The sequence below is a fragment of the Paracoccus mangrovi genome (assembly GCF_042648425.1).
Lineage (GTDB): Bacteria > Pseudomonadota > Alphaproteobacteria > Rhodobacterales > Rhodobacteraceae > Paracoccus > Paracoccus mangrovi.
In genome coordinates, this window is sequence record NZ_JBHRXJ010000009.1 from 56,474 (window position 1) to 165,733 (window position 109,260).

At 65.6% G+C, this 109,260-nt stretch carries 111 protein-coding genes and 3 tRNA genes (1 of these 114 running past the window's edge); 80 read left to right on the forward strand and 34 right to left on the reverse strand.

Translation table 11 applies throughout. The features are described from left to right. Positions 1-31 precede the first annotated feature (31 nt). The gene (locus ACFOMH_RS12740) at positions 32-238 is read left to right on the forward strand and encodes a hypothetical protein (protein ID WP_377744894.1); all 207 of its coding nucleotides are present in this window, start codon (positions 32-34) and stop codon (positions 236-238) included. Between the two features lie 117 nt (positions 239-355). On the opposite strand, the gene ACFOMH_RS12745 is transcribed toward ACFOMH_RS12740, so the two are convergent. Both ACFOMH_RS12745 and ACFOMH_RS12750 read right to left on the reverse strand, forming a co-directional pair. Beyond that, positions 356-700: a hypothetical protein gene (locus ACFOMH_RS12745; RefSeq protein WP_377744895.1), complete on the reverse strand. Its 345-nt coding sequence runs from the start codon at positions 698-700 to the stop codon at positions 356-358. A gap of 704 nt (positions 701-1,404) precedes the next feature. After that, positions 1,405-1,494 (reverse strand) — tRNA-Ser (locus ACFOMH_RS12750). A 164-nt stretch (positions 1,495-1,658) separates the two neighbouring features. Between ACFOMH_RS12750 and ACFOMH_RS12755 the strand changes: the two genes are divergently transcribed. From ACFOMH_RS12755 to ACFOMH_RS12765, 3 genes are all read left to right on the forward strand, one after another. After that, entirely contained in the window at positions 1,659-2,759 is a 1,101-nt protein-coding gene (locus ACFOMH_RS12755; RefSeq protein ID WP_377744896.1) for an NUDIX domain-containing protein, read from the forward strand. A 98-nt stretch (positions 2,760-2,857) separates the two neighbouring features. Then, positions 2,858-3,889, forward strand: a complete 1,032-nt coding sequence (locus ACFOMH_RS12760; protein ID WP_374423245.1) for a cysteine synthase A — start codon at positions 2,858-2,860, stop codon at positions 3,887-3,889. Between the two features lie 8 nt (positions 3,890-3,897). Further along, a complete protein-coding gene (locus tag ACFOMH_RS12765) occupies positions 3,898-6,372 on the forward strand; it encodes a DUF3772 domain-containing protein (RefSeq protein ID WP_377744898.1) in 2,475 nt (824 codons plus the stop codon). Positions 6,373-6,495: 123 nt separating this feature from the next. Here the strand turns inward: ACFOMH_RS12765 and ACFOMH_RS12770 are convergent, their stop codons facing one another. The 4 genes from ACFOMH_RS12770 to ACFOMH_RS12785 form a co-directional block, all read right to left on the reverse strand. Then, positions 6,496-7,581 carry an AI-2E family transporter gene (locus ACFOMH_RS12770; RefSeq protein ID WP_374423248.1) on the reverse strand — a complete coding sequence of 362 codons (1,086 nt, stop codon included), beginning with the start codon at positions 7,579-7,581 and terminating at the stop codon, positions 6,496-6,498. Positions 7,582-7,654: 73 nt separating this feature from the next. After that, positions 7,655-10,336: a DNA gyrase subunit A gene (gene gyrA, locus ACFOMH_RS12775; protein WP_377745023.1), complete on the reverse strand. Its 2,682-nt coding sequence runs from the start codon at positions 10,334-10,336 to the stop codon at positions 7,655-7,657. A gap of 179 nt (positions 10,337-10,515) precedes the next feature. After that, on the reverse strand, positions 10,516-11,022 hold the full coding sequence (locus ACFOMH_RS12780; protein WP_377744900.1) for a disulfide bond formation protein B: 507 nt from the start codon (positions 11,020-11,022) through the stop codon (positions 10,516-10,518). 54 nt (positions 11,023-11,076) lie between these two features. Continuing rightward, positions 11,077-11,673: a DedA family protein gene (locus ACFOMH_RS12785; protein WP_374423252.1), complete on the reverse strand. Its 597-nt coding sequence runs from the start codon at positions 11,671-11,673 to the stop codon at positions 11,077-11,079. Positions 11,674-11,826: 153 nt separating this feature from the next. Here ACFOMH_RS12785 and ypfJ point away from each other — a divergent pair, with 153 nt between their 5' ends. From ypfJ to ACFOMH_RS12805, 4 genes are read left to right on the forward strand one after another with little or no spacing between them, the layout of a single operon-like run. Next, the gene (gene ypfJ / locus ACFOMH_RS12790) at positions 11,827-12,672 is read left to right on the forward strand and encodes a KPN_02809 family neutral zinc metallopeptidase (protein WP_374423253.1); all 846 of its coding nucleotides are present in this window, start codon (positions 11,827-11,829) and stop codon (positions 12,670-12,672) included. A gap of 6 nt (positions 12,673-12,678) precedes the next feature. Next, entirely contained in the window at positions 12,679-13,767 is a 1,089-nt protein-coding gene (locus ACFOMH_RS12795) for a DUF4123 domain-containing protein (RefSeq protein ID WP_377744903.1), read from the forward strand. Next, on the forward strand, positions 13,768-14,184 hold the full coding sequence (locus ACFOMH_RS12800) for a hypothetical protein (protein WP_374423257.1): 417 nt from the start codon (positions 13,768-13,770) through the stop codon (positions 14,182-14,184). After that, positions 14,171-14,806: a hypothetical protein gene (locus ACFOMH_RS12805; RefSeq protein WP_377744905.1), complete on the forward strand. Its 636-nt coding sequence runs from the start codon at positions 14,171-14,173 to the stop codon at positions 14,804-14,806. Before ACFOMH_RS12800 ends, ACFOMH_RS12805 begins: the two co-directional genes overlap by 14 nt. A gap of 19 nt (positions 14,807-14,825) precedes the next feature. Here the strand turns inward: ACFOMH_RS12805 and ACFOMH_RS12810 are convergent, their stop codons facing one another. Next, complete coding sequence (locus ACFOMH_RS12810; RefSeq protein WP_374423260.1) at positions 14,826-15,014, reverse strand: hypothetical protein; 189 nt, start codon at positions 15,012-15,014, stop codon at positions 14,826-14,828. Between the two features lie 54 nt (positions 15,015-15,068). Here ACFOMH_RS12810 and ACFOMH_RS12815 point away from each other — a divergent pair, with 54 nt between their 5' ends. After that, on the forward strand, positions 15,069-15,539 hold the full coding sequence (locus ACFOMH_RS12815; RefSeq protein ID WP_374423262.1) for a type II toxin-antitoxin system RatA family toxin: 471 nt from the start codon (positions 15,069-15,071) through the stop codon (positions 15,537-15,539). On the opposite strand, the gene ACFOMH_RS12820 is transcribed toward ACFOMH_RS12815, so the two are convergent. Beyond that, positions 15,536-16,165, reverse strand: a complete 630-nt coding sequence (locus tag ACFOMH_RS12820; protein WP_374423264.1) for a gamma-glutamyl kinase — start codon at positions 16,163-16,165, stop codon at positions 15,536-15,538. The two genes, ACFOMH_RS12815 and ACFOMH_RS12820, sit on opposite strands and share 4 nt — an antisense overlap. 359 nt (positions 16,166-16,524) lie before the next feature. On the opposite strand from ACFOMH_RS12820, the gene ACFOMH_RS12825 reads away from it, so the two are divergent. Further along, entirely contained in the window at positions 16,525-17,799 is a 1,275-nt protein-coding gene (locus tag ACFOMH_RS12825; RefSeq protein WP_377744908.1) for a hypothetical protein, read from the forward strand. Between the two features lie 106 nt (positions 17,800-17,905). After that, positions 17,906-18,772 carry a M48 family metallopeptidase gene (locus ACFOMH_RS12830; RefSeq protein WP_377744910.1) on the forward strand — a complete coding sequence of 289 codons (867 nt, stop codon included), beginning with the start codon at positions 17,906-17,908 and terminating at the stop codon, positions 18,770-18,772. A gap of 7 nt (positions 18,773-18,779) precedes the next feature. Here ACFOMH_RS12830 and ACFOMH_RS12835 read toward each other — a convergent pair whose 3' ends face one another. Together ACFOMH_RS12835 and ACFOMH_RS12840 are read right to left on the reverse strand one after the other, a co-directional pair. Beyond that, the gene (locus ACFOMH_RS12835) at positions 18,780-19,784 is read right to left on the reverse strand and encodes a DMT family transporter (protein WP_377744912.1); all 1,005 of its coding nucleotides are present in this window, start codon (positions 19,782-19,784) and stop codon (positions 18,780-18,782) included. Between the two features lie 282 nt (positions 19,785-20,066). After that, positions 20,067-20,981: a LysR family transcriptional regulator gene (locus ACFOMH_RS12840; protein WP_377744914.1), complete on the reverse strand. Its 915-nt coding sequence runs from the start codon at positions 20,979-20,981 to the stop codon at positions 20,067-20,069. Positions 20,982-21,094: 113 nt separating this feature from the next. Between ACFOMH_RS12840 and ACFOMH_RS12845 the strand changes: the two genes are divergently transcribed. The 9 genes from ACFOMH_RS12845 to rpmE all read left to right on the forward strand — a co-directional run bounded on the left by ACFOMH_RS12845 (position 21,095) and on the right by rpmE (position 26,805). After that, complete coding sequence (locus ACFOMH_RS12845; RefSeq protein WP_374423273.1) at positions 21,095-21,682, forward strand: FMN-dependent NADH-azoreductase; 588 nt, start codon at positions 21,095-21,097, stop codon at positions 21,680-21,682. A gap of 187 nt (positions 21,683-21,869) precedes the next feature. Next, complete coding sequence (gene ffh, locus ACFOMH_RS12850) at positions 21,870-23,369, forward strand: signal recognition particle protein (protein WP_377744916.1); 1,500 nt, start codon at positions 21,870-21,872, stop codon at positions 23,367-23,369. A 35-nt stretch (positions 23,370-23,404) separates the two neighbouring features. Next, positions 23,405-23,899, forward strand: coding sequence for a GNAT family N-acetyltransferase (locus tag ACFOMH_RS12855; RefSeq protein ID WP_377744918.1), 495 nt, complete (start codon positions 23,405-23,407; stop codon positions 23,897-23,899). An 85-nt stretch (positions 23,900-23,984) separates the two neighbouring features. Beyond that, positions 23,985-24,281: a chorismate mutase gene (locus ACFOMH_RS12860; RefSeq protein WP_374423279.1), complete on the forward strand. Its 297-nt coding sequence runs from the start codon at positions 23,985-23,987 to the stop codon at positions 24,279-24,281. A gap of 46 nt (positions 24,282-24,327) precedes the next feature. Next, positions 24,328-24,702 (forward strand): 30S ribosomal protein S16, encoded by a 375-nt coding sequence (gene rpsP / locus ACFOMH_RS12865; RefSeq protein ID WP_374423281.1) that lies wholly within the window; start codon positions 24,328-24,330, stop codon positions 24,700-24,702. Positions 24,703-24,705: 3 nt separating this feature from the next. Beyond that, complete coding sequence (gene rimM, locus ACFOMH_RS12870) at positions 24,706-25,221, forward strand: ribosome maturation factor RimM (protein WP_377744920.1); 516 nt, start codon at positions 24,706-24,708, stop codon at positions 25,219-25,221. 152 nt (positions 25,222-25,373) lie between these two features. Further along, positions 25,374-26,195 (forward strand): tRNA (guanosine(37)-N1)-methyltransferase TrmD, encoded by an 822-nt coding sequence (gene trmD, locus ACFOMH_RS12875; protein ID WP_374423403.1) that lies wholly within the window; start codon positions 25,374-25,376, stop codon positions 26,193-26,195. Further along, entirely contained in the window at positions 26,192-26,572 is a 381-nt protein-coding gene (gene rplS / locus ACFOMH_RS12880; protein WP_374423285.1) for a 50S ribosomal protein L19, read from the forward strand. Before trmD ends, rplS begins: the two co-directional genes overlap by 4 nt. Before the next feature lie 11 nt (positions 26,573-26,583). After that, complete coding sequence (gene rpmE, locus ACFOMH_RS12885) at positions 26,584-26,805, forward strand: 50S ribosomal protein L31 (protein WP_374423286.1); 222 nt, start codon at positions 26,584-26,586, stop codon at positions 26,803-26,805. Positions 26,806-26,958: 153 nt separating this feature from the next. Here rpmE and ACFOMH_RS12890 read toward each other — a convergent pair whose 3' ends face one another. Further along, the gene (locus ACFOMH_RS12890; protein ID WP_377744923.1) at positions 26,959-27,165 is read right to left on the reverse strand and encodes a hypothetical protein; all 207 of its coding nucleotides are present in this window, start codon (positions 27,163-27,165) and stop codon (positions 26,959-26,961) included. Further along, a complete protein-coding gene (locus tag ACFOMH_RS12895) occupies positions 27,162-27,554 on the reverse strand; it encodes a hypothetical protein (protein ID WP_377744924.1) in 393 nt (130 codons plus the stop codon). The genes ACFOMH_RS12890 and ACFOMH_RS12895 overlap by 4 nt, the downstream gene beginning before the upstream one ends. 129 nt (positions 27,555-27,683) lie before the next feature. Here ACFOMH_RS12895 and ACFOMH_RS12900 point away from each other — a divergent pair, with 129 nt between their 5' ends. The 3 genes from ACFOMH_RS12900 (at position 27,684) to ACFOMH_RS12910 (ending at position 32,771) form a co-directional block, all read left to right on the forward strand. Next, a complete protein-coding gene (locus ACFOMH_RS12900) occupies positions 27,684-28,466 on the forward strand; it encodes a division plane positioning ATPase MipZ (RefSeq protein WP_374423405.1) in 783 nt (260 codons plus the stop codon). Between the two features lie 70 nt (positions 28,467-28,536). After that, a complete protein-coding gene (locus ACFOMH_RS12905) occupies positions 28,537-29,703 on the forward strand; it encodes an efflux RND transporter periplasmic adaptor subunit (RefSeq protein WP_374423292.1) in 1,167 nt (388 codons plus the stop codon). Next, the gene (locus ACFOMH_RS12910; RefSeq protein ID WP_377744926.1) at positions 29,700-32,771 is read left to right on the forward strand and encodes an efflux RND transporter permease subunit; all 3,072 of its coding nucleotides are present in this window, start codon (positions 29,700-29,702) and stop codon (positions 32,769-32,771) included. Before ACFOMH_RS12905 ends, ACFOMH_RS12910 begins: the two co-directional genes overlap by 4 nt. 100 nt (positions 32,772-32,871) lie before the next feature. On the opposite strand, the gene ACFOMH_RS12915 is transcribed toward ACFOMH_RS12910, so the two are convergent. The 5 genes from ACFOMH_RS12915 to ACFOMH_RS12935 all read right to left on the reverse strand — a co-directional run bounded on the left by ACFOMH_RS12915 (position 32,872) and on the right by ACFOMH_RS12935 (position 38,372). Next, positions 32,872-34,173, reverse strand: coding sequence for a pyruvate dehydrogenase complex dihydrolipoamide acetyltransferase (locus ACFOMH_RS12915; protein ID WP_377744927.1), 1,302 nt, complete (start codon positions 34,171-34,173; stop codon positions 32,872-32,874). Between the two features lie 14 nt (positions 34,174-34,187). Continuing rightward, the gene (locus ACFOMH_RS12920; RefSeq protein WP_377744928.1) at positions 34,188-35,558 is read right to left on the reverse strand and encodes a pyruvate dehydrogenase complex E1 component subunit beta; all 1,371 of its coding nucleotides are present in this window, start codon (positions 35,556-35,558) and stop codon (positions 34,188-34,190) included. A 16-nt stretch (positions 35,559-35,574) separates the two neighbouring features. Then, entirely contained in the window at positions 35,575-36,582 is a 1,008-nt protein-coding gene (gene pdhA, locus ACFOMH_RS12925) for a pyruvate dehydrogenase (acetyl-transferring) E1 component subunit alpha (RefSeq protein ID WP_377744929.1), read from the reverse strand. 160 nt (positions 36,583-36,742) lie between these two features. Next, positions 36,743-37,036 carry an FtsB family cell division protein gene (locus tag ACFOMH_RS12930; protein ID WP_374423303.1) on the reverse strand — a complete coding sequence of 98 codons (294 nt, stop codon included), beginning with the start codon at positions 37,034-37,036 and terminating at the stop codon, positions 36,743-36,745. A gap of 28 nt (positions 37,037-37,064) precedes the next feature. Beyond that, a complete protein-coding gene (locus ACFOMH_RS12935; protein ID WP_377744931.1) occupies positions 37,065-38,372 on the reverse strand; it encodes an acetylornithine deacetylase/succinyl-diaminopimelate desuccinylase family protein in 1,308 nt (435 codons plus the stop codon). Between the two features lie 177 nt (positions 38,373-38,549). On the opposite strand from ACFOMH_RS12935, the gene ACFOMH_RS12940 reads away from it, so the two are divergent. Continuing rightward, positions 38,550-38,831 carry a hypothetical protein gene (locus tag ACFOMH_RS12940; protein WP_374423307.1) on the forward strand — a complete coding sequence of 94 codons (282 nt, stop codon included), beginning with the start codon at positions 38,550-38,552 and terminating at the stop codon, positions 38,829-38,831. A gap of 9 nt (positions 38,832-38,840) precedes the next feature. After that, positions 38,841-39,521, forward strand: a complete 681-nt coding sequence (locus tag ACFOMH_RS12945) for a DUF1523 family protein (protein ID WP_377744933.1) — start codon at positions 38,841-38,843, stop codon at positions 39,519-39,521. A gap of 60 nt (positions 39,522-39,581) precedes the next feature. Here ACFOMH_RS12945 and ACFOMH_RS12950 read toward each other — a convergent pair whose 3' ends face one another. Next, the gene (locus ACFOMH_RS12950; protein ID WP_374423312.1) at positions 39,582-40,337 is read right to left on the reverse strand and encodes a hydroxypyruvate isomerase family protein; all 756 of its coding nucleotides are present in this window, start codon (positions 40,335-40,337) and stop codon (positions 39,582-39,584) included. Between the two features lie 2 nt (positions 40,338-40,339). Further along, complete coding sequence (locus ACFOMH_RS12955) at positions 40,340-40,885, reverse strand: DUF1285 domain-containing protein (protein WP_377744935.1); 546 nt, start codon at positions 40,883-40,885, stop codon at positions 40,340-40,342. Between the two features lie 62 nt (positions 40,886-40,947). Between ACFOMH_RS12955 and ACFOMH_RS12960 the strand changes: the two genes are divergently transcribed. The 9 genes from ACFOMH_RS12960 (at position 40,948) to lpxB (ending at position 51,136) form a co-directional block, all read left to right on the forward strand. Further along, a complete protein-coding gene (locus ACFOMH_RS12960) occupies positions 40,948-41,949 on the forward strand; it encodes an AAA family ATPase (RefSeq protein WP_374423316.1) in 1,002 nt (333 codons plus the stop codon). Then, on the forward strand, positions 41,946-42,815 hold the full coding sequence (locus tag ACFOMH_RS12965; RefSeq protein ID WP_374423318.1) for a DUF58 domain-containing protein: 870 nt from the start codon (positions 41,946-41,948) through the stop codon (positions 42,813-42,815). Before ACFOMH_RS12960 ends, ACFOMH_RS12965 begins: the two co-directional genes overlap by 4 nt. Further along, positions 42,815-44,803, forward strand: coding sequence for a BatA domain-containing protein (locus tag ACFOMH_RS12970; protein WP_377744937.1), 1,989 nt, complete (start codon positions 42,815-42,817; stop codon positions 44,801-44,803). Before ACFOMH_RS12965 ends, ACFOMH_RS12970 begins: the two co-directional genes overlap by 1 nt. Beyond that, the gene (locus tag ACFOMH_RS12975) at positions 44,800-45,633 is read left to right on the forward strand and encodes a DUF4159 domain-containing protein (RefSeq protein ID WP_377744939.1); all 834 of its coding nucleotides are present in this window, start codon (positions 44,800-44,802) and stop codon (positions 45,631-45,633) included. Before ACFOMH_RS12970 ends, ACFOMH_RS12975 begins: the two co-directional genes overlap by 4 nt. Further along, positions 45,630-47,747 (forward strand): hypothetical protein, encoded by a 2,118-nt coding sequence (locus tag ACFOMH_RS12980; RefSeq protein WP_377744941.1) that lies wholly within the window; start codon positions 45,630-45,632, stop codon positions 47,745-47,747. Before ACFOMH_RS12975 ends, ACFOMH_RS12980 begins: the two co-directional genes overlap by 4 nt. A 68-nt stretch (positions 47,748-47,815) precedes the next feature. Continuing rightward, the gene (gene fabZ / locus ACFOMH_RS12985; protein WP_377744943.1) at positions 47,816-48,286 is read left to right on the forward strand and encodes a 3-hydroxyacyl-ACP dehydratase FabZ; all 471 of its coding nucleotides are present in this window, start codon (positions 47,816-47,818) and stop codon (positions 48,284-48,286) included. Position 48,287: 1 nt separating this feature from the next. Continuing rightward, positions 48,288-49,070 carry an acyl-ACP--UDP-N-acetylglucosamine O-acyltransferase gene (gene lpxA / locus ACFOMH_RS12990; RefSeq protein ID WP_374423328.1) on the forward strand — a complete coding sequence of 261 codons (783 nt, stop codon included), beginning with the start codon at positions 48,288-48,290 and terminating at the stop codon, positions 49,068-49,070. Next, complete coding sequence (locus ACFOMH_RS12995; RefSeq protein ID WP_377744944.1) at positions 49,067-49,864, forward strand: LpxI family protein; 798 nt, start codon at positions 49,067-49,069, stop codon at positions 49,862-49,864. The genes lpxA and ACFOMH_RS12995 overlap by 4 nt, the downstream gene beginning before the upstream one ends. A gap of 108 nt (positions 49,865-49,972) precedes the next feature. Then, on the forward strand, positions 49,973-51,136 hold the full coding sequence (gene lpxB, locus ACFOMH_RS13000) for a lipid-A-disaccharide synthase (RefSeq protein ID WP_377744946.1): 1,164 nt from the start codon (positions 49,973-49,975) through the stop codon (positions 51,134-51,136). On the opposite strand, the gene ACFOMH_RS13005 is transcribed toward lpxB, so the two are convergent. After that, positions 51,111-51,461 (reverse strand): RidA family protein, encoded by a 351-nt coding sequence (locus tag ACFOMH_RS13005; protein WP_374423334.1) that lies wholly within the window; start codon positions 51,459-51,461, stop codon positions 51,111-51,113. The genes lpxB and ACFOMH_RS13005 overlap by 26 nt on opposite strands. Before the next feature lie 28 nt (positions 51,462-51,489). Further along, on the reverse strand, positions 51,490-52,236 hold the full coding sequence (locus tag ACFOMH_RS13010) for a sulfite exporter TauE/SafE family protein (RefSeq protein WP_377744947.1): 747 nt from the start codon (positions 52,234-52,236) through the stop codon (positions 51,490-51,492). A gap of 199 nt (positions 52,237-52,435) precedes the next feature. Here ACFOMH_RS13010 and ACFOMH_RS13015 point away from each other — a divergent pair, with 199 nt between their 5' ends. Then, a complete protein-coding gene (locus ACFOMH_RS13015) occupies positions 52,436-53,071 on the forward strand; it encodes a LysE family translocator (RefSeq protein WP_377744949.1) in 636 nt (211 codons plus the stop codon). Positions 53,072-53,104: 33 nt separating this feature from the next. Here the strand turns inward: ACFOMH_RS13015 and ACFOMH_RS13020 are convergent, their stop codons facing one another. After that, entirely contained in the window at positions 53,105-54,154 is a 1,050-nt protein-coding gene (locus tag ACFOMH_RS13020) for a LacI family DNA-binding transcriptional regulator (protein WP_377745026.1), read from the reverse strand. A 135-nt stretch (positions 54,155-54,289) separates the two neighbouring features. Here ACFOMH_RS13020 and ACFOMH_RS13025 point away from each other — a divergent pair, with 135 nt between their 5' ends. From ACFOMH_RS13025 to iolB, 14 genes are all read left to right on the forward strand, one after another. Beyond that, a complete protein-coding gene (locus ACFOMH_RS13025; protein WP_377744951.1) occupies positions 54,290-55,240 on the forward strand; it encodes a sugar phosphate isomerase/epimerase family protein in 951 nt (316 codons plus the stop codon). After that, positions 55,237-56,409: a Gfo/Idh/MocA family protein gene (locus tag ACFOMH_RS13030; RefSeq protein ID WP_377744953.1), complete on the forward strand. Its 1,173-nt coding sequence runs from the start codon at positions 55,237-55,239 to the stop codon at positions 56,407-56,409. The genes ACFOMH_RS13025 and ACFOMH_RS13030 overlap by 4 nt, the downstream gene beginning before the upstream one ends. Before the next feature lie 83 nt (positions 56,410-56,492). Beyond that, a complete protein-coding gene (locus tag ACFOMH_RS13035) occupies positions 56,493-57,530 on the forward strand; it encodes a LacI family DNA-binding transcriptional regulator (RefSeq protein WP_374423346.1) in 1,038 nt (345 codons plus the stop codon). 237 nt (positions 57,531-57,767) lie between these two features. Next, positions 57,768-58,706: a sugar ABC transporter substrate-binding protein gene (locus ACFOMH_RS13040; protein ID WP_374423348.1), complete on the forward strand. Its 939-nt coding sequence runs from the start codon at positions 57,768-57,770 to the stop codon at positions 58,704-58,706. Between the two features lie 58 nt (positions 58,707-58,764). Then, a complete protein-coding gene (locus ACFOMH_RS13045) occupies positions 58,765-60,294 on the forward strand; it encodes a sugar ABC transporter ATP-binding protein (RefSeq protein WP_377744955.1) in 1,530 nt (509 codons plus the stop codon). A 15-nt stretch (positions 60,295-60,309) separates the two neighbouring features. Further along, the gene (locus ACFOMH_RS13050; protein ID WP_374423352.1) at positions 60,310-61,332 is read left to right on the forward strand and encodes an ABC transporter permease; all 1,023 of its coding nucleotides are present in this window, start codon (positions 60,310-60,312) and stop codon (positions 61,330-61,332) included. Positions 61,333-61,437: 105 nt separating this feature from the next. Then, on the forward strand, positions 61,438-62,370 hold the full coding sequence (locus tag ACFOMH_RS13055) for a sugar ABC transporter substrate-binding protein (protein WP_374423354.1): 933 nt from the start codon (positions 61,438-61,440) through the stop codon (positions 62,368-62,370). Between the two features lie 58 nt (positions 62,371-62,428). Beyond that, positions 62,429-63,328, forward strand: coding sequence for a sugar phosphate isomerase/epimerase family protein (locus ACFOMH_RS13060; protein ID WP_377744957.1), 900 nt, complete (start codon positions 62,429-62,431; stop codon positions 63,326-63,328). Positions 63,329-63,338: 10 nt separating this feature from the next. Continuing rightward, positions 63,339-64,349, forward strand: coding sequence for a Gfo/Idh/MocA family protein (locus tag ACFOMH_RS13065; RefSeq protein WP_377744959.1), 1,011 nt, complete (start codon positions 63,339-63,341; stop codon positions 64,347-64,349). 11 nt (positions 64,350-64,360) lie between these two features. Further along, on the forward strand, positions 64,361-65,149 hold the full coding sequence (locus ACFOMH_RS13070; RefSeq protein ID WP_377744960.1) for a TIM barrel protein: 789 nt from the start codon (positions 64,361-64,363) through the stop codon (positions 65,147-65,149). Between the two features lie 95 nt (positions 65,150-65,244). Continuing rightward, complete coding sequence (locus tag ACFOMH_RS13075; RefSeq protein WP_377744961.1) at positions 65,245-67,155, forward strand: bifunctional 5-dehydro-2-deoxygluconokinase/5-dehydro-2-deoxyphosphogluconate aldolase; 1,911 nt, start codon at positions 65,245-65,247, stop codon at positions 67,153-67,155. 90 nt (positions 67,156-67,245) lie between these two features. Continuing rightward, positions 67,246-69,081: a 3D-(3,5/4)-trihydroxycyclohexane-1,2-dione acylhydrolase (decyclizing) gene (iolD, locus tag ACFOMH_RS13080; protein WP_377744964.1), complete on the forward strand. Its 1,836-nt coding sequence runs from the start codon at positions 67,246-67,248 to the stop codon at positions 69,079-69,081. Positions 69,082-69,092: 11 nt separating this feature from the next. Next, positions 69,093-70,004, forward strand: a complete 912-nt coding sequence (gene iolE, locus ACFOMH_RS13085) for a myo-inosose-2 dehydratase (protein ID WP_374423365.1) — start codon at positions 69,093-69,095, stop codon at positions 70,002-70,004. 90 nt (positions 70,005-70,094) lie between these two features. After that, positions 70,095-70,904, forward strand: a complete 810-nt coding sequence (iolB, locus tag ACFOMH_RS13090) for a 5-deoxy-glucuronate isomerase (protein WP_377744966.1) — start codon at positions 70,095-70,097, stop codon at positions 70,902-70,904. Positions 70,905-70,919: 15 nt separating this feature from the next. Here the strand turns inward: iolB and ACFOMH_RS13095 are convergent, their stop codons facing one another. Continuing rightward, entirely contained in the window at positions 70,920-71,513 is a 594-nt protein-coding gene (locus ACFOMH_RS13095) for a glutathione S-transferase family protein (RefSeq protein WP_377744968.1), read from the reverse strand. 206 nt (positions 71,514-71,719) lie between these two features. Here ACFOMH_RS13095 and ACFOMH_RS13100 point away from each other — a divergent pair, with 206 nt between their 5' ends. The 4 genes from ACFOMH_RS13100 to ACFOMH_RS13115 all read left to right on the forward strand — a co-directional run bounded on the left by ACFOMH_RS13100 (position 71,720) and on the right by ACFOMH_RS13115 (position 73,955). Beyond that, a complete protein-coding gene (locus tag ACFOMH_RS13100) occupies positions 71,720-71,872 on the forward strand; it encodes a hypothetical protein (protein WP_377744970.1) in 153 nt (50 codons plus the stop codon). A 68-nt stretch (positions 71,873-71,940) separates the two neighbouring features. Further along, on the forward strand, positions 71,941-72,069 hold the full coding sequence (locus ACFOMH_RS13105) for a hypothetical protein (RefSeq protein ID WP_377744971.1): 129 nt from the start codon (positions 71,941-71,943) through the stop codon (positions 72,067-72,069). Between the two features lie 69 nt (positions 72,070-72,138). Continuing rightward, a complete protein-coding gene (locus ACFOMH_RS13110) occupies positions 72,139-72,651 on the forward strand; it encodes a hypothetical protein (protein ID WP_377744972.1) in 513 nt (170 codons plus the stop codon). A gap of 2 nt (positions 72,652-72,653) precedes the next feature. Next, positions 72,654-73,955, forward strand: coding sequence for an O-acetylhomoserine aminocarboxypropyltransferase/cysteine synthase family protein (locus tag ACFOMH_RS13115; RefSeq protein ID WP_377745028.1), 1,302 nt, complete (start codon positions 72,654-72,656; stop codon positions 73,953-73,955). Between the two features lie 144 nt (positions 73,956-74,099). Here the strand turns inward: ACFOMH_RS13115 and ACFOMH_RS13120 are convergent, their stop codons facing one another. Next, positions 74,100-74,966, reverse strand: a complete 867-nt coding sequence (locus tag ACFOMH_RS13120; RefSeq protein ID WP_374423376.1) for an SIMPL domain-containing protein — start codon at positions 74,964-74,966, stop codon at positions 74,100-74,102. Positions 74,967-75,162: 196 nt separating this feature from the next. Here ACFOMH_RS13120 and ACFOMH_RS13125 point away from each other — a divergent pair, with 196 nt between their 5' ends. From ACFOMH_RS13125 to ACFOMH_RS13150, 6 genes are all read left to right on the forward strand, one after another. Beyond that, positions 75,163-78,825, forward strand: coding sequence for a hypothetical protein (locus ACFOMH_RS13125; RefSeq protein ID WP_377744973.1), 3,663 nt, complete (start codon positions 75,163-75,165; stop codon positions 78,823-78,825). Beyond that, a complete protein-coding gene (locus ACFOMH_RS13130) occupies positions 78,825-80,786 on the forward strand; it encodes a cation:proton antiporter domain-containing protein (protein ID WP_374423379.1) in 1,962 nt (653 codons plus the stop codon). Before ACFOMH_RS13125 ends, ACFOMH_RS13130 begins: the two co-directional genes overlap by 1 nt. A gap of 157 nt (positions 80,787-80,943) precedes the next feature. Continuing rightward, positions 80,944-81,366, forward strand: a complete 423-nt coding sequence (locus ACFOMH_RS13135) for a hypothetical protein (RefSeq protein ID WP_377744975.1) — start codon at positions 80,944-80,946, stop codon at positions 81,364-81,366. 80 nt (positions 81,367-81,446) lie between these two features. After that, positions 81,447-82,961: an Asp-tRNA(Asn)/Glu-tRNA(Gln) amidotransferase subunit GatB gene (gatB, locus tag ACFOMH_RS13140; protein WP_374423382.1), complete on the forward strand. Its 1,515-nt coding sequence runs from the start codon at positions 81,447-81,449 to the stop codon at positions 82,959-82,961. Positions 82,962-83,094: 133 nt separating this feature from the next. Beyond that, positions 83,095-83,601 (forward strand): cell wall hydrolase, encoded by a 507-nt coding sequence (locus ACFOMH_RS13145; RefSeq protein ID WP_374423384.1) that lies wholly within the window; start codon positions 83,095-83,097, stop codon positions 83,599-83,601. Between the two features lie 124 nt (positions 83,602-83,725). Further along, positions 83,726-84,229 (forward strand): DUF4177 domain-containing protein, encoded by a 504-nt coding sequence (locus ACFOMH_RS13150; protein ID WP_377744976.1) that lies wholly within the window; start codon positions 83,726-83,728, stop codon positions 84,227-84,229. Between the two features lie 66 nt (positions 84,230-84,295). Here the strand turns inward: ACFOMH_RS13150 and ACFOMH_RS13155 are convergent, their stop codons facing one another. Further along, entirely contained in the window at positions 84,296-84,520 is a 225-nt protein-coding gene (locus ACFOMH_RS13155) for a SlyX family protein (RefSeq protein WP_374423386.1), read from the reverse strand. 48 nt (positions 84,521-84,568) lie between these two features. On the opposite strand from ACFOMH_RS13155, the gene hisS reads away from it, so the two are divergent. The 4 genes from hisS (at position 84,569) to ACFOMH_RS13175 (ending at position 88,275) form a co-directional block, all read left to right on the forward strand. After that, entirely contained in the window at positions 84,569-86,068 is a 1,500-nt protein-coding gene (hisS, locus tag ACFOMH_RS13160; RefSeq protein WP_377744977.1) for a histidine--tRNA ligase, read from the forward strand. Continuing rightward, entirely contained in the window at positions 86,065-87,147 is a 1,083-nt protein-coding gene (locus ACFOMH_RS13165) for an ATP phosphoribosyltransferase regulatory subunit (protein WP_377744979.1), read from the forward strand. Before hisS ends, ACFOMH_RS13165 begins: the two co-directional genes overlap by 4 nt. After that, positions 87,144-87,821: an ATP phosphoribosyltransferase gene (hisG, locus tag ACFOMH_RS13170; protein WP_374424495.1), complete on the forward strand. Its 678-nt coding sequence runs from the start codon at positions 87,144-87,146 to the stop codon at positions 87,819-87,821. Before ACFOMH_RS13165 ends, hisG begins: the two co-directional genes overlap by 4 nt. A gap of 64 nt (positions 87,822-87,885) precedes the next feature. Further along, complete coding sequence (locus tag ACFOMH_RS13175; protein WP_377744981.1) at positions 87,886-88,275, forward strand: hypothetical protein; 390 nt, start codon at positions 87,886-87,888, stop codon at positions 88,273-88,275. 7 nt (positions 88,276-88,282) lie between these two features. Here ACFOMH_RS13175 and ftsY read toward each other — a convergent pair whose 3' ends face one another. Further along, positions 88,283-89,323 (reverse strand): signal recognition particle-docking protein FtsY, encoded by a 1,041-nt coding sequence (gene ftsY, locus ACFOMH_RS13180; protein WP_377744983.1) that lies wholly within the window; start codon positions 89,321-89,323, stop codon positions 88,283-88,285. Between the two features lie 131 nt (positions 89,324-89,454). Then, entirely contained in the window at positions 89,455-90,384 is a 930-nt protein-coding gene (locus ACFOMH_RS13185) for a class I fructose-bisphosphate aldolase (protein ID WP_377744984.1), read from the reverse strand. Between the two features lie 125 nt (positions 90,385-90,509). Between ACFOMH_RS13185 and ACFOMH_RS13190 the strand changes: the two genes are divergently transcribed. Continuing rightward, positions 90,510-90,836, forward strand: coding sequence for a hypothetical protein (locus tag ACFOMH_RS13190; RefSeq protein WP_377744986.1), 327 nt, complete (start codon positions 90,510-90,512; stop codon positions 90,834-90,836). 199 nt (positions 90,837-91,035) lie between these two features. Here the strand turns inward: ACFOMH_RS13190 and ACFOMH_RS13195 are convergent, their stop codons facing one another. Beyond that, a complete protein-coding gene (locus ACFOMH_RS13195; RefSeq protein ID WP_374424487.1) occupies positions 91,036-92,232 on the reverse strand; it encodes a phosphoglycerate kinase in 1,197 nt (398 codons plus the stop codon). A gap of 175 nt (positions 92,233-92,407) precedes the next feature. On the opposite strand from ACFOMH_RS13195, the gene ACFOMH_RS13200 reads away from it, so the two are divergent. From ACFOMH_RS13200 to ACFOMH_RS13215, 4 genes are all read left to right on the forward strand, one after another. After that, the gene (locus ACFOMH_RS13200; RefSeq protein ID WP_374424485.1) at positions 92,408-92,917 is read left to right on the forward strand and encodes a peptidylprolyl isomerase; all 510 of its coding nucleotides are present in this window, start codon (positions 92,408-92,410) and stop codon (positions 92,915-92,917) included. Beyond that, the gene (locus tag ACFOMH_RS13205) at positions 92,907-93,500 is read left to right on the forward strand and encodes a peptidylprolyl isomerase (protein WP_374424483.1); all 594 of its coding nucleotides are present in this window, start codon (positions 92,907-92,909) and stop codon (positions 93,498-93,500) included. The genes ACFOMH_RS13200 and ACFOMH_RS13205 overlap by 11 nt, the downstream gene beginning before the upstream one ends. Before the next feature lie 129 nt (positions 93,501-93,629). Then, on the forward strand, positions 93,630-94,091 hold the full coding sequence (locus tag ACFOMH_RS13210; protein WP_377744989.1) for a YaiI/YqxD family protein: 462 nt from the start codon (positions 93,630-93,632) through the stop codon (positions 94,089-94,091). 99 nt (positions 94,092-94,190) lie between these two features. Continuing rightward, positions 94,191-94,682 carry a cytochrome b gene (locus ACFOMH_RS13215; protein WP_374424480.1) on the forward strand — a complete coding sequence of 164 codons (492 nt, stop codon included), beginning with the start codon at positions 94,191-94,193 and terminating at the stop codon, positions 94,680-94,682. Between the two features lie 129 nt (positions 94,683-94,811). Here ACFOMH_RS13215 and tyrS read toward each other — a convergent pair whose 3' ends face one another. Further along, positions 94,812-96,050, reverse strand: a complete 1,239-nt coding sequence (tyrS, locus tag ACFOMH_RS13220) for a tyrosine--tRNA ligase (protein ID WP_374424479.1) — start codon at positions 96,048-96,050, stop codon at positions 94,812-94,814. A 56-nt stretch (positions 96,051-96,106) separates the two neighbouring features. Here tyrS and ACFOMH_RS13225 point away from each other — a divergent pair, with 56 nt between their 5' ends. From ACFOMH_RS13225 to ACFOMH_RS13270, 10 genes are all read left to right on the forward strand, one after another. Continuing rightward, complete coding sequence (locus ACFOMH_RS13225) at positions 96,107-97,231, forward strand: anhydro-N-acetylmuramic acid kinase (protein ID WP_377744990.1); 1,125 nt, start codon at positions 96,107-96,109, stop codon at positions 97,229-97,231. Positions 97,232-97,339: 108 nt separating this feature from the next. After that, positions 97,340-98,176, forward strand: coding sequence for a PRC-barrel domain-containing protein (locus ACFOMH_RS13230; protein ID WP_377744992.1), 837 nt, complete (start codon positions 97,340-97,342; stop codon positions 98,174-98,176). 142 nt (positions 98,177-98,318) lie between these two features. Beyond that, positions 98,319-98,395: transfer RNA gene (locus ACFOMH_RS13235), tRNA-Asp, on the forward strand. 31 nt (positions 98,396-98,426) lie between these two features. Then, positions 98,427-98,503, forward strand: a tRNA-Asp gene (locus ACFOMH_RS13240). Positions 98,504-98,666: 163 nt separating this feature from the next. Then, positions 98,667-99,152 carry an SspB family protein gene (locus ACFOMH_RS13245; protein ID WP_374424474.1) on the forward strand — a complete coding sequence of 162 codons (486 nt, stop codon included), beginning with the start codon at positions 98,667-98,669 and terminating at the stop codon, positions 99,150-99,152. 64 nt (positions 99,153-99,216) lie between these two features. Then, complete coding sequence (locus ACFOMH_RS13250) at positions 99,217-99,801, forward strand: class I SAM-dependent methyltransferase (protein WP_374424472.1); 585 nt, start codon at positions 99,217-99,219, stop codon at positions 99,799-99,801. A 78-nt stretch (positions 99,802-99,879) separates the two neighbouring features. Next, positions 99,880-101,274, forward strand: a complete 1,395-nt coding sequence (gene fumC / locus ACFOMH_RS13255; RefSeq protein WP_377744995.1) for a class II fumarate hydratase — start codon at positions 99,880-99,882, stop codon at positions 101,272-101,274. Positions 101,275-101,541: 267 nt separating this feature from the next. After that, on the forward strand, positions 101,542-101,787 hold the full coding sequence (locus ACFOMH_RS13260; protein WP_377744997.1) for a DUF4169 family protein: 246 nt from the start codon (positions 101,542-101,544) through the stop codon (positions 101,785-101,787). Next, the gene (locus ACFOMH_RS13265) at positions 101,780-102,049 is read left to right on the forward strand and encodes a ribbon-helix-helix domain-containing protein (protein WP_374424467.1); all 270 of its coding nucleotides are present in this window, start codon (positions 101,780-101,782) and stop codon (positions 102,047-102,049) included. The genes ACFOMH_RS13260 and ACFOMH_RS13265 overlap by 8 nt, the downstream gene beginning before the upstream one ends. Before the next feature lie 39 nt (positions 102,050-102,088). Beyond that, positions 102,089-102,832, forward strand: coding sequence for a YebC/PmpR family DNA-binding transcriptional regulator (locus ACFOMH_RS13270; protein ID WP_374424465.1), 744 nt, complete (start codon positions 102,089-102,091; stop codon positions 102,830-102,832). A gap of 41 nt (positions 102,833-102,873) precedes the next feature. Here the strand turns inward: ACFOMH_RS13270 and ACFOMH_RS13275 are convergent, their stop codons facing one another. Then, a complete protein-coding gene (locus tag ACFOMH_RS13275; RefSeq protein ID WP_374424464.1) occupies positions 102,874-103,743 on the reverse strand; it encodes a LysR family transcriptional regulator ArgP in 870 nt (289 codons plus the stop codon). An 82-nt stretch (positions 103,744-103,825) separates the two neighbouring features. On the opposite strand from ACFOMH_RS13275, the gene ACFOMH_RS13280 reads away from it, so the two are divergent. Together ACFOMH_RS13280 and ACFOMH_RS13285 are read left to right on the forward strand one after the other, a co-directional pair. Next, positions 103,826-104,422: a LysE/ArgO family amino acid transporter gene (locus ACFOMH_RS13280; protein ID WP_374424462.1), complete on the forward strand. Its 597-nt coding sequence runs from the start codon at positions 103,826-103,828 to the stop codon at positions 104,420-104,422. A 68-nt stretch (positions 104,423-104,490) separates the two neighbouring features. Further along, positions 104,491-105,396, forward strand: coding sequence for a DMT family transporter (locus ACFOMH_RS13285; RefSeq protein ID WP_377744999.1), 906 nt, complete (start codon positions 104,491-104,493; stop codon positions 105,394-105,396). Here the strand turns inward: ACFOMH_RS13285 and ACFOMH_RS13290 are convergent. From ACFOMH_RS13290 to choX, 4 genes are all read right to left on the reverse strand, one after another. After that, positions 105,393-105,626, reverse strand: coding sequence for a hypothetical protein (locus tag ACFOMH_RS13290; protein WP_377745001.1), 234 nt, complete (start codon positions 105,624-105,626; stop codon positions 105,393-105,395). The genes ACFOMH_RS13285 and ACFOMH_RS13290 overlap by 4 nt on opposite strands. A 400-nt stretch (positions 105,627-106,026) precedes the next feature. Beyond that, positions 106,027-107,070, reverse strand: a complete 1,044-nt coding sequence (choV, locus tag ACFOMH_RS13295) for a choline ABC transporter ATP-binding protein (protein WP_377745003.1) — start codon at positions 107,068-107,070, stop codon at positions 106,027-106,029. Next, positions 107,063-107,914: a choline ABC transporter permease subunit gene (gene choW / locus ACFOMH_RS13300; RefSeq protein ID WP_374424456.1), complete on the reverse strand. Its 852-nt coding sequence runs from the start codon at positions 107,912-107,914 to the stop codon at positions 107,063-107,065. Before choW ends, choV begins: the two co-directional genes overlap by 8 nt. Positions 107,915-108,277: 363 nt before the next feature. Beyond that, on the reverse strand, positions 108,278-109,260 hold the 3' portion of the coding sequence (gene choX, locus ACFOMH_RS13305; protein ID WP_377745004.1) for a choline ABC transporter substrate-binding protein. The gene runs 4 nt beyond the window's last position; the window shows 983 of its 987 coding nt (coding positions 5-987); the start codon falls outside the window, past its right edge — the gene reads right to left on this strand; the stop codon is at positions 108,278-108,280.

Below are 109,260 nucleotides of genomic sequence, written 5' to 3' on the forward strand. Positions count from 1 at the left end.
AGAATATACCAGTGCCGATCCGGCTATGCCGATGTTCAAGAAAAAGCGCCTGCTGATCGAAGTCATGATCGTCTCCATGTGGCGGTTGACTGTTGGACGAATGAGGCCCTGCGTGAAATGGCCGAGCCAGAGGTTTTTTGGGTATGAGCGAGAAAAAATCGTTCAATTTGAATTTGGGACAAAATCCGGTCGTGTCGGGATCGGGGATGCCCCCGGTCCCTTGCAGGGCTGCCCGTGACGGCGAAACCCCGTGAAGTGATTTGGCAAACAGCTTTCATTTTCTTCCGAGCATTGCGCGCCGCCCGCGACCGGGCAGCGCCGTTTCGTCAAGACTGCTATGATTTGTGCAATTCCATCAGGCCCCCAAGACCACCTCATGTTCCTTGATCGGGATCAAAGTCTTGATCGTATCCGGGGGTTCGGGGGCGATGCTGGCGGAATCCCCGGGCCGGATCACGGAATCGGCCGGTTCCGGCGCGATGGTCTGATCGCAGGGCCGGTCCTCTGAACGGAAGCTCTGCATCGGGAAACGCGACGGGGAAATGCGGGGCCGCTTGCACGGATCGACCCGATCCTTGGGCATGCCCTGACCATGGATTGGAACGGCGCGTTCAGCGACAGCCCCTGCGATAGCCGGCCATGGCCGCAAATGCGCCCCGCCGCCCGACAGCATGGTGAACATGCGGCGATTGAAACGCATCTGGTTTTCCTGCCTTTCAAAAGGCCACGTCATGCGGGCGTGCCTGACCTTCATTCAGTTCTGGGCGGGACCTGTTTCGTTTCTCGCTAACCACCGGCCTGATCGGCCAATTCTCCGAACAGCTGCCGCATGTCCGGGTGTCGGATGCGCCCGTGGAAAGCCACCGGCGCAGAGTCGACGCCATCGAAGGTAGCGCCGAATCTGGCATACTGAAATAGGGATAATTTCACGCCTTGGTTGAGCGTGGTGCAAGGTGTTCGCATATGTACGGCGCGGTCGGCAAAGTTTGGGCGCAGGACTGGCGCTTGTGCGGGCACTGTTGCAGGTGGTGCGGCGTGCAGGATGCGGGTGGCTCTATATCTCGTGCCTTGTTGAGCCTGACGAAACCCCGCCTCGCCGAAGATCCGTGAGAAAGCCGTCGAACCTCTATTCAGGAGGCGCCGCCAGAGGCGACTTCGCGCGCATCTTGGTTCCGATTTCCATAGGTGTCCCCAAGGTGCCGAGGCGACCCGCGTGACGGCCACGACGAACGGCGGGGACAGAGCGCAACCTTGCCCCCTGCGGTCACAGATCACCCCCGCGACGGGCAATTCCCCAAGGCGGTTCGGGCGGTCCTGACGCGGCTGGAATGGATCACGTTTGGGGACAGAAAACGTAAGGCCATCTTTCCCTAAGCGGCTGTTTTCTAATGCTGCTTTGGAAAATGGCGGAGAGGGTGGGATTCGAACCCACGGAACCCTTGCAGGCTCAACGGTTTTCGAGACCGCCCCGTTCGACCACTCCGGCACCTCTCCGCGCTTTTGGGTGGTGGCGGGGATTTAGACGGGGTGGGGTTGAAGCGCAAGGGGCTTCGGGCGAAAAAACCGCAAAACTTTCATCCATGTCATCGAATCGGATCAACCATGTTTCAGACAGCCAGCCGCCGCCACATCCGGGCCATGCAGGGCAGGGGGTGGCGATGCTGCTGATCGGGCCGCTGGCCGATCCGGCCCTGCGTCTGCGGCTGATGCCGGGGGCGGTTCCGGCCGATCCGCTCGCCGGTTGGCGCTTGCTTCCGCAGCCAGATGCGGGGATCGAGGCGGCGGCCTGGCCCGCGCTGGTCGCTGATCCACAGGGGCAGGTTGCGGCGTGGCGGGGCGACTGGACGCCCGCGCTGCGCCGCTATGCCGCGATCTTTGGCCTGTCGCCGGTCCAGGTCGCCGGGCATGAGGTGTTGGGCATCGCAGCCAAAGCCCCGCGGGATCCCGCCGCACCGGGGCCGGGGTCGGCGCGGGACTGGCAACCCGATCTGGCCGCCGCCATGGCCGATTGGGTGTTGAACCTGCCCGACACGCTGGATGCCGGGACCATTCGCGGCCGTTTGCCGATGATCGCCGCCTGGGTCTCGGCCCGGCTGCGGGGCGATCGTGTGACGGCCGATCTGCCGCAGATCGGACCCGAGGGGCAGGATCGCTTGCAGATCCTGTCGCGCGCCGAACCCTATGCGAAATTCTTTTCGGTCGAGGAACTGGTGCTGCGCCAGCGCCGGCATCGCGGCGACTGGTCGCCCGAGATGCTGCGCGCGGTCTTTGTGTCGGGCGATGCGGCGGTGGTGCTGCCCTATGATCCGCTGCGTGACCGTGTGCTGTTGATCGATCAGCTGCGCGCCGGTCCGGTGGCGCGGGGCGATCGCCAGCCGTGGTTTTACGAAACCGTCGCCGGGCGCGTCGATCCAGGCGAAACCCCGGACGAGGCGGCGCTGCGCGAGGCGGTCGAGGAAACCGGCCTGGCCATCCGCCGCCTGATCGCCGGGCCGCATAACTATCCCAGCCCCGGGATCCTGTCCGAATATCTTTACCTTTATGTCGGCATCGCCGATCTGCCCGACGAGGTGGCGGGCTTTGGTGGGCTCGACAGCGAGGATGAGGATATCCGCAGCTTTATCCTGCCGCGGGCCGAATTGACCCGCATGGCCATGGCGGGCGAGATCAGGAACGGCCCCCTGCTGGTGCTGGCTTTGTGGCTGGAACTGGGTTACGCGCGGATCCAGGGGGAACTTGCCCCCTCCGCGGAAGGTTGATCACCCGAACGCGAACGCGACCGCGCGGCTGGCGGGGTTGCCGCCAACGGTCGGTGACGTGTACATCGAAAACGACCACTTTCGCGAAAGGCCACGCCATGCGCATCTGCCCCGACCTTGCCTCTGCCATTGGCAATACCCCTCTGATCCGGCTGAACCGCGCATCCGAGGAAACCGGCTGCGAGATTCTGGGCAAGGCCGAGTTCATGAATCCCGGCCAGTCGGTCAAGGACCGGGCCGCGCTTTACATCATCCGCGACGCGGTTGCGCGCGGCGAGCTGAAGCCCGGCGGCACCATTGTCGAGGGCACCGCCGGCAATACCGGCATCGGGCTGGCATTGGTGGGCGCATCCATGGGCTTTCGTTCGGTCATCGTGATCCCGGAAACGCAAAGCCAGGAAAAAAAGGATATGCTGCGTCTGGCCGGGGCCGAATTGGTCGAGGTGCCCGCGCAGCCCTATAAGAACCCGAACAACTATGTGCGCTATTCCGGCCGGCTGGCCGAGGAACTGGCCAAGACCGAACCCAATGGCGCGATCTGGGCCAATCAGTTCGACAATATCGCCAACCGTCAGGCGCATCTTGAAACCACCGGCCCCGAGATCTGGGAACAGACCGGCGGCAAGGTGGACGGGTTCGTTTGCGCGGTGGGGTCGGGGGGCACGCTCGCGGGCGTGGCCATGGCGTTGCAACCCAAAGGGGTCAAGATCGGGCTGGCCGATCCCGAAGGGGCGGCGCTTTACAGTTTCTATACCAGCGGCGAATTCGACAGCCCCGGCGCGTCGATCACCGAAGGGATCGGACAGGGGCGCATCACCGCAAACCTCGAAGGTTTCACCCCCGACATGGCCTGGCGCATCCCGGACAGCGAGGCGCTGCCGGTGATCTTTGATCTGCTGGAATATGAGGGGCTTTGCCTTGGTGGCTCGTCGGGGATCAATGTCGCGGGCGCGATCCGTATGGCCCGCGAAATGGGGCCGGGTCACACCATCGTCACGGTGCTGTGCGATTACGGCAACCGCTATCAGACCAAGCTTTTCAACCCCGATTTCCTGCGCGCCAGGGGCCTGCCGGTGCCCGGCTGGATGACCCGCGCCCCGGCCGCCCTGCCCGAAGTATTCCAGGACTGATTCTGACCATGTCGCGTATTGCCGCCCTGCTTCTGGCGCTGTTTCTTGCCCTGTCCCTGCCGGCCCTTGCGCAGGATCAACAGGCGCCGAATTATGACGCCTGGAACAAGATGGCCGATCAGGCCGAGCAGATCCTGGAAGCCGGACAGGCCAATGAAGCCCGGCTTCAGGCCATCCGCGCCGAGGTGGTGAAATGGCGCGACCAGTTCAAAGCCAATGAAGGCGTCAATTCGACCCGCATCAGCACGCTCAAGGATCAGATCGCGGCATTGGGCCCGGTCCCGGCCGAGGGACAGACCGAATCCGAGGATGTCGCCGCCCGCCGGACCGAGCTGAACACACAGCTTTCCGAATTGCAGGCGCCCGGCCTGAAGGCCGTCGAGGCCTATGGCCGCGCCGATGGCATCATCGCCCAGATCGATCAGGCCATTCGCACCAAACAGACCTATGCGCTGATCGACCGGACGTCGACGCCGCTCAATCCGGCGAACTGGGCGCCGGCGCTGTCCGAGGCGGGCACGCTGGCCCATAACGTCTATGACGAGGTGCGGCAGCGCTGGACCAGCAATGGCGGGATGAAGGGCATTGCCGATGGCGGCCTGCCCTTTGTGGTCGGCTTTCTGCTGATTGCGGCGCTGTTGCTGACGCGCGGGCGCAGATGGGTGGATTCGCTGCCGCACCGGCTGTCGGGACGCTTTGGCGACCGGTCGCGCGCGGCGGTGCTGTTCGCGGTCTCTCTGGGCCAGATCGCGATCCCGCTGCTTGGGGCCATGCTGGCGACGGGTGCGCTTTATGCCACCAACCTCTTTGGCGAATGGGGCCTGCCGCTGATCTTTTCGATCCCCGGCGCGGCGCTGTCCTATTTCGGCGGTGTCTGGCTGGCGCGGCGGCTGTTCCCTGAGGCGGATACAGGCGTCGTGCCGCCCCTGCCTCTGGCCGAAAAACAGCGCACGCAGGCGCGGTTCCGCGCCGGGATGCTGGCGCTGTCGCTGGCGCTACATCAGCTTCTGGCGCGCACGGTCCTGCCGCTGGCGGGGTTCAACAGCGATGGCGACAAGGATATCGGCACCGTTCCCCAGCGGCTGAGCGACGCGTCGGCGGGGGTCTGGCATCTGATGCTGATCCTGCTGGGATCGTTCTACCTGTTCAACCTGTGCAATATCCTGCGCCGGATGAAGGGCATGGAGACCGGAGCGACGCCTTATCGGGTGTCGGTCATCTCGCTTCTGGCGCGGCTGGGGCGGCTGGTGGCGGTCGTGGCGCCCGTCGCGGCGGCGCTGGGCTATGTCACGGCGGCCAACGCGGTGCTGTGGGCGACGGTGGCGACGGTGGCGCTGGTTGGGCTGCTTATCATTCTTCAGGACTTTATCGCCGATCTTTACGGTCTGGCGGTGGGTGGCGATGGCTCGGCCCGGGATTCGCTGGTGCCGGGGCTGATCGGCTTTGCGCTGGTGGCGGTTTCGGTGCCGTTCTTTGCGCTGATCTGGGGGTCGCGGACCAATGACCTGTCCGAAGCCTGGACCAAGATCCAGAACGGGGTGTCGCTGGGCGGTGTGACCCTGTCGCCGATGGGCATCCTGACATTCATCTTTGTCTTTGCGCTGGGTTATTCGGCGACGCGCTTTGTGCAGGGCGCGTTCCGCAGCACCATCCTGCCCAAGACCCAGATCGATTCCGGCGGCCAGAATGCGGTGGTCTCGATCATCGGCTATGTCGGCATCGGGCTTGCGACGATGCTGGCGGTGACCTCGGCGGGGATCGATCTGACCTCGCTGGCGGTGGTTGCCGGTGCGCTGTCTGTGGGCATCGGCTTCGGCATGCAGCAGGTGGTGTCGAACTTTGTTTCGGGGATCATCCTGTTGGTGGAACGCCCGGTCGCGGTCGGCGACTGGATCGAGGTCGGTGGCAAGCAGGGCGTCGTCAAGAAGATGGCCGTGCGCGCGACCCAGATCCAGACATTCGACCGCAACGAGGTGATCGTCCCCAACTCGGACCTGATCACGCAACAGGTCACCAACTGGACGCGCGGCAACCTGACCGGGCGCATCATCGTGCCGGTGGGCGTGGCTTACGGCACCGACACGCGCAAGGTCGAACGCATCCTGCGCGAGATCGCTGAGGATCAGCCGACGGTGATGGTCAACCCGGCGCCGGCGGTGCTGTTCCGCACCTTCGGGGCCGACAGCCTGAACTTTGAAATCCGCGCCATGCTGTCGGACATCAATGCCGGCGCGGGCGTGACCTCGGAAATCAACCACGAGATCGCCCGCCGCTTTGCCGAAGAAGGGATCGAAATCCCCTATGCACAGCGCGACATCTGGCTGCGCAATCCAGAGGCGCTGTTGCGGGTCGAAAACAAGCTGGCCTCTGACGAGAAAAAGCCGGTCGCCCCGCGCGAGGAACCCGACAGGTCGCGCCCGATTCAGCGCGACGAAGTGCCCGATACCGATGGCGACGGCGATGCGGGGGCCGATGCGCGCTAGGCGCGCATCCGTGGCCGTGACGGACCCGGGGCGCCGCGTGATCGGCCCCGCCTGACGGGGGCACATCCCAAGACAGGGCATTCAAGGGGCAGGGGCCGCGACCGGCCCCGCCCGCCCGGGACCTCAGGCGGCGTCCAGATGCTGGCTCTCGTCCTCGGTCTCGTCCTGATCGGGCAGGCCCTCATGGGACAGCAGGATCGCGATGGGCCGCAGCCACGGGATATGGGCACAGATGATCATGGCCGCGACCATGATCGGCACCGCCAGAAACATCCCGGCAATGCCCCAGATCGCCCCCCAGAAGGCCAGCGACAGGATGATCCCGAACGAGGACAGCCGCAGCGTCTGTCCCAGCAAAAGCGGGTCAAGGATATTGCCGATCAGGAATTGCACCACCGTGCAAAGCCCCCCGATCAACAGCGTCGTGGTCGGATCGCCGGTCTGGGCCAGAACCAGAACCGCCGCGATCATGGTCGCGATGATCGAGCCGATGCTGGGAATGAAGTTCAGGATAAAGGTCAGCATGGCGATGGCGCCCGCCAGTTCCAGGCCGGCCGCGCGGAATATCGTCCAGACCAGCCCGGCGGTGACCATGCTGATCGCCGATTTCACCACCAGATAGCGGTTCACCCGCCGCGCGATCGAGCCGATGATCGAAAGCACCTGCCGCGCGCGGGCGGAATCGCCGGCCAGCCGTTCGATCTTGATCGGAAACCATGCCCGTTCGGCGAACATGAAGCCGGTGAATGTCGCGGTCAGCACCGCGCCCGAAATCAGGTTTGACGCCTGTCCGGCCGCCGAACGCATCCAGCCCGCAAGGTTGATATTGCTGAGGAACGTGGTCAGGGTTTCCTGCGCGCGCGGGCTGAAATCCATGGTCAGCCGCGCCAGCACCTCTTGCGCGCGATCCGAATAGACGATGGTGGTCGAGACCACCTCGTTGACCTGGGACACGACGACCGTGGCGGCCCAGATCAGCCCGATGGAAATGGCGATCAGCGCCAGCGTCGTCGCGAGCCAGTTCGGCACCTTGAGCCGCGCGAAGGCCGAAATCGCATCCGTGGTCAGCGAAAAGATGATCACCGCGATGGCCAGACAGATCAGCATGAACCGCGCCTGCACCAGCAAGAACAGGATCAGCGCGAAGGCCACGATCCCCAGAAAGCCGGTTTGTAGCCGCGCGCGCAGCTGCGAATCGCCTGATTGCAAGACCCTGCCTCTTCCCGTTCCGTGCCGCGGCCCGGCGGGGCAGGGAGTGCCCCGCCCGCCTCAGGCCCGGATATCAGGCCTCTTCGGCCTCATCTTCGCCATTCTCGGCGATGCGCGCAACGGAAACCACGGTTTCGTCCGCGCCGGTGTTGAAGACGCGCACCCCGCCCGCCGAACGCGAACGGAAGCTGATGCCGTCGACCGGCACCCGGATCGACTGTCCGGTCGAGGTGGCCAGCATGATCTGGTCGTCGCGTTCGACCGGGAAGCTGGCGACCAGCGGGCCGCCGCGCATGGCCCGGTCCATGGCCATCACGCCCTGACCGCCGCGCCCGCGCACCGGGTAATCGTGGCTGGAGCTGATCTTGCCCGCACCCTTGGCGGTGATGGTCAGGATCAGATCCTCGGCCGCCGACATCTCGGCATAGCGTTCCTGGGTGATCGCGGCCTCGGCCACGGCATCCTCGTCCTCGTCGGCCTCGGCGCCGTCGTCAAGCGCGCCCTCGACGGCGCGGCGCATCTTGAGATAGGCGGCGCGTTCGGCCGGATCGGCCTCGAAATGGCGGATGACCGACATCGACACCACGCGGTCGCCATTCGACAGCCGGATGCCGCGCACGCCGGTCGAATCGCGGCCCTTGAAGACCCGCACATCCGTGGTCTGGAAGCGGATCGCCCGGCCGGAATCGGTGATCAGCATGACATCGTCGTTTTCGGTGGCCATGCGGGCGCCGATCAGCTCGACCCCCTCGGGCAGTTTCATCGCGATCTTGCCGTTGCGCATGACATTGGCGAAATCCGACAGCGCATTGCGGCGCACGTCGCCCTGTGAGGTGGCAAAGATCACCTGATAGTCGTCCCATTCCGCCTGGGGCGCATCGACCGGCATCAGCGCGGCGATAGAGACGCCGGCATCGATGGGCAGGATGTTGACGATGGCCTTGCCCTTGGCGGTGCGCCCACCCAGCGGCAGGCGCCAGGTTTTCAGCCGATAGACCATGCCATCGGTGGTAAAGAACAAAAGCTCGGTATGGGTATTGGCCACGAAGAGCGTGGTGACCACGTCGTCCTCTTTGGTGGCCATGCCCGAAAGGCCCTTGCCGCCGCGACGCTGCGACCGGAATTCGGCCAGCGCCGTGCGTTTGATATAGCCGCCCGAGGTGATGGTGACGACCATGTCCTCGCGTTCGATCAGGTCCTCGTCGTCCAGATCGCCGGCCCAGTCGGTGATCTCGGTCCGGCGCGGCACGGCGAAAAGGGTTTTCACCTCGCGCAGCTCGTCCGAGATGATGGCCATGATCCGCTCGCGCGAGGCGAGGATGGCCAGGTAATCGCGGATCGCGTCGGCCAGCGTCTTAAGCTCGTCGGTGACCTCTTTGACGCCCAGCTGCGTCAGGCGTTGCAGGCGCAGCTCAAGGATGGCGCGGGCCTGGGCCTCGGACAGGTTATAGGTGCCGTCGTCATTGACCGGATGCAGCGGGTCGTCGATCAGTTTCAGATATTCGACGATGTCATGGGCGGGCCAGCGCCGCGTCATCAGCCGTTCGCGCGCCTCGGCCGCGTCGGCCGAGCTGCGGATCGTCGCCACCACCTCATCGACATTCGAAACCGCGACCGCAAGGCCGCACAGGATATGCGCGCGTTCCCGTGCCTTGCGCAGCTCATAGGCCGTGCGCCGGGCCACGACCTCCTCGCGGAAGGTGATGAAATAGGTCAGAAAGTCGCGCAGCGCCAGCTGTTCGGGCCGGCCGCCGTTCAGCGCCAGCATATTGGCGCCAAAGCTGGTCTGCATCTGGGTGAAACGGAACAGCTGGTTCAGCACCACCTCGGCGGTGGCGTCGCGTTTCAGTTCGATCACCACGCGCACGCCCTGACGGTCGGATTCGTCCTGAACGCTGGAAATGCCCTCGATGCGCTTTTCCTTGGCCAGTTCGGCGATCTTTTCGATCATGCTGGCCTTGTTCACCTGATAGGGGATCTCGTCCAGAACGATCATCTGGCGGCCGTTGCGGCCTTCCTCGATGCGGGTCTTGGCGCGCACCACGATCGAGCCGCGCCCTTCGAGATAGGCCTTGCGCACGCCCGAACGGCCAAGGATCAACCCGCCGGTCGGAAAGTCCGGGCCGGGCACGATTTCCATCAGCCGCTCGGTCGGAAGGTCGGGGTCCTCGATCAGGGCCAGCGTGGCGTCGACCACCTCGCCCAGGTTATGGGGCGGGATATTGGTGGCCATGCCGACGGCGATGCCGCCCGCGCCATTGACCAGCATGTTGGGATAGCGCGCCGGCAAGACCGTCGGCTCGCGGTCCTTGCCGTCATAGTTGTCCTGAAACTCGACGGTATCTTTCTCGATATCCATCAACAGGTAATTGGCCGCCTTGGCCATGCGGACCTCGGTATAGCGCATGGCGGCGGCGCTGTCGCCGTCCATGCTGCCGAAGTTGCCCTGACCGTCCAGAAGCGGCAGCGACATGGAAAAATCCTGCGCCATCCGCACCAGCGCGTCATAGATCGCCCCGTCGCCATGGGGGTGGTATTTCCCCATCACATCGCCCACCGGACGCGCCGATTTGCGATAGGGCTTGTCATAGGTGTTGCCGGTCTCGTGCATGGCGAACAGGATGCGCCGGTGCACCGGCTTCAACCCGTCGCGCAGGTCCGGGATCGCGCGGCTGACGATCACCGACATCGCGTAATCCAGATAGGAAGACCGCATCTCGTCCGAGATGTTGATCACCGGCCCGGCATGGGCCATGACGGCGCGTTCCCCGGTGCCGTTCTCGGGGATGTCGTCGCCGTCGTTTTCAGGTGTGTCAGCCAATGGATCGCCTCAACATTTAGTTGACCAGCGGTCTATCCCATACCAGCCGCGGGCGCAATCTTGACGACCTCAAAACGGTCCCGAAACGGCCGCACAAGGTCGGGAAAAGCGGCTCAGGCGGTGCCGTGCACCGGTTGGCGCCCGCGCAGCGAGGTCAGCCACAGCGCCGAAAGCACCGCCGAACAGATCGCGTTCCAACCCGCCATGGAAATGCCCAGAAAGCTCCAGGCGACATCGCTGCATCGCACCATGGGCGCGGCCTCGATCACGGTCAGCAGGTCCTGCGTGGACATGTTGGCGATGCCCGACACGCCCCCCGAACAGGCCTGCGGCCCCTGCCACAGCTTCAGCTCGACCCCGCTGTGATAGATCGCAAGCCCGGTCGCGGTCAGCGCCGCCAGCAGCCCCAGCGCCGCCAGCGCCCGGTTCCAGCCAAGGCGCCAGATCGCGACCCCGATCAGCGCGGCGACCAGATGCGGCCAGCGTTGCAGGATGCAAAGCTCGCACGGCGCATAGCCCAATGCCTGAAACCCCAAAGCCGCAATCAGCAGCGCGGCCGAGCCTGCGGCGGCGGTCAGAGCGATCTGGCGGGGCGGGAAACCGCGGGAATAAGCGTTCATGCGCATCGGGTTAGGCCCGTGCGTGCGCCCGGGCAAGTCCCAATCGCGTGAACGTCAATGCGGCTTCCAGGTGAAGACGCGATAGAGATAGATCGCGACGACCGCGACCACCACCAGCTTCGAAACCGGATCGACATAATCGGCGACGCGGGCATAGTTTTCATGCAGCGCCAGCCCGGCAAATGTCAGCACCCCGGTCCAAAGCGCGCTGCCCGCCACCGTATAGATCAGAAATTGCCACAAGGGCATCCGCGCCAGCCCGGCCGGCACCGAAATCAGCGTGCGGATCGCCGGGATCATGCGGCCAAAGAACACCGCCATGGCGCCGTGGCGCGCGAACCAGTGATGCGCCGCGTCGATATCGCCGGGCGACAGGCCCAGCCAGCGCCCGTGGCGGGCGGCAAAGCGCTTCAGCCGCTCTTCGCCGAACCACAGCCCGACATAATACCACATCAACGTGCCGATGACCGATCCCAGCGTCCCGACCAGCATGGTCAGGCTTAGCGACATCCGCCCGCTGCCGGCCAGAAACCCGGCCAGCGGCATGATCACCTCGGACGGGATGGGGGGAAAGACGTTCTCGGCCACCATCAGGAAAAACACCCCCAGATAGCCCCAGCTGTCGATCGTCGCCACAACCCAGTCGAACATCCGCCGATCCCCTTTGTCATTCCCCGTTTAGGTCGCCGGGGCGGGCGGAACTGTCAAGACCGCAGCGGCGTTGCAGACGGCGCGGGTTCGGGTAATCTGTTCTCCGGCAAGAGTTTGACCGACCGCGCGACGCGGTCGCAGAGGGGGTATCGCATGGAATGGCGCGGCAGACGCGGAAGCAGTAACGTCGAGGACCGTCGCGGACGCGGCGCAAGGGCGGGCGGGGTCGGTATTGTCGGCGTTCTGGCGATCCTGGCGGTCGGCTATTTCTTCGGCGTCGATATCAGCCCGGTGGTCGAATCCATGAGCCAGAGCAGCCAGCAGGGCGAGCCGCGCGAACTGACCGCCGAAGAGCAGCAGATCGGCCAGTTCGTCGGCGTGGTTCTTGCCGATACCGAGGAAGTGTGGGGCCGCGTTCTGCCCGAACAGGCCGGCACCCAGTACAGCGATCCCAAGCTGGTGATGTTTTCGGGCATCGACAGTTCGGCCTGCGGCACCGCGCAATCGGCGATGGGGCCGTTCTATTGCCCCAATGACCGCACCGTCTATCTGGACACGCAGTTCTTCAACACCATGAGCCAGCGCATGGGCGCGGGCGGCGATTTCGCCTATGCCTATGTCATCGCCCATGAGGTCGGCCATCATGTCCAGAACCTTCTGGGCATTCTGGGCCAGACCATGCAGGCTCGCCAGCAATCCGACGAGGCGACCGCCAACCGCATCTCGGTCCTGACCGAATTGCAGGCCGATTGCTTTGCCGGCATCTGGGCGCGTCAGGCCAATGAACAGTTCGGCAGCATCGAACAGGGCGACATCGAAGAGGCGATCAATGCCGCCGCCGCCGTGGGCGATGACACATTGATGCAGAATGCCGGCCGCGCGGTGGTGCCCGACGCCTTTACCCATGGCTCGTCCGAACAGCGCATGGAATGGTTCCAGCGCGGTTTCCGCTCCGGCCAGCTTGGGCAATGCGACACCTTCAAGGCCGCGCGGGGCTAGGCATTCATGCCGGATGAGGATCCGCCCGGCCCCGGGGATTACTGGTTGCAGCGGCCCGGATCCGGGCCGGATGCCACCGGTTTGGCGGGACGCGGTCCCGCGCCGGGGCCGGGTCTTTCCTCGCTGAACGTGACGCCGCATGTGCAGGCGATCGGCGACAGGCCCGCCGGCATCCTTCCCGACGAACTGGTGGGTTGGCTGCCGCTTTCGGATCAGGGGGCGGCGGGACCCTATGGCTATGCGATCCTCGATGCCGCGTTGATCCCGAATCTGCCCGAGATGCTCGAGGCCTCGGGCCTGCCGCATCGCTGTCTGTTCAGGATCGACGAGGCCCCGGAACTGGCCGCGACCGCGCCCTGGCTCGTCGCCTTGCAGGGCGAGGGGCGGCTTTTGCGCGGCCTCTTTACTCGGGGCAAGGCGCCCCAGCATCTTTGGGACCGCCATGCGGCGATCTTTCTGACCTCGCATGCCGTGCTTTCCGATCTGTGGCAGATGCTGCGCCGCTTTACCCGCGTCCGCGATGAACGGGGGCGCTGGTATTATTGGCGGTTCTGGGATGCGCGCGCGCTTTACAGCTTTCTGGCGGCGCCTGATTTCTCGCCCATGGCGCAACAGTTTCTGACCGGGCTGCAAAAGCTTTCGCCGCAGACGGTGCTGCTCTTGCCACAGGGCGATGTGGTCGGGGTGATCCGCCTTGACCGGCCCGAGGGCGCGGCCCCGGCGGCCGGCGCGCCACAGCTGACCGACCAGGACCGCCAGCGCCTGCGCGAGGAACTGCGCCGGCGCGATGCCGCCAAACTGGCCGGATTTCTGGCCACGCAGCCGGTGCTGGGAAAGTCCGAACCGGCCTATCTGGACGATCTGGCGCTGCGGGCGCTGATCCGCCGCGACGAAATGGATGTACGCTCGCCCAATGGCACGGCCTGGCTGGTGATCCTGCTTTATGTTGCGGATCGCCACCCGCGCGCGGCCAAGGCGCTTTCCGCGCTTGTAGAAACGCGCAAATGGAGCTTCGATCAGGTGGCAAGGATGCTCAAACACGGTGCCGACCGCGCCAGCGACAAGGCGAAATCGCAAGACAAGGGAGGTCGCTGAATGCCTGCAATCGCTCTGCCCGCCATTCCGCCGCTCGTCGAGGGCATTTTATGGGTCGGGGGCCTCGTGATCGGGGCGATCCTTCTGGCGGCCATCGCCGACCGGATTTCCGACTATATTTCCGATCATCTGGGCGATGCGATCGCAAAAGCGCGCGAATGCCGCAATTGCCAATGCCCCGAATGCGTCCCGCCCAAGGGCACGGTGGGCATTCGCATCGACTGGGTTCCGCCTTCGGTGCCGCATTGGCCCTGTCCGGGCAGCCATGTGCATTTCTATATCCAGTCGCAGAACCCGACCAATTGCCAATGCTTCTGGTCGCCGCAAAAGCGCAATGTGCTGTGCCTTGATCCCAAGGATACGCCGGCCGATTTCGATCCACGCAAGCTGGGGCCGAATATCCATGTCCTCCCCTAAGGAAACCGGGCGCAAGTTCAGCTATCGCCCGCTGGGCTATGACCTGCGGCTGACCGGGCCGCGGGCCGAGGCCGACCGGGTGGCGCGCGGGCTGCACTGGCGGCCGGGGCGGATCGCGGCCTCATATGACAGCAATGTCGCGCCGCCGATGTTCGTGCCCCCCGGCGCGCCGGCCGAACCGTTTCAGACCGCCATCGACCCAAGGCTGGTCTCGGATCCCTATTTCACCACATTCGGGCTGTTTCGCAGCGCGCGCGAGGCGATTTCCTTTATCGCCGCGCGCGAGGATGCGCGGGATTTCCAGCTTTGGTATTTTGCGCTGATCTGGCCGCAGGACCCGCCCGGGGGCATTCTGGCCGGTATCCTGAACGCCATGCGGGGCGAAGAGGTGGCGCCCCCCGATCTGCCGGTCGAGCGGCTGGGATATGAGGTGCTGGACGGCGACGGCGCAAGCGTGACCCACACCTATCACGATCCCGGCGCGGCCATCGATCCCGCGCGCCCGGGCGACGAGGCCGACCGGCTGGCGCGCGGCGGCGACTGGCTGGTGGCCGTGGACCGGGTGCTGCATCCCTGGTGGTTGCCCGAACCGGTGCCGGGTTCAGAGCCGGGCGGGGCATGAGCGCCCGGCCTGCGACCGATCAGCGCTGCAAATGGATGCCGCGCGGGGGCCGGTCCATGCTGGCCCATTCCGGCCAAAGCCCCCAATGTTCCAGCGCCACCAGCGCCAATCCGATGGCGATGATCGCCAGCACCATCCTGACCATGCGTGCGCTTGGCGGGTTTCGCGCCCAGCGCGAGGCCCGGATCAGCCAGATGAGGTTGTTCATGTGCCCCTTCCTTTGATAGTGCTGCCTTGAACGAAAGACGCCCGGAAGGCCCCCTTGCCCCAGCATAGCGACAGCCGCATCCTGCCCTATACCGCCGATCAGATGTATGCGCTGGTCGCCGATATCGAAAGATATCCCGAGTTTCTGCCATGGAACACCGCCGCCCGGATTCGCGCCCGCCGCCCCGGGCCGGATGGCAGTGAGCTGGTCGAGGCCGATCTGGTCATCAGCTTCAAGGTGTTTCGCGAACGCTTTGGCAGCCGCGTCACCCTTTGGCCCGCCGACAGGCGCATCGACACCGAATATCTGGACGGGCCGTTCAAATATCTCAAAAGCGGCTGGAGCTTTGCCGATCTGCCCGCGATCGATGGCCGGCCGGCCGGCTGCAAGGTCGATTTCTTTGTCGATTTCGAGTTTCGCAACGCCATTCTGGGCAAGGTGATCGGCGTCGTCTTTGGCGAAGCCATGTCCCGCATCGTCCGCGCATTCGAGGATCGGGCGCGGGTGCTTTATCCGCCGCTCTAGCGCGCCCCGGGGGCGGTCGCCGCACCCTCATGGCGCGCGGCCTGCCAGATTTCGTAATCCAGCGCCAGTTCGCGGCGCAGCCGGGCGCGTGTTCCGGGTTCCAGATCGGTCGCGCCGGGGGGCGAGACATTCTTGCGCTGCAACTCGATCGGGCGGCCCAGCCGCTGGGACAGGAAATCCACCAGCAATGGCATCGCCTCATAGCGAAAGATGTGATCGACCGCGATCCGGCCGTCGTGATCCATCAGGAATTCCGATTGCCGGCCCAGCCGGGCATAGGCCGGGCGGCCCTTGGGGCGCAGGTAATCGGTCACGAACTGTTCGAAACTGACATGGGCGGTGCTGTTGGCATGCCCGATCAGCCCGTCGCGGCTGCGATAGCGATACCAGCTGCCAAGCCAGTCGAGTGGCTTGCGGATGACCGCGACCGTCTCGAACGGGGCCTGTCCCTGCCGCGCGATCAGCGGCTGAATACGGTTCAGATATTGCCGCAAATTCAGATGCTTGACCGACGGATCCGAGCGAAAGGCAATCTCGGCACGCGGGGCCAGCGCCTCTTCAAGCGCGGTGGTGCCGGTCTTGGGCACAGACAAAAGCACGATCCGGGGGGCAAGGAAAATCAGCATGATGCGGCAATCGTCAGAACCATGGATGTCGATTAGCCGCCCGCCGCCCGGCTGGCAAGCTTTGCGCGGCCATGGTCCGGTTGCGCCGGCGGGTGCGCGGCAATCCTGCGTCATGGGGCCATATGGCCGCTGGCGGGTTGTTGCCAGCGCGTGGCAGATCGGCCAGAATTTCCCTCAGGTCCGGGTAAAACGCCGAGTCGGCCGGCGAAACGCGCCCGTGAATTCCGGAAAACCTATATTTTCCAGCGTCTCGGGCGCGTATTTCCCAAGCCTTGAAGCGCTGGCTTGCTTTGTGCATCAGCCCCGGATTCGCCCCGAATGGGCGTGGATCGGCGGCCATGAAAGGGAGGCAGGGCGTCATGACGGATACGATCATTCCCCAAGCGGCGGGCGCGGCCGCGGATGGCGCGGCGGGGCGCTGGACCAGCTATGACACCACTTGGATGCTGGGCCTTTTTGGCACGGCAGTGGGGGCGGGGATCCTGTTTTTGCCGATCAATGCCGGGATCGGCGGCTTCTGGCCGCTGGTGGCGATGGCGGTGCTGATCGGGCCGATGACCTATTACGCGCATCGCGGGCTGGCGCGCTTTGTCTGTTCGGGCAGCCGCATGGATGCCGACATCACCGAGGTCGTGGCCGAGCATTTCGGCCCCGGCGCGGGCAAGTTCATCACCTTGCTCTATTTCCTGGCGATCTATCCCATCGTGCTGATCTATGGGGTCGGGATCACCAATACCGTGGGCAGCTTCATGGAAAACCAGCTGGGTCTGGTCCCGCCGCCGCGCTGGATCCTGTCGGGGCTTTTGATCGCGGGGATGATGGCGGTCATGCTGGCGGGCGAACGGATCATGCTGATCTGTACGCAATGGCTGGTCTATCCGCTGGTGGCGATCCTGATCTTTCTGTCGCTTTACCTGATCCCGGACTGGAACATGGCGGCGCTGCGCGAGGTCACGCCCATGGGCACGGCTCTGAAAACCATCTGGCTGACGCTGCCCGTGCTGGTGTTTTCCTTCAACCACAGCCCGGCGATTTCGCAATTCGCGGTGGCCATGCGCGGCCATTACGGCGACGGGGGCCGGGCCAAGGCCGATCTGATCCTGCGCAATACCGCCGCGATGCTGGTCGGTTTCGTGATGCTGTTCGTGTTTTCCTGTGTGCTGGCGCTGTCGCCGGCGCAACTGGCCGAGGCAAAGTCCCAGAACCTGCCGGTCCTGTCCTATCTGGCCAATGTCCATGGCAGCGCCTTTATCAGCTATTTCGGCCCCATCGTGGCCTTTGTGGCCATCGTGTCGTCGTTTTTCGGCCATTATCTGGGCGCGGCCGAGGGACTCAAGGGGATCCTGCGCGGCGCCGGCATCGGGCAGGGCACGGCCAATGCGCGGCCTTTGGGGATGGGGGTGGCGTTGTTCATCTTTCTGACCACATGGGCGGTGGCGGTGCTGAATCCCTCGATCCTTGGGCTGATCGAGACATTGGCCGGGCCGGTCATCGCGGCGATCCTGTATCTGATGCCGATGTATGCCATCCACAAGGTGCCGGCGCTGGCGCGCTATCGCGGTGCGGCGTCGAATGTGTTCGTCACCATTTCCGGCCTGATCGCGATGAGTGCGATCCTTTACGGCCTGTTCTAAGGCATCGGCGCCCGCCGCCGGTCCCGGCATCTGGCACGCTCGGCCGGATGCCGGCACGGTGGCGGGCGCGTCGCCCCGATCATCACGGTTTTCACGAGGTTTCTTGATGTGCGCAGATCACCATCCCCGCAATGATTTCACCCGATACCGCCATCGCTGGGAAATGCCGTTGATCTGGGTTTCGGCGGTGGTGACGGTGGCGACCGTGCTGCTTGGGCTGGCGATCATTGCCGTCGATCAGGGCACGGTGCTCAACGATGCATTGGGCGAGGACAGCGCCACCCTGCTGCGCGAGTTTCCGGGCTATTTCTATATTCTGCTGATCGCGCCGGTCGCGATCTATGCCTATCGCTTCTATGTGGCGGCGCAGTCGCGCGCCAACGCCATTCTGGTCGGCCCAAGGCAGTTTCCCGAACTTTTCGCGACCTATCAGGAGCTGGGCCGGCGGCTGGAGATGCCGCATCTGCCACGGCTTTACGTCATCAACGGCAATGGCGTGGTCAATGCCTTTGCGCTGGAATGCAACCGGCGGCACAATTACGTCGTCATTCATGCCGAAATCGCGATGCTGCTTTCGACCGCGCCGGATGTGGTCGAATTCGTGCTGGCCCATGAATTGGGCCATCACAAGCTGCGCCATGTTTCGTTGTGGCGGGCGGTGATCGCGATTGTGCCGGGCGCGACCGTGGTTCTGGGTCAGGCGACGACGCGGGCACAGGAATATTCGGCCGACCGCATCGCGCTTGCCGTTTGTCCGGGCACGGCCAATGCCACGCGCCTGCTGGCGGTCGGACCGTGGATGGAAAGCGGTGTCGCCCCGGACGCCTGGCTGGAACAATGCCAGGCCGAGCACCGCGAATTCTGGGTGCGGATCAGTCAGGCCATGTCCAGCCATGCCGTCATGGTCAAACGCTACAAGGCCCTGCGCGAGATCGAGCGCGACGGCTTTTCGGCCCAGGGCGAAATGTTCTGATCGTCGGCTAATCCTTCAGCAACAGGATCAGCGCCAGCGTGATCGCGGCAATGCCCGGCAAGACCACCACGCCGGGCAGGGCGCCGGTCAGCACCCCTTCCAACGCGATGACCCAGACCGGGGTCAGATAGGTATAGGCCATGACCTTGGCCGCCGGCAGGCGTAGGCTGGCGAATTGCACCAGCACCACGGTGGCGGCGGTGGCAAAGACCGCGACATAGACCAGCGTGATCCAGACGATGGCGGGCAGGTTCGCCCAATCCGTGGCCCCGATCGCGCCCCGGCCCCAGATCAACAGGATCAGCGCCCCCGCGACCAATGTGCCGAATGTGAACACCACCGGCCGCTCGCCCCGGTTCAGCCGGCGCACCATCGGCGTGTAAAGCGCATGCGCCGCGCAGCCCAAAAGATAGATCGCCTCGCCCCGACCGAATTCCAGCCGCGACAGCGCCGCCATGTCGCCGCGAAAGATCACCCAGAGACAGCCAAAGGCCCCCATGCCCAACGCAAGCGCCATGCGCGGGCTGGTGATCTGGCGCAGCAGCATCCAGCCAAAGCCCGCCGCCATCAGCGGCGTCAGCGCGAATACGGCGGCGGCCGAAACCGGCAGGGCGGTTTTCAGCCCCTCGAACATCAGCACGAAATAGGCGGCATAGAGCCCGCCCAGCACAAGATAGCGCCAGGGTGCCGCAAAGGCCCGTCCCGGCAGGCCCGGCCCGGCCAGAATCGCATAGGCCCCGACCACCGCCGATGCCAGCACGAAGCGGATCGCGGTGATCGCCACCGGGTCGATCAGATTGGCGACCCGCGCGCCCAGCGAAAAGGACCCCGCGATCAGGATCGAGAATGCCAGCATGGCGGCATGGCCGCGCAGGCTTTCGCGGCGCGTATGGGGCAGGCTTGCCGTCTGGGCCGGGGCGATCTGGGTTGCGCCCGAAACCGCTTGCGGCGGGGCGGGCATGGCGATCTTGCGCAGGTTCCCGGCCTGGGCGTCGCTGGTCGTCTTGGTCATCTTGTGGTCTTGGTCATATCGTTGGGCACCATCTCGGCCGTCGGGCCGCGTTGTCGTCAAAAGGCGTTTTGCCCGGCGGGGCGTGCGCCGCGCGAAAAGCCCGTGCCCATCGGGCCAGGGCGCGGCAGGTCGGGCCGTATCCGACGCCATGGACGCAAGGGGGTAGGCCGCGTCCGATCCCTTGCAATCCGCGGGTCCGGCATCCGGCGCGCCCGCCCGCGTCAGCATGTTGAAATCCGCCGCCAAGACAAGTCCCGTTGCGGGCCTTGCCGATGTGGCGCTTCAATCCGGTGCCGCCCCGGCCCCTGTTTCTGTCGGTTCTGCGGTCTCTGGATCGGGATCCGCATCCGCCCCGCTGTCGCGCAGCGCCTTCAGGACCGCCTGAACCTTGGGGCTGCGATGCAGATCGACATGGGTGACCAGCCAAAGCCGCGAATCCCATTCCGGCAGGGCCATCACCTCGACCAGCCCGTCGCTTTGGTCCGGGCTGAGCCAGCCCAGCCCCAGCCCGCCCCGGATCGCCGCCAGCCGGGCATGGGCGTCGTTGCTGATCATGACGATATTCTCGGCCACGACCCGGTCACCCAACCAGCGCATGAACGGGGCGGGACGCCCCTCGGGGCCGGGCAGGACAAAGCGATGCGCGCGAATATCCTCGACCGCGCCCGCCGCTGCGACATAGCCGGGCGCGCCGTAAAGCCGCATCTGGATGATGGCCAGGGGCGTCGCGACATAGTCGGGCTCGGTCGGGCGGTTGCCGGCGCGGATGGCGATATGCGCCTCGCCCGTGTCCAGCCGGAACAGGCGCGGATCGGTGAGGTAACGCAACCGCAGCCCGGGCTGCGCCAGCAGCAGCCGCGTCAGTCGCGGCATGACCAGCGTGGTCACATCCGGCAACGAGGTCAGCACGATCTCGCCCTCGATCCGCGCGCCGGCCCCGGCGATGCGGGCGGCCATCTGGGCAAAGCGCTCATCGGCGCCGGCCGCGATTTCCAAAAGCGCCTGACCCGCCTCGGTCGGCGCATAGCCGCGCGGATGGCGTTGAAACAGCCGCGCGCCCAATGCCGCCTCAAGCGCGTCGATGCGGCGGATCACGGTGGCATGATGCACGCCCAGCACCTGCGCCGCCGCGCTGACCGTGCCCAGCCGCGCCACGGTCAGCGCGGCGCGGATATCGTCCCAGCTGTCGATTTGCATCGTGCACCTCCGCACAGTTCATGCGCGTTTATCGCTGTTTCGTTCGCTGACGCAAAGCCCTAGATAGAGCGCAGAACACGGAAACCCCGATACCCGAATGAACGGAGTGATGGATGAACATCCTGCATATCGACAGCGCGATCACCGGCGAGGATTCGGTCTCGCGCAAGCTGACGGCTGAAATCGTGTCCCGGCTGCGCGCCGCCAATCCGGGCGCCGGCGTCACCTATCGCGACCTGAACACGGGCGTGCCGGCGATCGACACCGACTGGTTCAAGGCCGTGCGGCTTGCACCCGCAAACCCGACCGCCGAACAACAGGCGCTGGTCGCCACCTCGGACGCCTATCTGCGCGAGGTTCAGGATGCGGATGTGCTGGTCATCGGCTCGCCGGTCTATAACTTCACCATCACCGCGCAGCTGAAGAACTGGCTGGACCAGATCGCCCGCGCCGGCATCAGCTTTCGCTATACCGAGGCTGGCCCCGAGGGCCTGTTGAAGGGCAAGCGCGCCATCATCGTCTATAGCGCCGCCGGCACGCCGATGGGGTCGGAAATGGATTTCGCCTCGGGCTATCTGCGCTTTATGCTCGGGTTCCTGGGCATCACCGATGTCGAATTCGTCGCCGCCGACCGTCTGGCCTATGACCGCGAGGCAGGGCTGGCCCGCGCCCATGCGGCGATGGACCGGCTGGCCGCCTGAGCGCTGCGCGGGTCCGCGTGAACCATCCGAAACGGCCTTCGTTGACTCGGAGGCCGTTTTTGCATATCAGGACGCCAATTCCCGGAAGGACACCCTTCCGGTCCCCGCTTGCCGGGGATCGCCCCCCGTCAGCGCGTTGCGCCCACGGGGGCGTCATTCATTTGCAACGGACCGCAGGAGGCCCGCCATGTTCGAGAACCTTTCCGACCGCTTGGGCGGCGTGTTCGACCGGCTGACCAAGCAGGGCGCGCTGTCCGAAGATGACGTCACCGCCGCCATGCGCGAGGTGCGCGTGGCCTTGCTTGAGGCGGATGTCTCGCTGCCTGTGGCGCGCAGTTTCGTCAAATCGGTGACGGCCAAGGCCACGGGCGCGGCGGTCACGAAATCGGTCACCCCCGGTCAGCAGGTGGTCAAGATCGTCCATGACGAGCTGATCAGGACACTTCAGGGCGAGGGGGCACCCGACGCGCTGCGCATCGACAACCCGCCGGCGCCGATCCTGATGGTCGGGCTTCAGGGGTCGGGCAAGACCACGACCACGGCCAAGCTGGCCAAACGACTGACGGATCGTGAGAAAAAGCGCGTGCTGATGGCGTCGCTGGACACCCAGCGCCCGGCCGCGATGGAACAGCTGGCGATCCTTGGCCAGCAGATCGGCGTCGATACCCTGCCGATCGTGCCGGGCGAAAATGCCGTCCAGATCGCGAAACGCGCGAAACAGCAGGCGACGCTGGGCGGCTATGACGTCTATATGCTGGACACCGCCGGCCGCCTGCATATCGATCAGGTGCTGATGGACGAGGTGCAGGCCGTCCGCGATGTCGCCAATCCGCGTGAAACCCTGTTGGTCGTCGACGGTCTGACCGGTCAGGACGCGGTCAATGTCGCCACCGAATTCGACGGCAAGGTCGGGATTTCCGGCGTCGTGCTGACCCGGATGGATGGCGACGGGCGCGGCGGTGCGGCGCTGTCGATGCGCGCCGTGACCGGCAAGCCGATCCGCTTTGTCGGTCTTGGCGAAAAGATGGACGCGCTGGAAACCTTTGACGCGCAGCGCATCGCCGGCCGCATTCTCGGCATGGGCGACATTGTCGCGCTTGTCGAGAAAGCGCAGGAAGTGCTTGAGGTCGAGCAGGCCGAGCGCATGATGAAGCGCTTCCAGAAGGGTCAGTTCAACATGAACGACCTGCGCAATCAGCTGGAACAGATGCAGAAAATGGGCGGCATGCAGTCGATCATGGGCATGATGCCGGGCATGGGCAAGATGGCCAAACAGGCCGAGGCCGCCGGCCTTGACGACAGCGCCCTGCGCCGCCAGGTGGCGCTGATCAATTCGATGACGAAAAAGGAACGCGCCAATCCCGACATGCTTCAGGCCAGCCGCAAAAAGCGCATCGCGGCCGGTGCCGGCATGGATGTGGCCGAGCTGAACCGGCTTCTGAAGATGCAGAAGCAAATGGCTGATACCATGAAGAAACTCGGCAAGATGGGCAAAGGCGGCATGCTGAAACAGGCGATGCGCGCGATGTCGGGCAAGGGCGGCGGTCTGCCCGATATGGGCGATGTCGATCCGGCCAAAATGGCCGAGGCGACCAAGATGCTGCAAGACCCCAAGGGGATCGGCGGCCAGTTGGGCGGCATGGGGCTGCCTGGCGGCCTGTCCGGCCTGTTCGGAAAGAAGAAATAACCACCGCTATGTCCGAATTTTGCGTAACAGTTCCGGTGATCGAGACAGAGCGGCTTATCCTGCGGGAACCGCGCCTGTCGGACCTGGATGCTTTCGTGGCATTCGGCCAGTCGGAACGTGCGAAATTCGTCGGCTACCCAATGCAGCCTTGGCAATCGTGGAACGGGCTGCTGATCGTCATGGGCCATTGGATCGCACGCGGCTTCGGCTGGTGGATGCTGGAAGACAAGGCCAGCGGCAAGACCGCCGGCCGCGTCGGCATCGGCTATCACCTCGACTGGCCCGAACCCGAACTCGGCTGGCATCTCTACGACGGCTTTGAAGGCAAAGGCCTCGCCTATGAGGCGGCCGTCGCCGCCCGCAACCACGCCTATGTGGAAATGGGTTTCGGCCCGCTGATCTCTCTGGTCGACAACGACAATACCGCCTCGGCCAAACTTGCCCGGAAACTCGGCGCGACACCCGAGGCCGAGACCAATATCCGGGGCGATGCATGCATCATCTTCCGCCACCCGAAGGTGATCCTGTGACCCGCTTATTCTTCTTCACGCAAATATCCTCGGGGGTGTGGGGGCAGACAGCCCCCGCTGCCTGCCGCGCCATCGGAGTCCGCGCATGACCAACCCGACCGCCCGCGCCGCAGCCCTTTTGAAAGAGCATCGTGCCAGCATCGACCGGCTGGACGCGATCCTGGTCTATACGTTGGCCGAGCGATTCAAGCACACGCAGAATGTCGGCCGCCTCAAGGCCGAACACGACCTTCCGCCGTCCGATCCCGCCCGCGAGGCGGCCCAGATCGAGCGGCTGGAACGCCTCGCGCGCGAGGCCGACCTGGACCCGGAATTCGCGCGCAAATTCCTGAATTTCGTGATCGCCGAAGTGATCCGCCATCACGAAAGCTACCAAAACTGAGGCCGGGACATCCCGGCCAAACCAGCCATTTCAAAGGAGAAAACCAATGGCAATGAAAATCCGTCTGGCCCGTGGCGGCTCGAAGAAACGCCCGTTCTATGCGATCGTGGCCTCGGATTCGCGCATGCCGCGCGATGGTCGCTTCATCGAAAAACTGGGCATCTATAACCCGCTGCTGCCCAAGGATGCCGAAGACCGCATCAAGATGGACATGGAGCGCGTGCAGTACTGGCTGAGCCAGGGCGCCCAGCCGACCGACCGCGTCGCCCGCTTCCTGGAAGCTGCCGGCGCCAAGCCCAAGACCGAGCGCAAGAACCTGAAAAAAGGTGAGCCGGGCAAGGCTGCCAAGGAACGCGCCGAAAAGCGCGCGGCCCGCGAAGCCGCCGCCAATGCCCCGGCCGAAGAAGCCGCGTCGGAATAATCCATGGCCGAGCGGGTCTGTGTCGGCGCCATCGCCGGTGCCTTTGGCGTCCGCGGCGAGGTAAGGCTGAAAAGCTTTACCTCGCAACCGGATGATATCGCGGCATATTCCCCGCTTTGGACCGAGGATGGAAAACGCATGTTCACCGTCCGCCTGACGCGGCCGGTGACCGGCGGTCTTGGCGCCCGCTTGTCGGGCGTCGACACCCGCGAGGCCGCCGAGGCGCTGAAAGGCGTCACGCTTTGGGCCGATCGCGACAAGCTTCCGGTGCTGCCGGATGATGAATTCTATCATGCCGATCTGATCGGATTGGCGGTTTATGACACCGGCGGCGTGCTTTTGGGCAAGGTCCGAGCCATTTACGACCATGGCGCCGGCGATATCCTTGAAATCTTTGGTCCCGGCCGCAAGCAGACGCTGCTTTTGCCCTTTACCCGGGCGGTGGTGCCGACCGTGGATCTGACTGCCGGGCGCATCATCGCCGATCCGCCGGACGAAGACGAAGACGATCAGGAATGACCACGGATCCGACCCAGCCCCCCGGCGACACCCCGGAACCGCGCTCGACGGACCAGAAATCCCATGGTCAAAAGTCGCATGGTCAAAAGTCGCATGGTCAAAAGTCGCATGGACGGCTGACGATCCGCGCCAGCCTTCAGCCGCGCGACCTGATGGCCGAACCGCCCGAGGTCAAGGGCGCCTGGACCGCCCGGATCATCACGCTTTTCCCCGAGGCATTTCCCGGCGTTCTGGGGCTTTCGCTGACCGGCAAGGCGCTGGCCGAGGGGCTTTGGAACCTGCGCACCACCGATCTGCGCCCCTTTGGCATCGGGCGGCACCGCAATGTCGATGACACGCCCGCCGGCGGCGGCGCGGGCATGGTCATCCGTCCCGATGTGATGGACGCGGCGCTGCGCGAGGCGGCGGGGCATGGCGCGGGGGACGGCTTGCCGGTGATCTATCTGTCGCCGCGCGGCAAGCCCTTTACCCAGGCCCGCGCCCGCGAGCTGGCGCAGGGTCCCGGGATGGTGCTGATCTGTGGCCGTTTCGAGGGCGTCGACCAGCGCGTGCTGGACGCCCACGGGGTCGAGGAAATCAGCATCGGCGATTATGTCCTGACCGGCGGCGAACTGGCCGCACAGGTCTTGATCGACGCGACGGTTCGCCTTATACCGCGCGTGCTGGGGAATCAGGCGTCCTTGGCCGAGGAGTCCTTTTCCCCGGATCATGGCGGCCTGCTGGAACATCCGCAGTATACGAAGCCCGCCTTATGGGAAGGCCGCGCGATCCCGGACATTCTGTTGTCGGGGAATCACGCGGCTATTGCCACATGGCGGCGCGACATGGCCGAAAGGCTGACCAAGGAACGCCGCCCCGACCTGTGGCGGGCATATGGGGAAACCCATATGGACCCGGCAAAGGACCGACAGCTCTCGGGCGCATCAGACCAATCGCGGAACCACCGCGAGAGAACAGAGGAACCAAAGCGATGAACCTGATCGCCCAACTGGAAGCCGAGCAGATCGCCTCGCTCGGCAAGGAAATCCCGGATTTCAAAGCCGGCGATACCGTCCGCGTCGGCTATAAAGTGACCGAAGGCACCCGCACCCGCGTACAGATGTACGAGGGCGTCGTGATCTCGCGCAAGGGCGGCGGCATCGGCGCGTCCTTCACCGTGCGCAAGATCTCGTTCGGCGAGGGTGTCGAGCGCGTCTTCCCGCTTTACTCGACCAATATCGATTCGATCACCGTCGTGCGCCGTGGCCGTGTCCGCCGCGCCAAGCTGTACTATCTGCGTGATCGTCGCGGTAAATCGGCCCGTATCGCCGAGGTCACCAACTACAAGCCCAAAGCCGACGCCAAGGCCTGAGGAGACGCGCCATGAAAGCAGATATTCACCCCGACTATCACATGATCGAGGTCAAGATGACCGACGGCACCACCTATGCCGTGCGCTCGACCTGGGGCAAGGAAGGCGACACCATGTCGCTGGACATCGATCCGACCTCGCACCCCGCCTGGACCGGCGGTTCGGCCAAGCTGATGGATACCGGCGGCCGCGTGTCGAAGTTCAAGAACAAATACGCCGGCCTGGGCTTCTGAGCCCGCGCCACGCGCCAAAGGAAACGCCGCCCCAAGGGGCGGCGTTTTTCATTTGCGCGGGGTGGTCGGGGCTGGAACGGGCATTTCGCGCCATGGCCGGTCGTTTCCGGGAAAGGGCCGGCCCGATCCCTCACGAACCGGGGTCGGCGGGTATCAGATCAGACCCGCGAAAAGCGGCGCCCGCAGCGGCGGCCCGAGCCGGGGGCTCAGCGGCTGTCCAACCATAGGGCCATTGCCGGTGTCAATGACGACGCGGCCGTCCATATATTCGCGCAGAACCGGCCCCTGCGCGCTGCGATAGGCCGAAAGCGCGATGGTCGCATAGTCCAGGGTCGGGCTGATATGCACGGCGATGTTCATTGGATGGCTCCTTTCGCATCAAGGCGTTCGACAAAGATGTCCCAGATATCCGGGTCGCGGTTGCGCATCAGCTCGGATGCGGTCAGCGCGGGCGTGTCCGTGGTCAGGCGCAGCGGCATGTCGCAGATCAGATGCGGATCGCCGGTACGGCGGTCGATCAGGCTCACCGCGAAGCGGGGCGAGATGGGCATCGCGGCCCGCAATGCAACTCCGGCGAAAGCCGGCAGATGGGTCAGTATGGTCATCCTTGGCTCCTTTTTCATGGCACGTCTGGTCCGGAACGGCTCCGGTGAATTAATAACGACATGATCAATCGTGTTTTGCAACAAAAAAATATACACAAAACTGATCGTGATTAAAGAATGAAGCAAGAACAACGCCTTGCGCATGAGTGGCCAAGGGGTGGAATGGGGCTTCGGGAGTCGGGAATCGACCACTTTGGGTTGTTTGGGCGCTTTCCTTCGCCGGGGGCGCGGCCTATGTTCGCGGCGTTTTCGCTGACCACCGCAGGGGGATTCGTGGCGCATATCATCGTTGTCGGGAACGAAAAGGGGGGCTCGGGCAAGTCGACCACCTCGATGCATGTCGCGACGGCGCTGGCGCGGATGGGGTATCGGGTCGGCGCGCTGGATCTGGATGTGCGTCAGCGCAGTTTCGGTCGCTATCTGGAAAACCGGGCCGCCTATATGGCGCGCTCGGGGATCGCGCTGCCGATGCCGCTTTTGGGTCACCTCGAGGCCGAGACCGGCGACGGCGTCGATCCGCTGTCGAAAGCCGTGGCTGGGCTTGAACCCGAATGCGATTTCATCCTGCTGGATTGCCCCGGATCGCATACCCGGCTGAGCCAGATGGCGCATACGCTGGCCGATACGCTGATCACGCCGATGAATGACAGCTTCGTCGATTTCGACCTGCTGGCGCGCATGTCGCCCGAGGGTAAGGTGCTGGGCCCGTCGATCTATGCCGAAATGGTCTGGGCCGCGCGGCAATTGCGCGGCGAGGCCGGCGCGGGGCCCATCGACTGGTTGGTGCTGCGCAATCGGCTGGGCACCCAGGCCATGCACAACAAGCGCAAGGTGGGGGGCGCGCTGACGACGCTGTCCAAGCGGATCGGATTTCGCGTGGCGCCCGGCTTTTCCGAACGCGTGATCTTTCGCGAATTGTTCCCGCGCGGCCTGACGCTGCTGGATCTCAAGGATATCGGCACCGATCAGCTGAGCATGTCGAATCTGGCGGCCCGGCAAGAGTTGCGCGATCTTGTCGCAGAATTGAACCTGCCGGGCGTCACTGTCGCATTCTGATCCCCCCGGGCGGCATTGTTGCGACGGCCCGACATGGTTATGTTGCACAGGTGCTTTTCAGGAGAGGACGATGACCGCATTCACGCGGATCGCCCGCGCCGTATTGGCGGCGATGATATTGATGCTGGGCGGGGCCGTGCCGGCACTGTCCGAAACCGCCGGCGCAACCGAGCGCAGCGAATTGCCCGTCGTCACCCTTGCCACCGCCGAAAAGACCCCGATCGAGGCGCGCGTCCCTGTTTCGGGTTCGCTGGTCGCCCGCCAGCCGGTCCAGATCCATGCCAATGTCAGCGGGTATGAAATTCAGGGTGTGATCGCCGATGTCGGCGACCGGGTCAAAAAGGGCGACGTGCTGGCATGGCTGTCGGATGACGCGCTGACCGCCCAATATGAACAGGCGACGGCCGAATATAGCCGCGCCGAGGCCGCCGTGCGACAGGCCGAAAGCCAGATCGACAGCGCCGTCGCGGCGCTGACCGAAGCGGCATCGACGCTGGACCGTACCCGAAGCCTGCGCAAATCGGGCAATGCAAGCCAGGCGGTGCTGGATCAGGCCGTCGCGGCCGAGGCTTCGGCACAGGCGGCATCGGCGCTGGCGGCGGATGGGCTGACCGTGGCGCGCGCGACCTTGGCGCAGGCCGAGGCGGCGCGCCGGCTGGCGCGGCTCAATCTGGATTATGCGCGCATCAAATCGCCGGTCGACGGGGTGGTGATCGAACGCACGGCCGAGCTGGGCGCGATTTCCGGCACCGGGGGCGATCCGCTGTTCACCGTGATTGGTGGTGGCGAGGTCGAGCTCGCGGCCGATGTGATCGAGACCGCGCTGGGTCAGCTGAAGCCCGGCGACAGCGCCGAAATCGAGGTTGCGGGCATCGGGGTGATCGCGGGCAAGGTGCGGCTGGTGCCGGCCGCTGTCGATCCGCTGACCCGGCTGGGACTGGCGCGCATCTCGCTTGACGCGGACCCGCGTCTGCGGGTGGGTCTGTTCGCCAGCGGCTGGGTAACGACCGAACAGCGCGAGGCGATCACGGTGCCCACCTCGGCGGTGCTGGCGGGCGAGGGCGGCGCACGGGTGCAGGTCGTGACCGATGGCCGCGTCGAAACCCGCGAGGTCCGCGCCGGCCTGACCTGGCAGGGCCGCAGCGAAATCACCGAGGGGCTGACCCCCGGCGAACAGGTGATCGCCCGCGCCGGCGCCTTTTTCAGCACCGGCGATCAGGTGCGTGCGGCGCCATGAATTTCGCCACCTGGTCCATCCGCCATCCGGTGCCCCCCATCGCGGCCTTTCTGGTTCTGTTGATGATCGGGCTTTACAGCTTTCACCGCCTGCCGGTGACGGCCATGCCCAATATCGACCTGCCGCTGGTCAGCGTCACGGTCGCGCAGCCCGGCGCCGCGCCCTCCGAGCTGGTGCGACAGGTAATCCAGCCGATCGAGGACAGCATTTCGAGCATCACCGGCGTGCGCCATATCAGTTCGAATGCGACCGACAGTTCCGCCAGCGTCATCGTGGAATTCGAGCTTGAGACCGATACCGACCGGGCGGTGAACGATGTCAAGGACGCGGTCGCCAATGTCCGCGCCGATCTTCCCGAGAATGTGATCGAGCCGTTGATCCAGCGCATCGATGTCAGCGGTCAGGCCATCCTGACCTATGCCGTCAGCGATCCGGGCAAGAGCATCGAAGAGCTGTCGGATTTCGTCGATGATGTCGTGTCGCGCGAATTGTCGAACGTGCCCGGCGTCGCCAGCACCGAACGCATCGGCGGCGCCAACCGTCAGATCAATGTCGAACTCGACCCCGCCCGGATCGAGGCCTTCGGGCTGACCGTGGCCGAAATCTCGGACCAGATGCGGGCCAAGAACATCGATATGGGCGGCGGGCGCAGCGATCTTGCCGGCACCGAATATTCGATCCGCGCGCTGGGTTCGGCATCGGATGTGGCACGGCTGGCGGCGACGCCGATCCTGATCGGGCCGGGCGGCGAGGCGGGGCGCACCGTGCGGCTGGATCAGCTGGGCACGGTCCGCGACGGCGCAAGCGAAGAGCGCCGCTTCGCGCTTCTCGATGGTCAGCCGGTGGTGGCCTTTGCCGTCTTTCGGGCCAAGGGCGAATCCGATCTTGCGGCCGGGGACGGCACCAAGGCCCGCGTGGCCGAGATCGTCGCCCGCCATCCCGGCACCCGCATCACCCTGATCGACGATGCGACCACCCACACCTCGGGCAGCTATCATTCGACGATGGAGACGCTTTACGAGGGCGCCGCGCTGGCGGTGATCGTGGTCTTTATCTTTCTGCGCAACTGGCGCGCGACATTGATCGCGGCGGTCGCGCTGCCGCTGTCGGTCATTCCGACGTTTTTCGTCATGCATATGCTGGGCTTTACGCTGAACGGGATCAGCCTTTTGGCGATCACGCTGGTCACCGGCATTCTGGTCGATGACGCCATCGTCGAGATCGAGAACATCGTCCGCCATATCAATATGGGCGCCCCCGCCTATGATGCCAGCATGGAGGCCGCCAGCGAGATCGGCCTGACCGTCATTGCGATCAGCTTTTCCATCGTCGCGGTCTTTGCCCCCGTCAGCTTCATGGGCGGGATCCCGGGCCAGTATTTCAAGCAGTTCGGCCTGACGGTCGCGGTCTCGGTGCTGTTTTCGCTTTTGGTGGCGCGGCTGATCACGCCGATGCTGGCGGCCTATTTCCTGCGCGACAATGCGCATCTGCACGAGGAAAAGGATGGCCCGATCCTGCGCGGGCTGATGGCGATCCTGCGCTGGTCGCTGGATCATCGCGGCCGCTCGGTGCTGATGGGGCTGGGGGTTTTCGCGCTGTCGATCTATTCGGCGACGCTTTTGCCGACCGAATTCATCCCCGCCGGGGATGTGGGCCGCAGCCAGATCTCGGTCGAGCTGCCGCCCGGCGCCACCATTTCCGATACCCAGGCCGAGGTGCGGCGCATCTCGCAGATCGCCGCCCGTGAGCCCGAGGTGATATCCGTCTTTGCCAATGGCGGCGATGGCAGCGTGACCAAGGCGCAGCTGACGGTGAATTACGGCCCCAAGGATTCGCGCGAACGCTCGAGTTTCGAGATCGAGGACGAGTTGCGCGCGGCCTTGGCTGATATTCCCGATATCCGTCTGAATTTCCAGAACGAGGCCGGACAATCCGATTTCACCGTCTCGGTGCTGGGCGACAGCGAAGAGGCGGGGGCCGAGGCGGCGCGGCGGATGATGGTCGCGATGCAATCCGTTCCCGAGCTTGAGGGGGTGAGCTCATCGGCCAACCTGCAACGCCCCGAGATCCAGATCCATCCCCGCCCCGAGGTCGCCGCCCGCATGGGCGTCACCGCAAGCGCGATGGCCACCACCCTGAGCGTGGCGACCCTGGGCGAGAACGAGGCCGATCTGGCCAAGTTCAATGCCGGCGACGAACAGATCCCGATCATGGTGCGGCTGAACGAACGCGCGCGTCAGGATGTGATGGCGGTGCGCAATCTGCGCGTGCCCAGCAGCGCCGGGCCGGTGCCGCTTGAGGCGGTGGCCGATATTTCCATTGGCGCCGGCGCGACCGAAATCGAACGCTATGACCGGCGTTTCCGCACCTCGGTTTCGGCCAACCTTGCCGATGGGGCGCTTTTGGGGCCGGTCAGCGCCAAGGTCACCGAGCTGCAAACCCGGGTCGAAATGCCCGAGGGGACCGAGATCGAAGCTTCGGGCGATGCCGAGATCATGGGCGAGGTGTTTCAGGCCTTTACCGTGGCGATGGTGTCGGGGGTGGTGCTGACCTATGTCGTGCTGGTCTTGTTGTTTCATAACTTCGTGACGCCGGTCTCGATCCTGATGTCGCTGCCGCTGGCCATTGGCGGCGCGATCATCGCGCTGTTTCTGACCGGCAATTCGATCAGCATGGCGGTGGTGATCGGGTTTCTGATGCTGATGGGGATCGTGACCAAGAACGCGATCATGCTGGTCGAATTCGCGGTCAGCGCCATGGATCGCGGCGTGGCCAAGCGCGAGGCGATTCTGGATGCGGTTCATAAGCGCGCGCGCCCCATCGTGATGACCACCATTGCCATGACCGCCGGGATGGTGCCGTCGGCGCTTGGCACCGGAGACGGCGCCGAGTTCAGCGCGCCGATGGCGATCGCGGTGATCGGGGGGCTTTTGCTGTCGACCCTGCTGTCGCTGTTGTTCGTGCCGTCGCTGTTTTCGCTGGTTTATGCCACGCAGGTGCGGCTGGGCGGTGGGTTGGCCAGGTGGATCGGGTTGAATGCGGGCCGCCGCCGGGCGCCGGGCGAATAGGGCAGGACCGGGGCGCTGCCCCGGACCCCGGGATATTTGAACATGAAAGAGAAAGGGGGCCGCGATGGCCCCCTTATCGTTTCCGGCTGGTCCCGTGGAATCAGGCCAGCATGCCCATCGGGTTTTCCAGATGGTTCACGATCTTTTCCAGAAGCTGGGCGCCGAGGGCGCCGTCGATCACCCGGTGGTCGACCGACAGCGTCATCGACATGACATTGCGGATCACCACTTCGCCAGCCTCGACCACAGGGGTGGGGATGCCGGCGCCGACGGCGAGGATCGCGCCATGCGGCGGGTTGATGACCGCGTCGAAGTTTTCGATGCCGAACATGCCCAGATTGCTGATCGCGAAGCTGCCGCCCTGATATTCATGGGGGGCGAGCTTTTTGGTCTTGGCGCGGGTGGCGAGGTCCTTCATCTCGGCGGAGAGTGCCGAGAGGGTTTTTTGCTGGGCATCCTTGAGGACGGGGGTGAAGAGGCCGCCGTCGATGGCCACCGCGACCGCCACATCCGAGGGTTTGAGCTTGAGGATGCGGTCACCGGCCCAGACCGCATTGGCGTCCGGCACCTCTTGCAGGGCGAGGGCACAGGCCTTGATGATGAAGTCGTTGACCGACAGTTTCACGCCGCGATCTTCGAGTTGCTTGTTCAGCTGGGCGCGGAAGGCCATCAGGGCATCCAGCTTGGCCGAACGGCGTAGATAGAAATGCGGGATGGTCTGTTTGGCCTCGCCCAGGCGGGCGGCGATGGTGCGGCGCATGCCGTCCAGCGCGACCTCTTCGGTCTGGCGGTCGGCATACATCTTGAGGATGGTTTCCGCCGATGCGCCGGTCGGTGCCGCCGCCTTGGCCGGTGCGGCCGCGGGGGCTGCGGTCGCGGCCGGGGCGGGGGCTGCGGCGCCGGGCTTGGCGCTTTCGACATCGGCTTTGACGATGCGGCCATGCGGACCCGAGCCGGTCACGCCGGCCAGGTTGATGCCCTTGTCAGCGGCGATCCGGCGCGCCAGCGGCGAGGCGAAGACCCGGCCGCCATCGGCGGATTTCGGGGCTGCCGGGGCAGGGGCTGCGGCAGCCGGGGCCGCAGCCGGGGCGGGGGCAGCCTCGGCTTTGGCGGCGGGGGCGGCTTTGGCGGCGGCCGCGCCGATATCGGCGGCGCTTTCACCCTCTTCCAGAAGGACGGCGATGGGGGTGTTCACTTTCACCCCGGCCGTGCCCTCGGCGATCAGGATCTTGCCCAGCGTGCCCTCATCGACGGCTTCGAATTCCATCGTTGCCTTGTCGGTTTCGATCTCGGCGATGATATCGCCGGATTTCACCGCATCGCCTTCTTTTTTCAGCCATTTCGCCAGCGTGCCTTCCTCCATGGTCGGCGACAGGGCGGGCATCAGGATTTCAGTCGGCATCTTGTGCGCTCCGCTTAGCGATAGGTGACTTTTTTCACCGCCTCGACGACCTCGGGGGCCGTGATCAGCGCGTGTTTTTCAAGATTGGCGGCATAGGGCATGGGCACGTCCTTGCCGGTGCAGTTGATCACCGGCGCATCGAGATAATCGAAGGCGTTTTCCATGATATAGGCCGACAGGTGATTGCCGATCGAGCAGACCGGGAAGCCCTCTTCGACGGTCACGCAGCGGTTGGTCTTCTTCACCGATTCCAGGATCGTGCCATAGTCGATCGGGCGCAGGGTGCGCAGGTCGATCACCTCGGCATCGATGCCGTCGGCCGCCAGCGTTTCGGCGGCGTCCAGCGCATGGCTCATGCCGATGCCAAAGCTGATGATGGTCACGTCCTTGCCCGGACGCGCGATGCGCGCCTTGCCAAAGGGGATGGTGAAGTCCTCAAGGTCGGGCACCTCGAAGCTGCGCCCATACATGATCTCGTTTTCAAGGAAGACCACGGGGTTGCCGTCGCGGATCGCGGTTTTCAGCAGGCCTTTGGCGTCGGCCGCCGAATAGGGCATCACCACTTTCAGGCCGGGGATCTGCGCATACCATGCGGCGTAATCCTGGCTGTGCTGGGCGCCCACGCGGGCGGCGGCGCCGTTCGGTCCGCGAAAGACCATCGGCGCGCCCATCTGGCCGCCGGACATGTAAAGGGTCTTGGCGGCCGAGTTGATGATATGGTCCATCGCCTGCATGGCGAAGTTGAAGGTCATGAACTCGACGATAGGGCGCAGACCGGCCAGCGCGGCGCCGGTGCCGATACCGGCAAAGCCGATTTCCGAAATCGGCGTGTCGACGACGCGCTTGGGGCCAAACTCGTCCAGCAGGCCCTGGCTGATCTTGTAGGCGCCCTGATATTCGCCGACCTCTTCGCCCATCAGGAAGACGGTGCTGTCGCGGCGCATTTCCTCGGCCATGGCTTCGCGCAGGGCCTCGCGCACGGTCATCGTCTTCATCGGCGTGCCTTCCGGCCAGTCGGGCGAGACGTCGCGGGCCGGGGTGGGCGCGGGCGCGGGCTGTGCTGCCGCGGCGGCGGGTGCGCTGTCCGGCGCGGCGCTGGCGGCGGCCGGTGCGGGCGCGCTTGCCACGGCATCGGCGCTTTCGCCCTCTTCGATCAGGACGGCGATGGGGGTGTTCACCTTGACGCCCTGCGTGCCCTCGGCGATCAGGATTTTGCCAAGAATGCCCTCATCGACGGCTTCGAATTCCATCGTCGCCTTGTCGGTTTCGATCTCGGCGATGATATCGCCGGATTTCACCGCATCGCCTTCTTTTTTAAGCCATTTCGCCAGCGTGCCTTCTTCCATGGTCGGCGACAGGGCGGGCATCAGAATTTCGGTTGCCATGTTCTAGGTCCCTCTCTCAGGCGTCCGCTTTGGCGTAGATATCGGTCCACAGCTCTTCCAGCGGCGGCTCGGGGCTTTCCTTCGAGAACTCGGCCGAGTCGTTCACGATTTCCTTGATTTCCTTGTCGATGGCCTTGATGTCGTCCTCGCTCGCATGTTTGCCCTGCAACAGCAGCTCGCGCACATGCTCGATCGGGTCGCGTTCGTCGCGCATCTTCTGCACCTCTTCGCGGGTGCGGTATTTCGCGGGGTCGGACATCGAGTGGCCGCGATAGCGATAGGTCATCACCTCAAGGATGTAGGGGCCCTTGCCGGCACGGCAATGCGCCACGGCCTTTTCGGCGGCCTCCTTGACGGCCAGGACGTCCATGCCGTCCACCTGCTCGCCGGGGATGCCGAAGGCCTCGCCCCGGCCAAAGAGCGTCGTCGACTTGGTCGAGCGCTTCATCGAGGTGCCCATGGCGTATTGGTTGTTTTCGATGACGAAAATCACCGGCAGGTCCCAAAGCTCGGCCATGTTATAGGTCTCATAGACCTGACCCTGGTTCGAGGCGCCGTCGCCGAAATAGGCGAAGGTGACATTGTCGTTGCCCAGATATTTGTCGGCAAATGCCAGTCCCGCGCCCAGCGGCACCTGCGCCGCGACGATGCCATGGCCGCCGTAGAAATGCTTTTCGCGGCTGAACATGTGCATGCTGCCGCCCTTGCCCTTGGAATAGCCGCCGATACGGCCGGTCAGCTCGGCCATCACGCCGCGCGCCTCCATGCCGCAGGCCAGCATATGGCCGTGGTCGCGATAGCTGGTGATACGCTTGTCGCCTTCTTTGGTCGCGGCTTCCATGCCGACGACCACCGCTTCCTGACCGATATAGAGGTGGCAGAAACCGCCGATCAGACCCATGCCGTAAAGCTGGCCTGCCTTTTCCTCGAATCGGCGGATCAAAAGCATGTCGCGATAATATTTCAGCAGCTCGTCCTTGGATACGTTGGACTTGCTGTCTTTGGCTGCAGGTTTTCTGACCATGCTGGCCTCCTCCCGGGGCGGAAATAGTTCACCGTTAAACTAACTTTAGGACATGCTTTCGGGGGAAGTAAACCGGCCTTCTGCGCGTCCGGGGCGCGGGCATGCGAAAACCCGCCAGCGCGGGCGCGCGCGGCGGGTGGGCTTGCCGGGGGGCGATGGCTTAGCGGATGATGATCTCGTCGGCGCGCACAAGGCCCAGCACATCGCGGGCGCGTTCGTCCAAAAGATCGATGTCCAGATATTCGTCGGACAGCCGGTGGGTCAGGTTGCGCATCTCGTCCACCTCTGCCTGAAGGCTGTCGCGTTGCTGGACCAGCGCCTTGGTTTCGGCCTGTAACTGCACGCGCCGCAAGATCCCCGACGGCCCCTGTACCGCGGCATAGGCGAAATAGACCCCAAGCAGGGTCATCAGAGCGAAAAAGATGATGGCGCTGATCGACAGGCGTTGTGACATGGGCTGCTGCTCGTTCGTTATGGCGCGATCATGCCATAGCGTCGCGGTCGGGGGAATCCCCCATGCGGCCGCCATCGCGCAGGATGTCATCCAGAACCAGCGCCATCACACGGGCCGAATCCAGCATGTCGCGCACCCCGATCCATTCATCGGGTTGATGCGCAAGGTCCAGCACCCCGGGGCCATAGGCGATACAATTCTTCAACTTGCCGATGCGGTCGATATGTTTCTGATCATAGGTGCCGGGGCTGACCACATAGCCCGCCTCGCGGCCCAGAACGCGTTCGATGGCGGCGGCGGTCGAGCGCACGACCGGCGCCTCGCGATCGGTCATCGATGGGATCACCTCGAACATATCACGGATTTCATAGGAAAAATTCGGACGTTTCGCGCGGATGCCCTCAAGCATGGCGGTGACCTCGCGCTTGACCTCGGTCAGATCCTCTTCGATCAGGAAACGGCGGTCGATCACGATCCGGCAGCGGTCGGCGACGCAGGGCGCAGGCAGGCCGGTGAAGCCGGGGCCAAGATCCGGCTCGCCGCCATGGATGGAATTGATGTTCAGGGTCGAGTTCTTCGCCCCTTCGGGGATGACCGGCATTTCGGTGCGTTTGGATTTCAACAGCGGAAACAGGCTGCGTTCCATTTCCTCCAGCACGGCGCCCATGTGGCGGATGGCGCTGTCGCCAAGAAACGGCATCGAGCCGTGGGCGATGCGGCCATGGGTCTCGATCTCGGCCCACCAGACGCCGCGATGGCCCAGACAGATCCGGTCCTTGTGCAGGGGTTCGGGGATGAGAACATGACCGACATGGGCGAATGCGCCCTGTTCGGCCAGAAAGGCCACGCCGCCAAAGCCGCCGGTTTCCTCGTCGGCGGTGGCGCTGATCTCGATGCGGCCGGGATGGTCGGGATATAGCGCGACAAAGGCCTCGGCGGCGATGATGCTGGCGGCAAGGCCCCCCTTCATGTCGCAGGCGCCGCGGCCATAGATGCGGTCGCCCTCAAGCTCGCCGCCAAAGGGGTCGCGGCTCCAGCCATGGCCAATTTCGACGACGTCGTGATGGCTGTTGAAATGCACGCATTCGCCGGGGCGGCCGGAATCGTGGCTGGCGATCAGATTCCAGCGTGGAAATTCCGCGCTGTCGCCGGGGGTGCCATGGGCGCGGACCAGCCGGCAACGCCAGCCCTGGGCGGAAAACCGCGCGGCAAGATAATCGCAGATGTCGCGGTAATGCCGCCCCGGCGGGTTCAGCGTCGGGATGCGGATCAGATCCTGCGTCAGGCGGATCAGCGCGTCGCGGCGGTTCTCAATGGCAAGGCTGAGGGCGTCCATGGCCCGAAGGCTAGGCCGGGCGCGGCGCGCGGGCAATGGGCGATCGACGCGATCATCCCCGTCCATCGGTCGGCATGGCCCCGATATGGCCCGCGATGCGGTCATCAGGGCAATTGACACCGCCGTCCCGGCCCCGTTCCATGGCCGCGTGCCCGCCGCCCTGAAAGGACCCGCCGGATGATTGCCTTGTTTCGCCTGATCGGGCTGGTTCTTGTGATCGAGCTGATATTTTACGCGCTGATCTATATCTATGTGCGCAGCCTGCGCCGCGAGGCCCTTGAAAAGGAATGGGACAGGCGTCATCCCGACCATGCCGGTCCGACCGAGGAACGCGACACCTTTGTGCGGCGTTCGATGCTGGGTTACAGCAAGTCGCTGCGCGCCCGGCTTGTCGGGCTGGTGCTGGTCTTGCCGCTGGTGGTGATCGTGACGATCATCTTTTATGTGAACTATAAATAGGGGGCGTTGATGCGCTGGTTTCTGACCGTTCTGGGTGTGCTCTTTGGCGTTATCGTCTTCCTGTTTCTGGATTATTCGCTGCCGTCGCGACAGACGGTGCGCATCACCGATGCCTATAACCGGCTGACCGATATCGGCGCGAACGCGATCTTTTATGCCTCGCCCGACACCGGCACCGTCCAGAACGCCCAGGGTCAGCGCGACGTGCGTTTCATCAACACCGCGCGCGCCAACGGCAAACCCTATGTCTATCGCAACGAGGATACCGGCTGGATCTGGCCGCCCTATTTCAAATATGACAGCTCGAACCTTCAGGCCGAGGCGACGGATATGCAGTCCAGCGCCGCCTCGCCGCAATGGGTCAGCATCACCTCATATGGGTGGCGGATTTCCTGGGCCTCGATCTATCCCAACGCGATTTCGATGCGGCCGGTCGCGGGGCCGGATGTGCGGCCCTTCAACTGGCCGGCGGTGCTGATTCTGCTGGTTCTGGGGGCGCTGTTGTTCCTGATCTGGCGGATGTGGAACCAGTTTCGCGAACGCACCATCGACCCGGCCGTGCGCTCGGCCGATGAGGCATGGGACCGCATGGACGCCCGCGCCGATGCCGCCCGCGACCACATCGCCGCCGAAACCCGCGAGGCCCAGGGCCGGCTCAGCCGCTGGTGGGCGGGGATCCGGGGCCGCTGAAACCCCGGGCCGGGATCGCGCCACCCGGGCGCCCGCGCGGAACGCCCCTGATACGACGGATCAGGCGCTGCGCAGCCAGCGCAGCCCGGCCTCGGTCGAGGTGCGGGGCGTGTATTCCGCCCCCACCCAGCCGCTGAAGCCGGCGGCATCCACGGCGCGAAAGAAACCGGCATAGTCGATTTCCCCGGCGCGCGGTTCGTGCCGTCCCGGACAGCCGGCGATCTGGATATGGCGCACGTTGCGGGCATGGCGGTGCCAGGTGTCGATGACATCGCCATGGATCATATGCGCCTGATAGACGTCGAATTGCAGGCCCAGATTGGGCACGTCGATTTCGTCGATGATCTGGCCCGCCAGATCGAAGCAATCGAGGAAATAGCCCGGCATGTCGACCCGGTTCATCGGCTCGATGGTCAGGCTGATCTCGGGGGCGCGGGCGCTGGCCCAGGCGAGGTTGCGCAGATAGGTGGCGCGGGCGTCGGGGCCTTCGGCCTTGCCGGCCATGACATGCAGGTGCCGCACCTTCAGGAGTTGCGCATAGCGCAGCGCGCGGTCGAAATCGTGGCGGAAACGCTCTTCGTTGCCCGGTTCGGCGGCAAAGCCGCGCGGGCCGCCCGCCCAGTTCGGCGGCGGCGTGTTCATCAACACGAAAGACAGCTCGCTGGAATGGGCGGCCTGCAACAGCTCTTTCGCGGCCAGATCATAGGGAAACAGGATTTCGACCCCGTCAAAGCCCGCGCGCCTTGCGGCGGCGAATCGCTGAAGCATCGGCAATTCGGTGAACAGATAGGTCAGGTTGGCGGCAAAACGTGCCATACTCAGATCTCCAGAGGAAAGACCGTCCCTCCCGAGTGCACTTCCATACGCCCGCTTTCGGCAGGCATAGCCGCATCGGCCAGTCGGTAGAATGTCTTGCGGTCGATGAGTGCCCAAAGACCGCGGCGAATATGGACATAGGGGCGCGGCGCGTCGGCCGTGCCCCGCATTTCGATCGGATGGTCGGGGCCGGCGACGACACGGTCGCCGACATTCGTGGTAAAGGCGATCTCGGCCCCGATATCGGCATCGGTGGCCAGAAACGGCGCGTCCAGCACCCGGATGCCGACCTTTTCGACCGGGGTGACCAGAAAATAGGCGTCGCCTTCACGCTTCAGGATCGAGGCGAAAAGCCGCACCATTTCGGGGCGCCCGATGGGCGTGCCATTATAGAACCAGCTGCCATCGGGGCGGATTTCCATGTCCAGATCGCCGCAAAAGGGCGGATCCCACAGATGCACCGGCGGCGGCCCCTTTTTCGAGGCGCGCCCTGCGGCTGCTGCGATGCCGGTCGGATCGGTCACAGTATCGTCACCCTGAAATACCATTCCTTGTGGACCCTGCCACAGCTGTCATTAATGTTGTCCTAAAGCAGAACTGGAACATTGTCATGGCCGAGCACGATCACCTGGTAGCACAAGTGCAGTCGCTGACTGCCCGATTGGCGGAAGCCCGCGCAAGCGTCGAGCGGCGTTTCGTCGGCCAGCATTCGGTTGTCGAACAGGTGTTCGCCGCGATCCTGTCGGGGGGGCACGCGCTTTTGGTGGGCCAGCCGGGGCTGGGCAAGACCATGCTGGTCGACACGCTGGGCACGGTGCTGGGGCTGGACACGGCCCGCATCCAGTTCACGCCCGATCTGATGCCCGCCGATATCCTCGGCTCCGAGGTGCTGGACCTGCGCCCCGATGGCAGCCGCGCATTTCGTTTCATCGAAGGCCCGGTTTTTACCCAGCTTCTGATGGCTGATGAGATCAACCGCGCCAGCCCGCGCACGCAATCGGCGCTGCTTCAGGCGATGCAGGAGGGCGAGGTCACGATCGGGGGCGAACACCGCCCGCTGGGCCGGCCCTTCCATGTGCTGGCGACCCAGAACCCGATCGAACAAGAGGGCACCTATCCCTTGCCCGAGGCACAGCTCGACCGGTTCCTGCTTCAGGTCGATGTGGGCTATCCCGACCGCGACACCGAGCGCGCGATCCTGCTGGCCACCACGGGAATTGAGCATGATACCGCCCATGCCGTATTCACGCCCGAGGACCTGATCGCGGCGCAGGCGCTGATCCGGCGCATGCCGGTGGGCGAATCGGTTCTGAACGCGATTCTGGATCTGGTCCGCGCGGCCCGTCCCGGCGCCCCCGAGGCCCCGGGCTGGATGGCCGAAACCCTTGTCTGGGGGCCGGGGCCGCGCGCCGCGCAGGCGCTGACGCTGGTCACGCGGGCGCGCGCCGCGCTCAATGGCCGCTTTGCCCCCACGCTTGACGATGTCGAGGCGATGGCCGCGCCGGTGCTGCGTCACCGCATGGCGCTGAGCTTTGCCGCGCGCGCCCGGGGCGACAGCGTCGAAAGCGTCATCGCGCGGCTGGTGGGTGACCGGATGCAGGCCGCCGCGTGACCGTTTCGGCACAGGAACTGCGCGCCCGGGCCAAGGCGGCCTCGGCCGGTCTGCCGGCGCTGATGCTGTCGGCGGAACGGCTGGCCGCGGCTTTGATGCCGGGCGCCCATGGCCAGCGCCGCGCCGGCCCGGGCGAGGATTTCTGGCAATACCGCCCCGCGACCACGGGCGACAGCGCCCGCAGCATCGACTGGCGGCGCTCGGCCCGTTCGGACGGGCAATTCGTGCGCGACCGTGAGGCCGAGGTGCCGCAATCGGCCTCGATCTGGCTGTCGGCGGCGGCGGGGATGGAACATTCGGGCGGCCCGGGCCGCCCCAGCAAGCGCGACCGCGCCGATCTTTTGGCGCTGGCGCTGGCGATGGCTTTGCTGGCCGGGGGCGAACGGGTGGCGCTTGCCGGCGATCCGCCGCGTCCGGGCCGCGCCCAGGCCGACCGCATCGCCCAGACCTTGGTGACGCGCGCGGCGCTGGAATCCGATGACGATACCCCGCCCGCCCATGCGCTGCGCCCCGGCCAGCGGGTGGTGCTGATCGACGATTTTCTGGGCGATCCGCAGCCGGTGCTGGACTATCTGCACCGCGCCGCCGGGCTGGGCATTCGCGGCGCGCTGTTGCAGGTGCTGGATCCCGACGAAGAGGCGTTCCCATGGACCGGGGCGGTGCTCTTTCGCTCTGCGACCGGCGCGCTGAGCCATGATACCCGCGATGCCGGCGGGCTGCGCGATGCCTATCTGGCGCGGCTGGCCGAACGGCGCCGGCTTTTGGGCGAGGCGGCGCTGAATGCCGGCTGGCGGTTCGGCACCCATGACACCGCCGCGCCGCCCGCGCAGGCGCTCTTGTGGCTCTGGTCGGTATTGGAGGGCTGATGCTGACGCTGGGTTCCCTTGGCTTTCTGACGCCCTGGATTCTGACCGCGCTGGTGGTGCTGCCGGTGATCTGGCTGATCCTGCGCGCCATGCCGCCGGCGCCGAAACTGGTGCGTTTTCCGGGGACGCGGCTTCTGGCGGGGTTGCGCGACGCGCATCCGGTGGCGCGGCATACGCCCTGGTGGCTGCTGTTGCTGCGGGTGCTGGCGATCGCCGCGCTGATCCTGGCTTTCGCCGGTCCGGTCTGGAAGCCGGTGGCAGAGCCGCAGGGGCAGGGGCCGCTTTTGATCGTCATGGATGCCGGCTGGGCGGCCGCGCCCGATTGGCCACAGCGCCAGACGCGCGCCTTGCGGGCCTTGGACCGGGCCTCGGGGGCGGGGCAGGCGGCGGCGCTTTTGGTGGCCGATGGCCGCGAGGATGGCGCGCTGCCCCTGCAACCGGCATCCGAGGTCGCGGCCCGGCTGCGCGCGCTTGTCCCGGCGCCCTGGGAAACCCGCTATCCGGGGAAGCTTGACGAAACCCTTGCCGGGATGCCGGAAACCGGGCTGAACGTGCTTTGGCTCAGCGACGGGCTGGACCATCCCGGACGCGGCGGCCTGCTTTCCGCGCTGGGCGCGCGCGGCGGTGTGACCGTGGTGCCGCCCCTTTCCGCGCCGCAATCGCTGGAACTGGTCGCGGGCGAACGGCCGGCGCTGCGGCTGCGCGTGGCGGGGACGGGGGCGGGGGCGGGGAACCCGCCCGAGGTTCTGGCGCTTGGCCTTGATCCGCAGGGCGCGGCGCGCGAACTGGCGCGGCTGAAACCCGGGGCCGCCCCGACCGGAACCCCGACCGGAACCACGACCCCGACCGAAACCACTATCGATGCCGGCGTGACCACCCATACCCTGCCGATCGAGCTGCCGTCGGAATTGCGCAACCGCATCACCCGTTTTGAAATCGCTGGCCAGCGCAGCGCCGGCGCCGTCGTGCTGGCCGATGACAGCGTACGCCGGCGCAAGGTCGCGCTGGTCGGCGATGACCGCGCCACCGAGGGACAGCGCCTGTTGTCGGCGATGCATTATCTGCGCCGTGCGCTGGCGCCCAGCACCGACCTGATCGAGGGGGGCCTGGGCGATGTGTTGCAGGCCGCGCCCGATGTGATCGTGCTGGTCGATCAGATCGGCCTGCCGGAAAGCGATGCGCTGGCGGATTGGGTCGATCAGGGCGGGTTGCTGATCCGGTTCGCGGGGCCGCGCATGGCGGGTTCGGAATGGCTGCGCGACGAGCCGCTTTTGCCGGTCATGCTGCGCGAGGGCGGACGCGATATCGGCGGCGCGCTGAGCTGGGGCGCGCCGCGTCCGCTGGCGCCGTTTCCCGCCGATGGCCCCTTTGCCGGGCTGGACGTGCCGACCGATGCGACCGTGCGCGCCCAGCTTTTGGCCGAGCCCTCGCCCGATCTGTCGCAGCGCGTGCTGGCGCAGCTGGGCGATGGCACGCCGCTGGTCACGCGCGCGCCCTTTGGTCAGGGACAGCTGGTGCTGTTTCACACCACGGCCAATGCCGAATGGTCTAACCTCGCCATTTCGGGCCTGTTCGTCCAGATGCTCAAACGGCTGGTACAGACCGCGCGCGCCGGCACCGAACAGCCCGATACCGCGCCCGAGGATGACGTTTTCTGGATCCCGCAACAGGTGCTGGACGGTTTCGGGCGCGTGACCGAACCACAGGATCCGGTGTCGGTCGCGGCGGCCGATTTCGCGCGCGGCCCCGCGCCGGGCGCGCCAGCGGGGCTGTATCAGGCCGGCGAACGGGTCGCGGCGCTGAATGCGGGCGGGCCGCTGGTGCTGGCCCAATGGCCCGGTGCCCGGCTTGAGGATGCGGCACAGCTGCCGGGGCTGGATCTGCGCGGCTGGCTGATCGCGCTGGCGGCGCTGCTGTTCGGGCTGGACGCATTGGGCAGCGCATGGCTGGCGCGCGGCGCCCGACCGGGGAAAAGGGCGGCGGCATGAGGTATTTCCTGTTCGTGATCGCGACATTCTGGGCCGCACTGGCCCATGCGCAGGATCAGCCCGATCCCCGGCTGGTGCGTGCCGCCGATGAGGTGGCGCTGGCCTATGTCGTGACCGGGGACGAGGAACTGGACGCCAATTCCGAGGCCGGTCTGCGCGGGCTGTCGCAGGTCATGGCCGAACGCACCACGGTCGAGCCGGGCGCCCCCATCGGCATCGATCTGGATCAGGACGATCTGTCGCTTTTGACCTTTCTCTATTGGCCGGTGACCGACAACCAGCCTTCGCCCTCGCCACAGGCCTATGTGCGGCTGAACCATTTCCTGCGCTCGGGGGGGGTGATCCTGTTCGACACCCGCGACGGCGATATCGCCGGGCTGGGCGGCCCGGATGGCGGTGGCGCGCTGCGCCGGCTGGCCGCGCCGCTGGACATCCCGCCTCTGGCCCCCGTCCCCGAGGATCACGTTCTGACCCGCAGCTTTTACCTGCTCAAGGATTTCCCCGGCCGCTATCAGGGCCGCGCCATCTGGGCCGAGGCGCCCCCCGCCGGGGCCGAGGCTGCGCAGGGCGTGCCCTTTCGCAATCTCAATGATGGCGTCTCGCCGGTCGTCATCGGCGGAAATTCCTGGGCCGAGGCCTGGGCTGTCGATGACAACGGGCTGCCGCTCTTTACCGTCGGGTCGGGCCTCGATGGCGAGCGCCAGCGCGAGATGGCGCGCCGGTTCGGGGTCAATCTGATCATGTATGTGCTGACCGGGAATTACAAATCCGATCAGGTGCATGTGCCCGCGCTGCTCGACCGGCTGCGTCAGGAAGAGGTGATCCAGTGAACGGGCTGAGCTTTGATCCGCTGCTGCCCTGGCCCGTGGTTGCCGCGATTGCGGTGCTGGCGGGGCTGATCGCGATCTGGTCGTTGTGGCGGGGGTTGCGGGGCTGGCTCTGGCGCGGGCTGGCGGGGCTGGCTGCGGCGCTGGCACTGGCGGGGCCGGCGCTGGAATCGGGGATCCGCGACAAGCTTTCCGATATCGTCATCCTTATGGATGACCGCAGCGCGAGCCAGTCTTTGCCGGGCCGCACCGCGCAATCGGATGCCGCCATTGAGGATCTGACGCGCCAGCTTGCCGCCCTGCCGGGGACCGAGATCCGCCGCGTTTCGGTGGGGGACGATGCGGATGGCACGCTGATCGGCACGGCGCTGACCCGCGCGCTGGCGGCCGAGCCGCAGGCCCGCGTCGCCGGTGTCATCGCGGTGACCGACGGTCTGGCCCATGACGCGGCGATGGTGCCGGCGGGGGCGCCTGCGCCGGTCCATGTCCTCTTGACCGGGCAACCCTCGGATTGGGACCGCCGGCTGGTCGTCGAAGAGGCCCCGGCCTATGGCCTGATCGGCCAGCCCGTCACCATCCGCCTGCGCATCGAGGATCAGGGCGCGGTCCCCGACGCCGTCGCCCGCCAGCCGGCGCGACTGCGCATTTCCGTCGATGGCGAGGCCGCGCAGACCGCCGATCTGCCGCCCGGCATGCCCGTCGAATTGCAGGTCGTGCCCGAACATGCGGGCCAGAACGTGGTCTCGATCACCTTTGACGCGCCCGAGGCCACGCCGCCCGAACTGACCGATCGCAACAATGCCGCCGCGATCCAGATTCAGGGCGTGCATGACCGCTTGCGGGTGTTGCTGGTGTCCGGGGAACCGCATGCCGGTGAAAGAACGTGGCGCAACCTTTTGAAATCAGATGCGAATGTCGATCTTATCCATTTCACCATCCTGCGCCCGCCGGACAAGATGGACGCGGTCCCGGTCGATGAGCTGTCGCTGATCGCATTCCCGACGCAGGAACTGTTCATGGAACGGATCCGCGATTTCGATCTGATCATCTTTGACCGCTATCGGGTGCGTGGCATCCTTTTGCCGCAATATTTCGACAGCATCCGTCGCTATGTCGAAGAGGGCGGCGCGGTTCTGGTCGCCGCCGGCCCGGAAATGTCGACGGTCGAAAGCCTGAACCTGTCGCCCCTGGGCACGATCCTGCCGGCGCGGCCGACGGGGCGGATCTATGATCAGCCCTTTCTGCCGCGCCTGACCGAGGATGGCCGCCGCCACCCCGTCACCGCCGGCCTGACCGGCGCGCCCGCCGAAAAGGGCGCGGATGACAACGCGGATCACTGGGGCCGCTGGCTGCGCATGTCGCAGGTGGTGCCCGGGCCGCGCGCGCAGGTGGTGATGACCGGGGCCGAGGATCAGCCGCTGCTGGTTCTGGACCGCGTGGGCAAGGGGCGGGTGGCGATGCTGACCTCGGATCAGGCTTGGCTCTGGGGGCGCGGCTTCGAAGGCGGCGGCCCGCAGCTCGAACTTTTGCGCCGCATCGCGCATTGGTCGATGAAGGAGCCCGAGCTTGAGGAAGAGGCCCTGACCGCCGAGGTTTCGGACGGGCTGACGGTCGAGATCACCCGCCGCACCATGGATCGGCGCGCGGGTCCGGTCACCATCACCGGCCCCGATGGCCAGAGCCGCGAGCTTGCGCTGGCCGAGGCCGGGCCGGGCCGCTTTGCCGCGCGCTGGACGGCGCCGGGGCCGGGCCTTTACCGGTTGAGCGATGGCGAAATCAGCCGTGTGGTGGCGCTTGGCCCCGCAGCCCCCCGCGAATTCGAGGAAACCGTGGCATCGGACACGGCGCTTGCCCCCCTGGCCGAGGCGATGCGCGGCGGCGTGCTGCGCCTGTCCGAGGGCATCCCGCGCCTGCGCCAGGTGCGCGAGGGGCGCCCGGCCCATGGTCAGGGCGTCGGCGGCGAATGGATCGGCATCACCCCGCGCGACGCCGCCACGATAAGCGGGATGACCCACCGACCGCTGCTGCCCGGCTGGGCGTGGCTTTTGCTGATCGCGGGACTGGCGCTGGCCGGCTGGCTGGCCGAGGGGCGCGGCCGCCTGCGCAGGGCGGCCTAGACGCGGCCGAACTTGCCAACCGCCCGCCCCGTTGCTAGGCAAATGAAAACATTTCAAGAGGACCGCCCATGGCCGCCGACGAGACCGCCTATATCCCGCCGACCGAAGCCGATCTGGGCTTGATCAAGCGCATCCTGCCGCATCGCTATCCCTTTCTTCTGGTCGACAAGGTGCGTGACATCGTGCCGATGAAAAGCTGTGTCGGCATCAAGAACGTGACCGCGAACGAGCCGCATTTCGAAGGCCATTTCCCGCAGGAACCGGTGATGCCGGGCGTTCTGATCATCGAGGCGATGGCCCAGACCTCGGCGGTGCTGGTCGGCACCACCATGGATCTGGCCGACAAGGGGCTGGGCACCTATTTCATGTCCATCGACAAATGCCGTTTCCGCCGCAAGGTGGTGCCGGGCGATGTGCTGGAACTGCATGTGACGACCCTGCGCGGTGGCGGCAAGGTCTGGAAATTCGAAGGCCGGGCCATCGTCGATGGCGAGCTTGCCGCCGAGGCCGAGTTCATGGCCATGCTCAGCCGGGGCTGAAATGAGTGGCGATATTCATCCTTCGGCTGTCATCGACCCCGCCGCCCGGATCGGTGCGGGCTGTGAGATTGGCCCGTTCTGTGTCGTCGGCCCGCAGGTCGAACTGGGCCGTGGCGTGGTGCTCAAATCCCATGTCGTGGTGACCGGCGAGACGGTGATCGGCGACGAAACCATCGTCTTTCCCTTTGCCTCGATCGGCGAGGTGCCGCAGGACCTGAAATATCGCGGCGAACGCGCCCGGCTGGAAATCGGCCAGCGCAACCGCATCCGCGAATATGTCACCATGAACCCCGGCACCGAGGGCGGCGGCGGCGTCACCCGCGTCGGCGATGACGGGCTGTTCATGGCCGGAAGCCACGTCGCCCATGACTGTCAGATCGGCGACCGGGTGATTCTGGTCAACAATGCCTCGGTCGCGGGCCATTGCGTGCTAGAGGACGATGTCATCATTGGCGGGTTGTCGGGGGTGCATCAATGGGTGCGCATCGGGCGCGGCGCGATGATCGGCGCGGTCACCATGGTCACCGCCGACGTGATCCCCTTTGGCCTTGTTCAGGGGCCGCGCGGCCATCTGGACGGGCTGAACCTTGTCGGGTTGAAACGCCGCGGCGCCTCGCGCGCCGATATCCACGCGCTTCGCGAAATGCTGGGCAAGCTGGGTCAGGGCAGTTTCCGCGACACGGCGCGGCATATGGTGGACGAGGATCACGGGCCGATGGTGCGCGAGGTGCTGAATTTCATCCTCGGTCCCTCGGATCGCAGCTTTCTGGCGCCGCATCCATGACCCGGACCGCCCTGATCGCCGGCGAGGGCCGGCTGGCCTCTGCCATTGCCGCCGCGCTGGACGCGCCGCTTGTCTATGCGCTGGACCATTTGCAGCCGCAGGTTCCCGCGCGGCCCTTCCGGCTGGAACGGCTGGTGCCGTTTCTGGACGAATTGCTGGATCAGGGGGTGACGCAGGTCGTCTTTGCCGGCGCCATCCGGCGCCCCCGGATCGAGCCGGAGCTCTTTGACCCCCGCACCATGTCCATCGTGCCGCGCATCCTGATGGGGATGCAGTCGGGCGATGACGCGGCACTGCGCGCGGTGCTCGATGTTTTCGAGGAAAGCGGCCTCAAGGTCCTGTCTGCGGACGAAATTATCCCCGATCTGGTACCGGGAGAGGGCGTGTTGACCGGGGAGCCGGGCCCGCGCGATCAAAAGGACGCGGCCCGCGCCGCGCAGATCGTCGAGGGGCTTGGCCCGCTGGATGTGGGTCAGGGCGCGGTCGTGGCACAGGGCCTGTGCCTGGCCATCGAGGCACTGCCGGGCACGCAGGCGATGCTGGAATTCGCGGCCCTGCATTCGGGGCTGAAACCCGATCCCAATGGCGCCCGGGGCGTGCTTTACAAGGCGCCGAAGCCCGGTCAGGACCGGCGCATCGACCTGCCGACCATTGGCCCGGATACGGTGACCCAGGTGGCGGCGGCGGGGCTGGGCGGCATCGTCTGGCAGGCCGGGGGCGTTATCGTGCTGGAACGCGAGGCCGCCATCGCGGCCGCCCGTGCGGCCGGGCTGTTTCTGTGGGCCCGTGCCTGAACAGGTTGCCGGCGATGGGGGAACGCCCGCGCGCCGCGGGTCGTTACCTTCATGCCGATGCGCCCGCTGGGTGGGCGCCGCGAAAAATGTCGAAAGGCAGGGATGCCGATGAAGCTTTTTCTGATCGCCGGTGAGCCTTCGGGCGACAATCTGGGCGCGGCGTTGATGGCCGGGCTGCGCGAGCTGATGCCCGATGTCGAATTCATCGGCGTGGGCGGATCGGCCATGGCCGCGCAGGGGCTGGAAAGCCGCTTTCCGATGGAAGAGCTGTCGCTGATGGGTCTGTGGGAGGTGCTGCCGAAATATCGCGCGCTCAAGGCGCGGATCGCGGAAACCGCGCAGGCGGTGGCCGATGCCCGGCCCGATGCGCTGATCACCATCGACAGCCCCGATTTCTGTCTGCGCGTCGCGCGTCAGGCCCGCGCCCTCTGGCCCGGGCTGCGCACCGTGCATTATGTCGCGCCCTCGGTCTGGGCGTGGCGATCCGGGCGGGCGAAAAAGATGGCCGAGGTCATCGACCATGTGCTGGCGATCCTGCCGTTCGAGCCGCCGCTGATGCAGGCCGCCGGCATGAGCTGCGATTTCGTGGGCCACCCGGTCGTGGCCGAACCCGTCGCCGGTCAGGCCGAGGCCGAGGCCTTTCGTGCCGCAAACGACATCGCGCCCGATCAGCCGCTGATCCTGTGCCTGCCCGGATCGCGCCGGACCGAGGTGTCGCGCCTCGGCCCCCGCTTTGACGAGGCGATGATGCGCCTGCGCGACCGGGTGCCCGAAATCCGCGTGGTGATCCCGACCGTGCACGGGGTGTCGGGGCTTGTGCGCGACATGGCAAGGCGCTGGCCCACCGCGCCGGTCGTGGTCGAGAACCCCCAGGAAAGGCGCGCGGCATTCGCGGCGGCGGATCTGGCGCTGGCGGCTTCGGGGACGGTCAGCCTTGATCTGGCGGCCAATAACGTGCCGATGGTGATCGGCTATGACGTGGCGCCGCTCAGCCGGCTGATCCTGCGGCTGATGCTGAAAACGGATACGGTGACATTGGTCAATCTGGTCAGTGAAACCCGCGCCGTGCCGGAATTTCTGGGCGGCGATTGCCAGCCCGGGCCGATGTCGCAGGCGCTGTTCTGCCTGCTGGAACACCCCGAGGACCGGGGCGAACAGATCGCCGCCATGAACCTTACGATGGAGCGGCTGGGGCGCGGCGGCGAGGCTCCGGGCCTGCGCGCCGCGCGCTCGGTGCTGAACTATCTCAGTTCTGCGCCGCGACCACGATGATTTCGACCTTGTAGTCGGGGGTGGCCAGCGCCGATTCGCCGGTGGCGCGGGCGGGGGCGTGGCCGGCCGGCACCCAGGCATCCCAGACCGCGTTCATTTCGGCGAAATTGGCCATGTCGGCCATCCAGATCTGTGCCGACAGGATGCGGGTCTTGTCCGAACCGGCCTCGGCCAGCAGGCGGTCGATCTGGGCCAGAACCTCGCGGGTCTGCTCGGTCACCGAGGTGCCGGGCTTGCCGACCTGACCGGCCAGATAGACGATGCCGTTATGGATGACGGCCTGGCTCATGCGGGCGCCGGTCTCGATGCGCTTGATCTCGGACATGGGTAGTTTCCTTTCGGGTTGAGCGGCCTCAGAACAGCCGCCAGAAGAACAGCGCCGTCATGCCAAAGCCGATGGCCGCGATCAATGCTCTAAGCCATGCGACCGGCAATCGCCGCGCCACCGGGGCGCCCAGATAGCCGCCCAGAATGGTGCCGATGCTCATCACTGCGGCGGGCAGCCAGGCGACCTGGCCGCCAATGGCGAAGATGACGAAGGAAATCACCGAAAGCGCGAATGACAACCAGCTTTTCAGCCCGTTCATCGCGTTGAGGTTGGTCATCCCCCAAAGCGCAAACAGCGCCAGAAGCACGATCCCCAGCCCGCCATTGAAATAGCCGCCATAGATCGCCACCGGCAGCATGGTGCCGGCGCCAAAGGGGACTACCATGCTGCGATGCCGTCCCGCCCATTCGCGCACCCGCGCACCCCAGATAAAGATCGAGGTCGCCGCCAATAGCAGGAACGGCACCAGCACCGCGAATGCCTCGTTCGGCGAGACCAGCAACAGGCAGGACCCGATGGTGCCCCCGACCAGCGTCCAGATCGTGGTCTTGCGGATGCGCGCGGGGTCGATCTGGGCGATGTCGCGGCGAAAGGCGATGGCCGCGGCCAGATAGCCGGGCAGGGCGGCCACGGTGCTGGTCGCATTGGCCATCACCACCGGCACGCCGCTGGCCACCAGCGCGGGAAAGGTGATGAAGGTCCCGCCACCGGCGACGGCATTCAGCATGCCGCCGAAAAATCCGGCAGCCAGCATCATCAGGGTATCGGTCATAAGTCTTTCGTCCCGCTGCGCGTTTGGGGACATGATTAGCGGTGCCGGGCGGGGGCGTCCAGCGGCGCGGACGGGCTTTGCGCTGTTCCGGGGCATGTCCCGGCCCGGGCCGCGCGCGGGCTTTGGGCACAAATCTCTTGTGACCTTGGCGGGCCTGTGGATTGCTCGGCGCAGAGGTATGGGGAAAAGAGGTTTTACGATGTCCTTTGAACAATGGCTGGCCTTTGCCGGTGCATCTGCGGTCCTGCTGGCGATTCCCGGGCCGACGATCCTTTTGGTGATTTCCTATGCGCTGGGGCATGGACGGAAATCGGCGGGCGCCACCGTCGGCGGGGTCGCGCTGGGGGATTTCACGGCGATGACGGCCTCGATGCTTGGTCTTGGGGCATTGCTTGCGACCTCGGCCACGCTGTTTGTCGCGCTGAAATGGATCGGAGCGGCCTATCTTGTCTATCTTGGCATCAAGCTTTGGCGCGCGCCGGTCGCATTGGCCGATCCTGCCGCCGATGCCGGCGAGCCGCCCCGGGAAAGGCCGCTGAGGATTTTCCTGCACACCTATGTGGTGACGGCGCTGAACCCCAAGAGCATCATCTTTTTCGTGGCCTTTCTGCCGCAATTTCTGGATGCCGCGCAGCCGATCCTGCCGCAGATGGTGATCTTTGAGACGACATTCCTTGTTCTCGCGATCCTGAATGCGGGGTTTTACGCGATGATGGCGTCGATGGCGCGCCAGTCGATCCGCCGGCCCGGCGTACAGCGGGCGGTCAACCGGGTCGGGGGCACGCTGATGATCGGTGCGGGCGCCCTTGCGGCCGGCTGGAAACGCGCGGCCTGATCCGGGGCGCGCCTGCTGATCCGGGGGCGGATCTTATTCGGACAGGCTTTCCGGCGTGAAGATCTGCACCGCCATATGGGCCGAGGCGACCGGCCCGTCGAGACGCCCCATATGGCGCGCCATAGTTTCCAGCGCCAGCCGCGCCTCAAGATGGGGATCCTGATCCAGCACCGCATGCAGGCGGCGCGCGCAAAGCAGGCGGCGACGGTTCGGGGTCAGCTCATGGGTGATGACATGGATGTCGCCCCGCCGGCCCAGACGGTCGATGGCATCGGTGATGCCGACGGTGCCGACCGACATGTGATAGATGCCACGGATCGCGGGATTGTCCGACAGCGCCTTGTGGACGCGGCGCGCGGTCAGGTCGAAATCCTCGTTCGTCTCGACGGTGCTGGCAATGCGACAGGCGGGGTGGCGCGCGGCCAGCAGGGCCTGAAAGCCGCGCGCCCGCGCCCTTTGCCCCGACAGATGGAAATCCCCCGCCAGAACCAGCACGTCGCCGCCCCTGTCGCCCAGAAACAGCCCCATCAGATCGGCCGCGATCCGGCCCGAGCGTTCGTCATCGGGCCCGATATAGGCCAGCCTGCCCGAGGCCTCGATATCGGTGACGATGGTGATGACCGGCACCTGGGCGCGGATGCTCATCAGGGCGGCGGCGATTTCGGGGCTGTCGCGTTCGGCGATGATCAGCCCGTCGCAGCGACCGGGCAGGGCCATGATCTTGCGCGCGGTCTCGTCGGGGCGGTCGATGCGGATATGGCTGATCGCGACCTGGATGTTCAGCGCGGCGATCAGCTTGCGCGCCGCCTCGATCCCCTTGCGCAGCTCGGCGTGAAAGGGGTTTTCGGGCGGCTGGATCATCACCACGATGCGCTTGGTCTGGCGATGGGTGTGGTCCAGCCGCCGGTCCAGCCCCAGTTCGCGCGCCGCGCGCAGGACGCGCTCTTCCTTGGCGGCATTGACGCCGCCGCGATGGTTGATGACCCGGTCCACCGTCGCCGGCGACACGCCCGAGGCCCGCGCCACATCCGTCAGCGTCGGCTTGCGGCCCATGCCTGCCCCCTGTTGATCCCCGGTGATCATGCCTAGCACGGGCCCCGGCCCGACGCAGCCGGAATTTGAGGGAATCCCATCAAATCTGTGATGGCTGAGGCCCCGGCGCGGCGCTAATCATTCCGCATCGGGGGCGCATGCCGCCCTTGGGAGGGAGCATCTGACATGTCGATGACTGTCACCACGGCGCCATGCTGCTGGGGCGTGGACGATATTGCCAATCCGCATCTGCCCGACTGGCGGCTGGTGCTGGATGAGGTCGCGGCCGCCGGCTATGGCGGGCTTGAGCTGGGGCCTTACGGATATATGCCGCTGGATGCGGCGGCGGTTTCGGCCGAATTGCGGGCGCGGCGGCTTTATATCGTCGCCGGCACCATCTTTGACAATCTGGTCGATCCGGGCAATCGCATCCGCCTGTTGCACCAGACGCATGAGATCTGTGCCCTGATCACCCAATTGCCCAAGCCGCCGCTGGCCCCCGGTCAACGGGTCGAGGCGCCCTATCTGACGGTGATGGACTGGGGGCATGACGAACGCGACTTTGCCGCCGGTCATACCGAGCGCGCGCCGCGTCTGGACGATGTCGCATGGGCCGGCATGGTGGCCAATATCCGCGCCATCGCCCGGCTTGCGCGCGACGAATACGGCGTGCGCGCGGTGATCCACCCCCATGCCGGCGGCTATATCGAATTTGGCGATGAAATCGCCCGCATTGCCCGCGACGTCCCCGAATCCGAGGCCGGCTTCTGCATCGATACCGGGCATTGCCACTATTCGGGGATGGACCCGATTGAGGTGCTGCAAACCTATTGGGACCGCGTCGAATACATCCATTTCAAGGATATCGACGCGGCGAAACATGCCGATGTCCTGTCCCGCCGCATCCGCTTTTTCGAGGCCTGCGCAGAGGGTGTGATGTGCCCGATCGGGCAGGGCGTGATCGACTATCCCGCCATCCACGCCTTTCTCACCGAACAGGGCTATGGCGGCTATATCACCGTCGAGCAGGAACGCGACCCGCGCAATTCGGGCGGCTCGCTGGCCGATGTCAAAGCCTCGCGCGACTATCTGAAATCGGTGGGCTTTGCCCGCAAGCATACGGAGCCGGCGGAATGATTGACGGACAGCGCAAGACCGGGGCGGCCATCCGCTGGGGCATGGTCGGCGGCGGCAGGGGCAGCCAGATCGGCTATATCCACCGCGCCGCCGCCACCCGCGACCGCTATTTCGATATGGTGGCCGGGGCATTCGATCTTGACCCCGCGCGGGGGCGGGCCTTTGGCACCGATCTGGGGCTGGATCCGGCGCGCTGCTATGCCGATTACCGGGCCATGTTCGCGGCAGAATCCGCGCGCCCCGACGGTATTCGCGGCGTGTCCATCGCCACGCCCAACAACACGCATTACGAAATCTCGAAAGCGGCGCTTCTGGCGGGCATCCATGTCATCTGTGAAAAGCCGCTGACCTTCACCACCGCCGAGGCGCTGGACTTGCAGCGCATCGCCCGGGACAAGGGCCTGATCGTCGGCGTGACCTATGGCTATTCCGGCTATCAGATGATCGAAGAGGCGGCCCGTCTGGTCGCCGATGGCACTCTGGGCGAAATCCGGCTGGTCAACCTGCAATTCGCCCACGGCTTTCATAACGAGGCGGTCGAAGAGGCCAATCCGGCAATCCGCTGGCGCGTCGATCCGAAATTCGCCGGGCCGTCCTATGTGCTGGGCGATCTGGCCACGCATCCCCTGTATCTGGCCGAGGTGATCTGTCCCGATCTGCGCATCCGCCGCCTGATGTGCGCGCGCCAGAGCTTTATCGCCTCGCGCGCCCCGCTCGAAGACAATGCCGTCACCCTGATGGAATACGAGGGCGGCGCCTTTGGCACGCTCTGGACCTCGGCGGTGAATGCGGGGGCGATGCACAGCCAGCGGGTGCGGATCGTCGGATCCAAGGCTTCGGTCGAATGGTGGGACGAACATCCGAACCAGCTGAGCCTGGAAATTCAGGGCCAGCCGCCGCGGCTTCTGGATCGCGGCATGGGCTATCTGCATCCCGAGGCGCTGGCCGATGACCGCATCAGCGGCGGCCATCCCGAGGGGCTGTTCGAGGCATGGGCCAATCTTTACGAACGCTTTGCCCTTGCCATCGAGGCCCATGACGACGGCGCGCCCGAGCGCGTGGCCGGGCTGCGCTATCCCGGGGTCGAGGCCGGGATCGAAGGCGTGCGCTGGGTCGAGAATTGCGTGCGCTCGGCCGATCAGGGGGGGATTTGGGTCGATTACCGGTGACGGTGCGGGCCGGCGGCAAGCCTCTTGCAATGAGGTGATGCCGGGATGATAGTTTTACATCAATTTCATGATGTGAATCCGACATGAGCCGCCCCACCATAGCCGATCTTGCCAAAGCCGCCGGTGTCAGCACCGCAACCGTGGACCGCGTCCTGAACGGACGCCATAATGTTCGGGAGGAAACCGTGAGACGCGTGCACGAAGCGGCCGAACAGATCGGCTATCACGGCGTCAACGTCATCCGCCACCGGCTTTGGGCCGACAAGCCCGAATTCCGTCTGGGTCTGGTGCTGCAAAAGCCGCGCCATCATTTCTATCAACAGGTGTTGGCCATATTCGAGGCGCAGGCCCGCGCCTGCACGGAACGCCGGGTGCGTGTCATCCCGCGCTTTGTCGAAAGCACCCGCCCCGAGGAACTGGCCGAGATCCTGCGCGGACTCAGGGGGCGGGTCGATGCGGTGGCGGCGACGGGTCTGGATCATCATGTGGTGACGCAGGCCGTGCAGGAACTGCGCGGCGCGGGCATCCCGGTCTATTCGCTCTTGTCCGATTTCGCGCAGGGCGTGCGGGAAAGCTATTTCGGGACCAACAACCTGAAGATGGGGCGCAATGCCGGCTGGTTCATCTCGAAACTGGCGCGACAGCCGGGCAAGGTCGGGCTGTTCGTCGGCGGCCCGCGCTTTCATGGCCACGAATTGCGCGAGACCGGCTTTCGCAGCTATTTTCGCGATGCCGCGCCGCGGTTCCAGCTTTTGGATACGCAGATCAATCTTGAAACGCGCGAGCTGACCTATGAGGCGACGATGAACCTGATCGGGCGCTATCCCGATCTGGTCGGGCTCTACGTCGCCGGCGGCGGCATGGAGGGCGCGATTCAGGCCGTGCGCGAATCCCGCGCGGTGCCGGGGCTGGTGCTGATCGTGAACGAACTGACGCCGGATTCGCAATCGGGCCTGCAAGACGATGTGGTCAGTGTCGTGCTGGCCACGCCGGTCCGGCAGCTGGCGGCGGATCTGATCGCGCTGATGATCGCGACCTCGGAAAAGGGCATGGCCGAGACGCCGGGACAGCGGTTCTTTCCGCCCGAGGTCTGGACGCCGGAGAGTGAGTTTATGATGTAATTGCATCATCCATCATGTCGGAAAGCATCATGGATGATGTAAACCGGCGCTCGAAGCCGTTGACCCAAGGGGGCGGATCGGGAATCGTGACCTGACGTCGGGACGTGGGGGACCCGACCAGACTGCACAGACGATGGACTGAAAACACCGCTTTTGGCGGACAGGATAGGTCTGTCCGATGGCGGGATCCGGGAAAGACACGGCGCCACCCGGACGCCGACAGAGGAGGAAACCAGAATGAAGAAATTCCTGATCTCGACCGTGCTGGCCGCAGGGATCGCAGGCTCGGCCTCGGCCGAGAATATCGGCGTCTCGATGGCGCTCTTTGACGACAACTTCCTGACCGTGCTGCGCAACGGCATGCAGGATTATGCCAATGGCATGGACGGCGTGACCCTGCAGATCGAGGATGCGCAGAACGATGTCGGCAAGCAGCTGAACCAGATTCAGAACTTTGTCGCCTCGGGCGTGGATGCGATCATCGTGAACCCGGTCGATACCGACGCCACCGTCGCCATGTCGAACGCCGCGGCCGAGGCCGGGATCCCGCTGGTCTATGTCAACCGCGAGCCGGTGAACGTCGACAGCCTGCCCGAGAAACAGGCCTTTGTCGCCTCGGACGAAAAGGAATCCGGCACCCTTCAGGCCAAGGAAATCTGTCGCCTGCTCAAGGAAAAGGGCAAGGGCGAAGGCGCCAAGATCGTCATCATGATGGGCGAACTTTCCAATCAGGCCGCGCGCATGCGCACCCAGGACGTGCATGACGTGGTGGCGACCGATGACTGCAAATTCATGCAGATCGTCGAGGAACAGACCGCCATGTGGTCGCGCACCCAGGGCACCGACCTGATGGCCAACTGGCTGTCGGCCGGGCTGGAATTCGACGCCGTGGCCTCGAATAACGACGAAATGGCGATCGGCGCGATCCAGTCGCTGAAAACCGCCGGCATTTCCATGGATGACATGATCGTGGGCGGCATCGACGCGACCGCCGACGCGCTGGCCGCGATGTCGGCGGGCGATCTGGACGTGACGGTGTTCCAGGACGCCGCCGGTCAGGGGCATGGCGCGGTTGACGCGGCGCTGAAGCTGTCGCGCGGCGAGCCGGTCGAGACCAAGATCTATGTGCCCTTCCAGCTGGTGACCCCGGCCAATCTGGCCGAGTTCCAGAAATAAGGATCGCCGGCGCTGGGCGATCCCCCGGCGCCGGTTCCCCGAAGCGGAGGAGAGGACCATGCCAGACGGCCAAGGTGCGAATGCGCGCGGCGTGTTCGAAGGTGAATACATCCTCGAAGTGGATCAGGTGCGCAAGGAATTCCCCGGTGTCGTGGCGCTGGACGATGTGCAGCTGAAAATCCGCCCCGGTTCCGTTCACGCCCTGATGGGCGAAAACGGTGCCGGCAAGTCGACCCTGATGAAGATCATTGCCGGCGTTTATAACCCCGACCGGGGCGAGGTGCGCTTTGCCGGGCGCAAGCTGGATATCCGCACGCCACTGGACGCGCTGAATTCCGGCATCGCCATGATCCATCAGGAACTGAACCTGATGAACACGATGACGGTCGCCGAAAACATCTGGATCGGGCGCGAGCCCAAGAACGGCCTTGGCCTGATCGATCACGGCGAGATGCGGCGCATGACGCAGGCGCTGTTTGACGATCTGAACATCCGTCTGGATCCGGCCGGGATGGTCGGCGATCTGACGGTCGCGCAAAAGCAGATGGTCGAGATCGCCAAGGCGGTCAGCTTTCATTCCGACGTGCTGATCATGGACGAGCCGACCAGCGCCATCACCGAGGCCGAGGTCGAGCATCTGTTCCGCATCATCCGCGACCTGCGGGCCAAGGGCGTGGGCATCGTCTATATCACCCACAAGATGAGCGAACTCTTTGAGATCGCGGACGAATTGACGGTGTTCCGGGATGGCAAATACATCGCCACCGTCGCCGCGCAGGACGTGACCCGCGACGACATCATCAAGATGATGGTCGGGCGCGAAATCACCGACATGTTCCCGAAAGTCGATTGCCCGATCGGCGACACCATCCTTGAGGTGAGAAACCTCACCCTGCCGGGCGTTTTCGAGGATGTCAGCTTTACCCTGCGCCGGGGCGAGATTCTGGGCGTGGCGGGGCTGGTCGGATCGGGGCGCTCGAACGTGGCCGAGGCGGTCTTTGGCGTGCGCCCGGCGCAATCGGGCGAAATCCTGATCGATGGCAAGCCCGTCGCCGTGACCTCGCCGCCGGTCGCGATGCAATACGGCATGGCCTTCCTGACCGAGGATCGCAAGGAAACCGGCTGTTTCCTGAACCTCGACTGTATCGAGAATATCCAGGTGGCGCTTTTGTCCACCGGCAAGGTCGACAATCGCGGCTTCGTCAATCAGCGCGAGGTCAACCGCCTGGCCGAGGAATATGCCGAAAGGCTGCGCGTCAAGACGCCGAACCTTGCCGAGACGGTGGCGAACCTCTCGGGTGGGAACCAGCAAAAGCTGCTGATCGCGCGCTGGCTTCTGACCCAGCCGCGCATCCTGATCCTGGACGAGCCGACGCGCGGCATCGATGTCGGCGCGAAATCCGAAATTCACCGGCTGATCACCCAGCTTGCCGGGCAGGGCGTCGCCGTCCTGATGATTTCCTCGGAACTGCCCGAGGTGCTGGGCATGTCGGACCGCATCATGGTCATGCACGAAGGCCATGTGAGCGGTTTTCTGGATCGCGCCGAGGCCGATCAGGTGCGGGTCATGGAACTCGCGGCGAAGTAATTCGGAGAAGTGAACATGGCAACGCAAGACACGAATTTCGAACGGGCCGCGCCCAAGGCGCATCGCAAGATGCCGCCCGAGGTCAATATCCTGTTGGTGCTGGTGGGGATCGCGCTGGTCTTCGAGGTGCTGGGCTGGATCTTTCAGGGACAGTCGTTTCTGGGCAATATCGGCCGGCTGAAGATCATGATCCTTCAGGTCTCGGTCATCGGGATTATCGCCGTGGGGGTGACGCAGGTCATCATCTCGGGCGGGATCGACCTGTCCTCGGGCTCGGTCGTGGGCGCGGTGGCGATGGTGTCGATGAGCCTTGCACAGGCGGCGGGCTATGACCGCGCGGTCTATCCGGCGCTGACCGGGCTGCCGGTGATCGTGCCTCTTGCCGTCGGTCTGTTATGCGGGGCCGCGGCGGGGTTCGTGAACGGCTGGCTGATCGCCTATACCAAGATCCCGCCCTTTATCGCCACGCTGGGCATGATGGTGACGGCGCGCGGTTTCGCCAAATGGTACACCAAGGGTCAGCCGATTTCCTTTCCCAGCGAAAGCTTTGCTGCGCTGGGACAGGGGATGATGCCGGTGGTGATCTTTCTGATCGTGGCGGCGATCTTTCATGTGGCGATGAAATACACCCGCTACGGCAAGTTCACCTATGCCATCGGCGCCAATGCGCAGGCCGCCCGCGTCTCGGGGATCAATGTCGAAAAGCATCTGGTCAAGATCTACATCGTCGCGGCGGTGCTGGCCGCGCTGGCCGGGATCGTGGTCGCCGCGCGCGGCCAGACCGCACAGGCCGGCATGGGCACGATGTACGAACTGGACGCCATCGCCATGGCGGTGATCGGTGGCACCTCGCTGACCGGGGGGCGCGGCTCGATCATCGGCACCTCGATCGGCATGATCATCTTTGGCGTCATCATCTCGGGTTTCACCTTCCTGCGGCTGGACGCCTATTATCAGGAAATGATCAAGGGCGTGATCATCGTCGCCGCCGTGATCGTCGACACCCAGCGTCAGCAAAAGCGCGGCAAAAAGAGCTGATTGCCCGCGTTTCGGGCGCGGCGGTTCTTCCTCCCGCCGCCGCGCCCGGTTTTTCGAAATCTCTGGCCTCTTAACCATGATCCCGATCGCACAAGGACCCAAGCGATGATCAAGTTCCTGAAACTGAGCGTCTGTGCCGCCACCCTGACCATGGGGGCCGCCGCCGCCCATGCCGAAACACGCGTCGGCGTGTCGATGACCAGCTTTGACAATCCGTTCCTGACCATCCTTCTGAACGGCATCCGCGCCGAGGGCGCCAAGCATGCCGATCTGGAACTGGTGGTCGAGGACGCCCAGCTGGACGTCGCCAAACAGCTCAATCAGGTTCAGAACATGGTCGCCAATGGCGTCGATGCCATCGTGGTGAACCCGGTCGATGGCGCGGCGACCCCCGCCATGACCAAGCTGGCCGTCGATGCCGGGATCCCGCTGGTCTATGTAAACCACCCGCCCGCCGAACATGCCGCGATGCCCGCAGGCACCAGCTTTGTCGGCTCGAACGAGATCGACTCGGGCACCATGCAGACCAAGGCTGTCTGCGAGATGCTGGGCGGCAAGGGCAATGTGCTGGTCCTTATGGGGCCGCTGGAAAACGAGGCCTCGATCATCCGCACCAAGGATATCGAGGACGTGATCGCCACCGAACCCTGCACCGGCATGAAGATCGTCGACAAACAGGTCGGCAACTGGAACCGCACCCAGGGCGCGGACCTGACCACCAACTGGCTGACCTCGGGCGTGGAATTCGACGCCATCATTTCCAACAATGACGAAATGGCCATCGGCGCCATTCAGGCGCTGAAAGGCGCGGGCGTGGATATGGGCAAGGTCGTTGTCGCCGGCATCGATGCGACGCCCGACGGGCTTGCGGCGATGGAGGCGGGCGATCTGGACGTGACGGTGTTCCAGAACGCCACCAGACAGGGCGAGGTGGCGCTGGAAACCGCGCTTGCCATGGCGGGCGGCCAGAAGGCCGAGGGCAATATCTGGATCCCGTTCGAGCCTGTCACCCGCGAGAACATGAAAGATTACAAATGACCCGGCCGGCCCGGGGGCGATATCGCGCCCCCTGGCCGGAATGCGAAAGGAATGACTGATGAAGATCGCGCTTGACCCCTTCATGCACCGCCATCTGTCGCTTGAGGACCTGCCCTCGAAGGTGGCAGAGCTGGGCTATGACTGGATCGAACTTTCCCCGCGTGCCGATTTCCTGGAATGGTTCAAGGCGCCGCGCGTCTTTCCCGACCGCGTGAAATCGTTCAAGAAAGCGCTTCGCGACGCCAATGTCGGCATCGCCAGCCTGCTGCCGATGTACCGCTGGGCCAGCAATGACGAGGTGGAACGGCAAGCCGCCGTCAAGCACTGGAAACGCGCCATCGAAATCGCGGTCGAGCTGGGCGTCGATACGATGAACAGCGAATTCGGTCGCGGCCCGCATCCCGACAAGGGGTCCTGCTATTGCTGCCATACCGGCTCGATGATCGAGGCCTGCGAGGACGCATGGTGGCGCAGCATGGACGAGCTGGTCCCGATCTTTGAACGTGAAGGCATCAACCTGCATGTCGAACCCCATCCCGAAGACTGGTGCGAGACGATCCAGCCGGCGCTGGACATCATCCGCACCGTGAACAGCAAGCGGGTCAAATTCCTCTATTGCGCGCCGCATACCTTTTATTTCGGCGACGACACCAAGGCGATGCTGCGCGAAAGCGCCGACGTTCTGGCCCATGTCCATGTCGGCGACACCTTCAACCACAAGGCCAGCTCGGGCCTGCGCTATATCCTGAACCCGCCGGGCACGCAGGCGCGCATCCATCAGCATCTGGATATCGGTCAGGGCGAGGTGCCCTGGGACGATTTCTTTGGCACGCTGGCCGAGGTGGGGTTCGATGGCATCATGACCGCCTGCGTCTTCGCGTGGGAGGACCGGGCCGATGCCTCGGGCAAGTTCATGCGCAGCGAAATGCAGCGCTATGTCGATACATACTTCAAGTGAGGGAACGCGAATGACCGTCAGAATTGGTGTCATCGGAACGGGCATGATCGGCCGCGACCATACGCGGCGCATCCAGCAGGTGCTGGCCGGGGCCGAGGTGGTTGCGCTCAGCGACTATCACCCCGATGCGGCGCGCGCCGTGCAGGCCGATCTGGCCCCCAAGGCCCGCGTCTATGACAAGGGCGAGGATCTGATCGCGGCCGATGACGTGGACGCGGTGCTGGTCACCTCGACCGGGGCCACGCATGAACCCTATGTGCTGGCCGCCATCGCCGCCGGCAAGCCGGTCTTCTGCGAAAAGCCGCTGGCCACGACCGCCGATGGTGCGAAACGCATCGTCGATGCCGAAGCCGCCTTTGGCCGCCGGCTGGTGCAGGTCGGCTTCATGCGCCGCTATGATGCGGGCTATGTCGCACTGAAGGCCGCCGTCGACAACCTGATCGGCGCCCCGATCATGGTCCATGCCGCGCATCGCAACCCGACCGTGCCGGAACAATATGTGACGCCGATGGCGATCCATGACACGTTGATCCATGAAATCGATGTGCTGCGCTGGCTGTTGAACGACGATTACGTTTCGGCCCGGGTGCTTTTCCCGCGCAAGGCGGCACGGTCCCATGGCAAGCTGCGCGATCCGCAGGTGGTGGTGCTGGAAACCGCCAAGGGCGTGCTGATCGATGTCGAGATCTTCGTGAACTGTCATTACGGCTATGACATTCAATGCGAAGTGGTGGGCGAGGACGGGATCGCCAAACTGCCCGAACCCATGGCCATCCAGACCCGTCTGGACGCCAAGCTGCAAAACCCGATCCTGACCGACTGGAAGGACCGTTTCGTCGACAGCTACGATGTCGAGCTGAACGATTTCATCAAGGCGGCGGCGCAGGGCACGGCGGCCGGCCCCAGCAGCTGGGACGGCTATGTCGCGGCGATCAACTCGGATGCCTGTGTCACCGCGCAGGAACGCGAGGGCGAGGCCGTCGCCATCACCCTGCCGGCGCGGCCGGCGCTTTACGACTGAGGATGCGGACCATGCGTTTCGCCATCAACCATATCTCGGCCCCGAAGCTGTCCCTGGCGGAATTCTTTGCCATGTGCCGGCGCCTTGGCGTTTCGGAGGTCGAGATCCGTAACGACATTCCCGACGTTCTGGGGACCATGTCCGCCGCTGCGGTCCGGGCCGAGGCCGCGGCGCAGGGCATCACCATCCTGTCGATCAATGCGCTTTACCCGTTCAATCTCTGGTCGGGCGATCTGCCCGACCGGGCATTGCGCATGGCCGATTACGCCGCCGAATGCGGCGCGCAGGCGCTGGTCATGTGTCCGCTGAACGATGGCCAGAAGGTCGCGCATTCGCGTGTGGTCGAGGCGCTGGACGCGATGACGCCGATCCTGAAGACGCGCGGCTTGACCGGGCTGGTCGAGCCGCTGGGCTTTCCGATCAGCTCGCTCAGGACCAAGGCCGAGGCCATCGCCGCCATGACAGAGGCGGATGAGGACGGCACCTATCTGCTGATGCATGACACATTTCACCATCATCTGGCCGGCGAGACGGTCTTTTATCCAAACCGGACCGGGCTCGTACATATCTCGGGCGTGACCGATCCGGCGGTGGCGGTGGACGACATGCTGGACGCGCATCGGGTGCTGGTCGACGGGGCCGACCGGCTGGAAAACATCGAACAGATCCGGGCCTTGCAGGCGGGCGGCTATGCCGGACCGTTCAGCTTTGAACCCTTTGCGCAACAGGTACACGATCTTGACGATCCCGAGGCCGCCTTGCGCGAAAGCATGGACCATATCCGCGCCGCGCTGGCCTGACGCGCGGATCGGTCGGATCGGGTGGGGCGCGGGCCGGCGCCGGGCAAAGGCAGGAACGGACCGGCGCCGACCCGCGCCAAGTCGAAAGGGAAGAGATGAGCAAGACACTGGACGTTATCACCATTGGCCGCAGTTCGGTCGATCTTTACGGCATGCAGGTCGGCGGGCGTCTTGAGGATATGGGCTCGTTCGCCAAATATATCGGCGGCTCTCCGACGAATATCGCCTGCGGGACCGCCCGTCTGGGGCTGAAATCGGCGGTGATCACGCGGGTCGGCGACGAACATATGGGCCGTTTCATCCGCGAGCAGCTTGTGCGCGAAGGGGTGGATGTGCGCGGGGTCAAGACCGACCCCGAGCGGCTGACCGCGCTGGTGCTTTTGGGGATCCGCGACGAGGATCAGTTTCCGCTGATCTTTTACCGCGAGAACTGCGCCGACATGGCGCTGAGCGAGGCCGATATCGACGAGGATTTCATCGCCGAGGCGCGCAGCGTTCTGGCCACGGGCACGCATCTGTCCAATCCGCGAACCGAGGCCGCGGTGCTCAGGGCGCTGGAACTGGCGCGCAAGCATGGCGCGCGCACCGCGCTCGATATCGATTATCGCCCGAACCTGTGGGGGGTGGCCGGGCATGGCGCCGGCGAAAGCCGTTTCGTCGAAAGCGCCAAGGTCACCGCCAAGCTGCAATCGACGCTGCATCTTTTCGACCTGATCGTCGGCACCGAAGAGGAATTTCACATTGCCGGCGGCACGACCGACACCATCGAGGCGCTGCGCAATGTCCGCGCCGTTTCGGGTGCTGCGCTGATCTGCAAGCGCGGGGCCAAGGGGGCGGTGGCATTTACCGGCGCCATTCCCGATAGCCTTGATGACGGCGAAAGCGGGCCGGGTTTTCCGATCGAGGTTTTCAACGTGCTGGGTGCGGGCGACGGGTTCTTTTCGGGGCTGATGAAGGGCTGGATGGAGGATGCCGACTGGCCGACCGCGTTGAAATACGCCAATGCCTGCGGCGCCTTCGCGGTGTCCCGGCATGGCTGTACCCCGGCCTATCCCAGCCTTGCCGAGCTGGATTTCTTTCTGGATCGCGGCGTGATCCGGCCTGATCTGCGCAACGATGCCGAGCTGGAACAGGTCCATTGGGCGACCAACCGTCAGGGCCGGATGGGCGGCGACTGGTCGACGATGCGGGTTTTCGCCTTTGATCATCGCGGCCAGCTTGAGGACATGCCGGGCTATACGCTGGAAAAGGGCGGCGCCTTCAAGGAGCTGTGTCTTGCGGCGGCGCTGAAGGTTGCGGACGGGCAGGCCGGCTATGGCATCCTGTGCGACAATCGCATCGGGCGGCGGGCGCTGCACGCGGCCTCGGGGAGCGGGCTCTGGATCGGGCGGCCCTGTGAGTGGCCGGGATCGCGCCCCTTGCAGCTTGAGCCGGAGCTGGGCGCCGATTGCGGCGGGCTTGAGGCCTGGGCGCGCGAGGATGTGGTCAAGGTGCTGTGCTTTTGTCATCCCGACGATGACGATCAGATGCGCGCGGCGCAGGAGGCCACGGTCACGCGTCTGTTCCAGGCGGCGCGGCGCAACGGGCTGGAATTCTTGTTGGAGGTCATTCCCTCGAAGGTGGGGCCGGTCGATGACATGACCACCGCGCGCCTGATCCGGCGCTGGTACGAGATCGGGGTCTATCCCGATTGGTGGAAGCTTGAGCCGATGACCTCGCGCGCGGGGTGGGAAAACGCCATTGCCGCTATCGAGGCGCATGACCGCAATACCCGCGGTATCGTGGTTCTGGGGCTGGATGCGCCCGAGGCCGAGCTTGCGGAGAGTTTCGCGGTGGCGGCGGCGTTCCCGCTGGTCCGGGGCTTTGCCGTCGGACGCACCATCTTTGGCGAGGTGGCGCGGGTCTGGATGCGTGGCGAGATTTCGGATGCGGATGCGGTCGCCGCCATGGCCGGGCGCTATGCGCGGCTATGCGGGATCTGGGACCGGGCGCGGGCGGCCGCCTGATGGCGGGGGGAGGGGCGCTGCCCCTCTTGGCCTGCGGCCAATTCACCCCGGGATATTTGGACATGAAAGAATGGGCATCGAGGTGACGGGATGAGCGGGACGATCAGATTGACGGCGGCGCAGGCGATGATGCGCTGGTTGTCGGTGCAGATGACCGAAGGGGGCGAGCGCTTCATCGAAGGGGTCTGGGCGATCTTTGGCCATGGCAATGTGGCCGGGATCGGCGAGGCGCTGCACGGGATCGGGGATGCCTTGCCGACATGGCGCGGCCAGAACGAGCAGACCATGGCCCATGCCGCCATCGCCTATGCCAAGGGCCAGGGGCGGCGGCGGGCGCAGGCGGTGACGACCTCGATCGGGCCGGGGGCGACCAATGTGGTGACGGCCGCGGCGCTGGCGCATGTGAACCGTTTGCCGCTGTTGATCCTTGCCGGCGATGTGTTTGCCAACCGCCGGCCCGATCCGGTCCTGCAGCAGGTCGAGGATTTCGACGATGGCACGGTCAGCGCCAATGATTGTTTCCGGCCGGTGGTGCGCTATTTCGACCGCATCACCCGGCCCGAGCATCTTTTGACCGCGTTGCCGCGTGCCATGCGGGTGATGACCGATCCGGCGAATTGCGGGCCGGTCTGTCTGGCATTTTGTCAGGATGTGCAGGCCGAGGCCTATGATTGGCCCGAGGCGTTCTTTGCCCCCCGCGTCTGGCGGATCCGCCGGCCCGAGCCGGATGCGGTCGAGTTGGCCGAGGTCGTGGATTTGATCCGGGCCGCGACGGCGCCGGTGATCGTGGCCGGCGGCGGCGTCATCTATTCCGGGGCCGAGGCGGCACTGGCCGAATTTGCCAGCCGCCACAATATCCCCGTGATCGAGACCCAGGCCGGCAAATCCGCCCTGTCGCAGGATCATGTGATGAATTACGGCGCATCCGGTGTGGATGGGTCGGCGGCGGCCAATGGCATGGCGGCAAAGGCCGATCTGATCCTTGGGATCGGAACGCGGTTGCAGGATTTCACCACCGGCTCGCGGACGCTGTTTTCGAGGGGCAGGCTGGTTTCGATCAATGTCCAGCCCTATGACGCGGCCAAGCATGGCGGGATGTCGCTGGTTGCGGATGCGAAGGTGGCGCTGGAACGGCTGGGGGCGGCGCTGGGCGATTACCGCGCCGATGCGGCCGATCCGGCGGCCCGTGCGGCCTGGCTTGCGGCGGTCGATGCGCATTGCGCGGCGCCCGCGGGCAATGAGCTGCCCAGCGATGCGCAGGTGATCGGGGCGGTGCAGCGCGCGACCGGCGCCGACGCCATTGCCATGTGTGCCGCCGGCACCATGCCCGGGGCGCTGAAGCTGCTTTGGCAGCCGTCGCAGGGCGGCTATCACATGGAATATGGCTATAGCTGCATGGGCTACGAGATCGCGGGCGCCATGGGGTTGAAGCTGGCCCGGCCCGGGCGCGAGGTCATCTGTTTTGTTGGCGATGGCAGCTATATGATGGCCAATTCCGAGCTTGCGACGGCGGTGATGCGACGGGTGCCCTTTACCGTCGTGCTGACCGACAACCGGGGTTATGGCTGCATCAACCGCTTGCAGCAGGGCTGTGGCGGTGCGGAATTCAACAACATGTATGTCGACAGCCGCATCGAGGCGCAGCCGCAGATCGATTTTGTCGCCCATGCCGCATCCATGGGGGCCCATGCGGTCAAGGCCTCTGGCATCGCCGGGCTTGAGGCCGAGATCGCGGCCGCGCGGGGGCGCGACATTCCGACCGTCATCGTGATCGATACCACCGCCGTGCCGGGGCCCGGCGACGGGTTGGCCGGGGCGGGTCATTGGTGGGATGTCGCCGTTCCCGAGATCGGCGATACCGAGAAATTGCGAAAAGCCTATGCCGGCTATCTGGAAAATGCCGCCCGGCAGAGCGTTGTGAACTGAGGAAAACGGACATGATCCAATACGGCACCAATCCCATTGCCTGGGCCAATGACGACGACCAGTCGATCGGCGCCCATATTCCGACCGGCCAGATCCTGCATGAGGCCGGCGAGGTCATCGGCTTTGACGGGATCGAGAACGGCCATCGCTGGCCCGAGGATCCGGCCGAGTTGAAGGCGCTGCTGGGGCGCTATGGGCTGAAGTTCATTTCGGGCTGGTATTCGACCGAGCTTTTGACGCGTTCGGTTGCCGATGAGATCGCCGCCGTTCAGGGCCATCTGGCCAAGCTGAAGGCCAATGGCTGCAAGGTCTGCATCGTCTGCGAATGCTCGAATACCGTGCATGGCATGCCCGATGTGGCGGTCAATGACCGGCCGCGCCTGACGGCGGCCGAGATGGCCGCGTTCGGCGCGAAGATGGAGGAATTCGCTCAATATCTGGCCGGGCAGGGGATCACCCTGGCGTATCACCACCATATGGGCACGGTGGTCGAGGCCCCAGACGAGATCGATGCCTTCATGGCCGCGACCGGGCCGGCCACGCATCTTTTGTTCGATGCCGGGCATTGCACCTTTGGCGGCGGCGATCCGGCCGAGGTGCTGGCGCGTCATGTGGGCCGGGTCGCGCATTTCCACGCCAAGAATATCCGTCGCCCGGTGACCGAGCGGGTGCGGGCCGAGGGCATGTCGTTTCTGCAAGGCGTTCTGGCCGGGGCCTTTACCGTGCCGGGCGATCCCGAGGGGGCGATCGATTTCGTGCCCTTGTTGAGGATTCTGGCCGGGGCGGGCTATGACGGCTGGCTGGTGATCGAGGCCGAGCAGGACCCGGAGCTGCGCAATCCGCTGGAATATCAGTCGCTGGGGTTGAGGTCGCTCAAGGCGGCGGCGCGCGAGGCGGGGCTGGACCGGGGTGCCGCGGCCTGAAGGGGGAAGGGGGCGCTGCCCCCATCGCCTGACGGCGATTCCCCCGGGATATTTGGACATGAAAGAGATCGGGAAGGACGGGGCAGAGACATGAGTTCGCTATTGCGCAGGCCATTTGGCAATCACGGCAAGGTTCATCAGATCACCCCGCAGGATGCCGGCTGGCGTTATGTCGGCTTTTCGCTTTACCGGTTGCGGGCGGGCGAGGTCGCGACCGAGGCGACGGGTGGCAATGAGGTCATTCTGGTCATGGTCGAGGGCAAGGCCGCGTTTGAGGCCGCCGGGCGTGACTGGGGCGTCTTGGGCGAGCGGATGGATGTCTTTGAAAAGACGCCGCCGCATTGTCTTTATGTTCCGAACGGTCAGGACTGGCGCGCCGTGGCCGAAACCGATTGCGTGATCGCGGTCTGTGCCGCCCCGGGCCGGGGCGGGCATGCGGCGCGGCGCATCGGGCCCGAGGGGATTTCGCTTACCGCGCGCGGCAAGGGGACCAATACCCGTCACATCAACAATATCGCCATGGAGGCCGAGGATTATTGCGACAGCCTTTTGGTGACCGAGGTCTTTACCCCCGCCGGGCATTGGTCATCCTATCCGAGCCATCGCCATGACGAGGACGATTTTCCCCGCATCACCTATCTTGAAGAGACCTATTATCATCGGCTGAACCCGAAAGATGGCTGGGCGGTGCAGCGGGTCTATACCGACGATGGGGGTCTGGACGAAGTGATGGCGGTGCGCGACGGGGATGTCGTCTGTGTGCCGCGCGGCCATCACCCCTGTGGTGCGCCCTATGGGTTCGAGCTTTATTACCTCAACGTCATGGCCGGGCCGCGCCGCAATTGGCGCTTTGTGCCCGCCCCCGAGGTCGAAGAGATCCTCCGCCGCGATTCCGTCTAGGGGGCGCGGCGGGCGTCAGTCCGGCCGGGTGTCGCGAAAGGCGGGGCGGGCGGCGACGGTTTCGGCGAAGGCCGCAAGCCGGGGGTGGTCGCCCCGCCAGTCGAACCGGGGAAAGCGGAAGTCCAGATAGAACAGCGCGCAGGCGGTGGCGAGATCGCCGATATCGGGCTGTGCCCCGTTTGGGGTATCGGCCTCCATCGCGGTCAGGGCGGCGCGGATCTTGGCCATCTGGCCGTCGATCCAGCCTTGCCATTGCCGGTCCTCGGGGCGGATATGCGTCTCATACCGGATCAGGATGGCGGCATCGAGCAGCCCGTCGGCCAGCGCCTCGCGCCGCAGGGCGCGCCATTCGGCGGCGCCTGTCGGATAAAGGGCGCTGTTCTGGCCGAGATAGCGGCAGATGACCGGGCTGTCGTAAAGCAATTCCCCGTCCGCCAGCCGCAGGCAGGGCACCTTGCCAAGCGGGTTCGCGGCGACAAGATCGGCCGAAGGCGTCACCGGATTCGCGGTCGAGGGGATCAGGTTCAGGATCGTGCCGGTTTCGGCTGCGACGACGCAAACCTTGCGCACATAGGGCGAGGTCGGCGAGTAAAAGAGATCAAGTACCATGCGGGGACCTTTGCGTCGGGATGGCTTGCGCCGGCATTCATGCATGAGCTGTCCCCTCGGGGCAAGAATTTCGCGGGGGTAGGGTTTTCCGGGTCTCGGTGCTTTCCAGACCGATGTTCCGGCGGCTGGCGGATATCAAGGACCGGCATCCGCAGTTATGGTCACATTCCGGCAGGGCTGAGACGGGCGTCAGCGGGAGTATTCAGATGAGCGATCTTGCCTCGACCTTCGGCCTTTCCCCGGCATTGGCGCCCGTCGTGGCGGGCAGCGTCGTCCAGACCGTCTATCAGGATCTGCGCAGACGCATCATCACGCTTGCGCTGCCGCCCGATACCACGCTGTCGCGGGGCGCGAGCTGACCGAAACCCGTGAGGTCAGCCAGGCCCCGATCCGCGAGGCGCTGCAACTGCTCAAGCAAGAGGGGTTGGTGCGCATCCAGCCGCAATCGCGCATGGTGGTGACGCGCATCGACATTCCCGCCATTCTCGAGGCGCATTTCATGCGCGTCTCTTTGGACACCGAGGTGTACCGCAGCTTGGCTGCGGCCGGGTCATGACAAGAAGCCGGCCATCGGCATCATCTGCGCGGCGGTGCGCAGGCGACGCTGATCCCGGCTTCGGTGGTGTTGATCGTCTATGGTCTGGTGGCGCAGGTGTCGATCACGCAGCTTTTCATGGCCTTGATCGGGCCGGGCCTGCTGCTGGCGACGCTTTATATCTGTTACATCCTGATCCGGGCGCGGCTGAATCCGCGCTGGTCTATGACATCCCCGAAACCGGCTGCCTTTCGTCCAGCGGCTGCCCTGTCCGAAGGGGGGCGTGGTGATGATGCTGATCGTGATGGTGCTGGGCAGGTTTCTGGAATGGATCGCGCTCTTCATCCCCTCGCTGATCGACTGAAAGGACCCGCCATGACCGAGGACAAGGACATTCCGGCCCTGATGCGCGGGGATGAGGGCATCGCCCCCACCGAATTCGCCGCCGACCGCGCCCGCCCATCGGCCCGACCCGTCATCGGACCCATAAAGGCCACGCCCCCTTGGCGCGCGGCCTATCCATTTGGCGACAAGGATGAAATCCCTGTTTCCTTCGGCATCGTCTTGGGCCTAACCTGCGCCCCGAGCAATGGGGAGAGATGACCATGCCCGACGATACCACGTCCCCCAACTGGGGTTTCGACACCACCGCCATCCATGCCGGCGCGGCCCCCGATCCCGCGACGGGCGCGCGTCAGGTGCCGATCTATCAGACCACAGCTTATGTCTTTCAGGACGCGGCCCATGCGGCGCGGCTGTTTGCGCTGCAAGAGGTCGGCTATATCTATTCGCGGCTGACCAATCCGACGGTTGCCGCCCTGCAGGCGCGCGTCGCCGCGATGGAGGGGGGCGCGGGCGCGGTCTGCTGTTCGTCGGGGCATGCCGCGCAGATCATGGCGCTGTTTCCGCTGATGGGGCCGGGCAAAAACATCGTTGCCTCGACCCGGCTGTATGGCGGGACGGTCACGCAGTTTAGCCAGACCATCAAGCGCTTTGGCTGGTCGTGCAAATTCGTCGATCTGGACGATCCCGCGGCGGTGCGCGCGGCGATCGACGACGACACCCGGGCGATCTTTTGTGAATCGATCAGCAATCCGGGCGGCTATCCGACCGATATTCCGGCCATCGCCGCCATCGCCGATGCGGCGGGCATTCCGTTGATCGTGGACAATACGCTGGCGACGCCATGGCTGTGCAAACCCATCGAGATGGGCGCCACGCTGGTCGTCCACAGCCTGACCAAATACATGACCGGCAACGGCACGGTGACGGGCGGGGTGGTGGTCGATAGCGGCCGGTTCGACTGGTCAGTCAGCGGCAAGTTCCCCAGCCTGTCGGAACCCGAACCCGCCTATCACGGGCTGAAATTCCACGAGGCGCTGGGACCGATGGCTTATACGTTCCACGGCATTGCCATCGGGCTGCGCGATCTGGGCATGACCATGAACCCGCAGGCGGCGCATTATACGCTGATGGGGATCGAGACGCTGGGCCTGCGCATGCCGCGCCATGTCGCGAATGCGCAGGCTGTGGCCGAATGGCTTGCGGCCGATCCGCGCGTGGCCTCGGTCAGCTATGCCGGGCTGGCCTCGTCGCCATGGAACACGACCGCTCGACGGGTCTATCCCAAGGGCACGGGGGCGCTGTTCACATTCGCGGTCAAGGGCGGCTATGACGCGGCGGTCAAACTGGTCGACAATCTGAAACTGTTCAGCCATGTCGCGAACCTTGGCGATGCGCGTTCGCTGGTCATCCATTCCGCATCGACCACACACAGCCAGCTGACGGATGCGCAAAAGATTGCCGCTGGGGCCGGGCCGGACGTGGTGCGGCTGTCCATCGGCATCGAGGATGCCGCCGACCTGATCGCCGATCTGGATCAGGCGCTTTCCGCCGCCAGCGCCTGATCCGGCCGCGTCGCGGGGCAGGGGCGGGCCAACAGAAAGGGCGGCGCGTGGTTGCGCCGCCCTTTTACCATCTACCGGATTACCCGTTCACCACCATGCACTCGTGACGGTTTCACCACGCACTCGTTGACCACCGCTCAGGGATCAGTTGGCGACAGGCGCGTCCCCTTCGGCATCGGCCGAACCCTGATCCTGATCCATCGCGCCGCCATCCTGCGGCATCTCGTCATCCGCAGAGAGCAGCGCGAAAATCGCCGTGACATTGGCCGAAACCGTCAGCTCGCCAGCCTCGACCGGCGTCGGCGCGCTGCCCTTGGCCTCGGCGGCCATCATCCGCATCATCGGCACCGGCTGGCTTTCGACCGGGGTGTCGCTGAGCCGCAGCAGCGGGCCAAGACGCATGCCCGCGGCCTCGGCCATGATTTCGGCGCGGCGGCGGGCGTCCTGGACGGCGGCGCTGCGGGCGGCATCCTCGGCCTCGGTCATGTCCTCGCGGGTAAAGTTGATGCCGCCGATCTCATTGGCGCCCGAGGCGACCAGCTTGTCCAGCACCGCGCCCAGCCCGGCGATGTCGCGCACCCGCACGGTGACGTTGTTTTGCGCCGCATAGCCGGTCACGCGCGGCGCCTCGCCATCCTTGGAATAATCAAGCATCGGCGACAGGTTCAGCCCCGAGGTCTGGATGTCGCGGGCCTCGATCCCCTCGGCCTTGAGCGCCTCGATGACCTTGTTCTGGGCCTCGGCGTTCTGGGTCATCGCCTCGGCGGCGGTGGCCGCGCGGCTGCTGACGCCCAGCGAGATGGTCGCCAGATCGGGCTGGGCGCTGGACAGGCCCTGGCCGCCCACGGTCAGCCGCGCCATGGCGCCGTGATGTTTGCCATGCATCATCATTGCGGGATGGGCCGGCGAATTGGCCGGCGGCATGTCGCCGGGTGCACCTTGCGCGGCCAGCGGGCCGGCGCCCAGCACGATCAGCGTTGCGGCGGTCATCAGGGGGCGGAACTGTCTCATCTTGGCTTTCTTCTCCTTTGGCCGGCGCGGTTCGGGCCGGTCCGTGATGGGTCTCGGCGCTATAACGTGTGAATGTTACGTTTGGATGCCTCACAATATGGTGTTTGGCTTTTCACGGATCGCGTTCTGGGTTACTCGTCATTATCACTTTTGAATACGCGCCCCGGCGCCCGGAACCGCAAGGCAAAGCCCATAGATGTCGCTTGATTCCGCTATCGAATACGCCCTCTTTTTCAGCGCGGATGCGGTGCATCTGCGGCGGCGGGAACGGCCCGCGCCGGATGGAACCCCGTCGCAGGACGGGGCAGGGCAGGGCGTGGCAGCACAGGCCGCTGCGGGGCAGGCCGTAACGGCGCAGGCGTGGCGGCATCTGGGTTCCGTCGATTTCGACACGCCCGATTTCCGGGGCGATCTGGTGCGTCTGCGGCTGATGTCGGGCCTGCCCGAGGATGACGGCAGCGATGATGCGATGCTGCCGGTCACGCTGATCATTCCCGACGATCAGATCCTTTACACCACGCTAACCGTGCCGCCGGGTGCGGATCGCGAACATGCGGTGGGGCGGGCGCTGGACGGACTGACCCCCTATCGGATCGAGGATCTGGCCTTTGACTGGGACGGTGATGGCGACAGCGTGCGCGTCGCCGCCGTCGCCCGCCAGACCCTGCGCGAGGCACAGGAATTCGCCGCGCAATACGGTTTCGACGGACAGGAATTCCGCGCCGCGCCCGAGGCCGGCGGCTATCCCGGCGAGCCGGTCTTTCTGCTGGATCCCGTCCAGCCCGCCCGCGCCGCGCGCGGCCCCGTCGACCTTGCACAGGTCAGCGTGATCTCGCCCGATCTGTTGATCGAGGCCGATGAAGAACACCTGGACGACGGGCAGGGGCATCTGGATCTTGATCTGGATCTGGGCGGCGACATGCATGATGTCCCGGCCCCGCAGCCTGCTTTGGCCGATGGTCCGGTCGATGTTCCGGTCGCCGCGCCGCAAGCCGATGCCGATCCGGCCGAAACCGGTGAGGCCGTGGCGGCCGTGCCGGCCGATGACGCGGACCGGGGCGCGGCGCCGCCCGAAAGCGCATCCTTGGCCAAGCCCGAGGACACCCGGCCCCTGCCCGAGGCGGGGGCGTCGGATGACGACGATGACGAGGTGACGCCCCTTGCGGCGCTTCTGGCAGAGCCGGTGAAGGCCGAAGAGGTGGCGCAGGCCGAGGATGCGCCGGCCGAGGACGTACCCGCGCCGGCCGATGATGAACCCAAGGCCGCGATGGGCGTCGAGGAAGCCACAGCCCCCGTGGCTGGTTCCGACACCAGCACCGAAGCCGTCATCGACGCGCCCGCACCCATCGCGGCGGAAAACGCAGCCCCCGGCAGCGATCACGTGGCGGCCGGTGCCGGTGCAGCAATCGCCGCCGCCGCGCCGATTGCCGCCGAAACATCCGCGCCCAGCCCCGCGCCGGCCGGGGCGAAAGCCGCGCCGCCGGTCGTGCGCCATGCGCCGGCCCGTCCCGCCGGCACGCCGCCCGCCGCCGAAAAGGTCCGTTCCGCGCCGGAAATCAACCGCTCGGCGCTGAACCCCCGTGCGCGCGCCGTCCACGACCGCGCGGCCGAGGCCCGCAATGCCCGTCCCGCCGGCGCCGCGCCCGCAGCCGCGCCGCGCCCGGGTCAGCGCGGCGGCCTGCTTGGGTTGATCGCTATGCTTGGGGCACTGGTCGTCGGGCTGGTGCTGATCTGGGCCTTTGTGGTGCCCACGCCGCAACCGGCACCGCCCGAAGAGGGCGCAGCCCCCGCCCCGCAGATCGCGGCGGCTGGCGACCCGTTGACAGAGGGCGGGCCGGATGCGCCTGCCGCGACCGCCCCGGCCGAAGCGCCCGCAACCCCGGCTGGCGAGACCGCGCCGCCGGTTCAGGTTGCCGCAACCCCCGAAGCCGGCGCCGTTGAAACCGTCCCGGCCGAAACCGTTCCTGTCGAAACCCGTCCGCAACCGCAGGTCGCGGCGCCAGTCGATGCGCCGGCCGCATCGCAGCCCACCCAATCCACGGCCGAGCCGGCCGCCGGGATCGCGGGCCGCTCGATCTCGGCCCTGACCGAGGAAGAGCGGCGGCGCGTCATCGTCGCGGCGGCGGCGGTCGCGGCGGCGGTCGTGCCCCCGGCGCAAGCCGCAATCCCCGATCCGGCCACCGATCCCGCCGAGGGCGGCGCGGTTCCCGGCGCCCAGCCGCAAGAGGCCGCCACCCGCCCCTCGATCAGTGCTGTTGCCCCGGCTCAGCGTCCCAACCGCGAGGCTCAGCAGCAACAGGCGGTCGAGCGTGCCCTGCGCGCCGCGATCGAGGGCGGCGTCGTTTCCGCGCCCGCTGCCGCCAATGCGGCAACCGCCTCTGTGTCGCCCCGCGCGGTCGCGCCTGCGGCGCGGCTGACCAGTTCGGCCCGGCCGCAGCTTGCGCCGCGCCGCAGCACGCCCCGGACCTCGGCGCCGCAGGCCGATACCGTTCCGGCGGTTCCCGCCAACCCCTTGCCCTTTGACGCCACGCAGCGCCGGGTGCAGCCCGCCGCAAGCGCCCGCCCGCCGGCCCGCGCCGGCCGCCCGGCCAGCCCCGCGCCCACGCCCACGCCCACGGTCGCGCCGGCCCGGTCATCGGCCAGCCAGCCGGCGGCCCAAGCCCAGCCCGAACCGCAACGCGCGACCACGGCCAGCAACAGCCGTCTGCGCGGCTCGGCCCGGCCGCCCCTGCGTCCCGAAGGGTCGGCGCCCGATCTGATCGACCCCGAGCCGGGCGGGAACGACGGCGCCGCGCTGACCCCCGCCGAGGCGCGCCATCTGCGCGATCTGATCCACGATCTGGGTCGGATCGACCTGCCCGCCGCAGCCGTCGCCCGCCCCCGCGACGCGGCGGATTTCGGCGCCTTGCTGGCGCAGGCCCGGCCTGCGCGCAAGCCGGGCGGCGCCCAGCCTCGCGCCAGCGATGCGGTCAGCCCCTCGGCCATCGACGCCGCGCTGCGTTCGGCCAGCACCTCGCCGCCAGACAAGCCCGCAGGTTCAGCAGGCTCAGTCGCGCCCGCCCGGGATTCGGGCGGGCTTTTGCGTGGCTCGGACCGGCCCCGGGCGCGGCCGGGCTCGCGGCCCGCTGGCGCGGCCGTGGCGGGGCTGTCGGACAAGGCGGTCGAGGCCGCGATCTCGGCCGCTGTCGAGGCCTCGCCGGCCACGCCGGGCGGGGTGCGGCTTTCGGCGCTGAATTCTTCGCCGCTGCCACCCCGGCGCAGCGATGCCGCCCCGGTCGAACGGCCCGCAGATACACCCGCCGATACGCCCGGCGATGCCCCCGCCGCCGCCGAAAGCACCGCACCCGCCGCCAATGACCCGAGCGAGGCCGATCTGGCCGCGCGCCGCAAGCTCGACGAGCAGTTGCAGGCCCAGGCCGAGGCCCGCGTGCGCGCCCGCGCCCAGGCCGATGCCCGCGCCGAGGCCCAGGCCCGCGCCCAGGCCGAGGCCCGCGCCCGCGCCCAGGCCGAAGCCGAAGAGCGCGCCGCCCGCGCCAAACGTCAGGAATACAAGCCCCCCGAGGTCGATGACGAACCCGAAATCGCGGCCGCCGCCCTGTCCAAGGGCACCACCACCGCCTCGGTCGCCAAGGCCGCGACCCAACGGCGCGGCATCGATATGGGGCGCACGACGATCATCGGCATCATCGGCGCGGGACAGGCCAGCCGCGCGCTGATCCGGCTGCGCAACGGCAAGATCGTGACCGTGCGGCTGGGCGACCGCATCGATGGCGGCCAGATCAATTCGATCGGCAATGGCCGGCTGACCTATGTCAAGGGCGGCCGGACGCATGAGCTGCGTCTTTTGGACGGGCGCTGATGGAATCCTCGCTGCTGGTCGCCACCGTCTATCTGATGACCATGATCATCGCGGTGCCGCTTTCGGCCCGGCTGGGGCTGGGATCGGTGCTGGGTTATCTGGTCGCGGGCATCGTGATCGGCCCCATCCTCGGCCTTGCCGGCAGCGAGGGCGAGATGGCCGATCTGCAGCATTTCGCCGAGTTCGGCGTGGTGATGATGCTGTTCCTGATCGGGCTCGAGCTTGAACCAAGGACGCTGTGGCAGATGCGCAAGCGTCTGATCGGGCTGGCGGGGATGCAGATTCTGGGCACGGTCGCGGCGCTGGCGCTGGTATCGATGCTGCTCAATCAAAGCTGGCAGATCGCGGTCACGCTGGGCATGATCCTGTCGCTGAGTTCGACCGCGATCGTGTTGCAGACGCTGTCGGAAAAGCAGCTGATGCAGACGGCGGGCGGGCGCAGCGCATTCGCGGTGCTGTTGACCCAGGATATCGCGGTGATCCCGATGATCGCGCTGATGCCGCTTTTGGCGACGCGCATCGTGCCCGGCGCCGAGGGCGAGGCCCATGGCGGCGCCGATTTCATGCATGCGCTGCCCGGCTGGGGCGCGGCGCTGGTGACGCTGGGCGCGGTGGCGGCGGTGATCCTGATCGGGCAATACCTGATCCGGCCGCTGTTTCGCTATGTCCATGCCGCGCGGCTGAACGAGCTGGATACCGCGCTTGCGCTTCTGATCGTGGTGGGCATCGCCTCGTTGATGGAATCCGTCGGTCTGTCGCCCGCGCTTGGCACCTTTCTGGCCGGGGTCATGCTGGCCGGGTCCGAATTCCGCCACGATCTCGAAGGTCAGATCGCGCCTTTCAAGGGACTGCTGCTGGGGCTGTTTTTTATCACCGTGGGCGCGGGGATGAATTTCCAGATCCTGTTCGAGCGGCCGGTGACGGTGATCGGGATCACGGTCGTGCTGATCGCGATCAAGGCGGCGATCCTGCATGGCATCGCGCGCGTCACCGGGCTGCAAGGCCGGGACCGGACGCTTTTCACGCTGTCGCTGGCGCAGGCGGGGGAATTCGGCTTCGTGCTTTTGTCCTATGCCGTGTCGCTGGCGATCCTGCCGCGCGCGCTGGCGCAGGGGTTCTTGCTGGTCATCGCGTTGACCATGCTGGCCACGCCGCTTTTGTTCATCCTGTCGGATTACATCTCGCGCCGGCTGGCCGAGGAACGCGTCGCCGACATCCCCGACGTGATCGAGGAACAGCAGCCGATCATCATCGCCGGTGTCGGCCGCTTCGGGCAGGTGGTGAACCGTCTTGTCACCATGTCGGGCTTTCAGACCACGGTTCTGGACCACGATCTTGAGGTGATTCAGCTGATGCGGCGTTTCGGCTTCAAGGGGTATTTCGGCGATCCGACCCGTCCCGAGATCCTGACCGCCGCCGGCATCGACAAGGCCCAGGTCATCGTCGCCGCGCTGGACGATCCCGATGCGAACCTGCGTCTGGTCCGCTATGCCAAGGAAAAGCGCCCCGACATCACCGTCATTGCGCGCGCTCGCGACCGGGTGACCGTGTTTCAGCTTTATGATGCCGGCGCCGACCATATCGTGCGCGAAGCCTTTGACAGCTCGTTGCGGGCCGGCCGCTATGTGCTGGAAGAGGCCGGTCTTTCGCCCTATGAGGCCTCAGAGCTTGAGCGCATCTATTACCAGATGGACCGCGCCCATCTGCGCCAGCTGGCCCAGGTCTGGAAGCCGGGGGTGCCACTGGATCAGAACGCCGAATATGTCCAGCTCAGCCGCAACCTGAACAGCCAGCTTGAGGCGGCGCTGGTCGAACGGTTCTCGCACGGCCCCAGTGCCGCCCCGCTGAACGAAGACGAAGATGACGACGACGATGACGGGGACGAGGCCCCTGAACACGGTCTGTCGCAGCCCAAGGCGCGCCCGCGCGCGGGACTTGTGGGCGCGCGCGCGTCGGATTGACGCCTGCCCTTGATGCCATTAGCGTTTTGCGCGCTGTTGGTGTTGTTTGGGAAAGATCATGCCGTTCATTATCGCATTTCTGGGGGTGGTCATGGCGGCCGGGATCTGGGCCTGGCGCATCCGCATGGCGGCGCAGGTGTCGCGCGATCTGGCCTAGATGGCGGGCGATGTGGTCGCCGCCGCGCTCCGCCTCGGCTTCAGCCGCCGCCTGAATCTGCACCCGGTCGAAAGCGTCGATGAACCCGCGCTGGCCATTGCCGGCCTTGGGATCGCCTTTCTTGAGCTTTCGGCGCTGCCGACCGCCGAACAGCAACGCGTCCTGATCGATTCGATTGCCCGGCATTGCCATGAATCCCAGACCCGCGCCGAGGAAATGGCGATTGTCGGCCGCTGGCTGGTGACCGAATGCAAAGGCCCCCAGACGGCCATCCCGCGCCTGACAAAACGCCTCTATCAACTTGACAAGGCCGGCTTTCAGCCGCTTCTGGCGGTGCTGAACGATGTCGGACAGGCCGGTGGAGGTCTTAGCCCGCGCCAACGTGACGCGCTTGATGAAATCAGCCGCGGCATGAAGCTCTGATCCCGGCGATCCCGCGCGCGACCCTTGCCCGGCCCGGCCCGAGGCCCTAGAAGGCAAGGCAAGTTGCCAAGGGGAATGCCATGCTGGACCATCTGACCTATACCGCACCCGAACCCAAGACCATTCAGGGCGCGAAACAGGATTGGGAACTGGTCATCGGGCTTGAGGTTCATGCCCAGGTCGCCTCGAACGCCAAGCTGTTTTCGGGCGCCTCGACCGGGTTCGGCGCGGAACCGAACAGCCATGTGGCCTTTGTCGATGCCGCCATGCCCGGCATGCTGCCGGTGATCAACGAATTTTGCGTGGCACAGGCGGTCAAGACGGGCCTTGGCATCAAGGCCGCGATCAACCTGCGCTCGGCCTTTGACCGCAAGAACTATTTCTATCCCGACCTGCCGCAGGGCTATCAGATCAGCCAGCTTTACCACCCCATCGTCGGCGAGGGCGAGGTGATCGTGGATATGGGCCCGGGCGTCGCCCGCCGCGTCCGCATCGAACGCATCCATCTGGAACAGGATGCCGGCAAGTCGATCCATGACATGGACCCCAATATGTCCTTTGTCGACCTGAACCGGACCGGCGTCGCGCTGATGGAAATCGTCAGCCGCCCCGACATTCGCGGCCCCGAGGAAGCCGCCGCCTATGTCGCCAAGCTGCGCCAGATCATGCGTTACCTTGGCACCTGCGACGGCAATATGCAGAACGGCAATCTGCGCGCCGATGTGAACGTCTCGATCTGCCCGCCCGGCGCCTATGAACGCTATCAGGAGACCGGCGATTTCTCGCATCTGGGCACCCGCTGCGAGATCAAGAACATGAACTCGCTGCGCTTCATTCAGGCCGCCATCGATTATGAGGCCCGCCGCCAGATCGCCATCGTCGAGGATGGCGGCAAGGTCGTGCAGGAAACCCGGCTTTACGATCCCGACCGGGGCGAAACGCGGTCCATGCGCTCGAAAGAAGAAGCCCATGATTACCGCTATTTCCCCGATCCCGATCTGCTGCCCCTGGAGATCGAACAGGCATGGGTGGACGCGATCGCCGCCGATATGCCCGAACTGCCCGATGCCAAGAAGACGCGTTTCGTGCAGGCCCTCGGGCTTTCGGAATATGACGCGGGCGTCCTGACCGCCGAGCTTGAGAATGCCGATTACTTCGAGGCGGTGGCGCAGGGGCGCGACGGCAAACAGGCCGCGAACTGGGTCATCAACGAGCTGTTCGGCCGCCTGAACAAAGAGGGGATGACGGTTGAAACCTCGCCGATTTCGGCCGCGCAGCTGGGCGGCGTGATCGACCTGATCGCGGATGGCTCGATTTCGGGCAAGATCGCCAAGGACCTGTTCGAAATCCTGTGGACCGAGGGCGGCGACCCCGCCCAGATCGTCGAGGCGCGCGGCATGAAACAGGTGACCGACCTCGGCGCCATCGAAAAAGCCGTGGACGAGATCATCGCCGCCAATCCCGCGCAGGTCGAAAAGGCCAGAGCCAACCCGAAACTCGCCGGCTGGTTCGTCGGTCAGGTGCTGAAAGCCACCGGCGGCAAGGCCAATCCGGCGGCGGTCAACGATCTGGTGGCGCAAAAGCTGGGGCTCTAGCCGCAACCTGACGCTGGGGCACTTTTTCGCCATAGCCGGGGCAGGTGGTTGCGTGCCCGCCCCGGGCCTTGCTAAGCATCCCCGACAAGACCGGCATATCGTTTGCAGCCGGCGACAGGCGGAAGGATCAGCTATGACATCCCTGAAATCGCGTTGGCCGATGGTGGTTTCGCTTGGCCTCGTGCTGGGCCTTCTGGCCGGTTGCGGAGGCTCGTCCCGGCTTTCGCCACAGGAATGCATGGAACGGGCGATGTTCTTCGAATCGAACCGCTCAAGCCGGGATGGCATGATCGCGGTCGGCAGCGTGGTGATGAACCGTGTCGCATCCGACCAGTTCCCGAATTCGGTCTGTGGCGTCGTCGCGCAAAAGCGGCAATTCGCGCCGGGGATCATGACCCGCAAGATGAACTCAAAGGCCATGCCCGATGTGCGCGCGGCGGCCCGCGCGGTGCTGCGCGGCGAACGCCACCCGCTGATCGGCAATGCGCAGTTCTTCCACACGGCCGGGCACCGTTTTTCATATGACAACATGCATTACGTCCTGACGACGGGCGGCAATTCCTTCTATGAAAAGCGCAAAAGCCATCTGGTGACCCAGCCCTACCCGCCGGCGCCGCTGGAAGGGATCACCGGCCGCTGAACGTGCCGGCGGGCGGGCCATTCCCGATCACGCCCGCCCCCGCTCCCGAATTTGTGCAGCCGCCCGGTGCTTTCCATGTCCGGCCATCTCGCCTAACCTGCCCGCCAAACGAAAGGCGCACCGCATGAGCAGTTTTGAATACACCGTCATTCCCGCCCCCGCGCGCGGCGAAAAGGCCAAGGGCGCCAAGACCGGCATCGAACGCTTTGCCGCGACGCTCTCCGACACGCTCAACGACATGGCCCGCGACGGCTGGGAATATGTGCGCGCCGAAACGCTCCCGGCCGAGGAACGCACAGGTTTGACCAGCCGCAGCACGGTCTATCACAATCTTCTCGTCTTCCGGCGCGCGCTCGGGACGGGTGCGACCTATGCCGACCCCGTGCCGGTCGCCCAATTCGTGACACAACCCGCCGCCACCCCGTCGCAGCCCGAGACCGGCGCCCCCTCCGCCACAAGAGGGCCCTTCACCGCCCCCATGCGCGCCGGCGGAAAACCCGGCCCCAAACTCGCCGAGGAAAATCACGCCCGCGCCCGCATTTCGGAACCGCCGCTGACCGCGCCCGAAAGCCCCGCGCCGGAAATCCCGGCGCCCGCCGGCCCGCGCCTTGGCCCGGCCAGCCGCTAGGTCTTTCATGCCCAAATATCCCGGGGTGAGCCCCCGGCACGGGGGCGAGGGGCAGCGCCCCTGATCCTACCAATGCGGCGGACGCTGATCGGCCAGCGGGATCGTCCCGCCCTCGGTTTCGCGATCCGCCTCGCGCTCCATGAGCATGCCGACCCGGCGCGTCAGACGCGCGATCTCACCTTCCTGCCGGGCGACGATGGCCGACAGATCCTCGGTCAGCCGGGTCAGATGCGCGACCGCCTCTTCCAGATGCAGGACCCGTTCGCTCTGCCCGTTCCCGTGCTTGTCCATGCATCCTCCATCCGCTAGACCCCGGCATGGACAAGCCCGAGGCAGACCATGGCGAAAGATCAAAAGAAACAACCCCGGCCCAAGGCGGAAACGCCCAAGGGGTTCATCGACTATTTCGGCGCGGATGTGACCGAACGCAAGCAGATGCTGGACCGCATCGCCGAAATCTATCATCGCCATGGATTTGAACCCCTTGAAACCAGCGCCGTCGAAACGGTCGAGGCGCTGGGGAAATTCCTGCCGGATGTGGACCGCCCCAATGCCGGCGTCTTTGCCTGGCAAGAGGCCGAGGTCCCCGGAATTGGTCAGGGCGGGGGGGGCGCCGGTGACTGGCTGGCCCTGCGCTATGACCTGACCGCGCCTTTGGCCCGCGTCGCGGCGCAGTTCCGCAATGATCTGCCATCCCCCTATCGCCGCTATGCGATGGGGCCGGTCTGGCGCAATGAAAAGCCGGGACCGGGCCGGTTCCGGCAATTCTATCAATGCGATGCCGATACCGTGGGCAGCGCCTCGGTGGCGGCGGATGCGGAGATTTGCGCCATGCTGGCGGCGGCGCTGGAACATGCCGGCATCCAGCGCGGCGACTATCTGATCCGCATCAACAACCGCAAGGTTCTGAATGGCATTCTCGACGCCATGGGCGTCGATGCCGGCACCCCCGCCGATGACGTGCTGCGCACCATCGACAAATTCGACAAGATCGGCGAGGCGGGCGTGCGTCAGCTGTTGACCACGGGCCGCAAGGACGACTCCGGCGCCTTTATCGACGGCGTGGGCCTCAGGCCCGAACAGGCCGATCCGGTCATCGCCTTCCTGACCTCGAAAGGCGCGGACAATGCCGCCACGCTGGCCAATCTGCGTGCGGCGGTCGGCGGATCCGTGATCGGGGCCGAGGGCGTCGATGAACTTGCGCAGATCGCCGACATGCTCGCCGCCATGGGCGTGAAAGAGGATCGCGCCGTCATCGACCCATCGATCGTGCGCGGCCTTGGCTATTACACCGGCCCGGTTTTCGAGGCCGAGCTGACCTTTGAAATCCTCGACGACAAGGGCCGCAAGCGCCAGTTCGGATCGGTTGCCGGCGGCGGGCGCTATGACGGGCTTGTCGAACGCTTCACCGGGCAAAAGGTCCCGGCGACGGGCATCAGCATCGGCGTAGACCGCCTTTTGGCCGCGCTGCGCGCCAAGGGGCTGATGGGGGGAACCGATCAGGGCCCGGTCGTCGTCACCGTCATGGACCGCGACCGCATGGCCGATTATCAGGCCATGGCAACTGAGCTGCGCGCCGCCGGCATCCGTGCCGAGGTCTATCTGGGCAATCCGAAAAACTTTGGCAACCAGTTGAAATATGCCGATAAACGCAACGCGCCCGTGGCCATCATCCAGGGCGGGGACGAGGCGGCGCGTGGCGTCGTGCAGGTCAAGGACCTGATCCTTGGCGCAAGGATCGCGCGCGATGCCAGCCATGAGGAATGGAAGGCCCAGCCCGCCCAGACCGAGGTCGCGCGCAAGGATCTTGTTGCCGAAGTCCGGCGTATCCTCGGATGAGCAAGACGGCGAAACAGGCCATCGGCCAAAAGATCCTCGCGGCCTTTCGCGCCGCCGGCGCGACCGAGGTGGCCCCCGATATCCTTTTGCCCGCCGAAACCCTTCTAGATCTTTATGGCGAGGATATCCGCGCCCGCGCCTATGTCACCCAGGACCCGATCCGGGGCGAGGTGATGCTGCGCCCGGATTTCACCGTGCCGGTCGTGCAGATGCATATGGAAAACGGCGCCGAGCCCGCGCGCTATTGCTATCTGGGCGAGGTCTTTCGCAAACAGGATCACGGCGACACCCGGCCCGAACATCCGCGCGACAATGAATATCTGCAAGCCGGGTTCGAGCTTTTCGCCCGCGACGCCGATGCCGATGCCCAGGTTTTCGCGCTGTTTCACGACATCCTCGCGCCGCTGAACCTGCGCGCGGCGATGGGGGATATGGATCTGCTCATGGATGCGGTGCGGGCGCTGCCGCTGTCGGGGGCACGCCGCGCGGCGCTTTTGCATCATATCTGGCGGCCCGGGCGCTTTGCCCGGCTGCTCGCACGCTTTGCCGCGGCGCCCGCGCCGCGCAATTTCGCCGATGCCACAGCACCCTGGACCGGGCTGCGCAGCCCCGCCGAGATGCAGGCCCGCATCGACCGGCTCGAGGCGGACGCGGCCGAGATGCCGCTTTCCCCGCAATGGGTCGCCCGTCTGGAACGGCTTTTCGCCGTTCAGGCCCCGGCCCCCGAGGCGCTGCGCCAGCTGCGCGCCATCGCCACCGAAATTCCCGATATCGCCGGGGCGGTCGACCGGCTGGAACGCAATCTGGCGCTGCTCTCGGATCGCGGCGTCGATGTGGGCGGCATCCATTTCGATGCCAGCCATGGCCGGCACACGATGGAATATTACGATGGCATGACCTTCAGCTTCAGCGCGCCGGACCGGCCCGACTGGCCGCCCGTCGCCTCGGGCGGGCGCTATGACGCGCTGGCGGCGGTGCTGGGACAGGCGCAGGGCCGCGCCATCCCGGCGGTGGGCGGCATCATCCGCCCCGGACTTGTGCTTGAACTTGGCGGCCGGATTCTGGGGGAACGGGCATGATCCGGCTGGGCGTGCCGTCCAAGGGGCGGCTGATGGAACAGAGCTTCGACTGGTTCGCGCAGCGCGGCGTGCGGCTGTCGCGGATGGGGTCGGATCGCGAATATGCCGGCCGCGTCGAGGGGGCTGAAAACGTCTCGCTCGTGCTGTTGTCGGCGGGCGAGATCCCGCGCGAATTGCAGGCGGGCCGCATCCATCTGGGCGTGACGGGCACGGATCTGATCCGTGAAAAGCTGGCCGGCTGGCGCAGCCATGTCGAGGAACTGGCCCCGATGGGTTTCGGCCATGCCGATCTGATCCTGGCCGTTCCCGCCTGTTGGCGCGATTGCGAGACGCTGGACGATTTCGCCACCATCGCCCGCGATTTCCGCGCCGAGCACGGCTTTCGGCTGCGCATCGCGACCAAATATCACCGGCTGGTGCGGGCCTGGCTTTCGGATCACGAGGTCGCGGATTACCAGCTGGTCGACAGCCAGGGCGCGACCGAGGGCACGGTGGCGAACCTGACCGCCGAGGCGATTGCCGACATCACCTCATCGGGGGAAACGCTGCGCGCCAATCACCTGAAGGTGCTGGACGGGACGCCGATCCTGCGCTCGCAGGCGACGCTTTTGCGATCCCTCGCGGCGGGCGACGCGGATGAGCTGGGCGTCTTTACGGCCCGGCTGGGGCTTTAGGGGCGGCGGCGCGAAACCCGCGCCCGGTCTCATGCGTTCGGTGGCGAACCGGACGGAGAAACCCATGCGCCTGACAGCCCTGCTTTTGATCCTTGCGGCAAGCCCCGCGCTCGCATCCTCGGAAGGGGCATGGGACGAATTCCGCGCCAAGGTCGAAGACGCCTGCGCCGCGCTTGCCCCCGATGAGGGCGGCGAAACCGTGATCGAGGTGAACCCCTTTGGCTCGGAAAGCTATGGCGCGGCGCTTTTGATCACCAGCCATGCCGACGGATCGGCCGACCGCTATGTCTGTATCTATGACAAGCGGGCAGGGACGGCCGAATTGACCGCGCCCTTTACGCCACCAGCCGAGGTGACCGAAATCGAGGCCACCCCTTCGGGCGAGATCGGGGCCGTGCCCAACGAAAAAACCGATGCGCATCTGGTCGGGGACGGCACCGGCAAGGGCAACTGAAACGGCCCTATTCCGCCGCCAGCCCGACCAGCGCGCGGGCGAAATCCCGCGCGTCGAACGCGTCCAGATCGTCGATCTGTTCGCCCACGCCGATGGCATGAATGGGCAGCCCAAAGCGGTCGGCCAGCGCCACCAGAACGCCACCGCGCGCGGTCCCGTCCAGCTTGGTCATCACCAGCCCGGACACATCGGCCAGCTTTTGAAAGGTCTCGACCTGGCTCAGCGCGTTCTGGCCGGTGGTCGCATCCAGCACCAAAAGGGTGTTGTGCGGGGCGGAGGGATCCTTTTTGCGGATGACGCGGACGATCTTGGCCAGCTCCTCCATCAGATCCTGACGGTTTTGAAGGCGCCCGGCAGTGTCGATCATCAACAGATCCGCGCCCTCGGCCTCGGCCCGGGTCATCGCGTCAAAGGCCAGGCTGGCGGGATCCGATCCTTCGGGCGCGGTCATGACCGGCACGCCGGCGCGCCGGCCCCAGACCTGCAACTGCTCGACGGCGGCGGCGCGGAACGTGTCACCGGCGGCGATCACCACATTCTTGCCCGCCGCCTTGAACTGGCTGGCAAGCTTGCCGATGGTCGTGGTCTTGCCCGAGCCGTTCACCCCCACGACCAACACCACCTGCGGGCGTTTGGGATAGATCGGCAGGGGCTTGGCCACCGGGGTCATGATGCGCGCGATCTCGCCGGCCAGCAGCTCTTTCAGCTCGGTCGCGGAAATGCGCCGGCCCAGACGGCCCTCGGCGATATTGGCGGTGACGCGCAGCGCGGTCTCTACGCCCATATCGGCCTGGATCAGCATTTCCTCGAGCTCTTCGAGCATCTCGTCGTTGAGTTCGCGCCGGGGCTCGGCCTCGCCCTCACGGCCCAGGATGCGGTCCAGCATCCCCGGCCGCGCCGCCGGCTGCGGCGCCTGCGCGGGCGCGGCGATCTCGGCCGGCTTGCCGTCATCCTCGACCGCGCCCTCGGCCACGATATCGTCCAGCCCCGCCCCGATCTTCGAGGAAGATCGCGTCAGCCGGTCGCGCAGTTTCGAGAAAAACGACATGCACCCATCCTTCTGCCAGTCGCGCGAAACCTAAGGTTTCTCGACCCAAAGGAAAAGGGCGCCCCGACGGCGCCCCTTCTTCTTCATGCAAATATCCCGGGGTGTGGGGCAGCGCCCCACGAACCGCGCGATCAGGCCTTGCCCAGATAGATATCGACCAGCTTGCCCAGCATCTCCAACGCATCCTCGCGCGAGCGCTGGAAGCTGTTGCGCCCGATGATCGAGCCGTTGCCGCCGCCGTCGCGGATGGCGCGGGCATCGTCAAAGACCGCATCCGCGCCCTTGGCCGCGCCGCCCGAAAACACCACGATGCGGCGCCCGTTAAAGGATGCCTGCATGCAATGCGCCACGCGCTTGGCCTGGGTGGCGATGTCGATCTTCTTGTCCTCATAGACCTTTTTGGCCTCGGGCAGCATCAGGTGATCGGTCGACAGCTTGATCTTGATGATATGGGCGCCGATCAGCGCCGCGATCTGTGCGGCATAGGCGGCGATGTCGATGGCCGTTTCGCCGTCCTTGGTGATGGCCTCGCCACGCGGATAGGACCAGATCACGGTCGCCACGCCCTTGGCCGCGGCTTCCTTGCGCATCTCGACGATCTCTTCGAACATGTCGAGCGCAAGGTCCGAACCCGGATAGATGGTAAAGCCGATGGCCGAACAGCCCAGCCGCAGCGCATCGTCGACCGAGGCGGTGATCGCCTGATTCTTGCCCGCCGTGTCCGACATCAGCGAATTGGCCGAGTTCACTTTCAGGATCGTCGGGATCTGGCCGGCAAAGGTGTCGGCGCCCGCCTCGATCATGCCCAGCGGCGCGGCATAGGCGTTCAGACCGGCATCGATGGCCAGCTGATAGTGATAATGGGGATCATAGCCGGCCGGGTTCGGCGCAAAGCTGCGCGCGGGGCCATGTTCAAAGCCCTGATCGACCGGCAGGATGATCATCTTGCCGGTGCCTGCCAGCTTGCCGGTCATCAGCATGCGCGCCAGCTGCGCCTTGACGCCGGGAGCTTCGCCCTCGTAGTTGGCCAGAATCTTGCGAACGGTATCGGTCATCTGCATCGGGAACTCCATTTACAATTGCCGGCTGCTTAGCAGACCGGTGCTCAGGGGCAATCAGGATTGCGCTAACGGAACCCGATGCGGATCGCCTGCGTTGAAAAGATACCAATATGGGGGAAAATCCCATGGCCAACGAAGATCCTGACAGCATCCCCGAACAGATCCGCCAGAACCGGCCGTTCTTCATGGTGCTGGGCCTGGCGATCGCCATCGCGATCGGGGCCTTTCTCTATGTGCTCTTTACCGACCCCGAGGCCCATGATGTCGGGCGCAACATGCCCCCGACCATGAATGCCCCGGCGGCGGGTGCCCCGACCACTGATGCCCCGACCACTGATGCCCCGACCACCGATGCCCCGACCACCGGCACCCCGGCGGAGGGTGCCGCAGGCGGCACCGCTGCGGCTACGGGCACGCAAACCGAATCCGGCGCGGCCGCCCCCGCGAACTGAGGCCACGCCGATCCCGGATGCCGGCGCCCCGCCTTGGGGCGGTGCGTCCCTTTTGTCGCCGCCACACCGCATTCCGGGACAAACTAAAGGGGGGCGGTCATGGGCATCATGTCGCGGATCGTGCCCGCCCCAAAGCCGCAGATGACGAAAAAGGGGGCCGTACGGCCCCCTTGTCCCAAATCCGTTCCGGCCGGTGGCCTCAGCGCTTTTGCAGGGCCGCGACGCCGGGCAGGGTCTTGCCCTCCATCCATTCCAGAAACGCGCCGCCGGCGGTCGAGATGAAGGTGAAATCCCCGGCGACGCCGGCCTTGTTCAGCGCCGCGACCGTATCGCCGCCGCCCGCGACCGAAACCAGCCTGCCCTCGCGCGTCAGCTCGGCCGCGGCCTTGGCGGCGGCATTGGTGGCGGCGTCAAAGGGCGGGATCTCGAACGCACCCAAGGGGCCGTTCCAGATCAGCGTGCGACACATCTCGAACACGCCGCGAATGGCGTCGACCGTCTGCGGGCCGGCATCCAGTATCATCGCATCGGCCGGGCATTCCTCGTCGGGCAGCACCTCATGGGCGGCACCCGCCTTGAATTCGCGCGCCACCACCACGTCGACGGGCAGATGGATCGCGCAGCCGGTCTTTTCGGCCTTTGCCATGATCTCGCGCGCGGTGTCGGCCATGTCGCGTTCGGCCAGCGATTTGCCGACCTCGGCGCCCTTGGCGACCAGAAAGGTATTGGCCATGCCGCCGCCGATGATCAGGTGATCGACCTTTTCGATCAGGTTCGACAAAAGTTCGAGCTTGGTCGAGACCTTGGCGCCCCCGACCAGCGCGGCCACCGGGCGCACCGGATCGCCAAGCGCGGCGTTCAGGGCATTGAGCTCGGCCTCCATCAGGCGGCCGGCGGCGGCCGGCAACAGCCTGGCCACGCCCTCGGTCGAGGCATGGGCGCGGTGCGCGGCCGAAAACGCGTCGTTCACATAAACCTGACCCAATGCGGCGAGCGAGGCGGCAAAGGTCGGGTCGTTCGCTTCCTCACCCGGATAGAAACGGGTGTTTTCCAAAAGCAGGATGTCGCCCGCGCTCAGATCGGCGGCCGCGCGCTTGGCCGGCCCGCCGATGGCCTCGTCCGAGAATTTCACCGTCTGGCCAAGCGCATGTTCCAGCGCCGGCAGCACGATCCGCAGGCTCATGCTGTCGACGCGCTTGCCCTTGGGCCGGTCGAAATGCGCCATCAGCACCGGGATGCCGCCCTTGGCCTGGATATCCTTGATGGTCGGCACGATCTTTTCGATGCGGGTGGCATCGCTGACCTGACCGTTTTCGACAGGGACATTCAGGTCCACGCGAACAAGCACCACCTTGCCGTCAAGGTCCAGGTCGTCGATCGTGTTGAAATCCGCCATGTCGCATCCTTTCCTGATGGGTTCACGCGCCCGTGCGCGGGTTTTCCCGCATCATGACATTGCCGTCAACCACGAGGCGCAAACCGACCGGCGGCAACCCGCGCGCCGCGGTGGCGTTGTCTGTCGCGGATGAAATGCGTAAGTCTCATTGCGAACCATGACGAAGGAGAGTCCCATGGCCGAGATCAAGGATCCCGAGAACACGGTCATCATCGAGCTTAAGGATGGCCCGGTGGTGATCGAGCTTTTGCCCGACGTGGCCCCCAAACATGCCGAGCGGATGAAGGAACTGGCGCGCGCCGGGAAATATGACAACGTGGCGTTCCACCGCGTCATCGACGGCTTCATGGCCCAGACCGGCGATGTCGAACATGCGAATATGGAAAACAACTATAATCCGGGCCGCGCCGGGACCGGGGGATCGGACCTGCCGGACCTGCCGGCCGAGTTCTCGCGCCTGCCGCATGACCGTGGCACGCTGGGTGCCGCGCGCTCGATGAACCCCAACAGCGCCAACAGCCAGTTCTTCATCAACTTCAAGGACAACCATTTCCTGAACGGCCAATATACCGTCTATGGCCGCGTCATCGAGGGCATGGAACATGTCGACAAGATCGTCCGCGGCGAGCCGCCGGCGAACCCGGACCGGATGATCTCGGTCAAGGTGGCTGCCGATGTCCAGTAAGCTGCTGATCCCCGCGCTCATCCTTGCCGCTGGCGCCGCGCAGGCCGAGGGCCTGCCCGGGGTGAGCGACGGCCCCGGCCCGAATCTGGTGATCGAGGTCGCCGACAGCGCCGGTCAGTCCAAGGGCAAGATCGTTCTGGACCTGTACAAGGACAAGGCCCCGAAACATGTCGAGCGTCTGGTGACGCTGGCGAAATCGGGGGCCTATGACGGGGTGGTGTTCCATCGCGTGATCGACGGCTTCATGGCCCAGACCGGCGATGTCGCCCTTGGCAAGCAAGGCGGCGACACGACCCGCGCCGGCATGGGCGGCTCGAACATGCCCGACCTTCAGGCCGAATTCAACGATGTCAGCTTTCAGGCCGGCACCGTCGGCATGGCGCGTTCGCAGGACCCCAATAGCGCCAACAGCCAGTTTTTCATCGACCTTGCGCCCGCGACATTCCTTGATGGGCAATATACCGTCGTCGGCCAGCTGGTCGATGGCTGGGAGGTGCTGAACGCTGTCAAAAAGGGCGATCCGGCCGCCAATGGCGCGGTGATCGACCCCGATTACATGATCAAGGTCACCGTTCAGGAGTGATCGGCGCATCTGCCCGACAGACCGCCCAAGGCCCCGCGCATCCGTCGCGGGGCCTTTTCCTTTCGAGGCCTGCCCGCCGGATGCGGCGCCGTGCTTGCCCTGGACCGGGCGCCAGGGGTAAGGGGGGCCATGACCAAGCTTTACATCGACGCTGATGCCTGTCCCGTGAAAGCCGAGGCCGAGCGTGTCGCGACCCGCCTGTATGTGCCCATGGTGCTTGTCTGCAATGGCGGGCTGCGGCCATCGGCCAATCCGCTGGTGTCGCTGGTGATCGTCGATCAGGGCCCGGATGTCGCCGATCAGTGGATTGCGGCGCATTGCGGGCCGGGGGATGTGGTGGTGACCTCGGACCTGCCGCTGGCCGATCGCTGCATCAAGGCCGGCGCGCAGGTGATCCAGCCCAATGGCGAGGTGCTGACCCAGACGAATATCGGCCCGCGTCTGGCCACGCGCGACCTGATGCAGGACATCCGGGCCGCAAACCCCTTTCATCAGGGCGGCGGGGCCGCGTTTTCGAAAGCGGACCGGTCGTATTTCCTGCAATCTCTGGACCGGGTGCTGATGGCGGCGCGGCGCGCATCCGGGGCCTGATCGCGCTTTGCCGAAACCCGTGGAAATCGCCGCGGATTTCGTAAGGAAATTGTAATATTTCAACCCCTAGAATGCCTCATGTTTGACATGAGGTTGGTCATGAAACTTCGCCAGGGGTACAGCGGCGCGCAGATTTCGCTGCATTGGATCATCGCGGTCCTGATTCTGTTCAACTATATCTATAGCGACGGCATGGGGCGCGCGCTCGATGCGCGTCTGGAAAACACCCCGCTTCCGCAATTGGGCATCAATCCGGCGATCCATGTCTGGGTCGGGGTGGCTGTTCTGTTGCTGTGCGCGCTTCGCCTTGGCCTGCGGCTGGGGGGCGGGGCGCCCGCGCCGGGCGGTTCGGGGCTGATGCAAAGCGCCGCCGCTTGGGGGCACCGTTTGCTTTATGCGCTGATGTTTCTGGTGCCGCTGGCGGGGGCGATCACCTGGTTCGGCGGGGTCGAGGCGACGGGCGATCTGCATGCCGTGCTCGCCAATGCCTTGCTGGTCGTGGCGGGGGGACACGCGCTGGTGGCGATCTATCATCAATTCGTCATCCGTGACGGGCTTTTGGCCCGGATGACGCGCCCCGGCAGCATGTAGCGGCCGGACAGGCAAGGGCGGCGGTGTTCCGTTGCCAGACCCCCGTTTGCGCGCAAGCGTGGTCGCGGTCATGGTCACGGGCACCGGGACAGGAACGAAAAAGGCCGGGTGTTACCCCGGCCCGCCTGTTTATCCCAATTGCACCATGCGGTGCTTTTTCTTTCCGACCGAGACTTTCAGCCCGTCCCCGATCAATGCTGCATCCACGGCCAGTTGCGGGTCGCTGACCGCTTCGTTGTTCAGCCGCAGGCCGCCCTCGGCGATCAGGCGCTTGGCCTCTTTCCCCGAGGCGGTGATGCCGGTCTGGGTCAGCAATTGCACGATCGCCATCGGCAACAGCGCGCCGCTGATCGTCGCCACCTCAAGATCGCCGCCGGCGCCGCCCTGTTCGAACACCTCGCGGGCTGTGGCTTCGGCACTGGCCGCGGCTTCGGCGCCATGCAGCAGCGTGGTGACCTCATTGGCGAGGATGATCTTGGCTGCGTTGATTTCCGACCCCGACAAGGCGCCGAGCCGGTCGCATTCCGCCACCGGCAGATCGGTGTAAAGCTTCAGGAAACGCCCGACATCGGCATCGGTCGAGTTGCGCCAGAACTGCCAGAACTCATAGGGCGACAGCATCGCCCCGTTCAGCCAGACCGCGCCGCCCGCCGATTTGCCCATCTTGCGCCCGTCCGAGGTGGTCAGCAAAGGCGAGGTCAGGCCCCAGATCTCGCCGTCCAGCACCCGCCGGGTCAGGTCGATCCCGTTGACGATATTGCCCCATTGATCGGAGCCGCCCATCTGCAAGCGGCAATCATAGCGCCGATAAAGTTCCAGAAAGTCATAGGCTTGCAGGATCATATAGTTGAATTCAAGAAAGCTCAGCGACTGTTCGCGATCCAGCCGCGACTTGACCGATTCAAAGGACAGCATGCGGTTCACGCTGAAATGGCGGCCGATATCGCGCAGGAAATCCAGATAGTTCAGGCTGTCGAGCCATTCGGCATTGTTCAGCATCATCGCGCCGCCGTCGCCGTAATCCAGATAGCGGGCAAAGACCTGTTGCATGCCGTCGATATTCGACTGGATCGCATCCGGGGTCAGCAGCGGGCGTTCCTCGCTGCGGAAGCTGGGATCGCCCACCTTGGTGGTGCCGCCACCCATCAGCGTGATCGGACGGTTGCCGGTTTTCTGGAACCAGCGCAGCATCATGATGTTCAAAAGATGCCCGACATGCAGGCTGGCCGCCGTCGCATCATAGCCGATATAGGCCGTGACCGGACCGTCGATCAGAGCGTCGTCCAGCGCCTGCAGATCGGTGCAGTCCGCCAGATAGCCGCGTTCCGTCATGACATGGAGGAATTCGGATTTGGCACGGTAGGTCATGGGCTGTTCCTTTCGAATGGCGCGGATATACCGGGGGAAAGGGCAAAGGGAAAGCCATGACACAGGCAATGACGCGGGCGCTGGGGATGATGTCGGGCACCTCGCTGGACGGGGTGGATGCGGCATTGATCGAAACCGACGGCGTGCGCATCGCGGGTTTCGGCCGCCATGCCTATCGCGCCTATTCGGGCAATGAATCCGCCGTGCTGCATGCCGCGCTGGGGCAATGGCCGGGCGGGCCGGACGTTGCGGGGGCCGGCGCGCTGTCGGTCGCGGCCCATGCCGCGCTGGCCGACGGTTTCCCCGAGGCCGAGCTGATCGGCTATCACGGCCAGACGCTGGCCCATGATCCCGCCGGGCGCGGCACGCATCAGGCGGGCGACGGCGCCGCGCTGGCGCGCAGGCTCATGCGCCCGGTGGTCTGGGATTTCCGGTCCGAGGATGTGCGTCAGGGGGGCGAAGGCGCGCCGCTTGCGCCGTTCTTTCACTGGGCCTGCGCGGAATGGGCCATGGGGCAGGGGCATCTGCCCCGTGCGCCGGTGGTGTTTCTGAATCTGGGCGGGGTGGGCAATCTGACCTGGGTCGATCCGGCCGCCCCCGCCCCCGAGGCGCCGGGGGCCTGCATCGCCTTTGACACCGGCCCGGCCAATGCGCCGCTCAACGACCTGATGCGGGCGCGGCGCGGGCTGGCCCGGGACGAGGGCGGCGCGCTTGCGGCGCGGGGCCGGCCCGATGAGGGGGTGATCGCCCGCTTTCTGGCGCATCCCCATTTCGCCCGGCCTTTGCCGAAATCGCTGGATCGCGACGCGTTCCCGGATCTGCTGGCCGAGGTCGCGGGCCTGTCGGATGCCGATGCGGCGGCGACGCTGACCCATGCGGCGGCGGCGGCGGTGGCGGCGGGGGTGGCGCTGTTGCCGCGCGCGCCGGAACGGGTGCTGGTCTGCGGGGGCGGGCGGCACAATCGGGCGATGATGGCGGCGCTGGCGGCGCGGCTCACCCCCTGCATCGCCCCGGTCGAAGAGGCGGGTCTCGATGGCGACATGCTGGAGGCACAGGCCTTTGGCTGGCTGGCGGTGCGGGTGATGCGGGGGCTGGCCACGTCCGGGCCCGGCACGACCGGCGCGCCGGGGCCGGTCTGCGGCGGCCGGATCAGCCATCCTCGGCGCCTATCCGCCATGTGATCGCGCCGTGTTCGCGGACCGGGGAACGATGCCGGCACGGGGACGTTGTTGCCTCATCGAACGGCATGCGCCGTTTCAGACGACGATCAACGAAAAAGGACATGGTCCATGAAACCACTTGTCATTGCCGCAGCCACGCTTGCCCTTGCGGGCGCCGCTTTCGCACAGGCCGAAAGCCAGACCCCGCCCGCCGCCGTGACCGAACAGGTCGAGGGCACCGCCGCCGCCATGGGCGATGCCGCGGCCAAAGCCGCCGATGATGCGGCCGCCGCCGCCGACAAGGCCGCCGAGGCCGCCCAGAAAGCCGCTGCCGCCGCCGAGACCACCGCCGCCGATGCGGCAGCGATGGCCGAGGATATGGGCGAAGACGCAGCCCTTGCCGCCGATCAGGCGGCCGAGGATGCCGCCGCCGCCGCCGATCAGGCCGCCGATGACGCGGCCATGGCCGCCGACAACGCCGCCAGCGGCGTGGGCAAGGCGGCAGAGAACGCAGCCGAGGATGCGGGTGCCGCCGCCGATGAGGCCGAAATGGCCGCCGACGCGGTCACCGAGGCCGTGCCGCAGGTGACGCCGCCCGATGTGAACCCCCCCGCGATTTCCGAGGCCGAGCCCGGCGTTCTCAGCAGCTGGGTGACCAGCCGCCGGATCTGGACGACCGGCCAGCCCTCGGCGACCGAATGGGTCGATCCCATGCTTCAGGAACGTCCCGCCGAATGGCAGGATATCGCCAAGGTCAACGACATCGTTCTGGATGATTCGGGACAGGTTGTCGGCTATATCGCCGATATCGGCGGCTTTTTGGGCATCGGCGCGAAGAAGGTGCTTTTGGGAACCGATGCGATTCACCTGCTGAGCATCGGCAATGACACGTTCTTTGTCACCAATTACACCAAGCAAGAGCTCGAGGCGCTGCCCGACTTTGACGAAAAGACCGTGCGCAAATAGACGCGCAGACCGGCATCCGGCGGTTTCCGGGCGTCCCTTCGGGGGCGCCCTTCATTTTTCCGCAAGATCGGCCTTGACGGGGGCGGGTGGCGTGCGTAAACCCCCTCGCACCCCGGACGGCGATCTGGGGAAAGTGGTCTGCGCGGTTGTAGCTCAGTTGGTTAGAGTACCGGCCTGTCACGCCGGGGGTCGCGGGTTCGAGCCCCGTCAACCGCGCCACCACCACTTTGAATATCGCCGGAAAAGATGCGCGGTTGTAGCTCAGTTGGTTAGAGTACCGGCCTGTCACGCCGGGGGTCGCGGGTTCGAGCCCCGTCAACCGCGCCATTTCCCTTTCATGTTCCGGCAGCGATCGGCACCCGTCAGGGTGGATCGAATATTGTTTTTTGGGCGCTGGCCTTGCTTTTAGGACATGTCGGCAAGGGCGATCAGGGGCTTTTCAACCGGTCCCAATTCCCTATGCTGGCCAACAATCACGACGGAGGGCGTCATGGCACGCGGAATCGATTACGGTGGAATGATGCACCGCGCCATGCAGCGGTTGATCGCCGATGTCTTGCAGGCCGTGGCCGATGAGGGGCTGCCGGGCGATCATCATTTCTTCATCACCTTCGATACCCGCGATTCGGATGTCGAGATGGCCGACTGGCTGCGCGAGCGCTATCCCGAAGAAATGACCATCGTCATCCAGCATTGGTTCGAAAACCTGACCATCACGCCCGAAGGCTTTCATATCACGCTGAATTTTGGCAATTCTCCCGAACCGCTTTACGTTCCCTTCGACGCCTTGCGCACCTTTGTCGATCCTTCGGTGGAATTCGGCCTGCGCTTTGAAAACCACGAAGAGGATGACGAGGGCGACGAGGACGATCTGGACGACGAATCCGCGCTTGACGTCGAAGACGACGATGAGCCGACCGAAGAGCGCCCCAAGGGCGGCGCCGAGGTGGTCAGCCTGGACAAATGGCGCAAATAGCCCGTCATCACCCTGTCACCTGCAAGCAATAAAGGCGGTCTCGGCATTTTTGCAGGAGGCCGCCTTGTCCGATCTGTCGCTGTTCATCCGCCAGTTTCTGCGCCGTCCCTCGGAGGTGCGCGCCATCGCGCCCACTGGACGCGCCACCGCCCGCGAAATGGCGCGCGCGGTCACCCCGGCCATGGGCGCCGTGGCCGAAATCGGCGCGGGCACCGGCACCATTACCCAGGCGATCCTCGATCGCGGCCTGCCGCCCGAACGGCTTGAGCTTTATGAACTGAACGCCGCGTTTTGCGACCGTTTGCGCCAGCGCTTTCCCACCGTGCGGGTCCATAACCTGCCGGCGCAGGAAATGGTCAATGTCGGGCGCGGTCCCTTTGACGCGGTGATCTCGGGGGTGCCGACGCTGCCGATGCCCGATGCGCTGCAAGCCGCCATTGTCGGCGCGGCGCTTGAGATGATGAAACCCGGCGCGCCCTTCGTCCAGATCACCTATGGCCCGGTCGCGCCGCTATCCGAATCCGTGCGCCGCCGCTTTGGGCTAAGCCATATGAAAAGCCCGCGCATCTGGAACAACCTGCCGCCGGCCCGGGTCTATATCTTTCGCCAGAGCCGCGCCTGGTGCGGGGATGCGGACTGTCAGCGCTAACTGCATACATTCGCATACTATTTGCGAATCTTGTGCGCTGCGGCTAAAACCCACGCGAAACCGTGAGGGATGATTTCCATGACCAAGACCCGCACCGAAACCGACAGCTTCGGCCCGCTTGAGGTTCCCGCCGACAAGTATTGGGGTGCGCAAACCCAGCGTTCGATCATCAATTTCCCCATCGGCTGGGAAAAACAGCCCGTCGCCATCGTGCGCGCGCTTGGCGTCATCAAGCAGGCGGCGGCACAGGTGAACATGGCCACCGGCAATCTGGACCCGGCCATCGGCAAGGCCATGGTCGAGGCCGCGTCCGAGGTCGTGGCGGGCAAGTTCGACGACAACTTCCCGCTGGTCGTCTGGCAGACCGGTTCGGGCACGCAGTCGAACATGAACGCCAACGAGGTGGTCAGCAACCGCGCCATCGAAATTCTGGGCGGCGTGATGGGGTCGAAAAAGCCCGTCCACCCGAATGACCATGTGAATATGGGCCAGTCCTCGAACGACACGTTTCCGACCGCGATGCATGTCGCCATCGCCATGCAGGCGCGCGACGTGCTGATCCCGGGGCTGGAAAAGCTGCACAAGGCGTTGTTGGCCAAGTCGGTCGAGTTCAAGGACATCATCAAGATCGGTCGCACCCATACGCAGGACGCAACGCCCCTGACGCTCGGTCAGGAATTCGGCGGCTATGCCCATCAGGTCGAGAAGGGCATCGAGCGGGTCAAGCTTGCCCTGGGCGACATCTATGAGCTGGCGCAGGGCGGCACCGCCGTCGGCACCGGGCTGAACACGAAAAAGGGCTGGGACACGGCGATTGCCGCCGAGATCGCCAAGATCACCGGCCTGCCTTTCGTGACCGCGCCGAACAAGTTCGAGGCGCTGGCCGCGCATGATGCGATGGTGTTCTTCTCGGGCGCGCTGAAGACGGTCGCCGGCTCGCTGTTCAAGATCGCCAATGACATGCGTCTGTTGGGTTCCGGACCGCGTTCCGGTCTGGGCGAGCTGATCCTGCCGGAAAACGAGCCGGGTTCCTCGATCATGCCGGGCAAAGTGAACCCGACCCAGGCCGAGGCGCTGACCATGGTCTGTGCCCATGTCATGGGCAATGACGCGGCCATCGGTTTCGCCGGTTCGCAGGGTCATTTCGAGCTGAACGTCTATAACCCGATGATGTCCTATAACGTGCTGCAATCCATGCAGCTTTTGGGCGATGCGGCGGGGTCCTTCACCGACAATATGGTCGTGGGCACCCAGGCTAATATTCCCCGCATCGACAAGCTGATGAAGGAATCGCTGATGCTGGTGACGGCGCTTGCGCCGACCATCGGCTATGACAACGCCACCAAGGTCGCCAAGACCGCGCACAAGAACGGCACCACCCTGCGCGAAGAGGCGATCGCCCTTGGCTTTGTCGATGGCGAGACCTTTGACCGGGTCGTGCGCCCGGAACTGATGGTCGGTCCCGAGGACTGATCGCTTGAATGATCGCTGAATGGGGGGGCGCGCGGGGACATCCGCGCGTCTTTTCGTTTCGGGGCATGGCTGTTGGCGCCGGATGCGGGGGCCGATGCCTGTCCGGGTGAAATGCCTATAATGTATAAATAATTCGGGCGGATTTGCGATGCCTCGGCAGGTTTCGACGGCTTGCCGCTTTATTGCAGACCGGCCGCGATATTTCGCTTGATGAACCGTTCCGTTTTCTCCCTAATTGCGCGCAACGGCCGAAGGGCAGGCGGTCGGATGGCGGTTTTCAAGCTGGTTTCCCCTATGTCGCAGATCACCAATCTCAACCGTTTCCGAAAGCAAAAGGCCCGCGACGAGGCCCGCGACAAGGCCGGTATCCGCGCAGCCAGCTTTGGCCGGACCAAGGCGCAAAAGGCTGCCGAGGCGGATGCCAGTGCCCGTGCCGCCCGCCATCTGGACGCCCATCGCCGCACGCCCGAAGGTGCCGCCGGCGGGGATCAGGCGGATGGCGGCGATGAGTGATCTGCAAGCCGCCCTGCCGCCAATGTCGGCGCCGGTCAAGCGTTCGGTGACGATTGGCGGGCACCGGACCTCGGTCAGTCTTGAGGACGGCTTCTGGTCCGAGCTGAAGCTGATCGCGCGCCGTCGCGGCGAAACCGCCGCTGCGCTGATCGCCCGCATCGACAGCAGACGCCCCGCCGATGTCGGTCTGGCGACCGCGCTCAGGCTTTATGTGCTGGCCGATCTGCGCCAGATACTTGCAGCACGGGGTCCGGCTGACTAAAAGCGCCAGCGATACGTTTCAAAAAATCTGGAAAGCACCATGGCAGGCCATTCCAAATGGGCCAACATCCAGCACCGGAAAGGGAAGCAGGACAAGCTTCGTTCCAAGCTGTTTTCGAAGCTGGCCAAAGAGATCACCGTTGCGGCGAAAATGGGCGATCCCGACCCCGACAAGAACCCCCGGCTGCGGCTGGCGGTGAAAGAGGCCAAGTCGAATTCCGTCCCCAAGGACGTGATCGACCGCGCCATCAAGAAATCGCAGGGCGGCGATGCCGAAAACTATGACGAGATCCGTTATGAGGGCTATGGCCCCGAGGGTATCGCCATCATCGTCGAGGCGATGACCGACAATCGCAACCGCACCGCGTCCAATGTCCGCAGCTATTTCACCAAGCATGGCGGCGATCTTGGGCAGACGGGTTCGGTCAATTTCATGTTCGACCGCAAGGGCGAGATCATGTATTCCGCCAGTGCTGGCGACGCCGATACGGTCATGATGGCCGCCATCGAGGCCGGGGCCGAGGATGTGGAAAGCGACGAGGACGGTCACTGGATCTATACCTCGGACACCGATCTGAACGAGGTTTCGACTGCGCTTGAGGCCGCTCTTGGCGAATCCGAGACCGCCAAGCTGATCTGGAAGCCGCAGGCGCCCACCGAGATCACCGATCTGGAAACGGCGCAGAAGCTGATGAAGCTGATCGACACGCTGGAAGAGGACGATGACGTCCAGACCGTGACCGGCAATTTCGACCTTTCGGACGACGTGGCCGCCCAGCTGTAAGCTTGGCTGCCTCCGGCGGGGATATTTAAGTGAAGAAGAAATCAGGGTCGCAGTTCCGCTGCGGCCCTTTTTCGGATTGCGGCGGTCAGAGGGGCGAGGGCGGGCGCCACGGCGCGCTGAACATGCCAGTAAAGCGGGACATCCAGCGGCCGGTCCGCGATCAGCGCATGCAGGTGGTTCCGGCGGCGCGCATCGCCTGACATGGCGTCGGGGATCATGCCCCAGCCTAGCCCCAGTTCGACCGCGCGGGCGAAGGCCTCGGACGAGGGGATGATATGGCCGGTCAGGCGCAGGCGCCGGGGCGTGACCTGCCGGGCCCAGCGGATCTGAAGCTGGTCCTTGGCGTTGAAGGTGATGGCGGGGGCGTGGCGCAGGGCGGTTTCGGTGATCCCGTCGGGGAAATGCCGGGCGATGAAATCCGCGGTCGCGAGTGCCTGATAGCGCATGGCCCCGAGCGACAGGGCGTCGCATCCCGGCACCGGGTCGGGATCCGAACTGATCGCCGCCGAGACCTGTCCCTGGCGCAGCCAGTCGCGGGCATGATCCTGATCGTCGATGACGATGTCGTAGCTGACCGGCAGGCTGGGCATGCATTCGGGAAACCAGGTTGCCAGGCTGTCGGCGTTGATGGCCAGGCGCAGGACGGCGGGGCCGGCCTCGGGGCGCAGATCCGGGGCGAGGCTTTGTTCGAGAAGCCGCACCTGATCGAGATGCTGCATCAGCCGCAGCCCGGCGGGCGTGCCGGTGGCGGGCGGGCCGCGATGGATCACGACCTGTCCCAGCCGTTCCTCAAGCCCCTTGATGCGTTGCGAGATGGCCGAGGGCGTCACGCCAAGCGCCGTGGCCGCCGCCTCGAACGAGCCGCGTCGGATGATTTCGCTGAGCGCGCTCAGGGCGGGATAGTCGAGCATTAGACAATCTTAATTTGGATAATAATTATGAATTTGCCTGAATGCGCGGCGACTGGCAAGACGGCAGCGAAGGAGAAACGCCATGCACGCCTATCTTGCCGGTCTCGGGACCTCATTGTCGCTGATTGTCGCCATCGGGGCACAGAACGCCTTTGTGCTGAAACAGGGGCTGCTGCGTCAGCATGTCTTTGCCACCTGCGCCTTTTGCGCATTGTCGGATGCGTTGCTGATCAGTGCGGGCGTGCTGGGCGCCGGTGCCATCGCGGCAAGTGCGCCATGGTTTCTGTGGGCGATGCGCTGGGGCGGGGCGGCCTTTCTGCTGGTTTATGGCGCGCGCGCCTTTCGCGCCGCGTGGCGGGGCGGCGAGGGCTTGCGCGCGGGGCAGGGCGAGGTCGCCCTTGGGGCGACCATGGCGGTGCTGGCGGCGCTGACCTGGCTTAACCCGCATGTCTGGCTGGATACGGTGGTGCTTTTGGGGTCCATCTCGTCGGGTTGGCCGGACAAGACCGGGTTTCTGATGGGGGCGGTGTCCGGTTCGGTGATGTTCTTTTTCGCGCTGGGATATGGGGCGCGGCTTTTGGCGCCGCTGTTTGCGCGGCCGGTCGCGTGGCGGGTGCTGGATGCGCTGGTCGGGCTGGTCATGTGGGCGATTGCGCTGGGACTGATCATCAAAGGCTGACTTTGGGGGCTGATCGTTGGGGGCTGCACCCTTGCGCCGGGGCGTTATGCCGGGCAGGGTCCGGTTCCATGACGACGACGACGACGGCACGCGCGCGCAGTGATCTGACCGGCATCCTGTGGATGCTGATGGCGGGGCTGTGTTTCGTCGCCGTGAACGGGACCGTGCGCTGGCTGGGCCAGGCGCTGCCCGCGGCCGAGGGGGCGTTCATCCGCTTTGTCTTTGGCCTGATCTTTCTGGTGCCGGCGCTTTTGCCGGCCCTGCGGCGCGGGTTTTCGCCGCGTATCTGGGCGCTTTTCGCGCTGCGCGGCGGGTTGCATACGCTGGCGGTGGTGCTTTGGTTTTTCGCCATGGCGCGGATCACCGTGGCCGAGGTCACCGCCATCGGCTTTCTGAACCCGATCGTCGTCACCATCGGGGCGACGCTCTTGATGGGGGAACGCATTTCTTGGCGCCGGGCGCTGGCGATTGCGGTGGCGCTGGCGGGGGCGATGATCGTGCTGCGGCCGGGGCTGCGGGCGCTTGCGCCGGGCCATCTCGCGCAGCTGGGGGCGGCGGTGACCTTTGGCGCCTCATATCTTGTGGCCAAGCGGCTGTCGGAACAGGTGCCGGCCTCGGTCGTGGTGGCGATGATGTCGCTGACCGTTTGCATCGGGCTTGCGCCGTTGGCGGCGCTGAACTGGGTGCCGCCCAGCGGGGTTCAATGCGCGGTGCTGGCCTGTACGGCGATCTTTGCCACTGCGGGGCATTATGCGATGACGCGCGCCTTTGCCGCCGCGCCGTTGACGGTGACTCAGCCGGTCACGCTGTTGCAATTGCTATGGGCGGCGCTTCTGGGGGCGCTAGCATTCGGCGAGCCGGTGGATATCTGGGTTCTGACCGGCGGCGCGGTGATGATCGGGGCGATCAGCTATATCACCTGGCGCGAGGCGCGGCTGCGGCGGGATGCGATCACCCCGCCGCCTGGTGCCTAGGGCCATCGGCGCCCGTCATGGGTCACGACCGGCCATTTGTCCCGGGGCGCAAGCCCGATATCGCGCCGGATATGATCAGAAAGGTGGTCCAGCGGCGGCGGTCTTGCGCGGCGCCGACGCATGGCCGCGGCCAGAAACGCCCAGAAGACCACGGTCAGGCCGTGGGTCTGGATCAACTCGTCCATGGGGGTGCGGAGATCGCGCCGGTGGTGCGGAAGTGCTGCGTTCATATCGTTCACCGCCTGCTTGCGCAGCGCGGTCCTCAGATTGATGAAAGTGGTGCCGGATCAAGATGAGGACGACGTGCAAAACAGGATCGCTCGGTCCCGGCATGACCCGAAAAGGGCCGCGCCAAGGCGTCAGGTGCCTGTCATGTCGGATCGTCCGGGATCAGAAGGCCGCGCCTTGGGGCGTTGGGCGTTCCGATGCTGTTCCTTTAGCCCTGTCGCGAACCAATCAGGTCGGCATACCAGATGGTACGGGTATCGGCGGTATGGGTATTGGCCATGTCGATCCCTTTCTGGTCAGGTTGCGGAACAGAAACTGCATAGGCGTGGGCCGCGATTCGCGACAACCCGGCCCACGAAATTGTGAGCCGGACTGTGGTATTCTGGCAACAGTCGGGGCGGGCTAGTGTTCCGAGGCGCCGCCCGCCGCGTCGCGTTGTGCCACCAGCCGGGCCATGATCCCCTGTCGCGTGACCCGTCCGCCGCCGTGCAGGGGCAGCGCGTCGGCACCGCTTTCGGTCATCATGCGCATCACTTCGCGCACCGGGGTTTCGCGGTCGATGGGGGTGCCCGGGGCGCTTTCGGCCTCGGCCATGTCCTCGGCGGTCAGGACGCCCAGCGGGTTCATATGGGCCACGAAATCGGCGACATAGGCATCGACCGGATTGGCGATGATTTCGCGGGCGGTGCCGACCTGAACGATACGGCCCCCCTCCATCAAGGCGATCCGGTTGCCGATGCGAAAGGCCTCGTCGAGGTCGTGGCTGACAAAGATGATGGTGCGCTGCGCCTGTTTTTGCAGCTCGAGCAGTTCGTCCTGAAGGCGGTTGCGGATCAGCGGATCCAGCGCCGAAAAGGGCTCGTCCATCAACAGGATCGGCGCCTCGGTCGCAAACGCCCGGGCAAGGCCCACGCGCTGCTGCATGCCGCCCGAAAGGTCGCCCACCCTGCGGTCGGCCCATTCGGTCAGGCCGACGGTTGCCAGCTGCGCCTCGACGCGGGCGCGCCGCTCGGCCACGGGCAGGCCCGCAAGTTCCAGCCCAAGCCCGACATTTTCGCGCACCGAGCGCCATGGCAAAAGGCCGAATTGCTGAAACACCATCGCCACACGCTCGCGCCGCAGGCGGCGCAGCTCCGCGCGCCCGGCATTGGTGACCGAGGTCATGCGATCCCCGTCCCAGATCCGCACCTCGCCCCGGCAGACGGCGTTGAGGCCGTTCACCGACCGCAAAAGCGTCGACTTGCCCGAGCCGGAAAGCCCCATCAGCACCAGAATCTCGCCCTCGCGGACGGTCAGCGAACAGTTGTGAACGCCAAGCACCTGTCCGGTTTCGGCCTTGATCGGACCCCGCGCCAGCCCCTGATCCATCAGCGGCAGGGCGGCGTCCGGGTCTTCGCCAAAGACGATGTTGACCTTGTCGAATTCAACGGCGTTGCGATCAGTCATCACGCCTCCTGACACGTAGCACGCGGTCGAGCATGATTGCCACGACCACGATGATGGACCCACTTTCGAACCCCAGCGCGGTATTGACGCTGCCCAGAGCCCGTACCACCGGCACCCCAAGGCCCGCGGCCCCGACCAGCGCCGCGATCACCACCATCGACAGCGACAGCATGATGGTTTGGTTCAGCCCGGCCATGATCTGTGGCATCGCGCTTGGCAGCTCGACCTTCCACAAAAGCTGGCGGGGGGTGGCGCCGAATGCGGTGCCGGCCTCGACCAGCGCCTGCGGGGTCGAGCTGATGCCCAGATGCGTCAGCCGGATCGGCGCCGGCAGCACAAAGATCACCGTGGCGATCAGGCCGGGCACCATGCCGATCCCGAACAGCACGATTGCCGGGATCAGATAGACGAATGTCGGCAGCGTCTGCATCAGATCCAGCACCGGCCGCATCCATGCGTAAAGCCGGGGCCGGTGGGCGGCGGCGATGCCGATCGGCACGCCGATCGCCATGCAGACCACGCAAGCCGACAGCACCAGCGTCAGCGATTGCATGGTTTCCTTCCAATAGCCCTGATTGAGGATGAACAGAAACCCCAGCCCCACCAGCAGGCAGGTCCGCCAGCTGCGCTGCAACACCCAGGCCAGCGCCACCGCCAGCGCGGTGAAAATCAGCGGATGAGGCAATTCCAGGATATGCAGGATCGAGTTGATCAGGGCGTTCATCAATGCCGAAATCGCGTTGAACAGTCCTGCGGCATGGGTGGTCAGCCAGTCGAATATGGCTTTGGCGGTCTTGCCGACGGGGATCTTTGTCCCGGTCAATAACTCGGTCAGTTGCTCCATACGTCCTTCGCATGCGTTCTGGCGGGGTCGGTGGACCCGGCGGGTTCGAGGGCGGGATCGTGGTCGTCAGTCATCGAGTGTGGCGGCGATCAGGCTGGCCGCGGGTTTCGGGGGCTTTCCGTGCGGCAAGGGCCATGGCCCGGAAAGATGTGAAATCGGCATGGTCCACGCCCGATATGGGCGTTGCGGTATCAATGATTTGGATCGGGCGCGGGGCGACCGCCCGGCGCGGCCGTTCCGCAGTGCCGGGCATCCTGCGCATGGCGCCCGGGCCGGTCTGCGCGGGGATGGTGACGGGGGCGGCATGTGCCGTCCCCGCCATGCGCGCCCGCATGGGCGCGGCCTTTTGCAGATGGCCTGCGATCATTGATCCAGCGCCGCGCTCAGCGCGGCTGCGGCATCGCCGCCATCGACGGTAACGACGCCCGCGAGCCAGGGCTTGGCCGCGTCGGGATTGGCGGTCAGCCATTTCTTGGCCGCGTCCATCGGCTGGTCGCCATCGTTCAGGATCAGACCCATCACCTCGTTTTCCATCGGCAGGGAGAATTCCAGGTTTTGCAGGAACTTGCCGACATTCGGACAGGCCGCGACATAGCCCTGGCGGACATTGGTGTCGACATGCGCACCGCCCAGATCTGGGCCGAAAATCTCGTCCCCGCCGGCCAGATAGGTCAGCTGGAACTGGGTGTTCATGGGATGGGGTTCCCAGCCCAGAAACACCACCGGCTTGCCGGCGGCGTCGGCGCGGGCGACCTGGGCCAGCATGCCCTGTTCGCTGCTTTCGACGATCTCGAAGGTGCCGAGGTCGAATTTGTTGTCGGCCACCATTTCCAGAAGCAGGCGGTTGCCGTCATTGCCCGGCTCGATCCCATAGATCTTGCCTTCCAGCGCGTCCTTTTGCGCGGCGATCTTGGCATAGTTGTCGATGCCCAGATCGGCGCCGGCCTTGTTGGTGGCCAGCGTGTATTTCGCCCCGGTCAGGTTGGTGCGCAACACCTCGACCGTGCCGGATTCGCGATAGGGTTTGATGTCGTTTTCCTGACTCGGCATCCAGTTGCCCAGAAACACGTCGACATCGTCCTGGGCCATGGCGGTATAGGTCACGGGCAGGGACAGGATCTTGGTTTCGGTCTGATAGCCAAGCGCCTGCAACACGGTCGAGGCCAGCGCGGTGGTGGCGCTGATATCGGTCCAGCCCACATCCGAGAAAACCACCTTGCGGCACTCGATCGGGTCGGGCGAGGGGGCCGGGGCTGCGTTCTGGGCGGCGTCCTGAGCCAAGGCGCCACCTGCGGAGGTCAGCGCGGCCATCAGCGCGGTCGCCAGAACGGCGGTGTATCGGGTTG

What these genes read in the sequence shown, in the direction of transcription:
- rpsP (WP_374423281.1), top strand. Translation starts at nt 24,328, where the DNA reads ATGGCAATGAAAATCCGTCTGGCCCGTGGCGGCTCGAAGAAACGCCCG.
- iolE (WP_374423365.1), top strand. Translation starts at nt 69,093, where the DNA reads ATGATCCAATACGGCACCAATCCCATTGCCTGGGCCAATGACGACGAC.
- ACFOMH_RS13275 (WP_374424464.1), bottom strand. Translation starts at nt 103,743, where the DNA reads ATGCTCGACTATCCCGCCCTGAGCGCGCTCAGCGAAATCATCCGACGC.
- ACFOMH_RS12920 (WP_377744928.1), bottom strand. Translation starts at nt 35,558, where the DNA reads ATGGCAACCGAAATTCTGATGCCCGCCCTGTCGCCGACCATGGAAGAA.
- ACFOMH_RS12895 (WP_377744924.1), bottom strand. Translation starts at nt 27,554, where the DNA reads ATGCGCAAGGCGTTGTTCTTGCTTCATTCTTTAATCACGATCAGTTTT.
- ACFOMH_RS12950 (WP_374423312.1), bottom strand. Translation starts at nt 40,337, where the DNA reads ATGGCACGTTTTGCCGCCAACCTGACCTATCTGTTCACCGAATTGCCG.
- ACFOMH_RS12765 (WP_377744898.1), top strand. Translation starts at nt 3,898, where the DNA reads ATGTCGCGTATTGCCGCCCTGCTTCTGGCGCTGTTTCTTGCCCTGTCC.
- ACFOMH_RS12760 (WP_374423245.1), top strand. Translation starts at nt 2,858, where the DNA reads ATGCGCATCTGCCCCGACCTTGCCTCTGCCATTGGCAATACCCCTCTG.
- ACFOMH_RS13155 (WP_374423386.1), bottom strand. Translation starts at nt 84,520, where the DNA reads ATGGACAAGCACGGGAACGGGCAGAGCGAACGGGTCCTGCATCTGGAA.
- ACFOMH_RS13200 (WP_374424485.1), top strand. Translation starts at nt 92,408, where the DNA reads ATGGCCGAGATCAAGGATCCCGAGAACACGGTCATCATCGAGCTTAAG.
- ACFOMH_RS12785 (WP_374423252.1), bottom strand. Translation starts at nt 11,673, where the DNA reads ATGTTCGACTGGGTTGTGGCGACGATCGACAGCTGGGGCTATCTGGGG.
- ACFOMH_RS13210 (WP_377744989.1), top strand. Translation starts at nt 93,630, where the DNA reads ATGACCAAGCTTTACATCGACGCTGATGCCTGTCCCGTGAAAGCCGAG.
- fabZ (WP_377744943.1), top strand. Translation starts at nt 47,816, where the DNA reads ATGGCCGCCGACGAGACCGCCTATATCCCGCCGACCGAAGCCGATCTG.
- ACFOMH_RS13040 (WP_374423348.1), top strand. Translation starts at nt 57,768, where the DNA reads ATGAAGAAATTCCTGATCTCGACCGTGCTGGCCGCAGGGATCGCAGGC.
- rimM (WP_377744920.1), top strand. Translation starts at nt 24,706, where the DNA reads ATGGCCGAGCGGGTCTGTGTCGGCGCCATCGCCGGTGCCTTTGGCGTC.
- choV (WP_377745003.1), bottom strand. Translation starts at nt 107,070, where the DNA reads ATGACTGATCGCAACGCCGTTGAATTCGACAAGGTCAACATCGTCTTT.
- ACFOMH_RS12800 (WP_374423257.1), top strand. Translation starts at nt 13,768, where the DNA reads ATGCCTGCAATCGCTCTGCCCGCCATTCCGCCGCTCGTCGAGGGCATT.
- ACFOMH_RS13165 (WP_377744979.1), top strand. Translation starts at nt 86,065, where the DNA reads ATGAGCAAGACGGCGAAACAGGCCATCGGCCAAAAGATCCTCGCGGCC.
- ACFOMH_RS12970 (WP_377744937.1), top strand. Translation starts at nt 42,815, where the DNA reads ATGCTGACGCTGGGTTCCCTTGGCTTTCTGACGCCCTGGATTCTGACC.
- ACFOMH_RS13065 (WP_377744959.1), top strand. Translation starts at nt 63,339, where the DNA reads ATGACCGTCAGAATTGGTGTCATCGGAACGGGCATGATCGGCCGCGAC.
- rpmE (WP_374423286.1), top strand. Translation starts at nt 26,584, where the DNA reads ATGAAAGCAGATATTCACCCCGACTATCACATGATCGAGGTCAAGATG.
- iolB (WP_377744966.1), top strand. Translation starts at nt 70,095, where the DNA reads ATGAGTTCGCTATTGCGCAGGCCATTTGGCAATCACGGCAAGGTTCAT.
- ACFOMH_RS13290 (WP_377745001.1), bottom strand. Translation starts at nt 105,626, where the DNA reads ATGAACGCAGCACTTCCGCACCACCGGCGCGATCTCCGCACCCCCATG.
- ACFOMH_RS13055 (WP_374423354.1), top strand. Translation starts at nt 61,438, where the DNA reads ATGATCAAGTTCCTGAAACTGAGCGTCTGTGCCGCCACCCTGACCATG.
- ACFOMH_RS13225 (WP_377744990.1), top strand. Translation starts at nt 96,107, where the DNA reads ATGACACAGGCAATGACGCGGGCGCTGGGGATGATGTCGGGCACCTCG.
- ACFOMH_RS12915 (WP_377744927.1), bottom strand. Translation starts at nt 34,173, where the DNA reads ATGCCGACTGAAATCCTGATGCCCGCCCTGTCGCCGACCATGGAGGAA.
- ACFOMH_RS13025 (WP_377744951.1), top strand. Translation starts at nt 54,290, where the DNA reads ATGTCGATGACTGTCACCACGGCGCCATGCTGCTGGGGCGTGGACGAT.
- ACFOMH_RS12960 (WP_374423316.1), top strand. Translation starts at nt 40,948, where the DNA reads ATGGCCGAGCACGATCACCTGGTAGCACAAGTGCAGTCGCTGACTGCC.
- ACFOMH_RS12810 (WP_374423260.1), bottom strand. Translation starts at nt 15,014, where the DNA reads ATGAACAACCTCATCTGGCTGATCCGGGCCTCGCGCTGGGCGCGAAAC.
- ACFOMH_RS13045 (WP_377744955.1), top strand. Translation starts at nt 58,765, where the DNA reads ATGCCAGACGGCCAAGGTGCGAATGCGCGCGGCGTGTTCGAAGGTGAA.
- ACFOMH_RS13260 (WP_377744997.1), top strand. Translation starts at nt 101,542, where the DNA reads ATGGCGGTTTTCAAGCTGGTTTCCCCTATGTCGCAGATCACCAATCTC.
- choW (WP_374424456.1), bottom strand. Translation starts at nt 107,914, where the DNA reads ATGGAGCAACTGACCGAGTTATTGACCGGGACAAAGATCCCCGTCGGC.
- gatB (WP_374423382.1), top strand. Translation starts at nt 81,447, where the DNA reads ATGCTGGACCATCTGACCTATACCGCACCCGAACCCAAGACCATTCAG.
- ACFOMH_RS13150 (WP_377744976.1), top strand. Translation starts at nt 83,726, where the DNA reads ATGAGCAGTTTTGAATACACCGTCATTCCCGCCCCCGCGCGCGGCGAA.
- ACFOMH_RS13070 (WP_377744960.1), top strand. Translation starts at nt 64,361, where the DNA reads ATGCGTTTCGCCATCAACCATATCTCGGCCCCGAAGCTGTCCCTGGCG.
- ACFOMH_RS13205 (WP_374424483.1), top strand. Translation starts at nt 92,907, where the DNA reads ATGTCCAGTAAGCTGCTGATCCCCGCGCTCATCCTTGCCGCTGGCGCC.
- lpxA (WP_374423328.1), top strand. Translation starts at nt 48,288, where the DNA reads ATGAGTGGCGATATTCATCCTTCGGCTGTCATCGACCCCGCCGCCCGG.
- ACFOMH_RS12940 (WP_374423307.1), top strand. Translation starts at nt 38,550, where the DNA reads ATGATTGCCTTGTTTCGCCTGATCGGGCTGGTTCTTGTGATCGAGCTG.
- ACFOMH_RS12835 (WP_377744912.1), bottom strand. Translation starts at nt 19,784, where the DNA reads ATGACCAAGACGACCAGCGACGCCCAGGCCGGGAACCTGCGCAAGATC.
- ACFOMH_RS12905 (WP_374423292.1), top strand. Translation starts at nt 28,537, where the DNA reads ATGACCGCATTCACGCGGATCGCCCGCGCCGTATTGGCGGCGATGATA.
- ACFOMH_RS12745 (WP_377744895.1), bottom strand. Translation starts at nt 700, where the DNA reads ATGCGTTTCAATCGCCGCATGTTCACCATGCTGTCGGGCGGCGGGGCG.
- ACFOMH_RS13185 (WP_377744984.1), bottom strand. Translation starts at nt 90,384, where the DNA reads ATGCAGATGACCGATACCGTTCGCAAGATTCTGGCCAACTACGAGGGC.
- ACFOMH_RS12890 (WP_377744923.1), bottom strand. Translation starts at nt 27,165, where the DNA reads ATGAACATCGCCGTGCATATCAGCCCGACCCTGGACTATGCGACCATC.
- ACFOMH_RS12935 (WP_377744931.1), bottom strand. Translation starts at nt 38,372, where the DNA reads ATGGACGCCCTCAGCCTTGCCATTGAGAACCGCCGCGACGCGCTGATC.
- ACFOMH_RS12840 (WP_377744914.1), bottom strand. Translation starts at nt 20,981, where the DNA reads ATGCAAATCGACAGCTGGGACGATATCCGCGCCGCGCTGACCGTGGCG.
- ACFOMH_RS12820 (WP_374423264.1), bottom strand. Translation starts at nt 16,165, where the DNA reads ATGCTGATTTTCCTTGCCCCCCGGATCGTGCTTTTGTCTGTGCCCAAG.
- pdhA (WP_377744929.1), bottom strand. Translation starts at nt 36,582, where the DNA reads ATGGTCAGAAAACCTGCAGCCAAAGACAGCAAGTCCAACGTATCCAAG.
- ACFOMH_RS12795 (WP_377744903.1), top strand. Translation starts at nt 12,679, where the DNA reads ATGCCGGATGAGGATCCGCCCGGCCCCGGGGATTACTGGTTGCAGCGG.
- ACFOMH_RS13120 (WP_374423376.1), bottom strand. Translation starts at nt 74,966, where the DNA reads ATGAGACAGTTCCGCCCCCTGATGACCGCCGCAACGCTGATCGTGCTG.
- trmD (WP_374423403.1), top strand. Translation starts at nt 25,374, where the DNA reads ATGGCCGAACCGCCCGAGGTCAAGGGCGCCTGGACCGCCCGGATCATC.
- ACFOMH_RS12780 (WP_377744900.1), bottom strand. Translation starts at nt 11,022, where the DNA reads ATGAACGCTTATTCCCGCGGTTTCCCGCCCCGCCAGATCGCTCTGACC.
- ACFOMH_RS12845 (WP_374423273.1), top strand. Translation starts at nt 21,095, where the DNA reads ATGAACATCCTGCATATCGACAGCGCGATCACCGGCGAGGATTCGGTC.
- ACFOMH_RS13095 (WP_377744968.1), bottom strand. Translation starts at nt 71,513, where the DNA reads ATGGTACTTGATCTCTTTTACTCGCCGACCTCGCCCTATGTGCGCAAG.
- ACFOMH_RS12805 (WP_377744905.1), top strand. Translation starts at nt 14,171, where the DNA reads ATGTCCTCCCCTAAGGAAACCGGGCGCAAGTTCAGCTATCGCCCGCTG.
- ACFOMH_RS12755 (WP_377744896.1), top strand. Translation starts at nt 1,659, where the DNA reads ATGCTGCTGATCGGGCCGCTGGCCGATCCGGCCCTGCGTCTGCGGCTG.
- ACFOMH_RS13190 (WP_377744986.1), top strand. Translation starts at nt 90,510, where the DNA reads ATGGCCAACGAAGATCCTGACAGCATCCCCGAACAGATCCGCCAGAAC.
- lpxB (WP_377744946.1), top strand. Translation starts at nt 49,973, where the DNA reads ATGAAGCTTTTTCTGATCGCCGGTGAGCCTTCGGGCGACAATCTGGGC.
- tyrS (WP_374424479.1), bottom strand. Translation starts at nt 96,050, where the DNA reads ATGACCTACCGTGCCAAATCCGAATTCCTCCATGTCATGACGGAACGC.
- ACFOMH_RS12910 (WP_377744926.1), top strand. Translation starts at nt 29,700, where the DNA reads ATGAATTTCGCCACCTGGTCCATCCGCCATCCGGTGCCCCCCATCGCG.
- ACFOMH_RS12860 (WP_374423279.1), top strand. Translation starts at nt 23,985, where the DNA reads ATGACCAACCCGACCGCCCGCGCCGCAGCCCTTTTGAAAGAGCATCGT.
- ACFOMH_RS13100 (WP_377744970.1), top strand. Translation starts at nt 71,720, where the DNA reads ATGAGCGATCTTGCCTCGACCTTCGGCCTTTCCCCGGCATTGGCGCCC.
- ACFOMH_RS13075 (WP_377744961.1), top strand. Translation starts at nt 65,245, where the DNA reads ATGAGCAAGACACTGGACGTTATCACCATTGGCCGCAGTTCGGTCGAT.
- ACFOMH_RS13015 (WP_377744949.1), top strand. Translation starts at nt 52,436, where the DNA reads ATGTCCTTTGAACAATGGCTGGCCTTTGCCGGTGCATCTGCGGTCCTG.
- ftsY (WP_377744983.1), bottom strand. Translation starts at nt 89,323, where the DNA reads ATGTCGTTTTTCTCGAAACTGCGCGACCGGCTGACGCGATCTTCCTCG.
- ACFOMH_RS13010 (WP_377744947.1), bottom strand. Translation starts at nt 52,236, where the DNA reads ATGACCGATACCCTGATGATGCTGGCTGCCGGATTTTTCGGCGGCATG.
- ACFOMH_RS13245 (WP_374424474.1), top strand. Translation starts at nt 98,667, where the DNA reads ATGGCACGCGGAATCGATTACGGTGGAATGATGCACCGCGCCATGCAG.
- ACFOMH_RS12830 (WP_377744910.1), top strand. Translation starts at nt 17,906, where the DNA reads ATGTGCGCAGATCACCATCCCCGCAATGATTTCACCCGATACCGCCAT.
- ACFOMH_RS13175 (WP_377744981.1), top strand. Translation starts at nt 87,886, where the DNA reads ATGCGCCTGACAGCCCTGCTTTTGATCCTTGCGGCAAGCCCCGCGCTC.
- gyrA (WP_377745023.1), bottom strand. Translation starts at nt 10,336, where the DNA reads ATGGCCCATGCCGGGCCGGTGATCAACATCTCGGACGAGATGCGGTCT.
- ACFOMH_RS13035 (WP_374423346.1), top strand. Translation starts at nt 56,493, where the DNA reads ATGAGCCGCCCCACCATAGCCGATCTTGCCAAAGCCGCCGGTGTCAGC.
- ACFOMH_RS12945 (WP_377744933.1), top strand. Translation starts at nt 38,841, where the DNA reads ATGCGCTGGTTTCTGACCGTTCTGGGTGTGCTCTTTGGCGTTATCGTC.
- ACFOMH_RS13195 (WP_374424487.1), bottom strand. Translation starts at nt 92,232, where the DNA reads ATGGCGGATTTCAACACGATCGACGACCTGGACCTTGACGGCAAGGTG.
- hisG (WP_374424495.1), top strand. Translation starts at nt 87,144, where the DNA reads ATGATCCGGCTGGGCGTGCCGTCCAAGGGGCGGCTGATGGAACAGAGC.
- ACFOMH_RS12825 (WP_377744908.1), top strand. Translation starts at nt 16,525, where the DNA reads ATGACGGATACGATCATTCCCCAAGCGGCGGGCGCGGCCGCGGATGGC.
- ffh (WP_377744916.1), top strand. Translation starts at nt 21,870, where the DNA reads ATGTTCGAGAACCTTTCCGACCGCTTGGGCGGCGTGTTCGACCGGCTG.
- ACFOMH_RS13285 (WP_377744999.1), top strand. Translation starts at nt 104,491, where the DNA reads ATGACGACGACGACGACGGCACGCGCGCGCAGTGATCTGACCGGCATC.
- ACFOMH_RS13230 (WP_377744992.1), top strand. Translation starts at nt 97,340, where the DNA reads ATGAAACCACTTGTCATTGCCGCAGCCACGCTTGCCCTTGCGGGCGCC.
- ACFOMH_RS13020 (WP_377745026.1), bottom strand. Translation starts at nt 54,154, where the DNA reads ATGATCACCGGGGATCAACAGGGGGCAGGCATGGGCCGCAAGCCGACG.
- ACFOMH_RS13135 (WP_377744975.1), top strand. Translation starts at nt 80,944, where the DNA reads ATGGCGGGCGATGTGGTCGCCGCCGCGCTCCGCCTCGGCTTCAGCCGC.
- ACFOMH_RS13005 (WP_374423334.1), bottom strand. Translation starts at nt 51,461, where the DNA reads ATGTCCGAGATCAAGCGCATCGAGACCGGCGCCCGCATGAGCCAGGCC.
- hisS (WP_377744977.1), top strand. Translation starts at nt 84,569, where the DNA reads ATGGCGAAAGATCAAAAGAAACAACCCCGGCCCAAGGCGGAAACGCCC.
- ACFOMH_RS13050 (WP_374423352.1), top strand. Translation starts at nt 60,310, where the DNA reads ATGGCAACGCAAGACACGAATTTCGAACGGGCCGCGCCCAAGGCGCAT.
- ACFOMH_RS12955 (WP_377744935.1), bottom strand. Translation starts at nt 40,885, where the DNA reads ATGGTATTTCAGGGTGACGATACTGTGACCGATCCGACCGGCATCGCA.
- ACFOMH_RS13060 (WP_377744957.1), top strand. Translation starts at nt 62,429, where the DNA reads ATGAAGATCGCGCTTGACCCCTTCATGCACCGCCATCTGTCGCTTGAG.
- ACFOMH_RS13115 (WP_377745028.1), top strand. Translation starts at nt 72,654, where the DNA reads ATGCCCGACGATACCACGTCCCCCAACTGGGGTTTCGACACCACCGCC.
- ACFOMH_RS13145 (WP_374423384.1), top strand. Translation starts at nt 83,095, where the DNA reads ATGACATCCCTGAAATCGCGTTGGCCGATGGTGGTTTCGCTTGGCCTC.
- ACFOMH_RS12995 (WP_377744944.1), top strand. Translation starts at nt 49,067, where the DNA reads ATGACCCGGACCGCCCTGATCGCCGGCGAGGGCCGGCTGGCCTCTGCC.
- ACFOMH_RS13125 (WP_377744973.1), top strand. Translation starts at nt 75,163, where the DNA reads ATGTCGCTTGATTCCGCTATCGAATACGCCCTCTTTTTCAGCGCGGAT.
- ACFOMH_RS13265 (WP_374424467.1), top strand. Translation starts at nt 101,780, where the DNA reads ATGAGTGATCTGCAAGCCGCCCTGCCGCCAATGTCGGCGCCGGTCAAG.
- ACFOMH_RS13030 (WP_377744953.1), top strand. Translation starts at nt 55,237, where the DNA reads ATGATTGACGGACAGCGCAAGACCGGGGCGGCCATCCGCTGGGGCATG.
- ACFOMH_RS12975 (WP_377744939.1), top strand. Translation starts at nt 44,800, where the DNA reads ATGAGGTATTTCCTGTTCGTGATCGCGACATTCTGGGCCGCACTGGCC.
- fumC (WP_377744995.1), top strand. Translation starts at nt 99,880, where the DNA reads ATGACCAAGACCCGCACCGAAACCGACAGCTTCGGCCCGCTTGAGGTT.
- ypfJ (WP_374423253.1), top strand. Translation starts at nt 11,827, where the DNA reads ATGGAATGGCGCGGCAGACGCGGAAGCAGTAACGTCGAGGACCGTCGC.
- ACFOMH_RS13215 (WP_374424480.1), top strand. Translation starts at nt 94,191, where the DNA reads ATGAAACTTCGCCAGGGGTACAGCGGCGCGCAGATTTCGCTGCATTGG.
- ACFOMH_RS13280 (WP_374424462.1), top strand. Translation starts at nt 103,826, where the DNA reads ATGCACGCCTATCTTGCCGGTCTCGGGACCTCATTGTCGCTGATTGTC.
- ACFOMH_RS12930 (WP_374423303.1), bottom strand. Translation starts at nt 37,036, where the DNA reads ATGTCACAACGCCTGTCGATCAGCGCCATCATCTTTTTCGCTCTGATG.
- ACFOMH_RS13270 (WP_374424465.1), top strand. Translation starts at nt 102,089, where the DNA reads ATGGCAGGCCATTCCAAATGGGCCAACATCCAGCACCGGAAAGGGAAG.
- rplS (WP_374423285.1), top strand. Translation starts at nt 26,192, where the DNA reads ATGAACCTGATCGCCCAACTGGAAGCCGAGCAGATCGCCTCGCTCGGC.
- ACFOMH_RS12740 (WP_377744894.1), top strand. Translation starts at nt 32, where the DNA reads ATGTTCAAGAAAAAGCGCCTGCTGATCGAAGTCATGATCGTCTCCATG.
- ACFOMH_RS13130 (WP_374423379.1), top strand. Translation starts at nt 78,825, where the DNA reads ATGGAATCCTCGCTGCTGGTCGCCACCGTCTATCTGATGACCATGATC.
- iolD (WP_377744964.1), top strand. Translation starts at nt 67,246, where the DNA reads ATGAGCGGGACGATCAGATTGACGGCGGCGCAGGCGATGATGCGCTGG.